Source organism: Nonomuraea sp. NPDC049400, from assembly GCF_044466425.1.
GTDB lineage: Bacteria > Actinomycetota > Actinomycetes > Streptosporangiales > Streptosporangiaceae > Nonomuraea.
The window spans coordinates 112,941-224,453 of the sequence record NZ_JBITMP010000014.1 but is presented as its reverse complement, the minus strand read 5'-3'; the positions used below and the strand labels follow the sequence as shown (position 1 = coordinate 224,453).

109 protein-coding genes, 4 tRNA genes and 2 pseudogenes (2 of these 115 running past the window's edge) are annotated in these 111,513 nt (G+C 70.6%); 61 read left to right on the top strand and 54 right to left on the bottom strand.

Annotated features, from left to right (window positions below):
* Both ACIBVN_RS24025 and ACIBVN_RS24020 read right to left on the bottom strand, forming a co-directional pair.
* Positions 1-283, bottom strand: the 5' portion of a protein-coding gene (locus tag ACIBVN_RS24025; protein WP_397139790.1) for a GNAT family N-acetyltransferase. 215 nt of this gene lie to the left of the window's left edge; 283 of the gene's 498 nt are visible here — the first part of the coding sequence; it begins with the start codon at positions 281-283; its stop codon lies beyond the left edge, outside the window.
* A 25-nt stretch (positions 284-308) separates the two neighbouring features.
* Positions 309-1,586 (bottom strand): acyltransferase, encoded by a 1,278-nt coding sequence (locus tag ACIBVN_RS24020; RefSeq protein WP_397139788.1) that lies wholly within the window; start codon positions 1,584-1,586, stop codon positions 309-311.
* 196 nt (positions 1,587-1,782) lie between these two features.
* Here ACIBVN_RS24020 and ACIBVN_RS24015 point away from each other — a divergent pair, with 196 nt between their 5' ends.
* A complete protein-coding gene (locus ACIBVN_RS24015) occupies positions 1,783-3,018 on the top strand; it encodes a sensor histidine kinase (RefSeq protein ID WP_397139786.1) in 1,236 nt (411 codons plus the stop codon).
* Positions 3,009-3,656 (top strand): response regulator, encoded by a 648-nt coding sequence (locus tag ACIBVN_RS24010; RefSeq protein WP_397139784.1) that lies wholly within the window; start codon positions 3,009-3,011, stop codon positions 3,654-3,656. The genes ACIBVN_RS24015 and ACIBVN_RS24010 overlap by 10 nt, the downstream gene beginning before the upstream one ends.
* A 70-nt stretch (positions 3,657-3,726) precedes the next feature.
* On the opposite strand, the gene mihF is transcribed toward ACIBVN_RS24010, so the two are convergent.
* The 3 genes from mihF to ACIBVN_RS23995 all read right to left on the bottom strand — a co-directional run bounded on the left by mihF (position 3,727) and on the right by ACIBVN_RS23995 (position 5,941).
* Positions 3,727-4,032: an integration host factor, actinobacterial type gene (gene mihF, locus ACIBVN_RS24005; RefSeq protein WP_043641121.1), complete on the bottom strand. Its 306-nt coding sequence runs from the start codon at positions 4,030-4,032 to the stop codon at positions 3,727-3,729.
* A gap of 103 nt (positions 4,033-4,135) precedes the next feature.
* Entirely contained in the window at positions 4,136-4,540 is a 405-nt protein-coding gene (locus ACIBVN_RS24000) for a heme-binding protein (protein ID WP_397139782.1), read from the bottom strand.
* Positions 4,541-4,645: 105 nt separating this feature from the next.
* Positions 4,646-5,941: an ROK family protein gene (locus ACIBVN_RS23995; RefSeq protein ID WP_397139780.1), complete on the bottom strand. Its 1,296-nt coding sequence runs from the start codon at positions 5,939-5,941 to the stop codon at positions 4,646-4,648.
* 23 nt (positions 5,942-5,964) lie between these two features.
* Here ACIBVN_RS23995 and ACIBVN_RS23990 point away from each other — a divergent pair, with 23 nt between their 5' ends.
* The 11 genes from ACIBVN_RS23990 (at position 5,965) to rbsK (ending at position 17,417) form a co-directional block, all read left to right on the top strand.
* Complete coding sequence (locus tag ACIBVN_RS23990) at positions 5,965-7,224, top strand: MFS transporter (RefSeq protein ID WP_397139778.1); 1,260 nt, start codon at positions 5,965-5,967, stop codon at positions 7,222-7,224.
* Between the two features lie 83 nt (positions 7,225-7,307).
* Complete coding sequence (locus tag ACIBVN_RS23985) at positions 7,308-7,793, top strand: hypothetical protein (RefSeq protein ID WP_397139776.1); 486 nt, start codon at positions 7,308-7,310, stop codon at positions 7,791-7,793.
* Positions 7,794-7,991: 198 nt separating this feature from the next.
* Positions 7,992-9,056, top strand: a complete 1,065-nt coding sequence (locus tag ACIBVN_RS23980) for a LacI family DNA-binding transcriptional regulator (protein ID WP_397139774.1) — start codon at positions 7,992-7,994, stop codon at positions 9,054-9,056.
* Positions 9,053-9,967 carry a carbohydrate ABC transporter permease gene (locus ACIBVN_RS23975; RefSeq protein ID WP_397139772.1) on the top strand — a complete coding sequence of 305 codons (915 nt, stop codon included), beginning with the start codon at positions 9,053-9,055 and terminating at the stop codon, positions 9,965-9,967. The genes ACIBVN_RS23980 and ACIBVN_RS23975 overlap by 4 nt, the downstream gene beginning before the upstream one ends.
* A complete protein-coding gene (locus tag ACIBVN_RS23970) occupies positions 9,967-10,785 on the top strand; it encodes a carbohydrate ABC transporter permease (protein ID WP_397139770.1) in 819 nt (272 codons plus the stop codon). The genes ACIBVN_RS23975 and ACIBVN_RS23970 overlap by 1 nt, the downstream gene beginning before the upstream one ends.
* 9 nt (positions 10,786-10,794) lie before the next feature.
* Positions 10,795-12,099: an ABC transporter substrate-binding protein gene (locus ACIBVN_RS23965; protein ID WP_397139768.1), complete on the top strand. Its 1,305-nt coding sequence runs from the start codon at positions 10,795-10,797 to the stop codon at positions 12,097-12,099.
* Entirely contained in the window at positions 12,096-13,061 is a 966-nt protein-coding gene (locus tag ACIBVN_RS23960) for an ADP-ribosylglycohydrolase family protein (RefSeq protein ID WP_397139766.1), read from the top strand. The genes ACIBVN_RS23965 and ACIBVN_RS23960 overlap by 4 nt, the downstream gene beginning before the upstream one ends.
* Positions 13,062-13,067: 6 nt before the next feature.
* Positions 13,068-14,054, top strand: coding sequence for an ADP-ribosylglycohydrolase family protein (locus ACIBVN_RS23955; RefSeq protein WP_397139764.1), 987 nt, complete (start codon positions 13,068-13,070; stop codon positions 14,052-14,054).
* Positions 14,051-15,190 (top strand): ADP-ribosylglycohydrolase family protein, encoded by a 1,140-nt coding sequence (locus ACIBVN_RS23950; protein ID WP_397139762.1) that lies wholly within the window; start codon positions 14,051-14,053, stop codon positions 15,188-15,190. The genes ACIBVN_RS23955 and ACIBVN_RS23950 overlap by 4 nt, the downstream gene beginning before the upstream one ends.
* A complete protein-coding gene (locus tag ACIBVN_RS23945) occupies positions 15,187-16,536 on the top strand; it encodes an ADP-ribosylglycohydrolase family protein (protein ID WP_397139760.1) in 1,350 nt (449 codons plus the stop codon). Before ACIBVN_RS23950 ends, ACIBVN_RS23945 begins: the two co-directional genes overlap by 4 nt.
* Positions 16,533-17,417, top strand: a complete 885-nt coding sequence (gene rbsK, locus ACIBVN_RS23940; protein WP_397139758.1) for a ribokinase — start codon at positions 16,533-16,535, stop codon at positions 17,415-17,417. The genes ACIBVN_RS23945 and rbsK overlap by 4 nt, the downstream gene beginning before the upstream one ends.
* 2 nt (positions 17,418-17,419) lie before the next feature.
* On the opposite strand, the gene ACIBVN_RS23935 is transcribed toward rbsK, so the two are convergent.
* Both ACIBVN_RS23935 and ACIBVN_RS23930 read right to left on the bottom strand, forming a co-directional pair.
* Positions 17,420-17,983: a dihydrofolate reductase family protein gene (locus ACIBVN_RS23935; RefSeq protein WP_397139756.1), complete on the bottom strand. Its 564-nt coding sequence runs from the start codon at positions 17,981-17,983 to the stop codon at positions 17,420-17,422.
* 55 nt (positions 17,984-18,038) lie between these two features.
* Entirely contained in the window at positions 18,039-18,563 is a 525-nt protein-coding gene (locus ACIBVN_RS23930) for an NUDIX hydrolase (protein WP_397139754.1), read from the bottom strand.
* A 42-nt stretch (positions 18,564-18,605) separates the two neighbouring features.
* Here ACIBVN_RS23930 and ACIBVN_RS23925 point away from each other — a divergent pair, with 42 nt between their 5' ends.
* On the top strand, positions 18,606-18,815 hold the full coding sequence (locus ACIBVN_RS23925) for a hypothetical protein (RefSeq protein WP_397139752.1): 210 nt from the start codon (positions 18,606-18,608) through the stop codon (positions 18,813-18,815).
* A gap of 22 nt (positions 18,816-18,837) precedes the next feature.
* On the opposite strand, the gene ACIBVN_RS23920 is transcribed toward ACIBVN_RS23925, so the two are convergent.
* Entirely contained in the window at positions 18,838-19,533 is a 696-nt protein-coding gene (locus tag ACIBVN_RS23920) for a FadR/GntR family transcriptional regulator (RefSeq protein ID WP_397139750.1), read from the bottom strand.
* Between the two features lie 221 nt (positions 19,534-19,754).
* On the opposite strand from ACIBVN_RS23920, the gene leuA reads away from it, so the two are divergent.
* Positions 19,755-21,431, top strand: coding sequence for a 2-isopropylmalate synthase (leuA, locus tag ACIBVN_RS23915; protein WP_397139847.1), 1,677 nt, complete (start codon positions 19,755-19,757; stop codon positions 21,429-21,431).
* A gap of 57 nt (positions 21,432-21,488) precedes the next feature.
* Here the strand turns inward: leuA and pyrF are convergent, their stop codons facing one another.
* Complete coding sequence (pyrF, locus tag ACIBVN_RS23910) at positions 21,489-22,313, bottom strand: orotidine-5'-phosphate decarboxylase (RefSeq protein ID WP_397139748.1); 825 nt, start codon at positions 22,311-22,313, stop codon at positions 21,489-21,491.
* A 121-nt stretch (positions 22,314-22,434) separates the two neighbouring features.
* Between pyrF and ACIBVN_RS23905 the strand changes: the two genes are divergently transcribed.
* Both ACIBVN_RS23905 and ACIBVN_RS23900 read left to right on the top strand, forming a co-directional pair.
* Positions 22,435-22,911 (top strand): DUF2283 domain-containing protein, encoded by a 477-nt coding sequence (locus tag ACIBVN_RS23905; RefSeq protein WP_397139746.1) that lies wholly within the window; start codon positions 22,435-22,437, stop codon positions 22,909-22,911.
* 33 nt (positions 22,912-22,944) lie between these two features.
* Positions 22,945-23,748 carry a Cof-type HAD-IIB family hydrolase gene (locus ACIBVN_RS23900; RefSeq protein WP_397139744.1) on the top strand — a complete coding sequence of 268 codons (804 nt, stop codon included), beginning with the start codon at positions 22,945-22,947 and terminating at the stop codon, positions 23,746-23,748.
* Positions 23,749-23,805: 57 nt separating this feature from the next.
* Here ACIBVN_RS23900 and ACIBVN_RS23895 read toward each other — a convergent pair whose 3' ends face one another.
* The 5 genes from ACIBVN_RS23895 to ACIBVN_RS23875 form a co-directional block, all read right to left on the bottom strand.
* The gene (locus ACIBVN_RS23895; RefSeq protein ID WP_397139742.1) at positions 23,806-24,057 is read right to left on the bottom strand and encodes a hypothetical protein; all 252 of its coding nucleotides are present in this window, start codon (positions 24,055-24,057) and stop codon (positions 23,806-23,808) included.
* Positions 24,058-24,070: 13 nt separating this feature from the next.
* Positions 24,071-24,682: a TIGR00645 family protein gene (locus tag ACIBVN_RS23890; protein WP_397139740.1), complete on the bottom strand. Its 612-nt coding sequence runs from the start codon at positions 24,680-24,682 to the stop codon at positions 24,071-24,073.
* 8 nt (positions 24,683-24,690) lie between these two features.
* On the bottom strand, positions 24,691-24,834 hold the full coding sequence (locus ACIBVN_RS23885; protein ID WP_397139738.1) for a hypothetical protein: 144 nt from the start codon (positions 24,832-24,834) through the stop codon (positions 24,691-24,693).
* Between the two features lie 136 nt (positions 24,835-24,970).
* Positions 24,971-25,180 carry a hypothetical protein gene (locus ACIBVN_RS23880; protein ID WP_397139736.1) on the bottom strand — a complete coding sequence of 70 codons (210 nt, stop codon included), beginning with the start codon at positions 25,178-25,180 and terminating at the stop codon, positions 24,971-24,973.
* A gap of 87 nt (positions 25,181-25,267) precedes the next feature.
* A complete protein-coding gene (locus ACIBVN_RS23875; RefSeq protein ID WP_397139734.1) occupies positions 25,268-25,606 on the bottom strand; it encodes a winged helix-turn-helix transcriptional regulator in 339 nt (112 codons plus the stop codon).
* A 69-nt stretch (positions 25,607-25,675) separates the two neighbouring features.
* Between ACIBVN_RS23875 and ACIBVN_RS23870 the strand changes: the two are divergent.
* Both ACIBVN_RS23870 and ACIBVN_RS23865 read left to right on the top strand, forming a co-directional pair.
* Positions 25,676-26,329: pseudogene (locus ACIBVN_RS23870) on the top strand (NADPH-dependent F420 reductase); the annotation flags it as partial.
* Positions 26,330-26,439: 110 nt separating this feature from the next.
* Entirely contained in the window at positions 26,440-26,811 is a 372-nt protein-coding gene (locus tag ACIBVN_RS23865; RefSeq protein WP_397139732.1) for a hypothetical protein, read from the top strand.
* A gap of 25 nt (positions 26,812-26,836) precedes the next feature.
* On the opposite strand, the gene ACIBVN_RS23860 is transcribed toward ACIBVN_RS23865, so the two are convergent.
* The gene (locus tag ACIBVN_RS23860) at positions 26,837-27,493 is read right to left on the bottom strand and encodes an endonuclease V (protein ID WP_397139730.1); all 657 of its coding nucleotides are present in this window, start codon (positions 27,491-27,493) and stop codon (positions 26,837-26,839) included.
* A 67-nt stretch (positions 27,494-27,560) separates the two neighbouring features.
* Entirely contained in the window at positions 27,561-28,232 is a 672-nt protein-coding gene (locus ACIBVN_RS23855) for a hypothetical protein (RefSeq protein ID WP_397139728.1), read from the bottom strand.
* A gap of 145 nt (positions 28,233-28,377) precedes the next feature.
* Here ACIBVN_RS23855 and ACIBVN_RS23850 point away from each other — a divergent pair, with 145 nt between their 5' ends.
* The 3 genes from ACIBVN_RS23850 to ACIBVN_RS23840 are packed head-to-tail and all read left to right on the top strand — an operon-like array spanning position 28,378 to position 31,730.
* Positions 28,378-29,622: an alpha/beta hydrolase gene (locus ACIBVN_RS23850; protein ID WP_397139726.1), complete on the top strand. Its 1,245-nt coding sequence runs from the start codon at positions 28,378-28,380 to the stop codon at positions 29,620-29,622.
* A 45-nt stretch (positions 29,623-29,667) separates the two neighbouring features.
* Positions 29,668-30,993 (top strand): FAD-dependent oxidoreductase, encoded by a 1,326-nt coding sequence (locus ACIBVN_RS23845; protein ID WP_397139724.1) that lies wholly within the window; start codon positions 29,668-29,670, stop codon positions 30,991-30,993.
* Entirely contained in the window at positions 30,990-31,730 is a 741-nt protein-coding gene (locus ACIBVN_RS23840) for a sulfite exporter TauE/SafE family protein (protein ID WP_397139722.1), read from the top strand. The genes ACIBVN_RS23845 and ACIBVN_RS23840 overlap by 4 nt, the downstream gene beginning before the upstream one ends.
* On the opposite strand, the gene ACIBVN_RS23835 is transcribed toward ACIBVN_RS23840, so the two are convergent.
* The 4 genes from ACIBVN_RS23835 to ACIBVN_RS23820 form a co-directional block, all read right to left on the bottom strand.
* Positions 31,699-32,433: a type 1 glutamine amidotransferase gene (locus tag ACIBVN_RS23835; RefSeq protein WP_397139720.1), complete on the bottom strand. Its 735-nt coding sequence runs from the start codon at positions 32,431-32,433 to the stop codon at positions 31,699-31,701. The two genes, ACIBVN_RS23840 and ACIBVN_RS23835, sit on opposite strands and share 32 nt — an antisense overlap.
* A 193-nt stretch (positions 32,434-32,626) precedes the next feature.
* Entirely contained in the window at positions 32,627-33,454 is an 828-nt protein-coding gene (locus tag ACIBVN_RS23830; protein ID WP_397139718.1) for a bifunctional 5,10-methylenetetrahydrofolate dehydrogenase/5,10-methenyltetrahydrofolate cyclohydrolase, read from the bottom strand.
* Positions 33,451-34,056 (bottom strand): cyclodeaminase/cyclohydrolase family protein, encoded by a 606-nt coding sequence (locus ACIBVN_RS23825; protein WP_397139716.1) that lies wholly within the window; start codon positions 34,054-34,056, stop codon positions 33,451-33,453. The genes ACIBVN_RS23830 and ACIBVN_RS23825 overlap by 4 nt, the downstream gene beginning before the upstream one ends.
* Before the next feature lie 28 nt (positions 34,057-34,084).
* On the bottom strand, positions 34,085-34,594 hold the full coding sequence (locus ACIBVN_RS23820; protein ID WP_397139714.1) for a hypothetical protein: 510 nt from the start codon (positions 34,592-34,594) through the stop codon (positions 34,085-34,087).
* Positions 34,595-34,728: 134 nt separating this feature from the next.
* Here ACIBVN_RS23820 and ACIBVN_RS23815 point away from each other — a divergent pair, with 134 nt between their 5' ends.
* Positions 34,729-35,640 carry an SMP-30/gluconolactonase/LRE family protein gene (locus ACIBVN_RS23815; RefSeq protein ID WP_397139712.1) on the top strand — a complete coding sequence of 304 codons (912 nt, stop codon included), beginning with the start codon at positions 34,729-34,731 and terminating at the stop codon, positions 35,638-35,640.
* A 107-nt stretch (positions 35,641-35,747) separates the two neighbouring features.
* Here ACIBVN_RS23815 and ACIBVN_RS23810 read toward each other — a convergent pair whose 3' ends face one another.
* The 4 genes from ACIBVN_RS23810 to ACIBVN_RS23795 all read right to left on the bottom strand — a co-directional run bounded on the left by ACIBVN_RS23810 (position 35,748) and on the right by ACIBVN_RS23795 (position 39,029).
* A complete protein-coding gene (locus tag ACIBVN_RS23810; protein ID WP_397139710.1) occupies positions 35,748-36,512 on the bottom strand; it encodes a chitosanase in 765 nt (254 codons plus the stop codon).
* An 80-nt stretch (positions 36,513-36,592) separates the two neighbouring features.
* A complete protein-coding gene (locus ACIBVN_RS23805) occupies positions 36,593-37,192 on the bottom strand; it encodes an FMN reductase (protein WP_397139708.1) in 600 nt (199 codons plus the stop codon).
* A 23-nt stretch (positions 37,193-37,215) separates the two neighbouring features.
* Positions 37,216-38,292, bottom strand: a complete 1,077-nt coding sequence (locus tag ACIBVN_RS23800) for an LLM class flavin-dependent oxidoreductase (protein WP_397139706.1) — start codon at positions 38,290-38,292, stop codon at positions 37,216-37,218.
* 80 nt (positions 38,293-38,372) lie between these two features.
* Positions 38,373-39,029 (bottom strand): epimerase, encoded by a 657-nt coding sequence (locus ACIBVN_RS23795; RefSeq protein ID WP_397139704.1) that lies wholly within the window; start codon positions 39,027-39,029, stop codon positions 38,373-38,375.
* Positions 39,030-39,072: 43 nt separating this feature from the next.
* Here ACIBVN_RS23795 and pip point away from each other — a divergent pair, with 43 nt between their 5' ends.
* Positions 39,073-40,047 carry a prolyl aminopeptidase gene (gene pip, locus ACIBVN_RS23790; protein ID WP_397139702.1) on the top strand — a complete coding sequence of 325 codons (975 nt, stop codon included), beginning with the start codon at positions 39,073-39,075 and terminating at the stop codon, positions 40,045-40,047.
* On the opposite strand, the gene ACIBVN_RS23785 is transcribed toward pip, so the two are convergent.
* From ACIBVN_RS23785 to ACIBVN_RS23775, 3 genes are all read right to left on the bottom strand, one after another.
* Positions 40,035-40,625: a DUF4291 domain-containing protein gene (locus ACIBVN_RS23785; RefSeq protein WP_397139700.1), complete on the bottom strand. Its 591-nt coding sequence runs from the start codon at positions 40,623-40,625 to the stop codon at positions 40,035-40,037. The two genes, pip and ACIBVN_RS23785, sit on opposite strands and share 13 nt — an antisense overlap.
* Positions 40,626-40,666: 41 nt before the next feature.
* Positions 40,667-41,404, bottom strand: coding sequence for an IclR family transcriptional regulator (locus ACIBVN_RS23780; RefSeq protein WP_397139698.1), 738 nt, complete (start codon positions 41,402-41,404; stop codon positions 40,667-40,669).
* A 99-nt stretch (positions 41,405-41,503) separates the two neighbouring features.
* Positions 41,504-41,935, bottom strand: a complete 432-nt coding sequence (locus ACIBVN_RS23775) for a nuclear transport factor 2 family protein (RefSeq protein WP_397139696.1) — start codon at positions 41,933-41,935, stop codon at positions 41,504-41,506.
* A gap of 207 nt (positions 41,936-42,142) precedes the next feature.
* On the opposite strand from ACIBVN_RS23775, the gene ACIBVN_RS23770 reads away from it, so the two are divergent.
* Positions 42,143-43,366 (top strand): protein kinase, encoded by a 1,224-nt coding sequence (locus tag ACIBVN_RS23770; protein ID WP_397139694.1) that lies wholly within the window; start codon positions 42,143-42,145, stop codon positions 43,364-43,366.
* Positions 43,367-43,379: 13 nt separating this feature from the next.
* Here ACIBVN_RS23770 and ACIBVN_RS23765 read toward each other — a convergent pair whose 3' ends face one another.
* The 5 genes from ACIBVN_RS23765 to ACIBVN_RS23745 form a co-directional block, all read right to left on the bottom strand.
* Complete coding sequence (locus ACIBVN_RS23765) at positions 43,380-43,931, bottom strand: DinB family protein (protein WP_397139845.1); 552 nt, start codon at positions 43,929-43,931, stop codon at positions 43,380-43,382.
* Between the two features lie 116 nt (positions 43,932-44,047).
* Positions 44,048-44,122 (bottom strand) — tRNA-Val (locus ACIBVN_RS23760).
* Positions 44,123-44,127: 5 nt separating this feature from the next.
* Positions 44,128-44,198, bottom strand: a tRNA-Cys gene (locus ACIBVN_RS23755).
* A gap of 15 nt (positions 44,199-44,213) precedes the next feature.
* Positions 44,214-44,285 (bottom strand) — tRNA-Gly (locus tag ACIBVN_RS23750).
* Positions 44,286-44,385: 100 nt separating this feature from the next.
* On the bottom strand, positions 44,386-45,585 hold the full coding sequence (locus ACIBVN_RS23745) for a hypothetical protein (protein ID WP_397139692.1): 1,200 nt from the start codon (positions 45,583-45,585) through the stop codon (positions 44,386-44,388).
* 110 nt (positions 45,586-45,695) lie between these two features.
* Here ACIBVN_RS23745 and ACIBVN_RS23740 point away from each other — a divergent pair, with 110 nt between their 5' ends.
* From ACIBVN_RS23740 to hutH, 3 genes are read left to right on the top strand one after another with little or no spacing between them, the layout of a single operon-like run.
* Entirely contained in the window at positions 45,696-46,250 is a 555-nt protein-coding gene (locus ACIBVN_RS23740; protein WP_397139690.1) for a hemerythrin domain-containing protein, read from the top strand.
* Between the two features lie 44 nt (positions 46,251-46,294).
* The gene (locus tag ACIBVN_RS23735) at positions 46,295-47,002 is read left to right on the top strand and encodes an ArsR/SmtB family transcription factor (protein ID WP_397139688.1); all 708 of its coding nucleotides are present in this window, start codon (positions 46,295-46,297) and stop codon (positions 47,000-47,002) included.
* Between the two features lie 18 nt (positions 47,003-47,020).
* Positions 47,021-48,571: a histidine ammonia-lyase gene (gene hutH, locus ACIBVN_RS23730; protein ID WP_397139686.1), complete on the top strand. Its 1,551-nt coding sequence runs from the start codon at positions 47,021-47,023 to the stop codon at positions 48,569-48,571.
* On the opposite strand, the gene ACIBVN_RS23725 is transcribed toward hutH, so the two are convergent.
* Positions 48,552-49,784, bottom strand: a complete 1,233-nt coding sequence (locus ACIBVN_RS23725) for a Rid family hydrolase (RefSeq protein ID WP_397139684.1) — start codon at positions 49,782-49,784, stop codon at positions 48,552-48,554. The genes hutH and ACIBVN_RS23725 overlap by 20 nt on opposite strands.
* A 58-nt stretch (positions 49,785-49,842) precedes the next feature.
* Between ACIBVN_RS23725 and ACIBVN_RS23720 the strand changes: the two genes are divergently transcribed.
* From ACIBVN_RS23720 to ACIBVN_RS23705, 4 genes are all read left to right on the top strand, one after another.
* Positions 49,843-50,760 (top strand): LysR family transcriptional regulator, encoded by a 918-nt coding sequence (locus ACIBVN_RS23720; protein ID WP_397139682.1) that lies wholly within the window; start codon positions 49,843-49,845, stop codon positions 50,758-50,760.
* Positions 50,727-51,755 carry a chorismate-binding protein gene (locus ACIBVN_RS23715; RefSeq protein WP_397139680.1) on the top strand — a complete coding sequence of 343 codons (1,029 nt, stop codon included), beginning with the start codon at positions 50,727-50,729 and terminating at the stop codon, positions 51,753-51,755. The genes ACIBVN_RS23720 and ACIBVN_RS23715 overlap by 34 nt, the downstream gene beginning before the upstream one ends.
* Positions 51,752-52,582 (top strand): aminotransferase class IV, encoded by an 831-nt coding sequence (locus ACIBVN_RS23710; RefSeq protein ID WP_397139678.1) that lies wholly within the window; start codon positions 51,752-51,754, stop codon positions 52,580-52,582. Before ACIBVN_RS23715 ends, ACIBVN_RS23710 begins: the two co-directional genes overlap by 4 nt.
* Before the next feature lie 288 nt (positions 52,583-52,870).
* Positions 52,871-53,671, top strand: coding sequence for a hypothetical protein (locus ACIBVN_RS23705; RefSeq protein WP_397139676.1), 801 nt, complete (start codon positions 52,871-52,873; stop codon positions 53,669-53,671).
* A gap of 53 nt (positions 53,672-53,724) precedes the next feature.
* Here the strand turns inward: ACIBVN_RS23705 and ACIBVN_RS23700 are convergent, their stop codons facing one another.
* The gene (locus ACIBVN_RS23700) at positions 53,725-55,122 is read right to left on the bottom strand and encodes an LVIVD repeat-containing protein (protein WP_397139674.1); all 1,398 of its coding nucleotides are present in this window, start codon (positions 55,120-55,122) and stop codon (positions 53,725-53,727) included.
* An 80-nt stretch (positions 55,123-55,202) separates the two neighbouring features.
* Here ACIBVN_RS23700 and ACIBVN_RS23695 point away from each other — a divergent pair, with 80 nt between their 5' ends.
* A complete protein-coding gene (locus ACIBVN_RS23695) occupies positions 55,203-55,814 on the top strand; it encodes a DUF305 domain-containing protein (protein WP_397139672.1) in 612 nt (203 codons plus the stop codon).
* A gap of 4 nt (positions 55,815-55,818) precedes the next feature.
* On the opposite strand, the gene ACIBVN_RS23690 is transcribed toward ACIBVN_RS23695, so the two are convergent.
* A complete protein-coding gene (locus ACIBVN_RS23690; RefSeq protein WP_103958541.1) occupies positions 55,819-56,235 on the bottom strand; it encodes an SsgA family sporulation/cell division regulator in 417 nt (138 codons plus the stop codon).
* Positions 56,236-56,716: 481 nt separating this feature from the next.
* On the opposite strand from ACIBVN_RS23690, the gene ACIBVN_RS23685 reads away from it, so the two are divergent.
* Positions 56,717-56,791 (top strand) — tRNA-Val (locus ACIBVN_RS23685).
* 54 nt (positions 56,792-56,845) lie between these two features.
* Here ACIBVN_RS23685 and ACIBVN_RS23680 read toward each other — a convergent pair.
* Positions 56,846-57,322, bottom strand: coding sequence for a tyrosine-type recombinase/integrase (locus ACIBVN_RS23680; protein ID WP_397139670.1), 477 nt, complete (start codon positions 57,320-57,322; stop codon positions 56,846-56,848).
* A 308-nt stretch (positions 57,323-57,630) separates the two neighbouring features.
* Here ACIBVN_RS23680 and ACIBVN_RS23675 point away from each other — a divergent pair.
* A pseudogene (locus ACIBVN_RS23675) lies at positions 57,631-57,813 on the top strand (transposase); the annotation flags it as partial.
* A 231-nt stretch (positions 57,814-58,044) separates the two neighbouring features.
* On the opposite strand, the gene ACIBVN_RS23670 reads toward ACIBVN_RS23675, so the two are convergent.
* Positions 58,045-58,482 carry a hypothetical protein gene (locus ACIBVN_RS23670; RefSeq protein WP_397139669.1) on the bottom strand — a complete coding sequence of 146 codons (438 nt, stop codon included), beginning with the start codon at positions 58,480-58,482 and terminating at the stop codon, positions 58,045-58,047.
* A gap of 190 nt (positions 58,483-58,672) precedes the next feature.
* Here ACIBVN_RS23670 and ACIBVN_RS23665 point away from each other — a divergent pair, with 190 nt between their 5' ends.
* The 5 genes from ACIBVN_RS23665 to ACIBVN_RS23645 all read left to right on the top strand — a co-directional run bounded on the left by ACIBVN_RS23665 (position 58,673) and on the right by ACIBVN_RS23645 (position 65,277).
* Positions 58,673-59,215, top strand: coding sequence for a hypothetical protein (locus tag ACIBVN_RS23665; protein ID WP_397139667.1), 543 nt, complete (start codon positions 58,673-58,675; stop codon positions 59,213-59,215).
* A gap of 1,525 nt (positions 59,216-60,740) precedes the next feature.
* The gene (locus ACIBVN_RS23660) at positions 60,741-61,997 is read left to right on the top strand and encodes an alpha-L-fucosidase (protein WP_397139666.1); all 1,257 of its coding nucleotides are present in this window, start codon (positions 60,741-60,743) and stop codon (positions 61,995-61,997) included.
* 15 nt (positions 61,998-62,012) lie between these two features.
* Positions 62,013-63,479: an ABC transporter substrate-binding protein gene (locus ACIBVN_RS23655; protein ID WP_397139664.1), complete on the top strand. Its 1,467-nt coding sequence runs from the start codon at positions 62,013-62,015 to the stop codon at positions 63,477-63,479.
* Positions 63,480-63,481: 2 nt separating this feature from the next.
* Positions 63,482-64,369, top strand: a complete 888-nt coding sequence (locus tag ACIBVN_RS23650) for a carbohydrate ABC transporter permease (protein ID WP_397139662.1) — start codon at positions 63,482-63,484, stop codon at positions 64,367-64,369.
* A gap of 8 nt (positions 64,370-64,377) precedes the next feature.
* Positions 64,378-65,277, top strand: a complete 900-nt coding sequence (locus ACIBVN_RS23645) for a carbohydrate ABC transporter permease (RefSeq protein ID WP_397139661.1) — start codon at positions 64,378-64,380, stop codon at positions 65,275-65,277.
* A gap of 21 nt (positions 65,278-65,298) precedes the next feature.
* Here ACIBVN_RS23645 and ACIBVN_RS23640 read toward each other — a convergent pair whose 3' ends face one another.
* Positions 65,299-68,091 (bottom strand): BTAD domain-containing putative transcriptional regulator, encoded by a 2,793-nt coding sequence (locus ACIBVN_RS23640; RefSeq protein WP_397139843.1) that lies wholly within the window; start codon positions 68,089-68,091, stop codon positions 65,299-65,301.
* Here ACIBVN_RS23640 and ACIBVN_RS23635 point away from each other — a divergent pair.
* From ACIBVN_RS23635 to ACIBVN_RS23625, 3 genes are all read left to right on the top strand, one after another.
* Positions 68,041-68,403 carry a hypothetical protein gene (locus ACIBVN_RS23635; protein ID WP_397139851.1) on the top strand — a complete coding sequence of 121 codons (363 nt, stop codon included), beginning with the start codon at positions 68,041-68,043 and terminating at the stop codon, positions 68,401-68,403. The two genes, ACIBVN_RS23640 and ACIBVN_RS23635, sit on opposite strands and share 51 nt — an antisense overlap.
* Positions 68,404-68,413: 10 nt before the next feature.
* Positions 68,414-70,003, top strand: coding sequence for a phospholipase A2 (locus ACIBVN_RS23630; RefSeq protein ID WP_397139659.1), 1,590 nt, complete (start codon positions 68,414-68,416; stop codon positions 70,001-70,003).
* Between the two features lie 75 nt (positions 70,004-70,078).
* Complete coding sequence (locus ACIBVN_RS23625) at positions 70,079-72,292, top strand: S8 family serine peptidase (RefSeq protein WP_397139658.1); 2,214 nt, start codon at positions 70,079-70,081, stop codon at positions 72,290-72,292.
* 113 nt (positions 72,293-72,405) lie between these two features.
* Here the strand turns inward: ACIBVN_RS23625 and ACIBVN_RS23620 are convergent, their stop codons facing one another.
* Positions 72,406-72,912: a hypothetical protein gene (locus ACIBVN_RS23620; protein ID WP_397139656.1), complete on the bottom strand. Its 507-nt coding sequence runs from the start codon at positions 72,910-72,912 to the stop codon at positions 72,406-72,408.
* A 276-nt stretch (positions 72,913-73,188) separates the two neighbouring features.
* Between ACIBVN_RS23620 and ACIBVN_RS23615 the strand changes: the two genes are divergently transcribed.
* Complete coding sequence (locus ACIBVN_RS23615) at positions 73,189-73,932, top strand: SDR family NAD(P)-dependent oxidoreductase (RefSeq protein WP_397139654.1); 744 nt, start codon at positions 73,189-73,191, stop codon at positions 73,930-73,932.
* A gap of 34 nt (positions 73,933-73,966) precedes the next feature.
* Here the strand turns inward: ACIBVN_RS23615 and ACIBVN_RS23610 are convergent, their stop codons facing one another.
* Genes ACIBVN_RS23610 through ACIBVN_RS23600 form a run of 3 tightly spaced genes read right to left on the bottom strand, consistent with a single transcriptional unit; the run spans position 73,967 to position 79,184 of the window.
* Positions 73,967-77,185 (bottom strand): ATP-binding protein, encoded by a 3,219-nt coding sequence (locus ACIBVN_RS23610; RefSeq protein WP_397139653.1) that lies wholly within the window; start codon positions 77,183-77,185, stop codon positions 73,967-73,969.
* The gene (locus tag ACIBVN_RS23605; RefSeq protein ID WP_397139652.1) at positions 77,182-78,459 is read right to left on the bottom strand and encodes an oxygenase MpaB family protein; all 1,278 of its coding nucleotides are present in this window, start codon (positions 78,457-78,459) and stop codon (positions 77,182-77,184) included. The genes ACIBVN_RS23610 and ACIBVN_RS23605 overlap by 4 nt, the downstream gene beginning before the upstream one ends.
* A gap of 23 nt (positions 78,460-78,482) precedes the next feature.
* Positions 78,483-79,184: a Crp/Fnr family transcriptional regulator gene (locus tag ACIBVN_RS23600; protein WP_397139651.1), complete on the bottom strand. Its 702-nt coding sequence runs from the start codon at positions 79,182-79,184 to the stop codon at positions 78,483-78,485.
* A gap of 182 nt (positions 79,185-79,366) precedes the next feature.
* On the opposite strand from ACIBVN_RS23600, the gene ACIBVN_RS23595 reads away from it, so the two are divergent.
* Positions 79,367-79,939 (top strand): RNA polymerase sigma factor, encoded by a 573-nt coding sequence (locus ACIBVN_RS23595; RefSeq protein WP_397139650.1) that lies wholly within the window; start codon positions 79,367-79,369, stop codon positions 79,937-79,939.
* 1 nt (position 79,940) lies between these two features.
* Here the strand turns inward: ACIBVN_RS23595 and ACIBVN_RS23590 are convergent, their stop codons facing one another.
* The 3 genes from ACIBVN_RS23590 to ACIBVN_RS23580 form a co-directional block, all read right to left on the bottom strand.
* Positions 79,941-81,191, bottom strand: coding sequence for a hypothetical protein (locus ACIBVN_RS23590; RefSeq protein WP_397139649.1), 1,251 nt, complete (start codon positions 81,189-81,191; stop codon positions 79,941-79,943).
* A gap of 183 nt (positions 81,192-81,374) precedes the next feature.
* Positions 81,375-81,794, bottom strand: a complete 420-nt coding sequence (locus tag ACIBVN_RS23585; protein WP_397139648.1) for a hypothetical protein — start codon at positions 81,792-81,794, stop codon at positions 81,375-81,377.
* Between the two features lie 121 nt (positions 81,795-81,915).
* Positions 81,916-83,082, bottom strand: coding sequence for an alpha-hydroxy acid oxidase (locus ACIBVN_RS23580; RefSeq protein WP_397139646.1), 1,167 nt, complete (start codon positions 83,080-83,082; stop codon positions 81,916-81,918).
* Positions 83,083-83,174: 92 nt separating this feature from the next.
* On the opposite strand from ACIBVN_RS23580, the gene ACIBVN_RS23575 reads away from it, so the two are divergent.
* Entirely contained in the window at positions 83,175-83,789 is a 615-nt protein-coding gene (locus ACIBVN_RS23575) for a metal-dependent phosphohydrolase (protein WP_397139645.1), read from the top strand.
* On the opposite strand, the gene ACIBVN_RS23570 is transcribed toward ACIBVN_RS23575, so the two are convergent.
* From ACIBVN_RS23570 to ACIBVN_RS23560, 3 genes are read right to left on the bottom strand one after another with little or no spacing between them, the layout of a single operon-like run.
* The gene (locus ACIBVN_RS23570) at positions 83,786-84,049 is read right to left on the bottom strand and encodes a DUF4031 domain-containing protein (protein WP_397139643.1); all 264 of its coding nucleotides are present in this window, start codon (positions 84,047-84,049) and stop codon (positions 83,786-83,788) included. The two genes, ACIBVN_RS23575 and ACIBVN_RS23570, sit on opposite strands and share 4 nt — an antisense overlap.
* 27 nt (positions 84,050-84,076) lie before the next feature.
* Positions 84,077-84,832 carry an HAD family hydrolase gene (locus ACIBVN_RS23565; protein WP_397139641.1) on the bottom strand — a complete coding sequence of 252 codons (756 nt, stop codon included), beginning with the start codon at positions 84,830-84,832 and terminating at the stop codon, positions 84,077-84,079.
* A gap of 18 nt (positions 84,833-84,850) precedes the next feature.
* Positions 84,851-86,020, bottom strand: coding sequence for a cytochrome P450 (locus tag ACIBVN_RS23560; protein ID WP_397139639.1), 1,170 nt, complete (start codon positions 86,018-86,020; stop codon positions 84,851-84,853).
* 453 nt (positions 86,021-86,473) lie between these two features.
* Here ACIBVN_RS23560 and ACIBVN_RS23555 point away from each other — a divergent pair, with 453 nt between their 5' ends.
* Positions 86,474-87,712 carry a hypothetical protein gene (locus tag ACIBVN_RS23555; protein WP_349451064.1) on the top strand — a complete coding sequence of 413 codons (1,239 nt, stop codon included), beginning with the start codon at positions 86,474-86,476 and terminating at the stop codon, positions 87,710-87,712.
* An 11-nt stretch (positions 87,713-87,723) separates the two neighbouring features.
* The gene (locus ACIBVN_RS23550; protein ID WP_397139637.1) at positions 87,724-88,416 is read left to right on the top strand and encodes a DUF2786 domain-containing protein; all 693 of its coding nucleotides are present in this window, start codon (positions 87,724-87,726) and stop codon (positions 88,414-88,416) included.
* Positions 88,417-88,524: 108 nt separating this feature from the next.
* On the opposite strand, the gene pgm is transcribed toward ACIBVN_RS23550, so the two are convergent.
* The gene (pgm, locus tag ACIBVN_RS23545) at positions 88,525-90,156 is read right to left on the bottom strand and encodes a phosphoglucomutase (alpha-D-glucose-1,6-bisphosphate-dependent) (protein ID WP_397139635.1); all 1,632 of its coding nucleotides are present in this window, start codon (positions 90,154-90,156) and stop codon (positions 88,525-88,527) included.
* Positions 90,157-90,251: 95 nt separating this feature from the next.
* Here pgm and ACIBVN_RS23540 point away from each other — a divergent pair, with 95 nt between their 5' ends.
* A complete protein-coding gene (locus tag ACIBVN_RS23540; protein WP_397139633.1) occupies positions 90,252-91,151 on the top strand; it encodes an LLM class F420-dependent oxidoreductase in 900 nt (299 codons plus the stop codon).
* A gap of 441 nt (positions 91,152-91,592) precedes the next feature.
* A complete protein-coding gene (thrS, locus tag ACIBVN_RS23535) occupies positions 91,593-93,557 on the top strand; it encodes a threonine--tRNA ligase (protein ID WP_397139631.1) in 1,965 nt (654 codons plus the stop codon).
* A gap of 158 nt (positions 93,558-93,715) precedes the next feature.
* Here thrS and ACIBVN_RS23530 read toward each other — a convergent pair whose 3' ends face one another.
* Both ACIBVN_RS23530 and ACIBVN_RS23525 read right to left on the bottom strand, forming a co-directional pair.
* Positions 93,716-94,438 (bottom strand): PIG-L deacetylase family protein, encoded by a 723-nt coding sequence (locus ACIBVN_RS23530; protein WP_397139629.1) that lies wholly within the window; start codon positions 94,436-94,438, stop codon positions 93,716-93,718.
* Positions 94,439-94,500: 62 nt separating this feature from the next.
* Positions 94,501-95,133 (bottom strand): Asp23/Gls24 family envelope stress response protein, encoded by a 633-nt coding sequence (locus tag ACIBVN_RS23525; protein WP_397139627.1) that lies wholly within the window; start codon positions 95,131-95,133, stop codon positions 94,501-94,503.
* Positions 95,134-95,209: 76 nt separating this feature from the next.
* Between ACIBVN_RS23525 and ACIBVN_RS23520 the strand changes: the two genes are divergently transcribed.
* Positions 95,210-95,743, top strand: a complete 534-nt coding sequence (locus ACIBVN_RS23520) for an HIT family protein (RefSeq protein WP_397139625.1) — start codon at positions 95,210-95,212, stop codon at positions 95,741-95,743.
* A 180-nt stretch (positions 95,744-95,923) separates the two neighbouring features.
* Here the strand turns inward: ACIBVN_RS23520 and ACIBVN_RS23515 are convergent, their stop codons facing one another.
* The 3 genes from ACIBVN_RS23515 to ACIBVN_RS23505 all read right to left on the bottom strand — a co-directional run bounded on the left by ACIBVN_RS23515 (position 95,924) and on the right by ACIBVN_RS23505 (position 102,078).
* Positions 95,924-98,002 (bottom strand): hypothetical protein, encoded by a 2,079-nt coding sequence (locus ACIBVN_RS23515; protein WP_397139623.1) that lies wholly within the window; start codon positions 98,000-98,002, stop codon positions 95,924-95,926.
* Positions 98,003-98,221: 219 nt separating this feature from the next.
* Positions 98,222-99,808 (bottom strand): glycoside hydrolase family 10 protein, encoded by a 1,587-nt coding sequence (locus ACIBVN_RS23510; protein ID WP_397139621.1) that lies wholly within the window; start codon positions 99,806-99,808, stop codon positions 98,222-98,224.
* A gap of 128 nt (positions 99,809-99,936) precedes the next feature.
* The gene (locus ACIBVN_RS23505) at positions 99,937-102,078 is read right to left on the bottom strand and encodes an elongation factor G-like protein EF-G2 (RefSeq protein WP_397139619.1); all 2,142 of its coding nucleotides are present in this window, start codon (positions 102,076-102,078) and stop codon (positions 99,937-99,939) included.
* Positions 102,079-102,311: 233 nt separating this feature from the next.
* On the opposite strand from ACIBVN_RS23505, the gene pgsA reads away from it, so the two are divergent.
* The 10 genes from pgsA to ACIBVN_RS23455 form a co-directional block, all read left to right on the top strand.
* Complete coding sequence (gene pgsA / locus ACIBVN_RS23500; RefSeq protein WP_397139617.1) at positions 102,312-102,941, top strand: phosphatidylinositol phosphate synthase; 630 nt, start codon at positions 102,312-102,314, stop codon at positions 102,939-102,941.
* A complete protein-coding gene (locus ACIBVN_RS23495; protein ID WP_397139615.1) occupies positions 102,931-103,839 on the top strand; it encodes a phosphatidylinositol mannoside acyltransferase in 909 nt (302 codons plus the stop codon). Before pgsA ends, ACIBVN_RS23495 begins: the two co-directional genes overlap by 11 nt.
* Positions 103,836-104,966, top strand: a complete 1,131-nt coding sequence (locus ACIBVN_RS23490) for a glycosyltransferase family 4 protein (protein ID WP_397139613.1) — start codon at positions 103,836-103,838, stop codon at positions 104,964-104,966. Before ACIBVN_RS23495 ends, ACIBVN_RS23490 begins: the two co-directional genes overlap by 4 nt.
* A gap of 37 nt (positions 104,967-105,003) precedes the next feature.
* On the top strand, positions 105,004-105,546 hold the full coding sequence (locus ACIBVN_RS23485) for a hypothetical protein (RefSeq protein ID WP_349451078.1): 543 nt from the start codon (positions 105,004-105,006) through the stop codon (positions 105,544-105,546).
* 63 nt (positions 105,547-105,609) lie between these two features.
* Complete coding sequence (locus ACIBVN_RS23480) at positions 105,610-106,626, top strand: DUF3048 domain-containing protein (RefSeq protein ID WP_397139611.1); 1,017 nt, start codon at positions 105,610-105,612, stop codon at positions 106,624-106,626.
* Positions 106,627-106,754: 128 nt separating this feature from the next.
* Positions 106,755-107,669, top strand: a complete 915-nt coding sequence (pdxS, locus tag ACIBVN_RS23475) for a pyridoxal 5'-phosphate synthase lyase subunit PdxS (protein ID WP_349451196.1) — start codon at positions 106,755-106,757, stop codon at positions 107,667-107,669.
* A gap of 266 nt (positions 107,670-107,935) precedes the next feature.
* Positions 107,936-109,585, top strand: a complete 1,650-nt coding sequence (locus tag ACIBVN_RS23470; protein WP_397139609.1) for an alkaline phosphatase D family protein — start codon at positions 107,936-107,938, stop codon at positions 109,583-109,585.
* An 84-nt stretch (positions 109,586-109,669) separates the two neighbouring features.
* Positions 109,670-110,098, top strand: coding sequence for a MarR family winged helix-turn-helix transcriptional regulator (locus ACIBVN_RS23465; RefSeq protein ID WP_397139607.1), 429 nt, complete (start codon positions 109,670-109,672; stop codon positions 110,096-110,098).
* 8 nt (positions 110,099-110,106) lie between these two features.
* Entirely contained in the window at positions 110,107-111,312 is a 1,206-nt protein-coding gene (locus ACIBVN_RS23460) for an MFS transporter (RefSeq protein WP_397139605.1), read from the top strand.
* An 11-nt stretch (positions 111,313-111,323) separates the two neighbouring features.
* Positions 111,324-111,513: the start of an endonuclease/exonuclease/phosphatase family protein gene (locus ACIBVN_RS23455; protein WP_397139603.1), read on the top strand. It continues 659 nt past the right edge of the window; the window shows 190 of its 849 coding nt (coding positions 1-190); it begins with the start codon at positions 111,324-111,326; the stop codon falls past the right edge of the window.

Genomic DNA, 111,513 nt, shown 5'->3' with positions numbered 1-111,513 from the left:
GTCCCGTGCAGCCGGGCGCCAGGTAGATCGTGTCCTCGACCGTGTGCCGGTAGGCGGGCTTGGGACGGTACTGGGCGACGTAGGCGTACCCGGCGACCGCGCCGTCCACCTCGGCCACCAGGAACGGCAGTCCCGCGCCCGTGATGCCGTCCGCCTTCGCCCGCCACTCCTCCAGCCCGGGCGGCGTCTCCTCGAACGTGGCCACGCTGCCGGTCACGTAGTGGGCGTAGATGTCGGCGACGGCTGGGAGATCGGCTTCGACGAGGCCCCGGATGTTCGTCATGGCCGTATTGTGCACGACCCGGGCTTCACGCCCGCGCCCGCGGTGCCGTCATCAGCAGCCCGCCGAGCAGGGCGAGCACCGCGAGGAACGGCCCGCCGCCGGGCGCGAACCCGCCGGCCGTGAGCGTCAGCACCCCGCCGCCGACCAGCACGACCGCCGCGAGCGTGCCGCCCCACCCGGCCTGCCCGTACGGCAGCGCGGGCGGCGTCTCGAACCTGGCGAACCCCTTCAGCAGCGGCCACATGACCAGGCACAGCAGCCCGAACCAGAGCGGCCAGCCCGCCAGCCAGAACGCGCTGCCGGGGCGCGGCGTGTCGATGCCCAGCAGGACCACGACCACGCCGGTCACCACGAACAGGGCCGGCATGTGCCACAGGTACACGGTCATGATCCGCGGGCCCGCCCAGGCCAGCAGGCGCTGTGTGGGCAGCCGCACGAGCCACGGCCGCAGCAGCGCGGCCAGCCCGATCTGCCCGATCCCGACGGCCAGCATGGCGAGGGTGGGCGGGGCCATGTTCGACACCTCGGCGCCCGGCAGGCCGATCATGCTGCCGGGGTACGGGCCGTACGCCACCAGCAGCGCCGCCACGCCGAACCCGCCCAGAGCCAGTGCCCACGGGCGGCGCAGCCGGCCCTCGGCGTAGAAGAAGCCGAGCTGGTGCACCGCCATCCAGACGAACACGACGTTCAGGTAGCCCAGCGCGTCGAACCCGCTGGAGAAGCGCAACAGGTCCGTCAGCACCGCCCCGGTCGCCAGTGACACGGGGACCAGCACGCCGTACCTCTCGTGCAGGCGCAGCGCCAGCGGCGTGGCCGTGACGGCGATCAGGTAGACGGCGAGGAACCACAGGAGCTGGCCGGTCAGCCGCGCGCCCACCTCCAGCGGCTGCTCGGGCACGCCCAGCGTGAGCAGCACGTGGGGGAGCGGGATCCACACCGCGGCCAGCGGCAGCAGCGGCCAGGCCAGCCGGCGCAGCCGGGCCGCCAGCCACCGCTGCGGGCGCCCGCCCGAACGGCCGAAGCTGATCGCGTTCGCCGCGCCGCCCGCGAAGAACACCAGAGGCATGACCTGGCTGAGCCACGTCACCACCCACACACCCGGCGTCGACAGCGCGTTGCCCGTCGCGAGCCGGCCGCCGTCGTAGGTCAGCACGGGGATCGTCCAGTGCTGGAACACGATCAGCGCCATGCCGAAGACACGCAGCAGGTCGATGAACGGATCCCGCACCGCTGTGCGCGCGCCCGCCGTGCGGCGCGGCCGCTGTTCGACCGGGGCGAGGGGGCGGTCCAGCAGGACGGTCATGGGGGGCCTCGATTTCGCAGGGAGTGGATGGCTCAAGGCTCCCGTCGCAGGCGCTCGCGCACATTGCCGCTCGCCGCCCTCTTCAGGTCGAGATCACGTCACCCCGGGCGGTAGGGCTGGCCCTACCCCCACACACCTGTGCACCCGCTCGTCTCGCACGATCAAAGGTCCTACCGTGAACTCCATGCGCTCCCGGATGAGGCGTGTCCTTCTCGACACCCGTTACACGCTGGTCGGCTTCCCCACGGCCGTCATCGGTTTCGTGATCATGATCGCCGGCTTCGCGGCCGGCGTGGCCACCACGGTCGTCTGGGTGGGCGTGCCGCTGCTGGCCGGCACGCTGCTGGCCGCGCGGGGCTTCGCCGACGCGGAGCGCGGCTGGTTGTCCGACGTGCTCAAGCGGCCGCCCGTACGGCCCCGCTACAAGCCCGCCCCGCCCGGCGCGGGCCGCTTCCGCCGGATGGTCAACCCGCTGACCAGCGGGCAGTCCTGGCTCGACCTGCTGCACGGCATCCTGAACCTGCCGCTCGCGATCCTGGCGTTCGCGCTCACCATCACGTTCTGGGCGGCCACGCTGGTCGGCCTGACCTACCCCCTGTACGGCATCATCACCTCGCGCATCGAGGGCAACACCGAGCTGCCCGAGCTGCTCGGCCTGGGCAGTGGCTACACCGTCAACTCGATCTTCTACGTCTCCCTCGGCCTGGTCTTCGCGCTGCTCCTGCCGTTCGTCGTGCGCGGCGCCGCGCTGCTGCGTGCCGGGCTGGGCCGGGCGCTGCTGACCGGCGTGGCCGAGCTGCAGGAACGCATCGACGACCTGGCCGAGGGCCGGGCCGCCGCCGTCTCCGCCGAGGCCAACGCGCTGCGCAAGCTGGAGCGCGACATCCACGACGGGCCGCAGCAGCGGCTGGTCTCGCTGGCCATGGAGCTGTCCAGGGCGCAGCGGCAGTTGTCCAAGGATCCCGAGGCGGCGCAGGCCACGATCAAGTCGGCCATCACCGCCACCAGGGAGACGCTCGACGAGCTGCGCGCGCTCTCGCGCGGCATCGCGCCGCCCATCCTGTCCGACCGCGGCCTCGCGCCCGCGCTGGCCGCCCTGGCCGGGCGCTGCACGGTCCCCGTCGATCTGGACGTGCAGACCGTCGAGCGCTACCAGGCCGCGGTGGAGAACGCGATCTACTTCGTCTGCGCCGAGACCCTCACCAACGTGGCCAAGCACAGCCGCGCCACCACGTGCACCGTCCAGCTTGCCCGCATAGGTGACGCTCTCGTGCTCACGATCGGGGATGATGGGGTCGGCGGCGCACACGTCGCCAAGGGACACGGTCTCGCCGGGCTGGCCGACCGGCTCCGTGCCGTTGACGGGGAGCTCGAGGTGCAGTCGCCGGACGGCGGGCCGACGTTGATCGTGGCGGAGGTGCCGTGCGGGTAGTCGTGGCCGATGACGCGGTCCTGATCAGGGAGGGCCTGGTCAGGCTGCTGGAGGAGTTCGGTTGCGAGGTGGTCGCGACCGTCGGTGACGGCGACGGCCTCGTGGCGGCGGTCGCCGAGCACAAGCCGGACGTGTCGGTGGTCGACGTGCGCATGCCGCCGTCGTTCACCGACGAGGGGCTCAGGGCGGCCGTGGAGGCGCGGCGCAGGGTGCCGGGGACGCCCGTGCTGATCCTGTCGCAGTACGTCGAGGTCTCCTACGCCGACGACCTGCTCGCCGACGCCCGGGGCGCGGTGGGCTACCTCCTGAAGGACCGGGTCGTCGACGTGGACGAGTTCCTGGAGGGCCTGCGGCGGGTGGCCGCGGGCGGCACGGTGTTCGATCCGCAGGTGGTGTCCCAGTTGATGGTGCGCAGACGCAAGGACGACCCGTTGGCGCAGCTGACGCCGCGGGAGCGGGAGGTGCTCGGGCTGATGGCCGAGGGGAGGTCCAATCCGGCCATCGGGCGGCAGCTCGTGATCAGTGACGGGGCCGTGGAGAAGCACATCCGGAGCATCTTCAACAAGCTCGGCCTCTACGCGGAGGACAGCGACCAGCATCGGCGGGTGCTCGCCGTACTGACCTATCTGCGTTCCTGACCACTCCCGGCCCGGCGGGGGGCTGGCCGGTCCGCGCGGCGCCGCGCGCGGACCTGGCCGCTCGGCTGATTTAGCCGAGCGCGTCGACCAGCTTCTTGCGCTGCTGGGCGCCCAGGCCGCCGAGGCGGCGCTTCTCGTCGACGCCGGCCTCCTCCATCAGCGCGGTGGCCTTGGCCGGACCGACGCCCTTGACGGCGCGGAGCGCCTGGGAGACCTTGATCTTCTTCGCGATGTCGTCGTCGCGCTCCAGCAACTGAGCGAACGTCAGCTCGCCGGCCTTGACCTTGGCGAGCAGAGCGGTGCGGGCGGCGCGGGCCTCGGCCGCCTTGGCCAGAGCCGCCTGACGCTGCTCGGGGGTGAGAGTGGGAAGTGCCATCTCAGTTCTCTCCTCGGGGAGTTTTACGTTCGGGTTCTGTTACCCGTGGTGCAGTGGCTAATCATGGCGGATACCAGCGGTTCGTGTTGCGGAAAGCGCCCTCTCACCGTGTCCGCCACACTTCGCCGGCCGCTTCCGCGCACACCACGTCCTGCGCGACCGTGCCCCCGCTGACCCCTATGCCGCCGACCACGCGCCATCCCTCACCGTGGTCCGCCCAGAGGGGGATGCCGCCTGCGACGCACACGAAACCCTCCGGCGGCAGGCCCTGCAGGTCCCCTCCTGGAGCCGTCCGCGCGGCCAGCTCCGCGGTGGACCCGCGCAGGGCCACCGAGGTGTACGCCTTGCCCTGCGCGAGCACCGGGCCGGCGATGCCCGCACCCTCCATACGCTGGAAAGACACCAGATGCCCGCCCTCGTCCACGACCGCCACGGAGATCGCCACGCCTTCGCGGACCGCCTGCCTGACGGCCGCCTCGGTCATGCGGAGCGCGAGTTCCAGATTCACGCGTGCTTCCCTCGGGTCCCTGAGGTCGTGGTGGGTTCTCCTTCCATGCGTACAGCCCTTGGCCGGGCGCTGCAAGATCGCTAGCATGGGCCGGACGGGTGCGATCTACAGCGGCCTCGCCCCCTTCAGGGTGGAATGCGTCACATTCCGCTGCTCGGGCGTGTCGCGACCCTGGTCAGGGTGGTTTTCCCGCCATGTTTCGAGACCTTCCGGCGTGAGGAAGGCGTCGAACACCGACTCCATCGCGCCCAGCAGCGCGCCCCGCCAGACCAGAGCCGAGCCCTCGATCCTGGGCGGCTGATCCCGGCGGATCGCCATGAGGCCGGGCACGCAGCTGTCCATCAGGGCCTTCCCGGCCCGTTCGTACAGCTCCACGCCGTGGCCCGAGAGGGTCACCACCTCGGGGTCGTGGGCGTTCACGAGGGCCGCGATGCCGCGTCCGAGCGCTCTGGCGTTGGCCGCGACCGCCTCCTCGCTGGTGGCCAGCACCTGCTCCGCCTGGGTCCGGCCCCTGCCGCCGCCGTAGGCGAGGCCGACGTGGCGCAGCAGGGCGTTCGCGCCGACGTCCATGCCCCAGCAGCCGATCGCGCCGCACGGGCAGAGCCGGTCGCCGCCGGTGAGCGGCATGTGGCCGAACTCGGCGCCCGTGCCGCTCGCCCCGCCCAGCGGCCGGCCCTCCACCACGAGGACGCCGCCGAGGTCGAAGTCCACGTGCAGGTGCAGCCCCACCCGCACCCCCTGCAGCCGCCCCCGCCGGGCCTCGGCCAGCGCCGCGAACGCGGTGTCGTTCCCGACGATCGGCGTTCGCGCCTGCGGGGAGTCCTCGGCGATCGGCGTTCGCGTCTGAGGGGGGTCCTCGGCGATCGGCGTCTTCGCCGCCAGGCCGAGCAGCCGTGGCACGTCGACCGAACGCCAGCCCAGATGGGCGATGTCAACCAGGCCGCCGTGCCGGACCGGACCCGCCAGAGCCACCCCGACGCCGACCACCCGATGCCCGAGGCGGCGCCTGTGTGCCGCGATGGCCTCGCCCAAAGGCCCCAGAGCGCCCTCAGGCGTGCCGTCGTGGGCCTGCAGGCCCAGCACCGTGGTCCGGCCGCCCAGCTCGCAGGCCGCCAGCTCCCAGGCGTCCTCACGTACGTCCACGGCCAGTGCGAGCGGCCCGCGCGGGTGCGGCCCAGGCACCTGCGTCGGACGTCCCCGCGCGTGCTCCCGCGCCGGCTCCTCGTGCACCAGCTCGTCCTCGGCCAGCCCCGCGACCAGCACCGACGCCGTCCCCCTCGCCAGCCGGAGGTCGCGGGTCAGCTGTGACCTGGTGCGGGTGGCCCCGCAGTCATGCACGGCGCGCAGCAGCCGTACCCGGTTGTGCGTACGAAGTTCACCACTTGTCGTAGCCCCAATCACGGTCAACAGTTTATGCTCTAGCCGTGAACAAAAACCTCATTGATGCCAGACGTGCTCGTGCCGGAGTGTTCGGGTTCTTCTTCCTCGCCGGGTTCGTGATGGGTCTGTGGGCCGCCGGGCTCCCGTCCCTGAACGACCGGCTCGACCTCGGCTTCGCCCGGCTGGGCAGCGTCCTGCTGCTGATCTCGGGTGGCGCGCTGGTGTCGATGCTGGTGGCCGGGCCGCTGGTGGACAGGTGGTCGAGCCGCCGGGTGTGCTGGGTGGGCGGTCCCTTCTCGGGGCTGGTCCTGCTGGGGCCCGCTCTCGCGCCCTCGTACTGGTCTCTGGCGGTGCTGGCGGTGCTGTTCGGGATCGGGCTGGGGGTGACCGAGGTCGGCATGAACACCCACTCCGTCGAGGTCGAGCGCCGCTACGGCCGCCCGATCATCTCGGCCTTCCATGGCACGTGGAGCCTGGGCGGGGCAGCCGGCGGCGGGCTCACCGCGCTCATGCTCAAGGCCGGGGTCGACCCGCAACTGCTGCTCATCGTCGCGGCGCTGGTGGTGCCCTTCCTGTACCTCGCGGCGGCGCGCCTGCTGCTGCCCGACTCGCCCGCGCACGCCTCCTCGCCGGAGCCGGGCGCTTCTCGGGGCTCGTCGCTGGGCTGGGGGCTGATCGCGCTCCTCGGCCTGGCCGCGTTCGCCGGCCACCTGAGCGAGGGCGCGGCCATCGACTGGGCCGCGCTGCACGCCCGCACGGTACTGGAGACGGATCCGGCGATGGCGCCGCTCGCGTACACGATCTTCTCGGTGGCCATGACCACCATCCGGTTGCTCGGCGACCCGATCAGGGCCCGCCTCGGCTCGATGCGCACCATCCAGCTGGCCGGCCTCTTCGCGACGGCCGGCTACGTCCTGGTCCTGGCCTCGCCGCTGGCGGCCGGCACCCTGCGGGTCGTCTGCGCCTGGACCGGCTGGGCCCTGGCCGGTGTGGGCCTGGCCACGGTGGTGCCGGTCCTGTTCAGCGCGGTCGGCGCCGCCGGCGGCCGGGTGGGGCGCGCACTGGCCATGGTGACGGCCTTCGGCTACAGCGGCCTCCTCCTGGGGCCCGCGGTGCTGGGCTACGTGGCGGAGGCGTCCTCCCTTCCGATCGCCTTGATCATCCCCGCGGTCCTGGCCGCCGTCGTGACCCTCGCCGGCGCCCCCGCCATCCGCTCCCTGACCCGCCTCTCATCCGCTCCCGCCGACGACTCGCCCCTCGTCGGAGCGGGCGATCACACCGCGGCCGCTCCGGCCCGCGACTGACTCGGGTAACGACAATCGTCCTTCAACGTATGTGGTCATACAATTACTCTCTGTGTAAATGCCCATCTCGGAAAGGGGTTTACATGGGAGTTTCCCGCCGTATTCTCGCCGTCTTCGCGGCGGCGCTCGCGGTCGGCTGCGCGTTCGCCGCCGCCTCCCCCGCCAATGCCGCCAGGCCTGCCGATTCCGCGCGCGCCACCAGCCACAGGGCGGTGGAGGTCACGGATATCAGGGAGATCCTCAACAAAAGGTCTACGCAGGTGACCATCTACAAGGGGGATGGCCAAACCTCGCTCTCAGTCGCGGCCAACGGTCGCTGGGCGGGCTCCATGTGGGTTCCCTGGGTCGGCAACAGCGCTGAGATGGGCGAGAGTATCCGCATCAGCTGGGGTGGCACCGCTCGCTACTGGGTGTTCCAGGATTACTGGAACACCAGCAACCTGGTCAGGTACAGCACCACCTACAGCTACCAGAACAGCTTCCCCGTGCCGGGGAGCAACACCGGCGGCGGCGGGAAGAGCCTGACCATCCAGAGCGACGGCACGCTCCTTCTCCAGAACACCGGCTGACCGTCGGCGTCACGTCCGGCCTACCCCACCGCACCGCGCTCGCCGGTGGGGTAGGAGCCGGTCACGCCCCCGCTTTGACCTGGCGTTACGCGATCGTGACTTGACCTGGGAAGTTACGCCCATGTTTCATGTGCCAAACATCGTAAACGTTTACAGAGCCTTGGTCGTAAACGTTTACAACACCATGGAAGGACAACCTTGGCCGACGGACCCACGATCAACACGATCGCCGAGCGTGCCGGTGTCTCGATCGCCTCCGTTTCGCGGGTGCTGAACGGCCTGCCGACCCGGCAGGAGACCGTGCGCAAGGTGATGGCCGCCGCCGACGAGCTCGGCTACGTGCGCAACGCCGTGGCCAGGTCGCTCAAGTCGCGCCGCACCCACCAGGTCGCCTTCGCCATGGCCGACGTGGGCAACCCCGCCTACCTGGCGATGCTCCGCCAGATCCAGCCCGTGCTGAAGGCCGCAGGATACCGGCTGGTGCTGCACTCCACCGACGCCGTCGTGGCCGACGAGATCGACGTGCTGCACAGCCTGGGCGAGCGGTACGTGGACGGGCTGATCATGAGCCCGCTCCGGGTCACCGAGGCCCACCTCGAGATGCTGGCCGCCGCCAGGGCGCCCGTCGTGATCATCGGCTCCGTGCCCGACGGCACCCGCGTGGACAACGTACGGGCCGACTCCCGGACCGGCGTCCGGCTGGCCGTCGATCACCTGTACTCGCTCGGCCGCCGCCGGATCGCCATGGTCAACGGCCCGCTGGACACCGTTCCCGGCGCCTCTCGCGGTGACGCCTACCGGGAGGCGCTGCGGGACCTGGGCCTGCCTTACGACGAGGACCTCGTGCAGATCGGCGACTTCTACCGCGCGGAGGGGGGCCGCGCGGTGGCGGAGCTGCTCGCCAGGGTCCCCGACGTGGACGCGCTGCTGTGCGCGAACGACCTGATCGCCCTGGGTGCGCTCGACGTGCTGCGGGCGGCGGGGCGCCGGGTGCCGGACGACGTGGCGGTGGTCGGCATGGACGACACCGACCTGGCCGCCGCCTCCTGGCCCTCGCTGACCAGCGTCTCGCTGGGGTCGGCCGAGCGCGGCAAGGCCGCCGCCGAGCTGCTGCTCGAGCGGCTGCAGGGCGGCGACCGCGAGCCGCGGCTGGTCACCGTGCCGCCCCGCCTCGTGGTCCGCGCCTCGACGGCAGGGGAGGCGGCCGCCGGGTTCGAAGGCGCGAGCCGTACCCGTATGGACAGCACGAAGGAGGAGGCGTGACGGCGACCGTGACGAGAGCGGCGCCGCCGCGCGGGACGCGGCGCGCCAAGCGCCGGATCGCGCGCCAGACGCGCGAGATGTGGCTGCTCATGCTGCCCGCCCTGGTGCCGGTGCTGCTGTTCAGCGTGGGCCCGCTGCTGTACGGCATCGGCCTGGCGTTCACCGACGCCCGCAACACGCGCAACCACGAGACGGAATTCGTCGGCCTGGAGAACTTCAGCAGGCTGCTGACCGACGACGAGTTCTGGTCCTCGTTCAGGATCGGCGCGATCTGGTCGGTCTCCGTGACCGTGCTGCAGTTCCTGGCCGCGCTCGGCCTGGCGCTGCTGCTGAACCAGAACCTGCGGTTCAGGGGCGTGGCCAGGGTGCTGGCGGTGGTGCCGTGGGCGATGCCGCCCGTGGTCATCGGGCTGATGTGGAAGCTGGTCTACCACCCCGACGCGGGCATCCTGAACGACCTGCTGGGCACGGACATCAACTGGCTGGCGGACTTCTCGCTCGCGCTGCCCGCGATCATCGTGGTCGGCGTCTGGACCGGGATGCCGCAGACCACCGTGGTGCTGCTGGCGGGCCTGCAGGGCATCCCGAAGGAGCTCTACGAGGCGGGCGAGGTGGACGGCGCGGGCCGCTGGCGGCGGTTCTGGAGCATCACGCTGCCGCAGCTGCGGCCGGTGATCGTGGCGATCACCTCGCTCGACTTCGTGTGGAACATCAACCAGTTCGGCCTGGTCTACGTGCTCACGCAGGGCGGGCCGGGCGGGCAGACGCGGCTGCCGATGCTGTTCGCGTACGAGGAGGCGTTCAGGTACCGGATGGCCGGTTACGCCTCGATGCTCGGCCTCGCCATGGCGATCGTCGTGCTGGCCGTGCTCGGACTGTACCTGTGGCGCCAGATGAGGGAGGCCAAGTGATGAGGCGCGGCCCGCAGTACGTGGCGCTGCTCGCGTACATCGTCTTCCTGGCGTTCCCGCTGGTCTGGCTGCTTTCCACGGCGCTGAAGACGCCGAGGGAGATGGCCCTGGCTGATCCCACGTGGATCCCGCGTGACCCGACGCTGGCCAACTTCGCCGACGCGTTCGGGGAGCAGGACCTCGTCGGGGCCGCGGCGCGCAGCCTGGTCGTGGCGCTGTTCAGCAGCGCGATCACGGTGCTGATCTCGCTGCCGGCCGCCTACGCCATGGCGCGCTACCGCGGCCTGCTCAACAAGATCGCCATCGGGTGGGTGCTGATCAGCCAGGTGTTCCCGTTCATCCTGATCATCATCCCGCTCTTCATGATCCTGCGGGACATGGCGCTGGTGAACACGCTGCCCGGGCTCGTGCTGGTGCACGTTACGTTCACGCTGCCGTTCGCGCTGTGGATGCTCCAGGGGTACGTGCGCGCGGTGCCGCGCGAGCTGGAGGAGGCCGCGGCCGTGGACGGCGCGACCCGGCTGCGCTCGATCGCGAGTGTGGTCGCGCCGCTGCTGGCGCCCGGGGTGGTGGCCACGTTGCTGTTCGCGTTCATCTCGTCGTGGAACGAGTTCATGTTCGCGCTCGTGATCCTGCAGAACCCCGATGTCATGACGCTCCCGCTCACGCTGGTGAGGTTCACCGGCCCCGAGGGGGTGGCCAGGCTCGGCCCGCTGGCCGCGGCGTCGCTCATGGCGACGATCCCGAGCCTGATCTTCTTCGCAATCATTCAGCGGCGACTGAAGTCCGGCCTGATGGCCGGCGCCGTGAAGGGCTAGGAGGCTCATATGCGAATCAGGTCCGCTCTGGCGGCTGCGGCGATCCTCACGCTCGCCGCCGCGTGCGGCGGGGGAGGCGGCGGCGAGTCGTCTTCCGCACCCAACGAGCCAGTCAAGATCAATTTCCTCAGCCTGGCATGGCAGAAGGAGTCCGTCGCCGCGAACAAGCAGCTCGTGGACGAGTGGAACAAGGCCAACCCCAACATCCAGGTCACCTACGTCCAGGGCAGCTGGGACAACGTCAACGACCAGCTCGTCACGCAGTTCGCCGGCGGCACGGCGCCCGACGTGATCCACAACGACTCGCCCGCGCTGTCCGGCTTCGCCGGCGACGGCTACCTGCTCGACCTCAAGGACAAGCTGCCCGCCGAGCTCAAGAACGACATTCCGCAGCCCGCGTGGGACACCGTCACCTTCGACGACGGCAAGGGCGGGCAGGGCGTGTACGGCGTGCCGTTCCTGCAGGAGTCGCAGGTCATCATCGCCAACAAGAAGCTGCTCGACGCGTCCGGCGTCCGCGTCCCGACGCCCGACAACCCCTGGACGTGGGACGAGTTCTCCGCCGCGGCGAAGAAGATGACCAAGGGCGGCAACTTCGGCGTGGCCTGGCCGATGAAGTCGCCGGTCAACAAGACGCTCAACCTGGCGCTCAACTTCGGCGGCACGTTCTTCCAGACGGCCGACGGCAAGACCACGGTCAAGGTCGGGCCCGAGGAGCGCGAGGTGCTCCAGCGCATCCACGACCAGCTCTACAAGGACAAGTCCGCCGACCCGGCAGCGCTCGGCCAGGGCACCGCGGACCCGCTGCCGGCCTTCTACAAGGGCAAGTTCGCGCTGCTGCCCGCAGGTGTGTACCTGCGCCAGCAGGTCGCCGAGCAGGCCCCGGAAGGGTTCGAGTGGGTCACGCTCCCCGCGCCGAAGGGCACGAGCGCCCAGCAGGGCGCGGTCTCCCAGACGCTGTCGATCGCCCAGGACAGCAAGCACCCGGACGAGGCCATGAAGTTCATCGGGTTCTTCCTGAACGGCGCGAACCAGGCCAAGCTCGCCAAGGGTGACTGGCTCCTGCCGACTTCCAAGACGGCCGCCGCCGACCCGGCCATGACCACCAAGGAGAACGGCTGGGACGTGGCCACCGCCTCCGCCAAGAACCTCGTCGTGGCGCCGTTCCTCAAGGTGGGCGGGTTCGACGAGTGGAAGACCAAGGTGGCCACGCCGGTCCTGCAGGAGTACTTCGGCAACAAGATCACCATTGACCAGGCGGCCTCGAGGCTGGTCGAGGACGGCAACAAGGTGCTGGAGCGGTACCAGCGGTGAATTTCCGGGATGAAGCCCGTGGGTGTCTGCTCGGCCTCGCCGCCGGTGACGCCCTCGGAGCCCCGGCCGAGAACCTGCCGCCGTCGGAGATCCGGCGGCGGTGGGGCCGGCTCACCGAGATCGAGGGCGGGGGCACCGATGACACGGAGTACGCCATCTTCGCCGCGTCCCTCCTGGTCCGGCACGGGCACGCGCTGACGTACGCCGACGTGGCGGCCGCGTACCGGCGGGAGGTCATCCCGCGGGTCTCCGGGCCCATGCGGGGGGCCGGGTTCTCCGAGCTGGGCACCGTCGAAGCGCTTCGCCGCGGCATGGAGCCGCCGTTGACCGGGCTGGTGCACTCGCACGGGTGGTCGGACGGCCTCGCCATGCGCGCGGCGCCGTACGGGATCTTCTGCCCGGGAGACCCGGCGGAGGCGGCCCGGCTGGTGGAGCAAGACGGGCTGGTCAGCGGGTCCGGCGAGGGCATCCTGGGCGGCCGCGCGGTCGCCGGGGCGGTGGCCGCCGCGATGGGCGGGGCCTCGGCTGAGGACGTGGTGCGGGCGGCGCTGTCGGTGATCCCCGCCGACTCGTGGACGGCCCGCAACATCGTGCGAGCCCGCACCATCAGCAAGCCGGGCGCCGCCGGCGAGGACGGGCTGCTCGAGGCGTTGCACGAGGCCGTGGTCGTCAAGCATTACCCCTGGACCGACCTGGCTCCGGAGGCCGTGGCGCTGGCGATGGCGGCGGTGCTGGCAGGCGGTGGCGACGTCGAGGAGTCCGTGACGTTCGGGGTGAGCCTGGGCAGGGACGCCGACACGATCGGCGCCATCGCCGGGGCCATCACCGGAGCCATGCGGGGAGAGCGCGGCGTGCCCGGGCGATGGGCGGCCAGGATCGGACCCGTGACAGGCAAGTGCCTGCCCGTCGTGGCCGGAAAGCACGTGCTGGACGTCGCCGACGAACTGGCAGGAGGACTGTAGATCACCATGTCGGGGGACAGAATCAGAGGGGCCTTCGCCGGGCTCGCCGTCGGTGACGCCGTGGGCTGGCCCGCGGCCAGGCACCGGGCGGCCCTGCATGCCCCCTGGAGCAGGCGCCTGCACAGGGAGCTGGACGCGTTCGCCGAGGAGCACCGGGTCACCACGCTGCCGGTCCCGTTCGCGCTCAACCAGCCCACGGCCCCGCTGGCCATCGGACCGTCCGACGACGCCGAGTGGCTCGCCTGGACGGTGCTCACGATCGACCGCCCGAGGGCCGAGGCGTTCAGGGAGCTACTCGAAGACGGGACGCCCGGGATGCGCGAGGGAGTGAGAGCGCGCATTTCTGTGGCCACCGCGCTCGACAACCTCGCCAAGGGGATCGAGCCGCCCGCGTCGGGGCACGACAATCCGCACCACTTCGACGACGCCGCCGCCGTCCGGGCCGTGGCGTTCGGCGCCCTCGGCCGGGACCCGGCACAGGACGCCCAGGTGACGAACGCCTACGACGGCGTCTTCGGCGCACAGGCCATGGCCGCCGCCGTGGCCGAGGCCGTGGCGTCGGGATCGGCGGCGGGCGCGGTCGAGGCGGCGCTCGCCGTACTGCCGGAGGACACCGCCATCGGCCGCAACGCCCGGCTGGCGCTGGCCGTCACGCGCGCGGCGGGCGACCCGTTCGCGGCCGCGCCCGCGCTCGACGCCGCGCTCCTCGACCACGTCTACAGCTACGGCGTGGGCGCCGCGCAGACCGTTCCGGTGGCGCTGGCGCTGGCCGAGGCGGCGGGCGGCGAGCTCGCCCGCGCCGTGCCCGCGGCGGCCTGCCTGGCCGCGCTGGCCGACTCGGCGCCCGCGCTGACCGGGGCGCTGGCGGGAGCCTGCGGCGGGTACGAGGCGATCCCGGAGGGGTGGATCGCGTCGGCCCGCACGCTGGCCGGTTGTTGCCTGCCTGACCTGGCGGGCCGGGATCTGATCGAACTATCGGAGGGAATCGCATGACGCCGCTTGAAGACAGGGCCACTGGCTGCGTGGCGGGGGCGGCGGTCGGTGACGCGCTGGGCGGCGCCACCGAGGGCTGGACCCCCGAGCAGATCGTCGACAGGTACGGGGGCCGCGTCGAGGGCATCGTGCCGCCGTTCAACGAGGACTGGCGCAACGCCCGCCCCATCGCGCCCTACCACAAGGGCGACGGGCACATCACCGACGACACGTTGATGACGCACGCCCTGATCCGCGTGTACGAGAAGACCGGCGGGCACCTGGACGCGTACGCGATGGCCGACCACCTGGTGCCGGAGCTCATGGGCGAGCGGCGGTGGATCCCCGAGCTGGAGGCGGAGGCGCTGCCGCTGCAGCGGATCTTCCTGGCCGAGAAGTGGATCGTGGCCAGGCTGCACTACGGGCACGTGGACCCGCGCGAGGCCGGTGTCGGAAATATCGTGAACTGCGGCGCGGCCATGTACGTCGCGCCCGTCGGCATCGTGAACGCCGCCGACCCCGACGCCGCCTACGCCGAGGCCGTCGACCTGACCGGGGCGCACCAGTCCAGCTACGGCCGTGAGGCCGCCGGGGTCATGGCCGCCGCGGTGGCCGAGGCCATGCGCCCCGGAGCCAGCGCCGACTCCGTGGTCGCGACCTGCCTGCGCCTGGCCAAGGACGGCACCAAGGCCGCCATCGAGTCGGTCTGCGAGGCCGCTGCCGGGCTCGGGCACTGGGACGGGTCCTTCGAGACGTTGCGTGCCGCCATGCGGCCCCACGACACGGTCGCCGACACCTACCGCGACCAGGGGCTGGGAGCGCGGCGGCCGAGCCGGGTGCACAGCATCGAGGAGCTGCCGCTGGCGCTGGGCTTCCTGGTGATCGCGAAGGGCGACTACCGCGACACCGTGCTGGGCGGCGTCAACTACGGGCGCGACGCCGACTCGATCGCCTCCATGGGCGGGGCCATCGCGGGTGCGCTCGGGGGCCTGACGGCCGTCCCGCCGGAGTGGGTCGCGCAGGTGGGGGCGGCCAGCCGTACGGACCTGGTGGCTCCGGGGCTCGTCATCGCCGAGGTGGCGCGCCGCGTGCACGCCGACGACCTGGCGCGGCGCCGCGGCCACGAGGCCGCCTTCGCCGCCCTGGACCGCCCATGATCCGCCTCACCTGGGTCCAGCCGGAGGACCTGATCGGGCACGAGCTCCGCCAGGCCGCCGAGGACGGCCGGACCTCCGGCCCCGACGGCGACCGGGTACGGGCGATCGCGGCACGGTGGCACGCGGCCGGCGGCCACGACGCGCCCCCGCGCGCCGGCGCCTCAGAACCGGGGGCCGCGCGGCTGCGGGGACTGGCGGAGGAGCTGCTGGACGAGCTGGCCGCGATCCCTTCGCCGCTGGACGAGCCCTCTGACCTGGCCGCCATCATCGCCGCCTGCCCCGCCTGGCCGGCCCCTGGTGAAGCCGGGCCCGTCTCCGAGGCGCGCGTGCTCGGGGCGTGGCTCGGGCGGGCGGCCGGGTGCGTGCTGGGCAAGCCCGTGGAGAAGATCCCGCGCGAAGGCATCAGGGAGATCGCCGAGGCCACCGGCAACTGGCCCATCCGCGGCTGGTTCACCGCCAAGGGCCTGCCGGACGACGTCGCCCGCCGCTGGCCGTGGAACCGCCGCAGCGCCGTCAACTCGCTCGCCGAGAACATCGACGGCGTCCCCGAGGACGACGACCTCAACTACCCGCTGCTGGCCCTGTCCGTCCTCGAGCGCCACGGCCGCGACTTCACCACCGCCGACGTGGCCAGGCTCTGGCTGGACGAGCTCCCCGCGGGCCGCACGTTCACCGCCGAGCGCGTCGCGTACCGCAACCTCCTTGACGGCGTCGAGCCCCCGCACACGGCCACCCACCGCAACCCGTTCAGAGAGTGGATCGGCGCCCTGATCAGGGCGGACGTGTACGGCTGGGTCAACCCCGGCGACCCCGCCGCGGCCGCGGAGCACGCCTGGCGCGACGCCAGGCTCACACACACCGCGAACGGGATCTACGGGGCGATGTTCGTGGCCGCGATGTGCGCCGCCGCCATGGTCGCCACGGACGTGGCGGAGGTCGTACGGGCGGGCCTCGCCGTGGTGCCGGAGCGCTCGCGCCTGCACGAGGCGGTACGCCTGGCCGCCGCCGACGCCGCACGCGAGGACGACTTCGAGCACGTCATCGACCTCCTGCACGAACGCCACGGCGCCCTGCACTGGGTGCACACCGTCAACAACGCCGCCCTCATCGCCGCCACGCTCATCCACGGCCGGGGCGACTTCACCGCCACCATCGCCGGAGCGGTCGCCGGAGGCTGGGACACCGACTCAGCTGGGGCCACGGCCGGGTCCGTCGCGGGCGCGCTCAACGCGGGCGTGCCGGACCGGTGGCGCATGCGCAACAGCCTGGCCAGCAGCCTGACCGGGTTCGACGGGGTGGGGCTGGACGCGCTGGCCGCCCGCACTCGGGGGATGATGAGAGCATGATCTCGGTTTTCGGCAGCGCCAACATGGACCTCGTCGCGTACGTCTCCGAAGCCCCCAAGCGGGGCGAAACGGTGACCGGGCACCGGTTCAGGACCGTGCCCGGCGGCAAGGGCGCCAACCAGGCCATCGCCGCCGCCCGCGCGGGCGCGCAGGTGGTGTTCCTCGGGGCGGTGGGCGACGACGGGTTCGGGGCGGAGATGCGTGCCACGCTGGTGGCGGCCGGTGTCGACGTACGCGGCCTGCGCCAGGTGCCCGGTCCCAGCGGCATCGCCCACATCGTGGTGGACGACGGGGGCGGCAACTCGATCATCGTCGTACCTGGCGCGAACGGCACCGTCACCGGCCCTTCTGGCGACGACCTGGCCGCCATCGCGCGCTCGGAGGCGCTGCTGCTCCAGCTCGAGCTGCCCATGGCGGCCGTCGTCGCGGCCGCCCAGGCCGCGCAGGTCTCCGGCGTGCCGGTCTTCCTCACCCCCGCCCCCGCGCAGCCGCTGCCGGACGAGCTGCTCGACGCCGTCACGACGATCGTCCCGAACGAGCACGAGGCCGCCGCCATCACCGGCGCCACCGACCCGGAGGCCGCACTCGACGCGCTGCTGGAGCGGGTCGAGGAGGTGGTGATCACGCTCGGCTCCGAGGGCGCGCTGTACGGATCCCGGTTGGGGGAGCGGCTGCGGGTGCCGGCCGTGAAGGTCGAGGCGGTGGACACGACGGCGGCGGGCGACACGTTCGTGGGCGCGCTGGCCGTGGCGAGGTCGGAGGGGCAGGGCATGGCCGACGCCCTGGCCTTCGCGTCCACGGCGGCGGCGCTGTCGGTGCAGCGCGAGGGCGCCAGCACCTCGATGCCGACCCGGCACGAGATCGAGAACGCCCTGCCGTAACGTCACGCCCGCTCGTACCGCAGCAGCGCCACCCGGGAGTCGAACGTCCGCGTCTCCACCAGCCGCAGATCGACCCGGTCCTTCTGCGGCAGGAACAGCGGCCGGCCGCCGCCGAGGACGACCGGGTGCACCATGATGTGGTACTCGTCGATCAACCCCAGCTCGGTGAGTGCGCCGGCCAGCCGCGAGCCGCCGTTCAGCAGGAGGTCCTTGCCGCCCGACTGCCGCTTCAGCTTGGCGACCTTCTCGGTGAGGTCCCCGGAGACGATCCTGGTGTTCCAGCCGGCCTCCTCCAGCGTCGTGGAGAAAACGACCTTCGGGGTGCTCCGCCAGATGGGCGCGAACTTGAGGTCGTGCGGGTCGTCCGAGATCGACTCCGCCTGCGGCCAGTAGCCGGACATCATCTCCCACACGACACGCCCGTACAGGAAGCTGCCCACGCGGGCGTTGATCTCGTCCCCGTACGCCGACAGCTCCGGCCCCATCGCCGGCCAGTCGAACTCGCCGTTCGGCCCCTCGATGTGGCCGTCGACCGAGGTGTGGACCCAGTAAATGAGCTTGCTCATGTGGTGCTCCTTATTCGTCGTTCTCGTGACGTAGTCGGAGCCGGTCGCGTGTTCTCTACATCCCTCCTGAAGATTTTTTCTCGTGCGTCCATCCGAGCCTGACCGGGGCGGCGGGCCGTACCCCGGCCAGGAGGCCCGGCAGCAGCCCGGCCAGCCCGGGCGGGAACACCCGCTCCTCGGCGGCGCCCAGCTCGGCGGCGCTCCACCAGTGGTTGCCGTGCCGGAAGTCCTCCGTCTCGTAGTCCTCCAGGGCGGTGGGCGCGACGGTCGCGGAGGCCACGCGGGCGAAGAAGTACGTGTGCACGGAGTAGAAGTGCCGGCCCAGGTTGGACCACTCGCCCTCGTTCACCGCCACGGGGTCGCCGAGGTCGGCGGGGTCCAGCACGTGGCCGGTCTCCTCCAGGGCCTCGCGAACCGCCGCCTCCACCACGGTCTCTCCCGCCTCCAGCCCGCCGCCGGGCAGGTGCCAGGCGGGCTCCTTGGGCCACGGGTCCGGCGGGACGAAGCGGAAGAGCAGGACGCGGTCGTCGGGGGCGGCCAGGATGACGCGGGCCGTGGGGCGCGGGGTGCGGATGATCATCCTTGAACGGTAACAAGGCAGTTTCTGGGGCAGGTGGTGACTATGACCGAGAATTCCGACGAGCTGCCCGAGGCGGTGCGGGGGATCGACGGGGAGAGCGACCTCGTCGCGGAACGGTCCTTTGCCACCACTCCGAAGTACCGTCGTCCGGTTCCCGCCAATCCACCCGAGGAGTGGGAGGAGCCCGAGCCGGAGGAAGAGCTGGACGAGGACGAGGACGTCATCCGCCCGGACGCGGGCCCCACGGGCTAGCCGTATCGAGACGGGAACGCTGTCAGTGGCGCTCGCCGTGCAGGAGGGCGAGCGTCTGCTCCAGCTCCGCCTGCAGGATGCCGCCGGCCGCGTCCCCGTCTCCCCGCCGGATGGCCGCCACCAGCGCCGCGTGCGTGTCGTGCCCGGGATTACGGTCGTGCGCGCGCAGCCCGAGCACCTCCACCAGATCGATCAGCCCTCCGCGCAACGCGGGCGCGAACTCCGCGAACAGATCGGTCAGCACCGGATTGCCGGCCGCCGCCACGACCGCCATGTGCAGGGCGATGTCCGCGTCCACGAACGCGGCGTCGTCCTCTGACGCCGCCCGCGCCCGCGCCTCCAGCGCCGACTCCAGCGCCGCGAGGTCCTCGTCCGTACGCCGCCGCGCGGCCAGCTGGGCGGCCTGCGTCTCGACCATCATGCGCACCTCGTAGACGTCCGAGATGGCGGCCCGCCGCAGCCTGGCCGGCCAGTCCTCGGCAAGTTCCGTGGCGATCACGAATACCCCCGCCCCCTGGCGGGCCTGCACCAGCCCTGCCCCCGCGAGGGCACGCAGCGCCTCGCGGACGGTCGAGCGGCCCACCCCGAGCGCCTTGGCCAGGGCGTTCTCCCCGGGCAGGCGCGTCCCCACCGGCCACTCGCCCTGCGTGATCTGCTCGCGCAGGTGCTCGGTGGCCTGCTCGACGAGCGGGCTGGGGCGGAGGGAGCCGAGCGGCATCGTCAAGCACCTCTCAGGTTGTCTGAGGACCTGTGTTGTGGTTAGTGTAGCCGCCATGACGTCGCACGGTGTCCGTTTCGGGCTCCTTCTCGGCCGCCGCGACGGGGCCTGACCGGACCGGCACCCCGTCGCGGTGGTCGGGGTGCCCGCCGGTCCTTCCCACCGACGACGGAGAAGGAAGATCAACCGTGTACGACTGGAACCGGCAGCGCCCCAGCGCCATGCCGTACCACCGCTACAAGCCCGCCCACGAGCGCGTCGAAGTGCCGCACACCGACCGCGCCTGGCCGTCCGCGCGCATCACGCGAGCCCCGCTGTGGGTGCCCGTGGACCTGCGCGACGGCAACCAGGCGCTGGCCGAGCCGATGGACCCGGCACGCAAGCGCCGGATGTTCGGCCTGCTCACCGGCATGGGATTCAAGGAGATCGAGGTCGGCTACCCGTCATCCAGCCGGCTGGACTTCGACTTCGTCCGCGAGCTGGCCGCGCCCGGGGCGGTGCCGGAGGACGTGACCGTGGTCGTGTTCACGCCGGCCAGGCGGGACCTGATCGAGCGCACATTCGCCTCGATCGAGGGCCTGCCCCGCGCGGTCGTGCACCTCTACACCGCCACCGCCCCCACCTGGCGCGACGTGGTGCTCGGCCACGACAGGCGCGAGCTGCGCGCCCTGATCATGGACGCCGCCGGGCACGTCGCCAGGCTCGCGGAGGGCCGCGACGTGCGCTTCCAGTTCTCGCCGGAGGTGTTCAACCTCACCGAGCCCGACTATGTGCTGGAGGTCTGCAACGAGCTGACCGCCCTGTGGGACGCCTCCCCGGACCGCCCGGTGATCCACAACCTGCCCGCGACCGTCGAGGTGGCCACCCCCAACGTGTACGCCGACCAGATCGAGTACATGCACCGCCACCTGGACCGCAGGGACGCGGTGATCCTCTCCGTGCACCCGCACAACGACCGCGGCACCGGCGTGGCCTGCGCGGAGCTGGCCCTGCTTGCGGGCGCGCAGCGGGTGGAGGGCTGCCTGTTCGGCAACGGCGAGCGCACCGGCAACGTGGACCTGGTGACCCTCGCGCTCAACCTGCACTCCCAGGGCGTCGACCCCATGGTGGACCTCTCCGACATCGATGAGGTGCGCCGGGTCGTCGAGCACTGCAACCGCCTGCCGGTGCCCGACCGCCACCCGTACGCGGGCGACCTCGTCTACACCGCCTTCTCCGGCACCCACCAGGACGCCATCGGCAAGGGCCTGGCCCACCACGCCAAGCGGGCCGCCGAACTGGGCGTGCCGCCGGAGCAGGCGCCGTGGGACGTGCCGTACCTGCCCATCGACCCCGCCGACGTGGGCCGCGGCTACCAGGCGGTCATCCGCGTCAACAGCCAGTCGGGCAAGGGCGGCATCGCGTACCTCCTGCGCACCCGCTACGGCGTGGAGCTGCCGCGCCGGATGCAGATCGACTTCTCGTCGGTCGTCCAGCGGGCCACCGACGGCAGCGGCGAGGAGATCACGGCCGAGCAGCTGTGGGAGCTCTTCCACGCCACCTACCTGGCCCCGGGCGAGACCGGAGCGCTGGCCGCATGGAGCACGAGGGAGACGGGGCCGGGCTCGCACGAGTTCTCCGGCACGCTGCGGTCGGGGCGCACGCTGCACGGCACCGGCAACGGCCCGCTGTCCGCGCTGACCGCCGCGCTCGCCGCCGACGGGATCGACGTCGACATCCTCAACTACGCCGAGCACGCCCTGGACCCCGGCCGGGGCAGCCGCGCCATCGCCTACGTGGAGGCCCGGGTGGACGGCGCCACCCGCTGGGGCGCGGCCCAGGACACCTCGGTCCTGACCGCCTCGGTCCACGCGGTGCTCGCCGCCGTCAACCGCGTCCTGGCGGATGTGCCAGGCTGATCAGCGGATCTGAGGAGGCCGGATACTCCGGCTACGGGAGGCGTTCGGGATCGCGACTCACTTCTGAGTCGCGATCCTCGCGTCCAGGTGGGCCGCGCACTCGTCCCGGAAATGGAGGACGCGTGAGCGCAGCCGCTTGGGGTCGGCCAGCACGGCGCGGGAGACCGAGGGCACCACGGCGTGCCGCACCGGCCCGAACAGCCGCGCCACGTCGGCGGGGGAGGCCCCCTGGGCGCCCAGCCCCGGCGCGAGGATGGGCCCGTTGAGGTCGAGCAGCGAGTGCTCCAGCTCGGGCAGCGTGGCCCCCATGACGACCCCCACAGGCCCGAACGGCGTGTGCCCGGCGTTCGCCGCGGCCGCGCCGGTGAGCACCTGGTCGGCCACGAGCCGCTGCAGCGGGGCCGCCTCCGGGTTGGAGGTGCGGGCCAGCACGAACACGCCCGCGTCGTTGGCCAAGGCCGAGGTGATCGCCCCCTCCAGCGAGCCGAACCCGAGGTACGGGCTCAGCGTCACGGCGTCGACGGCCAGCGGGCTGCCCCGGTCGAGGTAGGCCTCGGCGTAGGCGGCCATCGTGCTGTCGATGTCGCCCCGCTTGGCGTCGAGCAGCACCAGCGTGCCGGCCTCGCGCAGGTCGGCGATGGTGCGCTCCAGCACGGCGATGCCGCGGCTGCCCCAGCGCTCGAAGAAGGCCGACTGCGGCTTGACCACGGCCGCCACGTCGCTCACCGTGTCGACCACCGTGCGGCTGAAGCGCTCGAGACCGGCGGGCGAGTCGTCGAGCCCCCAGGCGTGGAGCAGCGCCGGGCTCGGGTCTATGCCCACACAGAGCGGTCCGCACTCGTCGAGCCTGGCTCGCAGGCGTGTGCCGAACGAATCGTTCATCTCAAGGGCCCCCTAACGACCTCCGCAGCCTAGCTCCCGTGGCCACGGCCAGGAATGTTTACTGCCGCGCCGATATGAACAGGTGTCTTCCAGGAGTGGCCTTGGGGGTAGATCAGCCTACATGTACGAGATCGCCCAACGGGTGCTGGTGCTGCGTACCGATCCGCCGCGCGATGTCACCGTCACGGTCGGCGTGCCTTATGAGGAGCCGACGGGAGATTGGTCGTGTCCGTACCGGATCGACGGGCTTGACGGGTGGGAGCACGAGCGGAAGGTCACCGGGCTCGACTCGCTGGAGGCGATCGAGCTGGCCCTGGCCATGGTGCGGGCCGCGCTGGCCGGCTCCCACGAGGCGAGGGAGGGGCTGCTCCACTGGGATGAGGCGCCGTCGGAGCAGCGCCCGCGAACGGTGTACGTGAGCTTGGACAAGATCCGCGATGCCGCCTATATCGCGATAAAGCATGAAGTAGCGCCAGATGAGGTGGCAAATCAGGTCGCGGCGGAAGGCGTCGTGCTCGACTTCGGCGACTCCGGGCAGCTCCTGGGCCTGGAGCTGACGAACGCGGCGACGCGGCTCCCGCCCGAGATGCGGATCTGAGGACGCCCGCTCCTGCCCGGGATAATCGGCACCGTGTGCAACACCACTCTCCCGCGTATCGTGGCCACCGACCTCGACGGCACCCTCCTCAACTCCTCCGGCGTCATCACACCCCGCACCAGGAAGGCTCTCCAGCGCGCCCGCGCGGCCGGAGCCGAGATCGTCTTCGTCACCGCCAGAGCGCCGCGCGGCATCCGCGCGATCGCCCGCCAGGCCGGCGTCTCGGGCACCGCGATCTGCAGCAACGGCGCGATCGTGTACGACCTGGCCACCGACGAGATCACCGCCAGCCACCTCCTGGACCGGGCGGCGGCCAGGAGCATCGGGCAGGCCCTGTCCGAGGCCCTGCCCGGCGTCGGCCTGGCCGTCGAGACCGGCAGAAACCTGCTCACCGAGGCCGCGTACACCCGGCGCATCGAGGACGACCTGGCGTACCACCGCGAGGTGAGCTCCGTGTTCGACGGCGATGACCCGATCGTCAAGCTGCTCGCCCTGTCGCCCGGCCACACGGCGGACGAGATGTTCACGGCCGTGATCGCGGCGATCGAGGGCCAGGCCGAGGTCACGCACTCCGGCGTGAACGGGCTCCTCGAGATCAGCGCTCCCGGGGTGACGAAGGCGGGCACGCTCGACGCGCTCTGCCGGGAGCGCGGGGTGGAGTCCGGCGAGGTGGTGGCGTTCGGTGACATGCCGAACGACCTGGCCGTGCTCACGTACGCGGGCGCCGGGTACGCCATGGCCAACGCCCACCACCTGGTGCTGGCGGCGACCGAGCGCCGGACACTGTCCAACGACGAGGACGGGGTGGCCGCCGTACTGGAGGACCTCTACGGCTGACCCGCGGCACGCGAACCTCGCCTGCCTTGGTGCCCGCCCCCGCGGGCACCAAGGTGTTCAGGCGTCGTCGTCCGACACCCGCGAGGCGCCCTCGCACGTGCCGGGCGACTTGCTGAGCACCGGAAGCAGCGCGCCGCAGGTGCTCACCGGGAGCGACACGGGCTCGACGATCTCGTCGTTGAAGATGATCACGTCGCCGATGAGGGACGGGCCGCCGCCCTGCGCGGCCGCGTCGTCGGCGTACGCGGCGTGGGGGAACAGCGCGCCCGCCATTACGGCGGCCACCGCCGCGCCCGCCGGCCGCATCACAGGAGCGCCCCGGCTAGGCCGCGACCCTCTCCTGCTGCAAGGGCGACTGCCGCGCGCCTCCGTTGGAGTCCTGGTCGCGCCGCGCACCGGCCATGATCCGGTCGATCAGCGCCAGCGTCAGCGCCGAGACCACGAAGGTCAGGTGGATCAGCGTTTTCCATAGCAGTTCCCTCTCGGTGATGGTCGGTCTGGACGCGTTGATGAAGATCTGGAGAAGGTGGACGGACGAGATGCCGATGATCGCCATGGCCAGCTTGACCTTGAGCACGTTGGCGTTGACGTGGGAAAGCCATTGGGGCTGGTCGGGGTGGCCCTCGATGCGCAGCCGCGAGACGAACGTCTCGTAGCCGCCGATGATGACCATGATGAGCAGGTTGGAGATCATCACGACGTCCACGAGGCCGAGGACGATCAGCATGACGGTGGTTTCCGCAGGCGAGCCGCCGAACCCGAGTTCGACCAGATGGAGCAGCTCCATCATGAACCGCCACACGTAGACGACCTGGGCGATGATCAGCCCCAGGTAGAGCGGCGCCTGTATCCATCGGCTGAGGAACATGAAGTAGCCGACATGCCCGAGCACGGTGCGGGACTCGGCCGGGTTGTCGGCCCGGGGCACCTGCACGAGTCGCACTAGGACGTCAGGACGTTGATGTGCTGGATCCAGGTCACCACCTCGACAATGGGCGGGCCGCCGGCGTGGTGGTCGAGGGTGACGAGGGGCACGGCGCCTGCCAGCGCGAGTGCGGCGACGGCGGTCAGGACTCGGGCCTTCAAAAGGTTCTCCTTGCTGCTCTGGCGCTATCGGATGAACTGGGCGTGCGCTGTCGGGGATCCGGCGGCGCGGCGGGCCGCGCCGCGCCGCCTTCGCTGGATAACCGGGTGGGAAGGGGGCGTGCCCGTGCCGGGCCGGTCAGGGCTGCAAGCAGTGCACGGCCGGCACCTCGGCCGGCACGCCGGGGGCGGTCGGGTCGATCAGCGTCGTGACGTCGGCGCCGGACTCGACCAGGCAGGGGATCACGTGGAGGGGATCCACTACGGCGTAGGATGCCGGGGCGGTGAGCAGGGTCAGCCCGCCGGCGACGACCGCGGCGGCGATGATCCGGCGTGGGGTGAAGCGCATGGAGCCTCCTGGGTGTAGGTAAAGGATGACCATCATCTAGCTACCCAGAGTATTGGCTCGGTAACGCTCTGTATTATTAGAAGTTTTTCAGACTTCCCAGCGGTCCTGAGCCGCCATGACCTCGTCGGCGTGGTCGTGCGCCCAGACTCCGAACGCCTCGATCGGGCCGAGCAGGGTGCGGCCGAGATCGGTCAGCTCGTACTCGACGCGGGGCGGGGTCTCCGCGTAGGCGCGGCGCACGACCAGTCCGTTGAACTCCAGCCGGCGGAGCGTCTCGGTGAGGACCTTCGTGCTGATGCCGCCGATCTCCTCGCGCAGCCGTCCCGGACGGCGCGGGCCGTGGCGCAGCGCCCAGAGGACGACCGCGTTCCAGGTGTTGGCCAGCAGGTCGAAGGCCAGCCTTGCCTGGCAGTCGGCGATGAACAAAGGAGCCTCCATTAGGCACCGAATGGTGAGCGACGTCCTCTCTACAGTCCTTTTACCAGTTCAACAAGGAGGACGGACATGCGTATCGGGATTCTGGGAGCGGGCGGAATGGCGGACGCCCTGGGCACGCAGTGGGCCAGGGCGGGCCATGAGGTGATGATCAGCGGGCGGGACGTGCCGGTGAGCGGGGCCCGGGCGGAGAACATGACCGCACAGGCGCAGGGCACGGTCGTGCGCGCGGGAAGCTGGGCGGAGGCGGCGGAGTTCGGGGAGGTCGTGATGGTGGCCGTCAGGCAGGCGGGGCTGGCCGGCGTGCTCCAGAGCGCCGGTACGGCGCTGCGTGGCAAGCCCGTCATCGACGTCGCCAACGCCGAGGGCCCCGGCGGGTACGACCCCACGCGCCCGATCGCCCCGATGATCCGCGAACTCACGGGGGGCCACGTGGTGAAAGCGTTCAACCTGTGCCACGTGGACGTCTGGCGGATGACGCCCCCGGTGTTCGACGGCAGGCCGCTGGCCGTGCCGCTGTGCGGTGACGACCCGGCGGCGCTGGCGGCCGTACGCACCCTGGTCGCCGACCTCGGCTGCACGCCCGTGGACGGCGGCGGGCTCGAGCGGGCGACCCTCCTGGAGGCGACGGCCACGTTCATGATCGGGCTCTGGTTCGGCGGCGCCGACGCCCAGGCCGTCCTCCCGCCGAAGTCCCACTCGGGCGTTTCATAGCAGGGCGTACGACGGGCGTCGTATCGGGGATGACGACGACCGGCGGATGCGCCGGCGGCCGTACCGGCAAGATCCTGGAGGCCTGCACACCAGGTCAAAGGAGAAGTCCAGTGGTAACCCAGGTCGCCAAGGGGAGCGGGTATGTGACCGCGTTCAAGGCCGTCGTGGTGCTCAACACGCTGTCCGTGCTGGCCCAGGCAGTGACGGCCGGGCAGCTGATGAGCGGGGGAGGGGCGGGCGGGCACGGCACAGGTGCGCTCGCCGTGCACGTGCTGGGGCTGGCGCAGCTCGTCTCGGCCGTCCTGCTGTGGCGCCCGGGCCGCGGCGCGGGCTGGCCTGCGCTGGTCAGCCTGGCGGTGCTGCTGCTCGGCTTCGTCCAGTCCGCCATGGGCGGCTCGGGCGTGCTGGCGGTGCACGTGCCGCTCGCCATGGCCCTCTTCGGCCTCAGCGTCTGGCTCCTCGTGTGGGCCTGGCGCCGCTGATCTCCGTTCGGCCAGGTAAGGGGAGTCAGGCGGGGTGACGGGCCAGATGGTCGGCGCGGCGGATCGCCTCCGGGAGGCGGTAGCGGGGGGCGAGGCGGAGCGTCTGGTCCGTGGCCGTGTCCAGGGAGATGCGGTGGCCCTGGGAGACGTACACCGGCTTGACGCCCCGCTGCGTGCGCAGCGCCCGGCCCACGACGGAGCCCTCGTGGACGATCGGCGACCACTCGCCCCGCTCCGGCCCGGGCATGTCATGCGTGCCGACGAAGGGCGTCTTGCCCACGCCGAGCGCGGGCAGGCCGGTCAGCACGCCCAGGTGGCAGGCCAGGCCGAAGCCGCGCGGATGCGCCAGTCCGTACCCGTCGCAGACCAGCAGGTCAGGCGTGGCGGTGAGCCGTTCGAGCGCCTCCACCAGTGTGGGCAACTCGCGGAAGGCGAACAGGCCGGGCACGTACGGGAACGCCACCTCGCCCTCGACCACCACCTCCTCCACCGTCGCCAGCGTGCCGGCGTCGAGCACGACGACGGCGGCCGTCAGGGAGTCGCCCAGGTAGTGCACGTCCAGGCCCGCCACCAGCGAGAAGGCGGTGGGTCCTGTGAGCTCGACGTGCCCGCGGAGCCGGTCCTGGATGGACTCCGCCTCGGCGACGGTGGTGGGCCATGGGTGAAGCTGCTTTACCTGCACCCGGCCTGAGCGTAGTGGATCAGCGACCGCCGCCGCCCTGCTCGCGGAGGCGGTCGCCTGAGTGGCATCAGGGGTAGTACGCGGCCAGCTTGGCCTTGATCTTGGCGACCGTGCCGTCAAAGGGCATGAGCTGCGGGTCGCCGTGCCGGTAGTCGAGGAGGTGGACGGCGTACACGGCGCGGCCCTGGCGGACCACGGCGACCCAGAAGTGGTGCGTGATGGTCGAGTACGGGTTGACGGCGGCGGTGACGCGCAGGACCTCCATGCCGTCCGCCTCACCGGCCTTGGTGATGTCGAAGACCGCCGTGCCGGTCTCGGCCGGCGGGTTACGGTCGACGCAGGTGGTCAGGTCGGCCCGCCATTGCCGCTCGAAGGCCGCCGCGTCGTCCGCGCTGGAGAAGACCCAGACGTCGTTGTAGGAGTGGAACCACGTCGGCGTGGAGAACCTGGCGCTGACGCCCGCGATCGCGCCGGTGCCGCGCCCGTACTGCCAGCAGGTCGGGCCGGTGACGTCGGGCTCGAAGTACGGGCTGACCCATGGATCCCCGTACGGCTCCCCGACCGGGGGCTGATCCGCCTTGGTCAGCAGCACTCCGCGGTCGACTCCGGCCTGGGCCGCACCGGCGACCTGGGCGGTCGAGGCCGGAGCGACCGAGGCGGTCGCGGGGAGGGCGGTGAGAAGCATCGCGCTGACGACAGTGGCCCCGCTCAGGGCGGCCCGGGCCGCGGCTAAGTGCATGAGGTGTCCTCTCTTCTGGGCTTGACTCGCGTCATGTGTGAGAGTCATACAAAGTTTTAACAAGCGTTGATCGAAGCGCAACAGAGATCGCGAGAGTTCGCGGCGCCGGCCGGCTCCGGGACGTCACATCTATAGGCTCGGAACTATGAGCGAAGTGCTAGTGGCGGTCGGTCCCGGCGTGGTGGCCGACGACGAGCTGCTCGCGGAGATCGCCACGCGCGAGTTCACCGCCCTGGGCGTCTCCGGCACGTTCGTCCATGCCCGCGACGCCGCCCACGTCCTGTCCCTGGTGAGCGGCGCTGCCTCCGCGGTCGTGCTGCCCGGGCCTTCGGACGAGGTGCGCGCGCTGATCGGGCGGCCGCTCGGGGCGGTGGTCTGGGTGGACGTCGAGCGCGCCGACGGGGTGGTGGCGGGTGCCGGGGCCACGCACCTCCACGGGCGCGGCGTCGGCGGGCTGACCTGGGGGATCCGGCACGCCGTGCACCGGGTACGGCACCCGTCCCGGCGGATCGCGTACGGGGCGCTGCCGGATCAATGGGGCGACCTGTACCTGCCGGGCGGCGGATCGGAGGGCGGGCGGGCGCCGGTCGTGGTGCTCATCCACGGCGGCTACTGGCGGTCGATCTGGGCGGCCGACCTCATGGAGCCGCTCTGCGTCGACCTGGCCGGGCGCGGGTTCGCGGTGTGGAACCTCGAATACCGGCGCCCCGACCTGCATGGCTGGCACGCGACCACGGCGGACGTGGCGGCGGGGCTGGCCGCTCTCACGACGGCGCCCGTCGATGACGCCCTGCCGGGATCCGGGCCGGTCGGCCGTGATGCCGCGCCAGGTCTCGCCGAGGTCGCGGCCTCCCTGAACCTCGGCAGGGTCGCCGTCGCCGGGCACTCGGCGGGTGCCCAGCTCGCCCTGCGCGCCGCGGCGGACCGTGCCCAGGCGGACCGTGCGCGGGCGGCGGGGCAGGGCGCTGCGCCGTCAGGTGCCGCGGGTGAGGGAGCGCGGATCGTGCTGGCGGTCTCGCTGGCAGGCGTGCTCGACCTCGTCCAGGGTGACAGGCGCTGGCTCAGCTCCGGCGCCGTCGCCGCCGCACTCGGCGAGCCCGCGCCCGCCGCCGACGACGACGGGAAGGGGCCGGGCGGCGAGGCCGTGCGTCTGTACGCGGAGGCGTCACCGCTCCTCCGCCTCCCCCTCCACGTACGCCAGCTCATCGTCCAAGGCACCGCCGACGACCTGGACCTGGTCGACTTCAGCCGCCGCTACGCGCGGGCCGCCGAGAAGTCCGGGGACGACGTGACCTACATCGAGATGCCGGCCGGCCACTTCGACGTCATCAACCCCGCCACCCCGATCTGGCAGGCCGCGGCCCGGGCCATCGTGAGCGCGCTGAGATAGGAGGGGCTCCTGGACATCGGCCGGGCCCCGCCGTACGAAGGAAGGATGGAGGTCACGATCGTCGGCGCCGGGCTGGTCGGCTGCCTGCTCGCCTGTTTCCTGGCCCGCCGCGGCCACCAGGTCGTCCTGTACGAGCGCCGTGACGACCCCCGGGAGCACGGCCCCGACCGCGGCAGGTCGATCAACCTGGCCATCTCCGAGCGAGGCATCGACGCCCTGCGCCGCCTCGGCCTCGACGGGAAGGTCCTGGACGCGGCGCTGCCCATGGCGGGCCGGATGATGCACGCCCCCGACGGCGCCCTCACCTTCCAGCCCTACAGCGCCGACCGCAGGCACGCCATCAACTCGATCGGCCGCGCCGAGCTCAACAGGAAGCTCCTGGACGCGGCCACCGCGCATCCCGGGGTGGAGGTCCGCTTCGGCCAGCGGCTCGCCGGGCTCGACGAGCGGACCGGCGAGCTGGAGTTCGAGCCTGGGCCGGGAAGGAGGGCGCGGGTGGTGATCGGCGCGGACGGCGCGTACAGCGCGGTGCGGGCCAGGCTGCAGCAGCTGCCCGGCGTCAGCTTCAGCCAGGACTACCTGGACTACGGCTACAAGGAGCTGTCGATCCCGCCGCGCGAGGGCCGGTTCGCCATGGAGCCGGGCGCGCTGCACATCTGGCCGCGCGGCCGCTCCATGATGATCGCCCTGCCGAACCCCGACCGGTCCTTCACCTGCACCCTGTTCTGGCCGCACAAGAGCCTGGCCGCGCTGGACAGCCCGCGGAAGATCGGGGCGTACTTCGCCGAGCACTATCCGGACGCGTTCGACCTGATGCCCGACCTGATCCCTGCATACCTGGACAACCCGGTCGGACACCTGGTCACCATGCGCTGCTCCCCCTGGCACGTCACCACCGAGGGCGTCACGATCGGGCTCGTCGGCGACGCCGCGCACGCCATCGTCCCCTTCTACGGTCAGGGCGCCAACTGCGGCTTCGAGGACTGCGTCGAGCTGGACCGGTGCCTGGACGAGGCGGGGGACGACTTCGCCAGGGCGCTGGAGCTGTTCGAGCGGCGCAAGGCGGACACGGACGTCATCGCCCGGCTGGCACTGGACAACTTCGTGGAGATGCGCGACAAGGTCGGCTCGCGGATGTTCCTGGCGGGCAAGCGGGTCGAGCACGCGCTCGAGCGCGTGGTGCCCGGCTACGTCTCCCGCTACGAGCTCGTCTCGTTCTCGACCACCCCGTACGCCCAGGTGGAGCGGCGCGTGGCCCGCCAGCGCCGCTGGGTCGCGGCCGGGACGGGCGCCGCGGTCCTGGCCCTCGTCCTGGCGAGAAGAACCCTGGCCAGAAGGACAAAACGGACAAGCCGTAGCATATCCGGGTGATCGTCGGACAACTGCTCGGCCTGCTCGGAGTCGGTGTCGCGGCCGGGGTGGTGAGCACGGTCGTCAGCCTCGCCTCGATCGTCTCCTATCCGGCGCTCCTGGCCTTCGGCCTGCCCCCGCTGACCGCGAACGTCACCAACACCGTCGCCCTCGTCTTCACCGGCATCGGCGCCGCCGCCGGCTCGCGGCCCGAGCTGGCCGGTGAGGGCAGCCGGGTGCTCAAACTCGGTCCCGTGGCCGCGATCGGCGGCGCGACGGGCGCGTTGCTGCTGCTGGTGACCCCGTCCAGGACGTTCGAGCTGATCGCGCCGTGGCTGATCGCGATGGCCTCGCTGCTGCTGGTCAGGCCGCCGTCGGTGCGGGCGCACGGCGAGCACGGAGTGCTGGGGCGGGTGGCGCTGTTCGCCGTGACGATCTACACCGGCTATTTCGGCGCCGCCGGAGGGCTGATGGTCTTCGCCGTGCTGGCCTTCATGCTCGACCACTCGGCGGCCAAGCTGAACGCGATGAAGAACGTGATGTCCGGGCTGGCGAACGCGGTGGCGGCGCTCGGGTTCGCGCTGTTCGGGCCGGTGGACTGGGGCGCGGCGGCGCCGCTGGCGGCCGGGTTCCTGGTCGGTGGGTGGGTCGGGCCGACGATCGCCCGCAGGCTGCCGGGCAGCAGCCTGCGCTACCTGGCGGCGGCCTGCGGGCTCGCGGTGGCGATCAAGCTGGGCTGGGACTCGTACTCGCGCTGACCTCGTCACGTACGTCGTGCGCCCCGGCGGCGAGCGCGGCGAAGCGGGCGGTCACCCGGTGCCAGATCGGCGTGGACACCGGCTCGTCCGCCACCGCCCTGGCGTAGACCTCGCCGGGGTCGAAACCGTCCACCCGCCACTCCCGGATGCGCGCGGGCAGCACCTCGGGGTGGAACTGCACGCCCCAGGCCCGCTCACCCACCCGGAACGCCTGGTACGGGCACGCGCCCGTCTCCGCCAGCCAGACGGCCCCGCCGGGCAGCCGGGTGATCGCGTCCTTGTGGTGCTCGATCGCGGGCACCACCCCGGGCAACCCGTGGAACAGCGGGTCGCCGGCGGCCTCCGGCCGGATCGTGAGCGGCAGGCTGCCGTTCTCCGGCGTGCCTGTGTCGGCGGTCACCTCGCCGCCCGCGACCTCCGCGAGCAGCTGGCCGCCCAGGCAGATGCCGAACACCGGCACGCCGTCCTCGAGCGCCTGGCCGACGAGCCGCCTGGCGTCGGCCAGCCACGGCGCCTTGTCGTCGTCGCTGGGCAGGTAGCCGCCACCGAGCATGATCATGGCGGCGTGGTCGAGGTGGGCGGGCAGGGGAGCGCCCTCGTGGGCGAGCACGACGTCCAGCTCCAGCCCGGCCTCCTCCAGCCAGCCGCCCAGCCGGCCGGGGCCGCCGCTCCTGCTGTTCTGGACGATCAGCACGTCCCCCATCAAAGCCCTCCGTCGTCCAGTCCGAGATCTGCTCGTCCCCGTCCTTCACGCGGGTGAGCTTGCAGAGATGAGCCGTCCGCCCGCCGCCGAACGTCTCGTCACCGTGCACCCGTGCGACTGCCGCGCGCGAGCGAACCCCCGATCGCAACCGGGGCACGTCCACCGGGTCACGACAGCCCTGACGTGGCGCCGGTCACGGGAGGTTGGCCGCGCGGGCCGTGTGGCGGAGCAGCAGCGCGGTCGTCACCGGGCCGACGCCGCCGGGCACCGGCGTGAGCGCGCCCGCCACCTCCGCCACCGCGTCGAAGTCGACGTCGCCGATCAGCCCGCCGTCGTCCGTGGGGTTGGTGCCGACGTCGATCACCACCGTGCCCGGCGCGACGTGCCCGGCGCCGATCAGCGCGGGCCGGCCCGCCGCCGCGACCAGCACCTCGGCGGTGGAGGTGACGGAGGCCAGGTCGCGGGTGCGGGAGTGGCAGACGGTGACGGTGGCGTGCCGGTCGAGCAGCAGGTGCGCCAGCGGCTTGCCCACCACGGTCGAGCGCCCGACCACCACCGCCCGGCGGCCCTCCAGCTCCACCTCGTAGTGGTCGAGCAGCGCCATCACGGCCGCCGCCGTGGCGGGCGCGAACGCGGGCAGCCCGGCGGCGAGCCGGCCGAGCGAGAGCGGGTTGGCGCCGTCGACGTCTTTGCGCGGATCGATGGCCGCGGCCAGTTCCTGTGCGGAGGCGCCGGCGGGCAGCGGGGTCTGCAGCATGACGCCGTGGACGTTGGCGTCGGCGCTGAGCTTGGCCAGCGTCTCGCCGATCCGCTCCGGCGCGGCCTCGGGGCCGAGGTCGACCACGTCGCAGGCGATGCCCACACCGGCCGCGGCCTTGGCGATCGACCGGACATACCACAGGCTGGCCTCGTCGTCCGTCGCCACCACCACGGCGAGCCGCGGCTGCGGACCCGCCGCCGCCTCGGTCTCCGTCTGGGCCCTGATGGCGGCGGCCAGCTCTTTCCCGGTCAGCGTCTTCACGGCTTGATCTCCTCGCGTACCTCGGCGGTCACCCAGTCTGCCTTGGCGACGGCCGCGTCAACGCCGGAGACACGGTGGTTCAGCTTCTCGCGTAGCGGCTGGTCCTTGAGACCGGCCAGGTTGACCTCGACATTCACCCTGGCCGTGGTGAGCGCGGCGCGCGCGGCCTCCGCGGCTGCGGCCACGTCGGTGACGACGTTGCGGTTGCAGATCGGCAGCAGCTCCTCGCACAGCTCGATCACCCGTGTGGCGGCCTCGACCACCCTGGCGGGCGGCTCGGCGGCGCCGGCCAGCGCTCTGGCGATGGCGGTGCTGCGCTCCTCGCCCTTGGGCAGCCGGTAGGCGTCGGTGACCGCGGTGAAGGCCGCGGCGTCCTCCTCGGCCAGCCGCAACGCCCTGGCCCGGAGCGTGTCGGTCTCGGCGATCACGGCGACGACGGTCTCGGCGTGGTCGGCGTACCGCTCCCCGGTCGTGTAGCGGGCGACCATGCCGAGCAGCGCGGCGGCCTGCGCCGCGTGCAGGGCCGCTGTCGCGCCGCCGCCCGGCGCGGGCACGCGGGCGGCCAGCTCGGCCAGGAAGTCGACGATCTTTGTGTCGCGCATGGCGGCATTCTGTCAGGCCGCGCGCTCCTCATTCGCGGAACATCGGCCGCGTGGCGTCCTCCGGCCCGCTCTGCGGCAGGTACGGCGAGGCCGTCGAGGCGTACGGGACCGAGTAGTCGGCAGGCGTCGCCGAGGACCGCCACCGCGACGGGAACAACGAGACGACCAGCAGCGCCACCCCGAGGAACAGCAGCACCCCCGAGAACGCCACGGTCTGGAAGCCCGCCTCCATGATGGCCGGCAGCCACCGGTCGGGCAGCACCCGCAGGCCCTGCATCTCGACCGTGGGCAGGATGCCCAGGGCGGTGAACGACAGGCCGCCCAGCAGGGAGGCGACGGGCGACAGCCGCGACCCGGCCAGGAACGCCAGCACGATCGCCGACGCGACGACCACGGCCAGCCCGAGCCAGGAGATCTGGAACGTCTCCCTGGTCCTGACCAGGATCTCGCCGACGCCGAACCACAGCCCGGCGGCGACCAGCGGAGGAAGGAGCAGCCCTGCGAGCACTCCCAGAGCGTGACGGGCACCGTTTGACATGACTCAACCCCGTTTGTTCGCTTTGTCCAAACGTACCGCGCGACCGCCCTGGCGTCGCGGGTTGCTGAAAACTCCCTGTGAAGCCCGCCTATAGGCCTTTTGCCGGGGCCGCGGCCCCGGGCATCGTGGGGCGCATGAGATCCGCGATCCTGAAGACCGCACTCGGCGCCGTAGTCGCGGTCCTGCTCGTCAGCGCGCCCGCGCAGGCCGGAGGGAAACCCGACACGTTCGCCCTGCCGAACGGGTTCCAGCCGGAGGGCATCGCGACGGGACCGGGGCCGTACGCCTATTTCGGCTCCCGCGCGACCGGTGACATCTACCGGGCCGACCTGCGCACCGGCAAGGGGTCCGTCATCAGCAAGGGCCCTGGCACGCCTTCGCTCGGGCTGAAGACCGACGGGCGCGGGCGGCTGTTCGTGGCCGGGGGCAGCGGGGGCGACGCCCGGGTGATCGACCTGCGTACCGGGGCGGTGCTCAAGTCGTACACGCTGGCCACCGGGCCGTCGTTCGTCAACGACGTCATCCTCATGGGGCACGCCGCGTACTTCACCGACTCCACCAACCCGGTGCTCTACAAGCTCGAGCTCGGGCGCGGCGGGTCGCTGCCCGGCGAGGCCGTCAAGATCCCGCTCTCGGGCGCCATCCAGTACACGACCGGCATCAACGCCAACGGCATCGCTCCCAGCCCGGACCGGAAGTCGCTGCTGATCGTCCAGTCGAACACCGGCAAGCTGTTCGAGGCCGACCCGTCCTCCGGGGCCACCACCGAGGTGGACCTGGGCGGCGAGTCCCTGGTCAACGGCGACGGCCTGCTGCTGGCCGGCCGCACGCTGTACGCCGTGCAGAACCGCCTGAACAGGGTGGCCGTCGTCGGCCTGGCGGGCGACGGCTCGTCAGGGAAGGTCGTCAAGCGGCTGACCGATCCCCGCTTCGACGTCCCCACGACGGTGGCCCCCTATGGGGACCGCCTCTACCTGCCCAACGCCCGCTTCACGACGACCCCGGCCCCTGACACGCCGTACACGGTGGTCGCCGTCAAGCCCTGACCCCCTGGGTCGCGCCTCGCGCGCCGTTCTCGATGCGGACGGCGTGCGGGCCGCGCCGCTGCGGCAGGCGGGACGCCCCGGCCGGGTTCGCCCGGCCGGGGCGTGTGTCATTTCTTGATCGTGTAGCTGTCCCCGTAGACCTTCCAGGTCAGCGGCGGGTTCAGGTCGAGGTTGCCGTTCTTGAGGAACACGCGCTGCATCGTGTCCACCCGCGTCGTGTCCTCGTGCGCCTCCTCCGCCTTCATCGCCGCCTTGCGCGCGTCGAGGAACGCGTTCAGGTACGTCACCTCGTTCCCGCCCTGCGCGGGCGGCTTGGCCTTGGCCAGGGCGGACTTCCTGATGCCGCCGAAGCTCAGCTTGTCGCTCCCGGGCCCGTGCATGACCATGGCGTCGTAGTAGACGAACTGGCCGAGCGCCCGCAGCCCGTCCTGTTTGGCCTGCTGCACGGCCGGGTTGAAGTAGACGCGGTCGCGCTCGTCGTTCTGGGCCTGCTGGAAGACGGTGTCCTTGGCGGCCGTCTTCCAGTCCTTGGTGAAGTTCGGGTCGAGGCCCTTGTGGGAGTCGGTGCCGTTCACCTTGCGCAGCGCCGGGAGGTACTTGGCCAGGACGTTGCCGGGCTTGCGCTTGGTGTAGAGCTCGACCAGCTCCAGCATGTCGCCCGTGCCGGAGCAGAAGCCGATGATCCCGGCGGTGTAGCCGCGCTCGTCCTTGATGTCCTCGATGTAGCCGTACTGGGCCTTCCAGTCCAGCGAGGAGTTCTCCGCGCTGGACACCAGCCGCATGGCGATGTCCTTCTTGTGCGGATCGGTGAGATCGACCGGGCCCGTGCCGGTGACGGTGAGGGATAAGGCCAGGAGTGTGGCGGTCAGCACATGCGCTCCTGTCGGAGAGGGTTTGTTAGGAAAGCTTCCTAACGAACCCTACTCCGCAGGCGTGGCCTATGTGGCGAAAACTAACTCAAGGGACGCAGAGCCGCCAGTTGCTCCTCGAACGGGACGATCTCCTCGGTCTCGGCCTTGGGCGTGCGGTGCCGCAGCAGGTCGGCCAGCTCGTCCGCGGCACGGGCGATGCGCGGGCCGAGGCCGTCGGTGAAGGCGTCGCTCGCACCGCCCCAGTCCTCCGCGGCCGCGTAGACAGCGGTGGGGACGACGACGGCGCGCAGGTAGGCGAAGAGCGGGCGCAGCGCGTGCTCCAGCGCCAGCGAGTGGCGGGCGGTGCCGCCGGTGGCGGCGATGAGCACGGGCTTGCCCGCCAGCGCGGCGTTGTCGATCACATCGAAGAACGACTTGAACAGGCCGCTGTACGAGCCGCTGAAGATCGGCGTGACCGCGATGAGCCCGTCGGCCTCCGTCACCGCCTCGATCGCCTCGCGCAGCCTGCCGTTCGGGAAGCCGGTCACGAAGTTGTTCGCGATGTCCACGGCGAGCTCGCGCAGCTCGATCACGCGTACCTCCGCCTCCACCTGCCGCGTGACGGCCTCCGCCAGGCGGTCGGCGAGCAGGCGGGTGGCGGAGGGCTGGGTCAGACCCGCCGTGACGACGACGAGCTTCATCTGGTCGATCTCCTTTCCGGTGGTCAGGCGGTGACGGCGGGGACGCGGGAGGCATGGGTGGGCGCGTCGGGCACGTCGGCGGGACGGTCCTTGGCGAACTCCTTGCGCAGCACCGGCACGACCTCCTCGCCGAGGAGGTCGAGCTGCTCCAGCACGGTCTTCAGCGGCAGCCCCGCGTGGTCCATCAGGAACAGCTGGCGCTGGTAGTCGCCGAAGTACTCCCTGAACTCGAGGGTCCTGTCGATGACCTGCTGCGGGCTGCCCACGGTGAGCGGGGTCTGCGCCATGAACTCCTCCAGCGACGGCCCGTGCCCGTACACGGGGGCCTCGTTGAAGTACGGGCGGAACTCGCGCACCGCGTCCTGCGAGTTCTTGCGCATGAACACCTGGCCGCCCAGGCCCACGATGGCCTGCTCCGGCGTGCCGTGGCCGTAGTGGGCGTAGCGCTGCCGGTAGAGGCTGATCAGGCGCATGAAGTGCTCCTTCGGCCAGAAGATGTTGTTGGCGAAGAAGCCGTCGCCGTAGTAGGCGGCCTGCTCGGCGATCTCGGGGCTGCGGATCGAGCCGTGCCACACGAACGGCGGCACTCCGTCCAGCGGGCGCGGCGTCGAGGTGAAGCCCTGCAGCGGCGTGCGGAAACGCCCCTCCCAGTCGACGACGTCCTCGCGCCAGAGCCTGTGCAGCAGCGCGTAGTTCTCGACGGCGAGCGGGATGCCGTTCCTGATGTCCTGCCCGAACCAGGGATAGACGGGCCCGGTGTTGCCCCGGCCCAGCATGAGGTCCACCCGCCCGTCCGCCAGGTGCTGCAGCATGGCGAAGTCCTCGGCGATCTTGACCGGGTCGTTGGTCGTGATCAACGTGGTGGCGGTGGACAGGACCAGGCGCTCCGTCTTGGCCGCGATGTAGCCGAGCATGGTGGTCGGCGAGGACGGCACGAAGGGCGGGTTGTGGTGCTCGCCCGTCGCGAACACGTCGAGCCCGACCTCCTCGGCCTTGAGCGCGATCGCCACCATCGCCTTGACCCGCTCGTGCTCGGTCGGCGTCCTGCCCGTGGTGGGGTCCGTGGTGACGTCGCCCACGCTGAAGATTCCGAACTGCACTTTAGTCACCATCCATGACTGTTGAATCTTTGACGGCTACGGTAGCGCTCACCGCTCCCGAGATATTCCACCATGGGTGCTCAGGGGGCGAGCGCGTTGATGTCGGACGGCTCCAGGATCCGCTTGGGGGCGCCGCGCTCGGCGACCGCGATCATGGCGCGCCCGATCTTCTCCGTCGTGGTGACCGCGGACGGGAACATCCGGCGCAGAATCGGATAGAGGTGCCTGGTCACCACGTACGCCACCCGGTAGAGCCGGGTGCGCGAGGTGACGCCGTGCATCGGCTGGATGTAGCCGGGGCGGAACATGTACGCCTCCAGCGGCAGCGCGAGCAGGGCGTTCTCGGTCTCGCCCTTCACCCTCGCCCACATGGACCGCCCCTCGGCGTCGGTCCCCGCGCCGGACACGTACACGAACGTCGAGCCCGGGCTGAGCCGCGCCAGCGTGCGCCCCGCGGACAGCGCGAAGTCGTACGTGATCCGCCGGTAGTCCCGCTCGCTCATGCCCGCCGACGAGACCCCGAGGCAGAAGAAGCAGGCGTCATAGCCGCCCAGCTCGCCCTCGATCGGGCCGAGATCCAGCAGGTCGTCGTGCCGGATCTCGCGCAGCTTGCCGTGCCCGAGCCCCGTCGGGGCCCGCCCGACCGTGAGCACGGCGGTCACCCGGTCGTCGAGCAGGCACTCCCTGAGCACTCCGCGCCCGATCATCCCGGTCGCCCCGAAGAGGATCACTCTCACCGCATGCCACCCGTTGATCGCCGGCGTTCCATACTACGGTCCCATGAAGGTGACGGACTGGTATCCGCCGATCGAGCCGTACGAATCCGGGATGCTCGGTGTCGGCGACGGCAACGAGATCTACTGGGAGACCTGCGGCAACCCCGCGGGCAACCCCGCGGGCAAGCCCGCCCTGTTCCTGCACGGCGGTCCCGGCGGCGGGCTGGTCCCGGACAGCCGGCGGTTCTTCGACCCGTCCGCCTACCGGATCGTGCTGTTCGACCAGCGCAACTGCGGCCGCAGCCGGCCCTTCGCCGGCGACCCGGAGGTGTCGCTGGAGCACAACACGACCCCGCATCTGGTGGCCGACATCGAGCGGCTGCGCGAGCATCTGGGGATCGAGCGCTGGCTCGTCTTCGGCGGCAGCTGGGGCACCACACTCGGCCTGGCCTACGCACAGGCACACCCCGACCGGGTCACCGAGCTCGTGCTGCGCGGCGTGTGGCTCGTCCGCCCGTCAGATGAGGCCTGGGCCTTCACCCCGGCGGGCGCGGCCCACCTGTTCCCCGCCGAGTGGGCGGCGTTCCTCGCCCCGATCCCCGCCGGCGAGCAGGACGACCTCGTCGCCGCCTACGGCCGCCGCATCACCGATCCCGACCCCGCGGTGCACGTCCCCGCGGCCCGCGCCTGGATGGGCTGGGAGCTCTCCGCCAACACCCTGCTGCCGGTGCCGCCGCCCGACCTCGACGACGCCATGCTGGTGGCGTTCGCCCGCATCACCCACCACTACATCGGCAACGGCGGCTTCCTCCCCGATCATGGACTCCTCGCCGGCATCGACCGCATACGCCACATCCCGGCGGTCATCGTGAACGGCCGCTACGACGTCAAGACGCCGCCGAGCCAGGCGTGGGACCTGCACCAGGCCTGGCCCGAGGCGGAGCTCCACATCGTGGAGGACGCCGGCCACGGCGGCTCCGAGCCCGGCACCCGCCGCCTGCTCATCGAGGCCACCGACCGCTTCCGCTACTCACGCTGACCGGAATCCGCCCCGATCGTCTGGATGATGTCATCAGGCAGGGGATAGGGCCGCTCCACCGGCAGCAGGGCGGACACGTCCGCGCCGCCCGAGACCGCCGCGCGCACCTCGCGCGCCTGGTCCGTGATGTCGGTGATCCCGAGCGTCCACTCCTCGACATAGCGCCGCACCGCCTCCCCGGACAGCCCGATCTGGATCGACCGGTACGGCAGCGCCTCGTGCCGCACCCCGCGCTCAGGGTCCCACTGGATCCGCACCGGGCTGCGGCGCAGCCGTTCGGCATACCCCGGGCGCCTGTCGTCGTGGCTGAGGCACGAATGCGCCAGCGCCCAGGCGAACCCCTCCCGGGACAGCGAGATCGCCAGCACCCGCTCCTGCCCGGGCTTGGTCGCATATCCGCAGCGGTACATCATCCACAGGAACGACGGCTTGATCCAGGTCATCCGCTCCAGCTTGAACGGCGCCACGAAGCGCTGCGCCGCCACGGCGGGCTCGGCGATGGCGGGACCGTAGGCCTGGTAGACGGTGATCGACTCCTCGGTGTAAGCGGCACGGATCTCCCGGTACGGCGTGTTCATGTCGCCCAGACTGGCGAAGATCCGTACTCGAGGGCAACGGATTAAGGCCGCCCCAGGTCCCGGACCGCGAGCGCCAGGTGGGCGGCGGCGGCCGGGGGGATGGTCAGGCCGCGGGCCGAGATGCCGATCGCCCACTGCGTGCCGGGCACGACCGCGGCGGCGCACGCCACCTCCTCCCTGAACTGCCCGTGCTCCTCCACCACCTGCCCGGGCCGCAGCCCCGCCAGCTCCTCCTCCACGTCCGCCACGCTCGCCGGGGTCGCGGAGGTGAAGCGGCGCAGGCCGTACTCGGTGAGGATGCCGTGCCGGACCCGGGACGGGAGGGAGAGCAGCAGCGCCTTGCCGAGCGCGGTGGCGTGCGGCGCCGTCTCCAGCCCCGCCTGAAGGTCCTCCAGCCACGGGGAACGCGGCCCCTCCGCCACGTCGACCACCATGAGCCGCCCGTCGGCGAGCTGGGCCAGGTAGGCGCTGTGGCCGGAGGAGTCGGCCAGGTGCCGCAGCACCTCCGAGCCGCGCGGCGGCCGCTCGAACGACTCCCGCATCTCGTGGAAGCGCTCGGCCACCTGCGAGCCGGGCAGATAGTCGCCCTCGGGCCGCCGGTGCAGGTAGCCCTCGTAGCAGAGGGTCCGGACCAGGTGGTACGAGGTGGACAAGTTGAGCCCGCAGCGCCGGGCGATGACCTTGACCGACAGCGGCCGGTCGGCTCGCGAGACCTCTTCCAGCACGCGGAGCGCGCGGGAGACGCTGCGGATCAGATCGCTGGGTTCTTCGCCGGTCATCCATCTAGCATCCGCGCGCTGTCTGGAAATCGCACGCCCACTGTTGCTGAAGATTGTGCGGCACGCTCCCGTACGGCGAGTCGCTGCGCCACGCGACGGCTAGCGGGCGGTTCGCCAGGACTGCTCCTCGACCAGCTCCACGCTGCGCCAGCCGCCGGGCGTGCGCCGCATGCGGTGGTGGTACCAGCCGCCGCCGTGCAGGAAGCCCTCGGTGTCCGCAGTGACCATGTCCCTGGTGGGGGCGAGGGTGTCGGTGAAGGGGGCGCTCACGCGTGCCTCACCGTCCTCGAAGTCGATCCGCGGGGCCCCGACGAGGTGCAGGCGCCCGGGCCAGTGCGGCAGCACCTCCGCGAGCCAGACCTTGACCTCGTCCCGCGTGCCCTCGATGCCGCCCGCGGAGCGGTAGTCGATCACGGCATCGGGGGTGAACACCTCGTCGAGCAGGTCCCACTGGCCGGAGTCGATGGCGTGGGTGTAGCGGGCCAGCAGGTCGGTGATGTGCAGCCGGTCGGCGATCTCCTGTGTGTCCATGGGGTTGATCGTTGCGCTATGAGCGCTCGATGACCAGAGCGCTCGATGACTGCTGAAGCAGCCCGGCCAGTCTCTCGTGCGACGCCCGTACGGTGAACGGCTCACTTCCGGGAAGCCTGCGTGTGCATGAACGGATGATCACCGGGTACGCCTGTCGTCATGCCCGTTACAGGCTACGAAGGATGGTTATTAGCTGGTCGGTACAGGTTGCTGACCGAGCTGGGCCGGGGCGCCATGGGCAGGGTCTGGCGCGCCCATGACGAGCTGCTGGATCGGCAGGTGGCGGTCAAGGAGGTGCGCCTGCCGCACCAGCCGGGTCCGGAGCGGGAGGCGCTGCTCCGGCGCACCCTGCGCGAGGCGCGCCTGACCGCGCGGCTGAGCCACCCGCGCATCGCCGCCGTGTACGACGTGGCGGTCGCCGACGAGCGGCCGTGGATCGTGCTGCAGTTGGTCCCCGCCCCCAGCCTGGCCCAAGTGATCAGCGAACGGGGGCCGCTGCCCGTGCCCGCGGTCGCCCGCATCGGGCTCGAAATCCTGGACGCCCTGTGCGCCGCCCACGCCGGCGGCATCGTGCACCGCGACATCAAGCCGGCCAACATCCTCATCACCGACGACCGGCACGCCATCCTGACCGACTTCGGGCTGGCCAGCACCCTGGACGACCAGGGGCGCCGTACCCAGGAGGGCTTCGTCGTCGGCACGCCGGCCTACATCGCCCCCGAACGCGCCCGCGGCGGCCCCGCCACGCCGCAGGCCGATCTGTGGTCACTGGGCGCCACCTTGTACGCGGCGGTCGAGGGCCGCGTCCCGTTCGAGCTCAGCAGCGAGCTGGCCACCCTGTCCGCGGTGCTCACCGCGGAGCCGGCGCCGTTCGAGCACGCCGGACCGCTCGCGCCGATCATCTCCGGACTGCTGGAGAAGGATCCGGACCGGCGTACGGATGCGGCCCGCGCTCACGAGCAACTGACCGCCCTGTGTGAGTCACCGGTCATTTCGGCTCCTCTGGACGCCCCTACCATCGACGGTGACAGCGGGCGGATCACCGCCTCGTCCGGCGATCGTCCGTTCAGTAAGGGGACGCCGTACCGGCAGCGGCTGGCCGAACACTGGCGGCAGGCGGCCGCCGTCGCGGCCCTGATCGTCAGCGTGACGGCGACCACCACGTGGTGGAGTGCCGAGCCGGGCACACCACATTCGGCGACCTGGGCCGAGCCCACTCCGCCACCGGCCACGCTCCAGCCGGACACCGCGCTCCAGGCCCGCGAAGTCGTCGCATTGCGCCGTGCCGGCAGGCGCGAGCCGGAGCCCGCCCGTACGACACCACCCGTCTCCACCCGCACGGCCGGCATCCCGCATGGGCCGGCGAAGAAGGTCAAGACGGAGAAGGTCAAGGCGAAGAAGGTGAAGGGAAAGAAGCGCGGCGTGAAATGACGCTCGGAGCGCGCTATTGCCCTACCCGGCCGTCGATGCGTTCGCGCAGCAGATCGGCGTGCCCGCAATGGCGGGCGTACTCCTCGATCCGGTGAACCCACAGCTCGCGGACAGCGATGTCGTCCTTGCCCACCCGCACGCCCAGATCCGGATACTCGGCCAGCACCGCGTCGGTTGCCGCCTGTTCCCGAGCGAGATCGGCGAATGCGCCGTCGACCAGCGACTGCTCCGCGACGGCTCCATCGAAGTCGGCGTCACGTGCCCCGTACAGCTTCGGTGCCGGGTTTTCTGGCAGAACCCAGTTGCGCCAGTCCCGCTCGACCTCGGCAAGATGGCGGACCAGACCCAGCAGGGACATGGTCGACGGCGGCACCGACCGGCGCGCCAGTTGCTCCGGATCCAAGCCCTCGCACTTCATCCGCAGGGTCAGCCGATAGTTCCTCAGGTAGTCCTGCAGCGTCGCCAGCTCACCGTCCGGGCTGGCTCCGTCATTGTCGCGGGGATCCTCGTTGGGGTCGGCCCACATGTCGGGGTAGATGCTGGCCTTGCTCCAGCGCTCGGGCATTTCGCTCACCGTGTTCACGATGCTGACCAGTGGCCCGGCGTGCAAGCGATTATTCAGGCGTGCCAGCCGGAAAAACAAGAAGGCCCCAGGCACATGGACTGGGGCCCTCTTGCGAGTGGTGGACGATACTGGGATTGAACCAGTGACCTCTTCCGTGTCAGGGAAGCGCTCTCCCGCTGAGCTAATCGTCCTTGTGAGGTGGCGACGGGATTTGAACCCGTGTGGACGGCTTTGCAGGCCGCTGCCTCGCCTCTCGGCCACGCCACCGAGCCGGAAGCTCCGAGCGGAAGACGGGATTCGAACCCGCGACCCTCACCTTGGCAAGGTGATGCTCTACCACTGAGCCACTTCCGCGTCCGCCCCGCTTGCACCGGGCGACGAGAGAACTCTAGCGAATCCTGGCCCAGTCCCCAAACTGAATACGGGACTGCCGTCATGGGCCCGGCTCTGAGCGCTAGCGGCGGAGTGGAAGCTCCGCGGGGTGCGGCCCCTCCGTCTCCAGGCGGTAGTCCTGGCCGGAAACGGCGCGGTTGCCGTCGATGACCTGCTCCGACGGCGCCTTGTCGCCGCCCATGATCGTGTCCTGCGCCTTACGGAAGCGCTCGTGCGTCTCCCGCGCGTACCCCGCGCCCACGGTCGTGTAGTCGGCCTGGGTGGCGATCAGCTCGCGCAGGTACGCCTTGTTCGGCTCGAACGTCACCGGCGGCGGGCAGGCCGGAGCCAGCACCTGGTCGGGATCGCGCCCGTCGAACCGCTTGAACAGTTCGGCGGCCAGCCGCAGGTGCTCCAGCTCCATGGCGAGGTGCAGCTCCCAGACGGTCCGCACCCTGGGATGCGGCTCGGTCAGCGCGAACGAGTAGTACATGTAGCACTCGTTGTACTCGTGGTTGAGCAGGATCTCCCACCAGCTGTCGCCCGGATCGGCCAGCGACTCGTAGTGAGTCACGTGCCCCTCCTCGGCCAGCGCGATCTCCTGATACAGCCGGCGGGCGACCGGCTCCAGCTGCGTGGGGCCGGTGTTCATGTAGAAGTTCATGGCCTGCTGCTCGGTCGCCCTGATCGTCAGCGCGTGCAGCCGGGACAGCGGCTCCGTGGACCTCTTCTGGTACGGCTCGCGCACGTTGTCCATCGGGTCCCGATGGTGCAGGTACGTGGGCCGCCCCGGCATCACCTCGGTCAGCCGGTCCACGATCTTCTCGGCCTTGCGGTGCTCGATCATCTCGTACAGGTTCGCGAACCGGTACAGATGATCGAAGTGCTCCAGCACGCCGAACTCGAAGGCCTGCCGCAGATACCCGTCCGGCTCCATCCGCGCCACCCACGCCGTCAGGTCCACCGCCGCCTGCTCATAGGCGATCGTGGTCTCCAGCACCGACGAGACCCCCGGCAGCAGCCAGTTGACCACTTTCTGCTGCTGCGCCTCGATGTAGCGCACCCGTGCCAGCTGCTGCTTGAGCTCGACGTCCGGGCAGTGGCGGGCCAGCTGGTGGCTGAAGAAGACCGCCTCCGTCTCGATCCCGTTCATCGCGATGACCCGGCACCGCGTGTACGGGTCGGCGTGGTCGGGATCGATGGGCTCGACGTTCAGCTCGCGCCAGCCGCGCAACTGATCGTCCAGCGGGATACCCCGCTCCTGCAGTGGATCGAAGGCCATGTGGCTGCGCTACCCGGCGCATGATCGGGCAACCTCCGCGTTCGGTCCTCGAACGGCCCGCGTTCGGTAAGGAGGCGCGTGCCCCGGGGAGGGCCGGGTAGGGCGCGGACGTGGCCGAACAAGATGTCATCGATTTGCTGGTGACCCAGCACAGCCAGATCAGGGACCTGTTCGACGAGGTCGAGCAGGCGCCCGCGGACAAGGTGGGGGAGGCGTTCGACCGGCTGATGCGGATGTTGTCCGTGCATGAGACGGCCGAGGAGGAGATCGTCCACCCGTACGCGCGCAGGAAGCTCGACAACGGCCAGGGCGTGGTCGGCGACCGCCTGACCGAGGAGAACCGGGCCAAGCGCCTCCTCCTCGAGCTCCACAAGGGCGGGGTGGACCATCCGCAGTTCTGGGAGCGCCTCGGGGAGCTGCGTACCGCCGTGACCATGCACGCCCGCAGCGAGGAGCGCTACGAGTTCGCCAAGCTGCGCGCGAACACCTCCGCCGTCGAGCGGCGGGCCATGGCGGCGGCAGTGCGGGCCGCCGAGAGCCTCGCGCCGCTGCGCCCGCACCCCGGCACGGAGAGCGCCACCAAGAACATGCTGATGGGCACGCCGATCGCGCTGATGGAACGGGCGCGAGAGATGATCCGCAAGGGGCTCGGCAAGCGCAGCTGACGCTTCGACGCGGAGCGAAATGTCGGGGTATTACCGTCGTACGCATGGAGTTCATCGCTCGTGACGCCGACATAGCGCCCGTCGCCGCGCTCATCGCGGACCCGACGAGGGCGGCCATGCTGACCGCCCTGCTCGACGGGCGGGCGCTGGCGGCGGGAGAGCTGGCCAGGATGGCCGGGGTGAGCGCCGCCACCGCGAGCGCGCACCTGGCCAGGTTGCTGGACGGCAGGCTGGTCGACGTCGTGCGCCAGGGCCGCCACCGCTACTACCGCCTGGCCGGGCACGACGTGGCCGAGGTGCTGGAGGTGCTGGCCAGGGTCAGCGCCCGCCCGCCCGTACGGTCGCTGCGCCAGTCCAGGCAGGCCAGGCAACTGGAGGAGGCCCGCACCTGCTACGACCACCTCGCCGGACGGGCCGGGGTGAGCCTGCTCGACCGGCTCAGGGAGGGCGGCTACTACGCGGCGCACGACCTGACCGACGCCGGCGAGCGGCTGCTGACCGGCCTCGGCGTGGACGTCGCGGGCGCACGCCGGTCGAGGAGGCGTTTCGCGCCCGAGTGCCTGGACTGGACCGAGCGCAGGTCGCATCTCGGCGGGGCGCTGGGGGCGGCGATCACCGACGTGCTGTTCGAGCGGGGCTGGTACCGGCGCGGGAAGGCGCCCAGGGCGGTGCTCCTCACCGAGGAGGGCAGGGAGGGCCTGTCGGCGTTGTTCTCGCGTAAGGAGCTAACATCGGGTACGCCGGTTACCTAGCAGCGAGAGAGACGCACCATGCGCGACAACGGAGTCGTGAACGTCGGTCCCGAACCCCTGTCCTTCGACGACGTCATCAACGTGGCCCGTCACGGAGCCCCTGTACGGCTCACCGACGACGCCCTGGCCGCCATCTCGGCGGCCCGCCAGCGAGTTGACGAGCTGGCCGAGAGCCCGGTCCCCGCGTACGGCATCTCGACGGGCTTCGGCGCGCTGGCCACGCGGCACATCGACCCGGCGCTGCGCGCCCAGCTCCAGCGCTCCCTGGTGCGCTCTCACGCGGCGGGCAACGGACCCGAGGTCGAGACCGAGGTCGTGCGCGCGCTCATGCTGCTGCGCCTGCACACGCTGGCCACCGGCCACACCGGCGTCAGGCCGACCACGGCCGAGACCCTGGCCGCGCTGATCAGCGCGGGGATCACGCCGATCGTGCACGAGTACGGCAGCCTCGGCTGCTCCGGCGACCTGGCCCCGCTGGCGCACGTCGCGCTGACGCTGATGGGCGAGGGCGTCGTACGCGACAAGGCCGGAGACGTCCAGCCCGCCGGCGAGGCGCTCAAGCAGGCCCGGATCGACCCCGTCGAGCTGGCCGCCAAGGAGGGCCTGGCGCTGATCAACGGTACGGACGGCATGCTCGGCATGCTCATCCTGGCCATCGAGGACCTCACCAGGCTCGTCAGGACCGCCGACGTGAGCGCCGCGATGAGCGTGGAGGCGCTGCTCGGCACCGACCGGGTGTTCATGCCGGAGCTGCAGGCACTGCGGCCGCACCCCGGCCAGGCGCTGTCCGCCGCCAACATGACCAAGGTCCTGCGCGAGTCCGGCATCATGGCCAGCCACCGCGACCCGCAGGCCTGCACCCGCGTCCAGGACGCCTACTCGCTGCGCTGCGCCCCCCAGGTCGCCGGGGCCGCCCGCGACACGATCGCGCACGCCGCCACCGTGGCCGGATGGGAGCTGGCCAGCGCCGTCGACAACCCCGCGGTGCTGGCCGACGGCCGCGTCGAGTCCAACGGCAACTTCCACGGCGCGCCCGTCGCGTACGTGCTCGACTTCCTGGCCGTGGTGGCCGCCGACCTGGCCTCGATGTCCGAACGGCGCACCGACCGCTTCCTGGACGTGGCCCGCAACCACGGGCTGCCCGCCTTCCTGGCCGACGACCCCGGCGTGGACTCGGGCCACATGATCGCCCAGTACACGCAGGCGGCCATCGTCTCCGAGCTGAAGCGCCTGGCCGTGCCCGCGAGCGTCGACTCCATCCCCAGCTCGGCCATGCAGGAGGACCACGTGTCCATGGGCTGGTCGGCGGCGCGCAAGCTGCGCAAGTCGGTGGACGGGCTCACCCGCGTGCTGGCCATCGAGGTGCTCACCGCCGCCCGCGCGCTCGACCTGCGCGCCCCGCTGGAGCCCGCGCCCGCGACGGCGGCCGTGGTCAAGGCGCTGCGCGAGACCGTGCCCGCGCCGGGGCCCGACCGGTTCCTGGCGCCGGAGATCGACTCCGCCGTACGCCTGGTCGCCGACGGCGCCGTCGTGGCGGCGGCCGAGTCGGTCACCGGACCCCTGGCCTGAGCGCCACGATGAGGTCCACCTCCAGCAGCAGCCCCGGCATGAACAGCTTCGACACCTCCACGGTCGTGCTGGCCGGGGGTGTGCCGGTGATGTACTTCCTGCGCACCTGCCCGTACTCGACGCGCATGTCCATGTCCGTCAGGTACGTCCGCATGAACGCGACGTCGTCGAACGTCGCCCCCTGATCGGCGAGGATGCGCGCGATCACCTGGAAGACGTGCTCGGCCTGGGCCGTCATGGACCCTTCGCCGACGATGTTCCCCTGCTCGTCGAAGGCGGCCTGGCCGGAGACGTAGAGCATGTCGCCGACGCGCACGGCGTGCGAGTAGAAGCCGTTCGTGGCGGGGATCGTCGAGAGGTTCAGCGGCACCGCGCGATGGGCCGGGCCTGCGCCGACGCGCTCGGCGACGTGCTCGGCGACGGCGGTCAGATCGCGCTCGCCCAGCCCGGCCGCCCGCGCCTCCTGCAGCCTGGCCCTGGCCGCCCCGATCATTGACGGGGCCATGGACGCGCCTTCCCACGCGCCCAGCTCCAGGTCCTTGGCCGCGTGCGCGAGCGAGTAGCGGGTCTCGGCCGACGGCACGCGCAGCCGCTCCGCCAGCGCGCCCAGCGGGGTGGCCGACAGCACGTCGATCAGCGCGCCACGGTCCACGCCGTGCGCCTCGCCGTACGCGAACGTCTCCGCCAGCAGCACCTGGGCGGGCACGAGCGCGCTCATGACAGCGATCTTCATGGCCGCGCCCGACCCCAGCGGCCCGACCTCCCGTACGGACCCGAAGACCGACAGGACCTCGCGGCAGCCCGGCACGTCGCCCCCGCCCGGCCCGCCGTCCAGCCCTCCGGCCAGCACGGTCAGCGTTCCGTCTGTGGCGGGGCCCACGCTGCCCACCACCGGGGCGTCCACCAGCCCCACCTCGGCCGGCAGCAGCGCGCGCAGCTCGCGGACCGCCTCGGGGCCGATCGTGGACATCTCCACCACCGTCGCGCCGCCCCGCAGCCCCGGCAGCGCCGCCGTCAGCACCTCCCGCACGGCCGCCGGGTCGCTGAGCATGGTGATGACCAGCTCGGCCCCGTCCACCGCCTCCGCCGCGGACACGCCGGTCCCGCGCCGCCACGTCGTCACCTTGTACCCGGCCTGCTCCAGCCGCCGTGCCATGGGGACGCCCATGCGTCCCTGTCCGAGAAAAGCAATCTGTCCGAGAAAAGTCGTCACGCGTTCAGTGAAGCCGGACTCCGAGGCATTCCACAAACGACTAGATTGCATACCAGCCATGCTTAACGTGAATGCCTTTGACGCCGGCACGCTGCGGCTGTTCCACGAGGTCGCCGAGAGCGGCTCGATCACCGCCGCCGCCGAGCTGCTCGGATACACCCAGTCGGCGGTCTCCCGCCGCGTCGCCGCGCTGGAGCGCGCCGCAGGAGGGCCGCTCTTCGAGCGGCTGCCCAGAGGGGTACGCCTGACGCCCGCCGGCGCCGTCCTGCACCGCCACGCCGCCGCCGTCCTCGACCGGCTGGAACGCGCCGGCGAGGAGCTGGCCGCCATCCACGGCGGCGGGGGCGGGACGCTGCGCGTGGGCGCGTTCGCCACCGCCAACGTGGGTCTCGTCCCAGAGACGTTCAAGCGCTTCGCCGAGCGCCGTCCCGGCGTCGAACTGCGCCTGGTCGAGGGCCTCACCGCGCGGCTGATGGAGCGGCTGCGCTCCGGGGCGCTGGACGTGGCCGTGATCAGCGACTACCCCTCCGGGCTGTCCGCCTACGGGACGCCCACCGTCCTGCTGCATGAGGACCGGCTGCTCGTCGCGCTGCCCGCCGGGCACCGGCTGGCCGGCGACGACGACGTGGACCTGCGCGACCTGGCCGACGAGAGGTGGATCGAGGCGGCGCCGCGCGGGCAGCCCACGTTGCTGCAGGCCGCGTGCGCGGCCGCCGGGTTCGCGCCACGCAGCGGGCTGCGGGTCGGCGAATGGTCGGGCAAGTTCGGGTTCGTCGCCGCCGGGCTGGGGGTGACGCTCGTGCCGGAGCTGGCCGCCCAGGCCGTACCGCCCCATCTGGTGCTGCGCCCGCTGCGCGGGATGGCGCCGGCACGCAAGGTGTACGCGGCCCTGCCCGAGACACCACTGCCCGCCGCGCTGGAGCTCGTCGAAATGCTGGGAGAATGGAAGGCGTGTACGACGGCTTCGCCTATTTAGGCGGTCAGCACGCGACCGGGCTGCGTGACGTGACCTCCGACCTGGCCGCGCTCGACGGCGAGGGCTGGTGGGCCGTGGTCGTCGACTACGAGGGCAAGGTGACGTGCGCCCGGTTCGACCGGGTGCGGCGCTCGCCCCTGCCCGCGCCCGCCGCTCCCTGGCACGGGCCCCGGCCCGGACAGTGGCGCAGCTCACTCGACCGGGCCGCCTATGAGCGGGGCGTGCGCGCCATTCGCGGCTACATCGAGCAGGGCGAGGTCTACCAGGCAAACCTTTGCCGGATTTTGACCGCTCCCGTCCCGCCCGACGCCGACCCGCTCGCCCTGGCCGCCCGGCTGGCCGCGGGCAATCCGGCGCCGTACGCGGCCGTCATCCAGGTGCCCGGGCTCAGCGTGGTGTCCGCCTCGCCCGAGCTCTACCTCTCGCGCGACGGCGACACCGTGGAGTCCAGGCCCATCAAGGGCACCGGCGAGACCGCCGGCGACCTCCTCGACAAGGACTACGCCGAGAACGTCATGATCGTCGACCTCGTCCGCAACGACCTCGGCCGCGTGGCGGCCGTCGGCTCGGTCGAGGTGCCGTCGCTCTGCGCGGTCGAGGAGCACCCCGGCCTCGTCCACCTCGTCTCCACCGTCCGGGCCAGATTGGCGCCGGGGGCGGGCTGGCCCGAGCTCTTTGCCGCGACTTTCCCTCCCGGGTCGGTCACGGGCGCGCCGAAGTCGTCGGCGCTGCGCATCATCAATGAGCTCGAACCAGCACCTCGCGGGCCTTACTGTGGGGCCGTGGGCTGGGTCGACGCCGACCGTCGCCAGGCGGCGCTGGCCGTGGGCATCAGAACATTCTGGATCTCGGGGCTGGCCCACGGCACGGCTGAGATCCGGTTCGGCACGGGAGCCGGCATCACCTGGGGCAGCGACCCCGGGCGCGAATGGCTCGAGACCGAGCTCAAAGCAGCCAGGCTCATCGCACTGGCATCCACAGGAGGAACTGAATGAACATCCCTGTCTGGGTCAACGGCGAGCTGCTCGACCCCGCGCAGGCCAGCGTGTCGGTCTTCGACCACGGGCTCATGGTCGGCGACGGCGTCTTCGAGACGATCAAGATCGTGAACGGCCAGTCGTTCGCGCTCACCCGCCACCTCGACCGGCTCACGCTCTCCGCCCAGCGCATGGACCTGCCGGAGCCCGACGTCGAGGCCATCGCCGACGGCATCGCCAAGCTCCTGGCAGTCGCGCCCGCCTGGGCGCTCGGCCGCATCCGCGTCACCTACACCAGCGGCCCGGGCCCGCTCGGCTCCGACCGCGGCAACCAGGGCACCACCTCCGTCGTCATCGTGGACGAGCAGAAGCCGTTCCCGGCCACCGCCGACGTCGCCGTCGTGCCGTGGCCGCGCAACGAGCGCGGCGCCCTGTCCGGGGTCAAGAGCACCTCGTACGGCGACAACGCCAAGGCCCTGCTGTACGCCAAGAAGCGCGGGGGCGGCGAGGCGATCTTCGGCAACCTGGCGGGCAACCTCTGCGAGGGCACCGGCTCCAACATCTTCATCGTCCGCGACGGCCGCCTGCTCACCCCGACGCTGGAGTCGGGCTGCCTGGCCGGGGTCACCAGGGCGCTGGTGCTCGAATGGTGCGGCGCCGAGGAGGTGGACGTGCCGCTGTCGGCGCTGTACGAGGCGGAGGAGGCGTTCCTGACCTCCACGACCCGCGATGTCCAGCCGATCAAGCTGGTCGACGACACGCAGCTGCCGGTCGCTCCCGGCCCGATCACCACGAAGGCCATGCAGGTCTTCGCCGAGCGCTCCGCCACTGATCTGAACCCCTGAGTGAGATACTCTCCTGCCGCGCAACTGATCTTGTGAGGCGAGTGTGGCAGCCGATCCCCTCCGTGCCGGTGATCCCCCAGTAGTGGGGGAGTTCCGCATCGTGGGCCGCCTCGGGCAGGGCGGGCAGGGCGTCGTCTACCTGGCCGAGTCGCCTGACGGCGGGCAGGCCGCCGTAAAGGTGATGACCGGCGGGATCGACCGGGCCTTCGCGCGCGAGCTGCCGGTGCCTCCGTACCCGGCGGCCGCGAGTTGGATGCCGCCGGGCGAGGTGCGGCGGAGCGTGGGCGGATGGGGCGGCGGGCCGTACTGCTGGGACTGGGCACGGTCGCGGTCGCGGCGGCCACGACGGGCGGCGTGGTGTGGTGGCGCGAGGCGCGGCCCCAGTCGTCGGGCCGCGGCCCGTCACCGTCCACCGGAGCGAGCTCCACGACGCCGGAGGCGGTCAGCCCGCCGCCTGCCGTCGGGCAGGAGCTCGCGATCGCCATGGAGAGCGCGATCTCGGTACGGCCGATGGCGGACATGACGTTCGAAGGCGGGCTGACGCAGAGCAACTTCCATGCCACGGGCCACGGCCAGACCCGTTTCCGGCCCGAGGCGGGATACAGCGCGGGAAGTTGCGACTTCGCCATGAAGGTCACCGGCCCCGACGTGGACGCCATCGACGTGGTCGTCCTGTCGGCCGACGGCGCGGACGGCCTGTACATCAACGGCAAGCGCCTGGCGGAAGACGCCGAACACGACGCCCGGGGCTACATCGACATGATCACCATCATGTCCGGCCTCGGCGTGATCCTCGATCTCCTCGGGCACACGCCGCAAGTCAGCGGAGCCGCTCGCCGATACTCCGGCGGCCTGGACGCGGGCTCCGCGCCGCAGCCCATCAAGGAGCGGCTCGCGGAACCCGCGAACTGGAAGCTGAGCCGGCTCAAGGGGACCCGGATCAGCTGGAACATCGAGCTCGACACCGCGAACCGGCCCAAGAGCTTCACCCTGTCCTGGCGCGTGCCGGTCGGCGGTGAGGAGCTCGCCTCCACCTACGCCACGACATTCGACAGGTGGCGGCAGGGGGATGTCAGAGCCCCGGCGTAGGGCAGGCGCTCAGCCCCGGCTCTCTCGGGCGTGCCGCCGTCACGGTCGCGGCGTCAGTACGACTTCTGCGTCTGCACGTTGAAGTCGTCCATCTTGACCTGCTTGGCCGGGTCGGTGAGCGGGTCGTCGATCTCCAGGACGTCCAGGCCCTTGAGGATGTCGCTCGAGTAGATGTACCCGTTGTAGTAGTACGCCGACCAGGAGCCCGCGATGTTGCCGGTGCCGGGGACCGGGCCGCGTTCGAAGTAGCCGATCTCCTTCGGGTGGGCGGAGTCGGTGAAGTCCCAGATCGACACCCCGCCCTGGTACCACGACTGCACCATGATGTCCTTGCCCGGCACCGGGATCAGCGAGCCGTTGTGGGCCACGCAGTTCTCGTGCTCCTGCTGCTCCCTGGGGATCTTGAAGTAGCCGCGCCGCTCCAGCTTGCCGTTCACGATGTCGTACACGGCGTCCGCGCCCTTCGTGGCCGGTGTGTTGCGGTCGCACGTGGCCTGAGCGCCGCCGCCCAGCTCGTCGCTGAAGACGACCTTCGTGGCGTCGTTGTTGAACGTCGCCGAGTGCCAGATCTGGAAGTTCTCCGTGTCGGTGATCTGCTGGAGCACCTTCGGCTTGACCGGGTCGGAGATGTCGAGCAGCACGCCGTCGCCGAAGCAGGCGGCCGCGGCCAGCTTCTTCTCGGGGTACGCGGTGATGTCGTGGCAGCCGGAGGCGAAATCGGAGTGCTGGCGCTCGGGGAAGATATCCGGCTTCGCCACGATTTTTGCGGACTGAGGTGACTTTGTCGGGATTTCTACGATCTGGATGAGTTCGTGGGGCGGCGGGCAGGTCTTCGACTCGGGCTCGGGGCCGGGCGAGGAGACGTACACGTACAGCTTCTCCCCATCCGGGACCATCGTGTGCGTGTGCGAGCCGCAGTCGGTCCTGACCGCGCTGACGTACTTGGGGCTCTTCTTGTCGCTGATGTCGAAGATCCGCAGGCCCTCCCACTCGCGGCCGCCGTCGCCGGAGCCGCATCGCTCGCCGGCCTGCGGCTCGTCGATCGACAGGATGAGCAGGTCGCCGTACACGCTGACGTCGTTCTGCTGCGCCGGGCAGGCCACCTGGCTCACGATCCGGGGCTTGACCGGGTCGCTGATGTCGTAGATCGCGAACCCGCCGAAGTTGCCCACGTACGCGTAGTCGCCCTGGAACGCCAGGTCGGTGTTGAAGTCGTCCTCGCCGTTCAGCGGGGCCTTCCTCGGCATGTTGGCGACGAGCTTGACGTTGCCGCTCGTCATCACGTCACCGGTGGCCGTCGCCGAGGACGAGGATGTCGTGGATGGAGCGCTGGTCTCCTGCGTCGAGGTGGCGGGCGTCGGCGCCCCGGCCGCCTGCTGGTCCGCCGCGCACGCGGAGGTCACCAGCAGCACCGTACACAGCAACGCTCCGCGCAACGTGGCAGAGATCAACGCATATCCCCTTTGTCTCGTAGCTCACTATGGAAGCTATGCCAGGAGATTCGCGGCCGCGTACGGTCTTCATCACAGTTATGAGCACACTTGCCCTTGCCGCCTGCTCCCAGCAGCCCGCCGGACCCTCGCCAGTGGGGACGGAGGCGCCCGTCATCGTGCCGGGGAGTCCAGGCGCGCCGGGCCGCACCGCGACCCCAGGGGAGCGCCTCGGGCAGACACCGGGGGCGACGGTGGCCTCGGACGTGCGCTTCGCGGAGGCCATGATCCCACATCACCGCCAGGCCCTGGAGATGACCTCTCTGGTGGACGACCGCATGACCACGGCCTCCATCCGCTCGTTCGCCCGTCAGATCAGGGCCGCCCAGACCCCGGAGATCAAGGCCATGACCGGGTGGCTGGCCGAGCTCGGCCGCTCCGCTCCCGCGGCTCACACGCACGCGCAGGCGACGGCGTACGGCATGGCGACGGAGGACGAGCTGAACGCCTTGCGCGCGGCCAAGGGGACGGTCTTCGACCGCATGTTCCTGCAACTGATGACCAGGCACCACGAGGGCGCGGTGAAGATGGCGGGGGAGGAGCTGGCGACCGGCCGGGACCGGCGCATGCGGCTGCTGGCGAAGGACGTGTACTCGGGTCAGAGCATCGAGATCGCCCGCATGCGGAAAGTCTTGGAGACGCTGCCCGCCTAGATCCCTAGGACGGCCAGAGCATGTTGGTCAGCTCGGCGTCCAGGTCCATGTAGTCGGTTTCGCGTCCCGCAGGGACCTTCTCGTACGTGCGATGGAGGAACTCGGTGAGCGGCGCCAGCGGCACTTCGAAGAGCGCCTGCCCGAAAGGGGACGTGAGGCTGATATGGAGCGTTCGCTCGCCATCGGCCCTCGCGGGCCACACCTGCACGTCGCCGTCGCCGACACGCCTCACGATGCCCACGGTCAGCAACTCGCGGGCAAAGATCCACTCGACCGGTTCGTCGTTCCCTACGTGGAAGGCCATGCGGATGGCGTACGGATCGTCGGCTGTGTAACTCAGTCCGGCGAGCAGGGGGACGGTAGTACGGTCGGGGACCACAAGCCGAAGGCCAAGCTCGGCGGAGACGGTGGTGCTGTTCATCGTCAGCCAAACCTTTTCGTCGTAGGTCCCCTCTTCGGGGCTTTCACTGCTCTGACGGACTTCGTCCTGAGCTATGACGCGGAACGAAGAAACCCGTAGGAAAGATTCCGCTCCGAGGGCCTTCTGTAACGCACATCACAGCTGGACATTTAGGCATCTACCAGGCTAAACGGCATCAATCGGGTCGTATTTACAAGGGTTTTGCGTCTTGCGGAGCCTGTCCCGGCGCGCCGACCATGAACGTTTCTCGCCAAAAGATCACGCCCGATGCCAACCGGAACACGTCGATGGTATGCCACCGACCCGCCGTGCCGATGGGCAACCGCCGCGTTTCACCCGAATCCTTCCCCTCCGCCCTCGTCACGGCCCCGGCAACCCGCCCGAACCGCCCCTCCAGCCGCCGCCAACCGCTTCGCTTCGCCAGCAGGTGCCAGAGTGCGGTATGGTTTTCCCCGTCGGCACCGCAAGGAGCTGGCAGGGCGGGCGATTAGCTCAGCGGGAGAGCGCTTCGTTCACACCGAAGAGGTCACTGGTTCGATCCCAGTATCGCCCACCAAGGTCAAGGGCCACATCCCAACACGGGGAGTGGCCCTTTTGATCTTCCAAGTGACTAACTGAGTGACTGTCCTGCTCCATGGTCGTTACTTGGGAAGATCCGATCCATGACGGTCGCGCCATCCTGGATGACGGGTTTGATCTGGTGACGGTAGACCTTCTCGGTGACCGCTGAACCTCCGGCGTGGCCGATCAGCCGAGCGATGTTCTCGATCGGGACGCCGTCTGCTGACAGCAACGAGACGAAGCTGTGTCGCATCTCCCGCGGCGTCCAGTCGGTGCCGATCAGACCGGCTCGCGTGATCACTCGCCGGAACTCCCGGCGGACGTTGCCTGCGCTCATCTTGGTGCCGTTTCGGGTAGCGAACACCAGACGGGCCTGGTCGTCCTGGCTGGGCACGATCTCTCGGGCGCTCAGGTGCTCCCAGAAGGCGGCCAGGGCGTGAACACAGCGGTGGGGGAGCTGGAGCGTACGGCGCGATTTGGGGGTCTTGGTGTCCCCGCCGGCGCGGACCGACCGCCACACGTACACGGCGAGTCGTCATGGTCCCAACCGACCTAGGTCACCGGCCGCCACTCCTGGCGCTCCTTGTCGTAGGCAACGACGTGCGACCAGGCGAGCTCACGCCGTCGTGCAGATATCCATCCAAAGTACGTAAAAAAGACTGTCGCGTTCGGACGACGTATCGTGCCAATGCGCCATCAGACAGGATCAAACGCCCACTCAGTGCGTGTTGGAGAAGATCATTGATGTTCGGTGTGGCGGCGTGCCGAACGGCGCTGAGGTCGTCAGGGTGACCGGATGCCCCCGATCGCTACCCCTCAGACCTCACTGACGCGCAGTGGGAGCTGATCGAGCCCTTGCTGCCCGTGCCGAACACCGGAGGCCGCCCAGAGAAGCACTCCCGTCGAGAGATCGTCAACGCCATCTTGTACGTGGTGCGCTCGGGCTGCCCATGGCGATACCTGCCCAGCGACCTGCCGCCCTGGCAGACCGTGTACTGGTACTTCCAGCAGTGGTAACAGGTCGGTGTCACCGAAGCCTTGCTGGTCGAGCTGCGAGTCAAGGCACGCCGTCAGGTGGACCGGGAGGACGAGCCGTCAGCGGGCATCATCGACTCCCAGAGCGTCAAGGGCGCCGACACCGTCGGCCGCGACAGCCGCCGGTCCGGGTCGCGTAGATGCGCCACAGCAGGCTCGCCTGCGGCCGCCGCTGCGGCGGGATCGAGCGTCCGCTATACGGCCTTTCAATACCTACGCGAAGATCGAGACACCCGTGAAGGTCTTGGTGTTGTTGCACAGGGCGGTGCCCGGAAGGCAGCGCCGAGCCTTGATCACTACCGTGTCGGCGCCCTGCCGGGCGGCGACGGAGAAGCCGAAATCTCTGGTGCCCTTCTTCCGGCCCGCCTCCACGCGGCCGCCGGTGCCGCCGACTCTCTTGCCCGCTTTGTAGAAGCTGACCTCGACGACCGCCGTCCACAGATCCCGCTTGGTGTCGTTCACAGTGCCCGAGGCGGCGGCGTAGCCGTCACCGCACACTTTCCACACGTATTTGACATAACCGTGCTTGGTGTTGAGCTGGCTCCCACCGCCGTAGCAGCTCCGCGCGGCGGCTGTCGCCGGGGCGGGAGCCAGTGCGGTGAGAGCGACGGCGGCGGCGACGAGTGTCTTTAATCCGGAGATCTTTCGCATGATCGGCAGTTTAGGAGAACCGCTTGCAACCCACTGTCAGGCGCGCATCCGGCCACGAGGCCGGTGTCGGAGGACCTGCCAACGCCAACCGCGCTACATCTGCGACTGAATCCCGGAAGCGGGGTGAAAACCCTCACTGGTCCGTCCGGCGTGGCCGCCCGATGTCGGCCCGTGTCGATACGGTACGGCCGTGGCTGACATTCACGAACTCATGGTCGCGATGGACCTGCGTGGCGACCTGTCCGAGACCGAACTCGCCGAGTTGCGCTGGCACTTGGGTCTCGGCTCGCGGCCCGAGCACATCACCGAGGAGACGATCGTCGTCAATGAGGTTCTCGATCTGCTGCCCGACGAGCAGGAGCCGGTCCAGGATGAGAACGGCGACTGGGTGATCAAGGAGTTTCCGCAACCGGCGTGGGACGAAGGGGCGCCGTACGCGGCCTCCAAGATTCCCGGTGCCGGCTGCTCGATCCTGGTGCGCGCGGATGACCACGGCGACGAACGCTGGGCACTGACCTGCCGCTGGGAGATCCACCCCGACGGGCATGCCGGGGTGGCTGAGCTGATCGACTGGTTGGCCGTCCGGCTCCACAAGAACGAGTCCTTTTTCGGTTACCAGCGCTGGTATGAGGACGATGAGCCGGAGCTGCTCAGCGTCCGCGACGGGAAGGTTGTGACGTGTCGTGACGGCGCCTTCGTCCCGCCGTTCTGGGACGAACCTGACGCGGACTGAGCGACTCAAGGCGCCGGCGCTCGGTCCGGACCGAGCCTTCTCACCTGTGACGATGGCAACATCGGTTCGGCGCGCACCATCGAAAGCAACGGCGGTGTCCTGGAAGATGTGCGCAGCACCGACATCGGGGTCAAGCGCCGCTACTGGATTGCTCTTGATGATGCTGGTAACAGCCATTCATTGATGGCAGCGAGGAGGACGGTCGTCTCGTAGCGGACGGCGAGTTTGTTGTATCTCGTGGCCACGGCCCGATGCCTCTTGAGGCGGTTGATGACGCACTCGACGGCGTGGCGCTCCCGGTAGTCGATCTTGCCAAGCTTCGGAGGGTGCCCTCCGTTGGAACCACGGTTCTTACGGTTGCGGACGTGGTCCGCCTTGTCCGGGATGCTGCGGCGAATGCCTCGACGGTGGGGATATCCACGGTGGCTCGAATGGAGCTCGGCGGTCAGGCCGCCGGGGGAGCGTCCAAAGCCTTGGTCGTCTGGCTCGATGGCGACCCCCGGGCGGCTCCTTTGTGGATCCCCTTTCCGCGCACCGGCAGCGTGCTGGCTGGCAGATCCCGGCACGGCGCCCCGGTACGGGTCCGTCACCGTATCCCATTGATCCAACTGCCGCCGGGGACCAAGTCGGCGGACGCCCTGGCTTCTTACCTACCGGAAACAACGGCCTGCAGAACAGCGATCATCGGCCAGTGGCCCCTCGCCAGAGCCGCCCATCCCGGCATGGGTGACGAAGGCGTCCGTCTGCTCCAGGGTCGCCCGCTGGCGCGCGAAAGGCTCTGCCCTGGCCGCGAACCAGGAGCAGAGCCCATATCGTCAAGGCGCCATCGGATGAGTTCCTCGGCGGGGGGCTGCCCCCCGCCGAGGGGCGCCGGTTCAGTCAGATGTTGTGCGAGAAGTCCCCGCCGAAACCGGCGATGAAGACGTGGCTGTCGATCTGACCGGCGGTGAAGAACATCGAGATCCCACACCCCCAGTTGATGCCGTCGTGGCCTACAGGAAGGACGTTGTCCCCGCTCAGGCCGTGCGCGTGATCACCTTCGATCTTGAGACTTTTTGGGGGCCTCTCGGCGCGTCTGGGAGTTAGTGGAAGTCGATTGGGGGCCAATGTTCTTTGCGTGGGCGCCCTTGGTGATCATGTGCTGGAGCCCTGCTTCCGCCAGCCGCCAACGTGACCCCGCCTCGCTCGCAAGCCGGTGGCCGGACTGTCGTAGGGGCCGTTGGCCGATGCGACATGTTTCGCAACCCGCCGTCCCAATCAGCAATGGAAACATCGGATGTGATCGCGCCGTCGCGACACCCAGCAGCGTCGCATGGCCACCGTCGCCCGGTCGGCCAGTCCGCCCGTCCTGCATGGCATCAGCAGCCGAACCCGCCCTCTCGAGGCATCACGGCAGGAGCCGGGCCACTCAACCGACTTCCGACTCAAGAGCCTTGACCACATCCGATGTTTCGCCTACGTTACCCGCAAGTCGAGATGTGCGAAATATTTCGCAGCTCCCTATGCGGCAGAAGGTGCTACACCGATGTCAGATGCCCGTATCGAGGAATTCCGGCAGCGCAGGTTCGGCCTGTTCGTTCACTGGGGGCTCTACGCGCTGGCGGCCCGCCACGAGTGGGTCAAGCAGCACGAACGCCAGACCGATGAGCAATACCAGCGATACTTCGAGCGCTTCGACCCCGATCTGTACAACCCCGACGCGTGGGCGGAGGCCGCGCAGCGGGCAGGGATGCGCTACACCGTGCTGACCGCCAAGCACCACGACGGCTTCTGCCTGTGGGACTCGGCTCTGACCGACTACTGCGTGAGCGGCACGCCGTACGGCAAGGACCTGCTCGGTCCCTTCGTCGAGGCTTTCAGAGGCAGAGGGCTCGGGGTCGGGTTCTACTACTCGCTGCTGGACTGGCATCACCCGGACTTCCCGATCGACGGGCTGCATCCGGCGTACGTCGAGGGCGGCACGTTCCCTGACCGGGATGTCACCAAATATGCGGACTACCTGCACGGGCAGGTCGAGGAGCTGCTCACGCGCTACGGCCCCATCGACACACTGTGGTTCGACTTCTCCTACGCCAACCGGGTCAGGCAGGGCAAGCCGGTCTACGGCGGCAAGGGCAAGGCCGAGTGGCGCTCGGAGGAACTGGTGGACAAGATCCGCCGCCTCCAGCCGGACATCCTGCTCAACAACCGTCTGGAGGTGCCGGGCGACTTCACCACGCCGGAGCAGTTCCAGCCCCCCGGGCCGCTGTCGACGGTCTGGGAGGCCTGCCAGACGCTGAACGGAAGCTGGGGCTACCACCGGGACAACCACACGTGGAAGTCGCCCGGCCTGCTCATCCGCATGCTGATCGACTCGGTCTCCAAGGACGGCAACCTCCTGCTCAACGTGGGGCCCAACGGCCGGGGCGAGTTCGAGCCCCGGGCACTCGACACGCTGCGCGAGATCGGCGACTGGATGCGGCTGCACAGCCAGTCGATCCACGGCGCGGGGGCGAGCCAGTTCCAGGCTCCGGAGCACTGCCGCTACACCCAGCGCGGCGACCGGCTGTACGTGCACGTGTTCGCCTGGCCGTTCCGGCACCTGCACCTGCCTGGCCTGGCGGGCAAGGTCCGCTACGCGCAGCTGCTCAACGACAGGTCGGAGATCCGCATGTGGGCGCCCGACCCGAAGGTCGACAACGGGAACGTGAACCACTTCGCGATCCCCGAGGGCACCCTCACCCTCGAGCTTCCCGTGCAGCCGCCGGATGTCGCCGTCCCGGTGATCGAGCTCTTCCTCTGAAAGGCAACACCCCCCATGAACAACCCCCTGCGCGGCCTGGACACCACCGGACTGACCCGGCGCCAAATGCTCAGCCTCGCCGCCATGGCGGCGGCGGCCGTACCCCTCAGCGCCTGCGGGAGCGGCCAGCGCACCCGCCAGGCAGGCCCGACCACCTCGGCGTCGAGCAGCTCCGCGGTGATCAACCCGGACCGGCCGGAGAGCGCGCTGTTCCCCTACGCCGAGGCGGAGAAGCTCTTCGACTCGCTGCCGTGGCCCAAGACCAATGTGCCGGAGCCCACGTCCAAGGTCACCGTCACCGTCGCGATCATCCCGGGTCAGCGGCACGAGGTGCGGCACGCCCAGTTCACCAAGTTCTTCAAGAAGCTGCATCCGAACATCGAGATCAAGGTGGAGGTCACGCCGTTCGACGACTTCCGCACCAAGTACCTGACGGGCGCCGCCAGCGGCGTGCTGCCCGACGTGATGTACTCGCAGTTCCAGTGGGGGCAGAGCTTCATCAAGAGCAACCTGTACCTCCCGCTGGACGACTACATCGCGGCCACGCCCGGCTTCGACCGCGCCGACTTCTCCAAGGCGGCGCTCAGCTACTGGGAGCGTGACGGCAAGCTCTACGCGCTGGGCACCGACTCGGCGCCCAAGCTGCTCTTCTACAACAAGGAGCTCTTCGACAAGGCGGGCGCCAAGGTGCCCGACGCCTCCTGGACCTGGGACAAGCTCATGGAGGCCGCACGCGGGCTGGTGTCGGGCACGGGTGCGCAGAAGGTCTTCGGGTTCACGCCGGTGCCCAAACCCACCAGCGACCTCACCGCGACGTTCCTGCTCGCCCACGGCGGCCGCTACCTGACGGCCGACGAGACCAAGTGCGTGATCCAGGAGCCGGCCAGCCGCGACGTGCTCAAGCGCTGGATCGACCTGCTGATCAAGGACAAGGCGATGCCCGACCTGGCCGAGACGCAGGCGACGGCGAAGGTCGAGCCGTTCACGCTGGGCCGGGGCGCCTTGTACGTCGGCGGCGCGTGGAACATCGTCACCCTGCTCACCCTGCCTGCCGAGCAGCAGTTCGACTGGAGCCTGACGCACGTGCCCAGCGGTCCCGAGGGCCGGTTCACCCCGGTCCTGGGCAGTGCCTTCGGCATCACCAGCAAGACGCGCAATCCCGAAGCGGCGTGGATCGTGCTCAACTCCCTGCGCTCCTACGCCGGACACCGGTTCTTCCTCGACACCCCGCCGTCGCGGCTGTCGGCGTTCGAGGAGAACCTCCAGGCGCTCAAGCTCGACCAGGCCGTGATCGACACCACCAAGGAGTCGCTGCACGAGTACGGCACCAGCGACGGCGTGCTGAGGCTGCCCGCGACCCCCAAGCTCGAGGACCTGACCAAGCCGATCTGGGAGCGGGTCATGTCGGGGTCGCTCTCGGTGGACGAGGGGCTCAAGCAGGTCACCGAGCGCGTCACGCCGATGCTCGCGGAGAACGTCTGACCATGGCCGCCTCCCCGCTCGTCCGGCGCGAGGCCCGCCGGTTCCACCTGTTCGCCCTGCCGTGGGCCATCGGCTTCGTCTTCTTCACCGGCGGGCCCATCATCGTGTCGCTGGTGCTCAGCTTCACCCGCTACGAGCTGCTGTCGGCCCCGCAGTGGGTGGGTCTGGACAACTACGTCCAGCTGCTGCGCGACCCCGACTTCTGGGTGGCGACGAGGAACACGGTGTACTTCGGCGCCGCCTCCGCCGCGGCAGGTGTCGTCTACAGCCTCGCCGCGGCGCTGCTGCTCAACATCAAGCTGCGCGGGCAGGCGATCTTCCGCACGATCATCTACATGCCGTCGGTGATCTCCGGCATCGCCACCGCCCTCCTCTGGATCCACGTGCTCCATCCCGACTACGGCCTGGTCAATTACCTGATCGGCATGCTGGGCATGCAGGGGCCCGGGTGGTTGACCGACGCGAGCTGGGCGATCCCCGGTCTGGTCATCATGACGACCTGGACCACCGGCAACGCGATGATCATCTTCCTGGCGGGGTTGCAGGGCGTGCCCGCCTCGCTGTACGAGGCCGCGCACATCGACGGCGCCGGCTGGTGGAGCAGGTTCAGGCACGTGACCGTCCCGATGATGTCACCGGTCATCTTCTTCAACCTGGTCGTGGGGTTCATCGGCAGCCTGCAGGCCTACCAGCTCATCCTGTTCATGACCGACGGAGGGCCGGCCAACTCCACCCTGGTCCTGGGCCTGTACGTCTACCGCTACGCCTTCAAGTACTTCGAGATGGGCTACGCCTCGACGATCGCCTGGGCGCTGTTCTTCCTCGTCATCGTGTTCACCGTGATCCAGTTCGGGCTCGCGCGCCGCTGGGTCCACTACGAGGTCAAGTAGGTCACGAGATGGCAATCAAGGCCCTGCCGGCACAGGCCCGCCCGGTGGAGAACCGGCCCGTGGCCCCCGCCCAGGCCGAGCGGATCCGCCGGATCCAGCGTATGACGGCCTACGCGCTCCTCGTCCTGGCCTCGGCGGCCAGCCTGCTCCCGCTGCTGTGGATGCTCACCACCGCGCTCAAACCGCCCGGAGCCGTGCTGGAGTTTCCGCCGAGGTTCCTCCCCGACGTCTTCACCTGGTCCAACTTCCCCGACGCGTGGATGAGCCTGCCCTTCAACACCTTCCTGGTCAACAGCGTGGTGGTGACCACGCTGTCGATCCTGGGCAATCTCATCTCCTGCATCCTGCCCGCCTACGCCTTCGCGCGGCTGCGCTCGCGGGTGCGCGGCATGGCCTTCGCGCTGATGCTGGGCACGATGATGATCCCCGCGCAGGTGGTCATCGTGCCGAGGTTCCTCCTGTTCTCCAAGCTGGATCTGGTGGACACCTTCTGGCCGCTGTTCCTGCCCAACTTCTTCGGCACCGCGCTGTACATCTTCCTGCTCAGGCAGTTCTTCACCACGATCCCGCAGGAACTGGTGGAGGCGGCGCGCATCGACGGCGCGGGGGAACTGCGGATCCTCTGGCGGATCATGATCCCGCTGTCCAAGCCGGCGATCGCGACCGTGACGCTGCTGTCGTTCGTCGGGGCCTGGGGAGAGTACATCGATCCGCTCATCTACCTGCGCTCGACGGAGAACTACACGATCCCGCTCGGCATCTCGCTGTTCCGCGGCCAGTACGCCGACGACTACAACCTCATGATGGCGGTGTCCATGCTGGCCCTGATCCCGGTCATCGTGGTGTTCCTGGCGGCGCAGAAGTACTTCATCAGGGGCATCATGCTCACCGGCATTGCGGGAAGGTAGGAAACCTCGGCCTGCTTGAGATCACGAAAGTTCGGGCAAGGGCTGTGCGGGATGACGGCGGTGCTGGCTGTCGTGCCGCTCAGCCGGGTCGGCGGGGCGGACCAGCCGATCGAGCCTGATGTGCTCATGAACGACCGAGCCCCAGTCCTGCAGCCCCGCGAGCCTCGCCCTGACCCGCTGGACGTCGGGATGTTCGAGCTCCTCGAAGATCTGCAGCGCGTCGCCCCAGATGAGCCGGGCGGTCTCGCCCTCGCCCAGCTTCTCGTGGCTGTCGCCCAGCCGGGTGAGCGTCCCCGCCACGCTGCACAGGTCCCCCGCGTGCCGGAACAGCTCCAGGCTCTGCCGGTAGCAGTCGATGGCCTGCTCGTGCTGCTGGAGATGATGATGGATGTGGCCCAGGCTGTCCCAGGTCGCTGCCTGGCCGTGCAGGTCACCCGTCAGATACTGCAGGTCGAGCGCCTGCCGGCAGTAGGCGAGGGCCTTGGGATGCTCGCCGAGCAATGTGTGGTGCCAGCCGACCGCGTTGAGCGCCCTCGCCTGCCCGGCCTGATGGTTGGTCCGCTGGTAGAGGTCGAGCGCCTGCTCGGCGTGGCCGAGTGCCTCCCGGTAACGTGCCTGCCGTTCGAGCACTCCCGACATGTTCCCGTGCGTGTGCGCGGCGCCGGTGAGGTCGCCCAGGTCGCCGTAGAGCCGGAGCGCGGACTGGAAATGCCCGAGGGCGTCGTCATAGCGGCTCAGCTTGGTGAGAGCCCACCCGAGGTTGCGGTAGGCGTGCGCCTGTCCGATCCTGTCACCGGTACGGCGGGCGGCCTCCAGGCCCAATTCCTGGAGTCCGGCCTGTTCACGCCATCGACCCTGCCGGTCCAGAAAATCATTTAAAAGCCATGCAAGCTGCCATAAATGCGTGTCGAACCCTGACTGCGCGGCAAGGGAGACGGCCGCCATCAGGACCGGATGCTCGGCCTTGAACCATTCCCACGCCTGCGCGTGGTCGGTCGGCGCCGACAGGACGACCCCGGGCTGGGGCGGCGCCAGGACCAGCGGGTTCTGATGGACGTTGAGCAGCCGGGCCGAGTGGTGTGCGGTGTGCACGTAGTGGTCGAGCAGCCGGTGGAGGGCGGCCTGCCGTCCGGACTCGACCTCGTACGCGCTGGCGAGCTCGGCGGCGTAGGCCCGCAACAGGTCATGGAAGGCGTAGCGGCCATGAGCGTGCTGGGTGAGCAGGTGCGTGCGCGTCAGCTCGGCCAGCAGGGGACGCGTCTGGGTCAGGGACATGCCTATGAGGCTGGCGGCGGCCGGCGCGGTGATCTCGGGGCCGGGGTGGGAACCGAGCAGCCGGAACAGCCGGGCCGTGTCGGCGGTGAGCGCGTGGTACGACCACGAGAACACGGTACGGATCTGGGTCATCGGTTCGCCGCCGTCGAAAACGTCCAGGTAGGCGTCGTCCAGTTCGGCGACCAGAGCGGACAGCGAGACGTCGGGGTTGCTCGCGGCCCGGGACGCCACGATCGCGATGGCCAGGGGAAGTCTCGCGCAGCGGCTGATGATCTCCTCCGCCGCGTCGGCCTCCTCGACCACCCGGTTCGCCCCCAGACGCTTGGCCATCAGCTTGCGGGCGTCCGAGACGGGCAGCAGGTTGAGGAACAGCGGGTGGGCCCCTTCCATCGCCACGAGCCCGGACAGCTGGCTACGGCTGGTCACCAGGACCAGGCCGCCCGGCGAACCCGGCAGGAGCGGACGGACCTGCTCGGAGTCGCGGGCGTTGTCGAGGACGATCAGGACCCGGCGTCCGGCCAGCATGCTCCGGTAGAGACCGGTCTGGGCGGCCAGGCCGGCCGGCACCCGTTCGGCCGGCACGCCCAGCGCCTCCAGAAGGCTCCGCATCGCCTCGGCAGGGCTCACCGGCGATCCGGTCGGGTCGAAACCTCGGAGATTGACGTACAGCTGGCCGTCCGGGAAACGTTTACTGACGTGATGGGCCCAGTGCACGGCCAAGGCGGTTTTCCCCACTCCGGCGGCTCCCGACAACACGGTGACGACGACCGCGGTGGGCTGCTCGCCGGCGGCGGCCAGGATCGCGTCGAGCCGCTCCAGCTCGGGGTCGCGTCCGACGAACCCGTAGACGTCCAGGGGTAGCAGCGCGGGCGACACCGAAGCGGGCTCGGGCGAGGCGTTCAGAACCTGCCGGTGAACCTCGCGGAGGTATTCGCCCGGCTCTATGCCCAGCTCCTCGATCAGCACGCGCCGCAGTTCCTGGTAGACCCGCAGGGCCTCGGCCCGCTGGCCGGAGGCGTTCAGCGCCAGCATGAGCTGGCCGTGGAACCGTTCACGCAACGGGTGGCTGGCGACGAGGAAGCGCAGCTCGCCGACGAGCGAGGCGTGCCGGCTCAGGGCGAGCTCGGCGTCGACGCATTCCTCCATCATCTGGCACCAGGTGTCCTCCCATAACCGGACGTAGTGCGCCCGCAGCACCTCGGAGTCGATGCCGGTCATCGGTTCGCCTCGCCACAGGGCGAGAGCGTCCCGGAGCAGCGCGGACTGCTCGTGCGGGTTCATGGCCGAGGCGGCTTGGGCGGCTCGGGCGCGCAGGCGCTGGACCTGCGCCGTGTCCACGTCGCACTTGTCCACGTTCAGCAGGTAACCACCCGGCTGGGTGAGGAGGACCTGAGACGTCGCGAGGAGCTTGCGCAGGCGCATGACATGGCTGTGCACGGTTTCGCGTGCCGTCAAGGGCGGCTCGCCGTCCCATAGGCAGTCCACGAGGTGTTCGACTGGGACGACCTCGCCGAGGCGGAACGCGAGCGTCGCGAGGATGATTCGTTGTTTCGCGGACGTGACCGGTATCAGCAGGTCCTGGTCGTCGCGGATTTCCAGTGGGCCAAGCAGTTTGATCTTCACCGACTGCCCACCTTTCTCGTGTCATCGAGTTGCCAGCCGGATGCCAGAAACGCATGGCACAATTCAGCTTTTTTGCTGATCAATCACACAATGATCAGCCAAACCGGGCGCGTCAACCGGCCGGATCAATCAGTGCGGCAATTCCTGACAACCGGTGCCACCCAGCTGCCATCCGCCTGCCAGGCGGGGCGGCGACGATCTCGGAGGAACACCGAGAAGCGCCTGTGAGGAGACGACTTTGCGCAGGTTAACCTTAGCCACCGCGGTCGCGGCGGCCCTGCTACCCATGCTCGCCGCGCCGGCGGCAGCCGAGACCGTCGAGGAAGCGCCGACCGTCCCGGTCCAGGAGATCGGCCCCGGCCTCTACTTCCCCCAAACCAACACCTACGAGCTCCACGAAGAGGACGTGGCGGTGGGCGCGATCGGCCGGCGTCACGACGTGACCGTCGTGGACGGCGGCCTGGCCAAGCCGGCGACCGCCCCCGCGTCACGCCCCGAGCTGGGCGTCTTCGGACCGGGCTGGCAGGCCGACTTCCTCGGCGGCACGATCGCCCGCAAGCTGGAGGTCCAGAACGGCGCCATCGTCGTCACCGAGCTGGACGGCGGCGGCTCGACCCGCTACGGCCTGACCAGCAGCGTCTCCTTCCCCTCTGGCGGCGGCGTCCAGAAGTACGACGCCTCGAACGGCTCCAAGATCACGGAGACGACCAAGTGGGACGCGGCGGCCGGAGAGCTGCGCACCACGATCGTGGAGACCATCGCGTCGCAGCTGGCCACGGCGGACGAGGGCGACGACACCTTCGTGAACGACGGCGGCACCCCGTTCACCGCGGCCGAGCTGAGCCCCACCTACACCTGGACCAAGCTCGGCACCCTCCAGGGCGACAACTGGCGTGTCGCCGGTTTCGGCACCACTGCGTTCGGCACGAGCTCGCTGACCTACGACTCCGCCGGACGGATCAGCACCATCAAGGAACCGGCCGTCAGTGAGAAGCCGGAAGAGACGGTGACGCTCCACTACGCGACCACCACGACCGCCACCGCCGGCTCGTTCGGCGACTACGCCGGCCAGGTCAAGGAGATCACGCTCGTCTCCGGCTCCGAGGCGCCGAAGACCGTGGCCAGCTTCGACTACGACCTGTCGGGCTGGCTCCGCGCCACGAGCGACCCCAGCAACGGCACTCCCGCGGAGACGTACGCCTACGACGCGGCGGGCCGCCTGGACCAGATGAGCTCGCTCGACCTGGGCGGATGGGACCTGTCCTTCCCGGCAGGCAGCGCCGCCCCCGCGGCGTCCTCCACCGAGCCCGACCGCCCGAGCGCCGACGATCCCCTCGTCACCGGGCCCGCGTCCGTCGACGGGGCGCTGTCCTCTCCCACCTACTGCACCACCGCCACGCACTGGCTGTGGTACACGAAGCGGGGCTGCTCGTCCTGGGCCGCGCACTACGGCTGGCACAACCCGCAGTTCAAGAACACCCCCACCGGATTCCAGGTCGTCGGCATCAACCACGACCACTGCACGTCGTCGCCGGATCAGCCCCGGTACCTGTTCTGGAAGTTCGACTTCCGGGTGGCCTGTGACATGCACGACTACGGCTACGGCCTGATCGGGAACACCTACAAGGGCTACCGGTGGTACCTCGACCGCAGCAAGAAGTCCCAGGTGGACAACCTGTTCTACACCACGCTCGCCAAGAAGACCTGCCCCAAGTACGCGAAGCTCTCGCGGCCCGGCTGCCTCCAGCTGGCCGCCGTCTACCGGGTCGGAGTGATGCGCGGTAAGCCCAAGAACGGCGCGGACGCGACGAGGACGTCGCGGCCCTAGAGGCAAGTGACCCCGGACCGGATGGCGCGACCGTCATCCGGTCCCTTTCACGGAGGTCCCGGACAGCACGTCTCCGTGACCGCCGGCGCTCCCATCGGGCCGAGCGTGGTGCTGATGGTCATCACCTTGCCCACCTCGCTGCTGATCCTCCTGCCGCGTAAGGCGAATGCTGCCATGAAAAGCTCTCTGTGGTCCTTGGCCATCACTATGGCGTTAACCGTCCCGGCGCTCGTGGGCACCCCGGCCGCCTCGGCGACCCCGACCCCACAACCAACCGACATAGCTACAAAAGCCGTCGATCCCCCCGCCATCGATCCCGTACTGCGCAAGAAGACGACCGACAACCGCAAGGTCCGCGTCAACGTGCTCACCAGGTCCCGGGACCAGCTTCCCGCCGCGGCAGCCGCCGGAACGGCACTGAAGACCTTCTCCCGCCTTCCCGTGGTCACCATGCGGGTCGACGCGGCCGGCCTGGACCGCCTGGCCGCGCAGGCCGGCGTGGTGAGCGTCACCGAGGACGTCCCCGTCCCGCCGGTCCTGGCCGAGAGCATCCCGCTGGTCGGCGCCGACAAGACCAGGGCCGCGGGCCTGACCGGCGCCGGCGGCGCGGTGGCCGTCCTGGACACCGGGGTGGCACGCAGTCATCCCTTCCTCGCCGGCCGGGTGGTCGCCGAAGCCTGCTTCTCTCCCTCCGACGAGGAGTACGGCGCCTCCAGCCTCTGCCCCGACGGTGAGGACGAGCAGGAGGGCGCCGGAGCGGCCGACTCCGACCAGGGGCCGTGCGCGGCCGCCAACCTCGACTGCGACCACGGAACCCACGTGGCCGGCATCGCCGTGGGCAACGGCGCGAACGTCAGCGGAGCCCCGCCGGCCGGCGTGGCCCCCGGCGCTCAGCTGGTCGCGATCCAGGTGTTCAGCAAGTTCGACTCCGAGGACTTCTGCGGTGCGGGCGCCGCGCCGTGCGTGCTGAGCTTCACCAGTTCACAGCTCCTCGGCCTGGAGAAGGTCCTGGAGCTGAAGGAATCCGGCATCCCGATGGTGGCCGCCAACCTGAGCCTCGGCGGCGGCCGGTGGAGCGCGGCCTGCGAGACGGACGTCCGCAAGGAGATCATCGACCTCCTGCTGGAAGCGGGCATAGCCACGGTGGTCGCAGCCGGGAACAACGGGTACGGCGACGCGGTCACCGCCCCCGCGTGCGTCTCCTCGGCGGTCACGGTGGGCAGCACCACCGATGACGACGCCCTCTCCGGCTTCAGCAACCGGGGTCCTCTGCTGGACGTGCTCGCTCCCGGCACCGGGATCCTCTCCTCGGTCCCCGGCGCCAAGTGGGGCACGATGAGCGGCACCTCGATGGCCGCTCCGCATGTGACCGGAGCGCTGGCCGTACTCCGTCAGAAATTCCCCGGCGCCGGCATCGGTGAACTCATCTCCCGGATGACGTCCACGGGCAAGTCGATCACTTACACGACCGCCACCACTCCCAGGCTCAAGCTGGACACCGCCGCCCTCACCCAGCCGACTCCCACGCCCACCCCGACCCCCACCCCTACGCCGACGCCCACCCCGACACCGACGCCGACCGAGCCGGAGACCGGCCAGTGGCCTGACTACTACTCGAGCGCAGCGGACTACAAGATCCCAGACCCGGGTACCGCGGAATCCGCCATCCAGGTGAGCGGTCTGCTCGGGAACGCGCCGGCGTACGTGAACGTCTACGTCTACGTCAAGCACACCTGGGTGGGCGACCTCTCGCTCGACCTGATCAGCCCCGACGGCACGGTCCACTCGATGCAGGGACCCTCTTCCAGCGACGCCGACCAGATCGACGCGGCCTTCCGGGTGGACGCCAGCACCGTGGAGACGCCGAACGGGACCTGGAAGCTCCGCGTCACCGACGGCTGGTCCGGCGACGCCGGTGTCATCGACTTCTGGTCGATGGACTTCCCCTACTACGAGAACTGGGACGACCAAGACATCCCCGACCGCGACGTCGTCGAGTCTCTCATCACGGTCACCGGGTGGTACCCCGGCAACATCCATGACAAGGTGACGGTCTACGCGGACATCCATCACAGCTGGGTGGGCGATCTGAAGCTCGAACTGGTCAGCCCGAACGGCACGGTGTACAAGCTGCGCGCGGCGGACTCCAAGGACAGCGGCGACATCATCCATGAGACCTATCGCGTGGACGCGAGCTCGTCACCGGCGAACGGGACGTGGAAGCTGCGGGTGGAGGACGTCACCGCAGGCGACACGGGTTACATGGACGGGTGGTGGCTCAAGTTCTGATCCCACGGTAGCGGGCTTCTGCCGGGCGGCGCTGTCGCAGCCCGGCAGAAGCCCGCTCCCCCGTGGCGGGCGGGTTGCTGATGAGCGTGGCCCCGTCCAGGACGAGCCACCCCTCATGGGCCAGGATGAGGCTGCATGCCGCCTTGCTGCATGCCGCCCTGGTGCGTGCCGCCTTGCTGCGTGCCGCGGTCGCGAATGCGCTCCAGTGTTTCCTCTCGCTCCCTGACCCCCGGACTCCTGAAGTCAACCCACGACTTCAGTTCCCTCTTCAGCTTCCGCCAATTCTGTTCCCGCACGGTTCTGTCCCGCTGCTCAAACCACTTCCGCATGTGCTCCTTATGGAACTTGCGCCGGGCCTCTCGATCCTCCCGAGCCTGTTGCGTGCATTCGCCGCGGTGGCACGCGCTCATCTTGGGCGTGTCATCGTCGCCGTGTTTCCGATGTCTGCGCCGGTCAGGTGGATCCAGCATGGTCGGGCCGGTGGTGACGGATGACACCGTTATGGACGGTTGTGACATCCGAGCATCGGCCGCGTTCGCCGGCACCGCCGCGGCGCCTCCCGCGATGGCCGCCGACATGGCGACCAGCGCCAACTGCCGTGCGCAGGTGGTCGTGTGCATGCGCCATCACTTCTTCGGTGCCTGGCGGGGAGCCTCTGCCGCACGAGACAGACCAGATTCCGCGCTCAAGGGCCGGCACTCCGCCAGGCGGATATGTGTGGGGACCGCCTTCCGTAACGCGCGGAGACGGCGCCGTCCTCGTGTCGGTCCTCGTACATGAGACCCTGCAGGGCGCCAGGGGTCCACCCCGTAGCCGTCAAAGTTCGGGCATCATGTCGTGGTGCGGCGGAACCCCGGCTGTCGGCCGTGATCGAGAGCCTTGCTAGCGTACGGCGAATGAGCGGGCGTGGAGTTCTTGTCACAGGCGCGTCGAGGGGCATCGGCCGGGCGATCGCGGCGGCGTTCGCCGCGCAGGGCGATCGGGTGGCGATCCACCACCGGGACTCGGCGAAGGAGGCCCAGAGCCTGCTCGAGGAGCTGCCCGGCCAGGGGCACGGCCTCGTGCGGGCCGACCTGGCGGACCCCGAGGCGGTGCGGCGCATGGTGGACGCGGCGGCGCAGGAGCTGGGCGGGATCGACGTGCTGGTGAACAACGCCGGCGTCCTCATCGACCACCCCATCACCGAGACGTCCTACGACGAGTGGCGCACGGCCTGGCAGCGCGTCCTCGACACCAACCTGATCGGCCCGGCCAACGTCACCTGGTGCGCCGTCCGGCACATGCCCGCCGGCGGCCGCGTGATCAACGTCTCCTCGCGCGGCGCCTTCCGCGGCGAGCCGAACAGCCCGGCGTACGGGGCGAGCAAGGCCGGGCTCAACGCGCTGGGCCAGTCACTGGCCATCGCGCTGGCCCCGCGCGGGATCGCGGTGGCCGGGGTGGCGCCCGGGTACGTGGAGACGGACATGACCAACGAGCACCTCAAGTCCCCTCGGGGGGAGGAGATCCGGGCGCAGAGCCCGTTCGGGCGGGTGGCGCGGCCTGACGAGATCGCGGCGGCCGTCGTCTACCTGGCCTCCCCGGCCGCCGAATGGGCAAGCGGCGCCGTGCTCGACCTCAACGGCGCCTCCTACCTGCGCTGACCCCTGGCGTCAGTTCCCGGTATCACCCCCGGGATCAGCGCAGCCGCCGCTCCAGCAGCAGGGCCCCACGGCCGGCGACCAGCGTGGCGCACCACTCGCGCAGGTCCGCCGGCTTCGGCCCGCTCACCGTGCCCTTCTCCTGGCCGGCCTCCAGCAGGTCGGCCCAGTCCAGCAGCGACTCCGCCAGCATGAGCGGCACCCCGCGCCGCTCGTGCACCTCGGCCGCGGCCTCGAAGTGCTCCGCGGCCCGCTGCGGCGAGCCCATCGCCACGCACAGGTGCGCCAGGTAGTGGTGCCCGCAGTGGTGGGCCACCGTGCCGTGCCCGAAGGTCTCCCCGTCGGAGGCCAGCGAGTCGTACAGCTGCCCCGCCAGCTCCGCCCGCCCCAGGCGGGAGGCCGCCACGGCGAGGTTGTCCAGGGCGGGCCGGTGAGCCATGTTGCGGGGCGGCGTCGCGCCCCCGTACGCGAGGATGCGCTCCAGCAGGGGAGCGGCCTCCTCGTCGTCCATCTCGCACAGGTAGCGCAGCACCGCGTGCACCGGGTCCACGCGCGGCGCCTGGGCGGCGCGGCGCAGCCGGTCGCGCAGCTCCCACAGCCGGCCCTGGAGCCGCCGGATCTCGGCGATCTGCTCCGAGAAGATGGCCACGGCCTCCAGGCGGCGGCCGATCTCCGAGCCCAGCCGCATGGCCGACACCGCCTCGGACTCGGCCTGCGCCAGGTCGCCCTGCATCAGCGTCAGGCCGGCCTTGGAGTAGCCGATCAGCCAGTTGAGGTGCGGCTGGGCCAGCCGGTGCGCGAGTTCGTCGGCCTTGTCGAGCAGCACCGCGGCCTTGGCCACGTCGCCGCCGTCGAGCACCGGGGGAGTGCGCTGCACGTACGCGTGGAAGAGCGCCAGGTCGTCGCCCGTGCGGCGGGCCGCCTCCAGCATCTCGTCGCCGTCGCGGTGGCGCTGGTGCAGCGGGTCGGCGGGGATGATCGTGAGGCTGCGCAGCCCGAGCACGCCGGCGAGCGTGCGCGGATCGCCCGACTTGCGGGCCAGGGCCACCGCCTCGTCGCTCAGCGCGAAGCGCCGCTCGCCGTCGGGCGCCCAGATGAGCTCCGAGGCGAGCTTGGCCGCCAGCAGCGCCCTGGTGCTCAGGTCGGTGGAGTCGACCAGCTTGCGCGCCTCGGTCAGCAGCGCGATGCGCTGCTGGTCGGGCGCCGCCGAGATGGTGGAGAAGCCGCGGTCGCCGCCCAGCGCGGCCATGACGATCAGATCGTCGCGCCCGCACTGCCTGGCCAGGTCGGCCGCCTGCGCCAGCGTCTGCCTGGCGTCGGGGTCGCCGGCCAGCCACATCGCCCTGCCGCACTCCACCAGCAGCTCCGCGCGCCGCTCCAGCGTGGCGCCGGGGAAGTCCTGCAGCAGGTCCAGCACCCGCTGGTACCAGGTGACCGCCTCGCGGTGGGCCAGCCCGGCCAGCGCGTGCTGTGCCGCCCGCACGCCCGCCTCGGCCGCGGCGCCGACGCGGGCCGGGTCGCGGCCGTGCTCGGCGGCGGCCGTCAGGTGGGCGGCCACGACGTACGGCCGGGTCTCCATGGCGCGCGGATCCGTCTGGCACAGCGCGTCGGCCACCCGCCCGTGCAGCAGCCCGGCGCGCGGCGCGGAGAGCTTGGCGTAGAGGGCGGTCCTGGTCAGCTCGTGGGAGAACTGGCAGGCCCCGCCGCCCGACATGGTCACCAGGCCCGCGCCCATGGCCTCCTCCACCGCGGCCACGAACCGCGCCTCGTCGAGCCCGAGCCCGAGCCGCAGCTCCGCCGACTCCATGCGCTCGCCGACGGCCAGCAGGTTGACCAGGTCTCTGGCGTCCGGGTGGAGCTGCGCCAGCCGGGCCATGACCATCCGCGTCACCGAGTCGGGCACGGCCAGCGCGTCGAGGTCCTTGCCCGCGGCCAGCTCCCTGACCACCTCGCTGATGAGGAACGCGTTGCCGCCGGTGATCCGGTGCAGCAGCTCGGAGTCGCCCCCGCCGCGCACCTCCGCCAGCGCGTGGGAGACCTCGTCCAGCCCGAAGGAGGGGACCTGGATCATGGTGCCGTCGGCGGTCAGCTTGTGCAGCTCCGGCATGGCGGACTCCACCGGCAGGGGCCGCGAGGTGGCCAGGACCAGCAGCGGCAGGGCATCGGCGTCCCACATGAGGGCGTTGAGCATCTGCAGCGACTCCAGGGTCGCCCACTGCAGGTCGTCGATCACCAGCAGCACCGGCCGTACGGTGGCCAGGCGCTCGATCAGCGTGCGGGCCGCGGCCATCAGGTGGTAGCGCTCGGAGACGGGCTCGGTGGCGGGCGGCACCTCCAGCGACAGCGGGGGAGCGGCCAGCGAGGGCGCGAGGCGGACGAGCTGGCCGCACTGCTGGTCGACCCCGGCACGCAGCAGCAGCGCGGGCGAGGAGCGGGCCAGCCGCTCCACCGCCCCGGCGATCGGCTCGTACGCCTGCCGCGCCGGATCCGTGCACCGCCCAGCCAGCACCGTGAACTGCCGCTTGAGCGCCCGCCTGGCCACCTCGGACGCCAGCCGGGTCTTGCCGACCCCCGGGTCGCCCTGGAGGATCACCAGCCCGCTGCCGAACTCGGCCGCCGCCAGCTGCCCGTCCAGCGCCCGCAGCTGCTCGTTTCTGCCGACGAACGGCAGCACGTGGCCGTCGTCCAGCCACGGGGCCAGCCCGCCCACCTCGTGGTGGTCGGCGGCCTGCCAGTGCAGCTCGTACGTGTGCATCGGCTCGCGCAGCCCCTTGCCCGGCAGCCGCCCCAGATCCTTGAACTCGTGCCGGCTCCGCCCCTGCGCCAGCCGCCGGACGAGATCGGTGCAGAGCACCTGGCCGCCCTCGGCGACGGCGACCAGGCGGGCCGCCTCGACGGTCGGCAGCCCGCTGACGTCGTCGTGGCCCCAGCACACGTCGCCCGCGGCCAGCGCGGCCCTGATGGAGATCTTCTCCTGGGCCCGCTCGTTCTCGTCGCCCACCGCCTGCTCCACCGCGATGATCGCGTCCAGCCCGGCCGTGGCCGAGTCGAAGACGGCCATCAGCCCGTCGCCGAGGCTCTTGGTGAACGTGGCGCCGTTGGCGGTCACCACGGAGCGGAGCAGCTGGTAGAGGCGGCGGAAGACGACGTTGGCGCGTTCCTCGCCGAGCCTGATCCGCATGGCGGTGGAGCTGACCACGTCGGTGAACAGGATCGTCGCCGTGGTCAGCGTGCCTGGCGCGTGGGTGGCGGTCACCTGCGCGGCCCTCCCCGGACAGGCGCTCGCAGTGTCGTGCGCACGGTGCGGCGGATCGCACGCGTCTTCACCGCCGGGCGGGACTGCCTGATCCGCCAGGCGCCGGCCAGCTCCTCGGGGATCCGGAACGCCGCCTGCCCGTCGGAGTGGCGGTCGATCAGGGCGATCACGATCTGCCGCCCGGCCTTGCGCATCAGCCAGCGGACCACGCCGTCGACCGGCCCGGCCAGCTTCGAGTGCCGGTGCGCCGCGCGCGCCACCGTGAACAGGCCCGTGAACCACCAGGCGGGCTTGGGCACCCCGAGCAGCTCGGGCACCCGGTCGGCGCCGTACTTGGCGTCGCGGAAGACCCAGTGCACCAGGCTGCGCGGCAGCTTGCGCCACCCCAGGTGCATGAAGCCCTCCATCTCCTCCAACAGCCTGGCCATCAGCCGGCGGCCCTCGTCGCTGGACTCGTACAGACGGCCCAGGCGCTCGCTGACCGGCTCGACGTCCTCGAGCGTGAGCGGCCGGTCGCGGCAGGCCTCCACGCCCATGAGATGGCCGAACACACTCCAGGTGTAGAGGTGAGCCGCGCGCTGCTCCTCCGACAGCGTCACACCCATGCTCTCCAGAGCCTCCCATGTCACCACGGAGAAGTCGAAGATGGTGGCCAGCAGGAGCTCCTGGTTGACCGGCGGGCCGAACCGCGCGGTGTCCCAGTGGTCAGCGAAGCGTTCGTTGACCAGCGCGCGCACGAACGAGTGCAGGATCCGCAGCCCGATCGCCGTCGTGTGGCCCGGGCGTCCCGGCTCCAGGCTGTTGACGGCCTTGAGCCCCATCACGTCGACCAGCATCTGCCCGGTCTCGGCCACCCGGCGGGTGAGGCCGTGCGTGGCCAGCCGCGAGACACCGGCCAGCACCTTGGCGCTGGACACCTCCACGTACGCCATCGGCAGGCACTTGCAGAACAGTGCGGCCGACTGGTAGAGCCCGTAGTCGGCGAACACGGCCTGCCCCTTGGCCAGCAGCTCGCGGTCGTCGCCCCACTCGGGCAGGTCCGCGGCGAAGTCGATGGCCTCGAAGATGTCCGAGGCGGGCGGCTCGCCAGAGGGGGCCCTGGCCTCCCGCTTGGCCGCCGACAGCTCCTGGATCACCGCCTTCACCAGCTCGAGCGGCCCTGTCCCCGCGGGCTGGTCGTCCAGGTAGCCGGCCACCACCTTGTCGATGTCCGGGTCGGCCTGCTGCCTCAGCTGCCGGAATCTCTCCTCCGGCCAGCGGTCTTGATCGTTCATCTACCCCGTACTCCAGATTTCGGTCAGAGGCCGCCCCGTTTCCGCAGGGCGGCGACATCCAGCAGCGTGATCGTGCGGCCTTTGACGGCGATGAGGTGCCTCGCGACGAGGGACTGCAGCGCCCGGTTGACCGCCGGCCGTGACGCGCCGATCAGCGCGGCGAGGTCGGACTGGGTCAGCCCGGGCAGATCCACCACCCCGTCGGACTGGCCGTGCTTGTCGGCCAGCTGCAGCAGCAGCTTGGCCAGCCGCCCGCCCAGGTCGAGGAAGGCCAGGTCGGCTGCCTGGTCGGTGAGCCTGCGCACCATGTGGCCGAGCATGCGCAGGAACTCGTCGGCCAGCCCCGGATGCTCCCGCATGAGCTCCAGCAGCCGCGCCCTGGGCAGCGCGAACACCCACGCCGGGCGCACCGTCATGATCGACGCCGAGCGTGGCGAGCCGTCCAGCAGCGCCATCTCGCCGAAGGTGTCGCCCCGCCCGAGCATGTTGAGCACGATCTCGTCGCCGTGCTCGGTCGTGAACACGACCTTCACCAGGCCGTCCAGCAGCACGTACAGGGACTCTCCCGGGTCGCCCTGGTGAATGATGATCTGCCCGGACCGGTACCGCCGCGACAACCCGGCCCGCGCCGCGGTCTCGATGCCGCTCTCTCCGAGTACGCGGAACAGCGGGATCTCCGCCAGCACAGAGGCGACCGGCTGGACATCGCGTGGAAACCCGCTCATGCAAGAACTTTAGGCCGCATCCCGCGCACGGGAAGCCGGCGACAAGCGATCTCCAAGGTGTGATGCGGACCACATCTGGACTGTCACGCGCGAGACAGCCCCGGGCGATCACTCGGCGCACCGTAGGTGTGCCGGCCGGTAATGGCGACCCCCCGAGTACCCGGCCAGGCAGGGAGATCGACATGCACCTGGACACCATCGAACGCACCGACACGGCAGCCCTGGTCTCGGCCGCGCAGGACGGCGACGCCGAGGCGTGGGAGCGGCTGGTCGAGGAGTTCAGCCCCATGCTCAAGGCGCGCATCCGCCGGTTCAGGCTCAGCCACGAGGACGCCCAGGACGTGCTCCAGACGACCTGGCTGCTGGCCTGGCAGAACCTCAGGAGCGTGGCGGACGGCCAGCGCATGGCCGGCTGGCTGGCCACGATCGCCTTCCGCGAGTGCCTCAAGCTCAGCAAACGCACGAAGGAGATCTGCACCCCCGACCTCGACACGCTGGGCAGCACGGACGACGTGGACAGGGAGCTGGCCAGGATCTGGCTGGCCGGCACGCTGGAGGAGCTGGTCGAGGAGCTGCCGGCAGCGCAACGGGTCCTGTTCAGGGCGCTCACGGAAACCTCCGAGCCGCACTATGTGGACGTGGCACGCAGGCTGGGCAGGCCGGTCGGAAGCATCGGGCCCACCCGAGCCCGCTGTTTCGCGAAGCTACGCGGCCTCCTTCAGGCGCGCGAGATCACCCGCGACTTCCTGGACTGACTCACTTCGCGGACGGGTCAAGCCGGATCGCCTCCAGGAACGGCTCGAAGTCGAAGTGCGCCATCTCGTACGCGTCCGGGTCGGTCTCCGCCGGATATCGGTAGAGCCGGCGGCCGCCCCGGGCGAGCATGCCGCTGACGGCCTCGGGGACCAGCCCGCGCCGCATCTCCTCGGCGAGGCCGTCGGCGACGTCCTTGGCGAAGGGCACGTCGTAGAGCTCGGCGACGTGCTGGTAGACGCGGAAATAGCTGACGATGAAGCGCATGCGGTCGGGGTAGGACACCCAGTCGGCCACGCCGGCAGTGGACGCCTCCTGGTCCTCGGTGATGAACTCCTCGGCCAGCTTGCGTACCTTCTCGTTCTGGATCGGCGCCCAGACCTTCGCCATGTCCACTCCCGCCGGCGCCGTGAGCGGCCTGCCGACCTTGATGTCACTGAGCGGCGTCTTCACTGCGAACAGGTGGCGGGTGTAGAGCGAGGACCACTTCTCCTCCAGCCGGCGGGTCAGCCAGGGCTGGTCCTCGTGCCGCGCGGCGTACAGGCGGAACCTGGGGAAGGGCCGCCGGGTGACCAGCGAGCGCAGCGACCGCCACGACACCCGCGTCAGCCACCTGACCGGCCGGTAGAGCACCAGCTCCAGCGCCTTCTGCGCGCGGGCCTGCTCGTAGGCGGACAGCGCGATGTTGGCGCCGAACATGAGCTCGGCCCGGGCCTGCGGGTCGGTGGCCTGCCTGGCCTCGACCAGGAGCTGCGCGGCGTCCCTCAGGTAGCGGTCGTCGGCCTCCGACAGCAGGTCGGTCAGGAACTCCGGCGGGTTCGGCGTCAGCTCAGACTCCGGGCTCACCCTCAGATAGCGGTCGGGCGAGTCGTTCCACAGGTTGACGGCCAGGCTGGCGGTCTCCAGGAAGATCGCCCGGTTGGCCAGCGCGAGCCCGAGCTGGTAGCTGGGGCCGAGCAGGGTGAGCAGCGCCGCCCTGAATAACCTCCTGAAGCGGTGGGGCACCCTCATCTTCCGGCTGAAGTCCATGATGAACGGCGAGTCGGGGCCCAGGTCGAGGCTCTCCCCGATGGCCTTGGAGGTCCAGGTGGCGTAGCAGTACCAGTTGGTCGCGTCCTTGCCCAGGTGCTGGGCGAGGTCCCCGGCGACGCGGTGGTAGCTGTAGGCGATGACCATCGCCTCAAGAGCCGGGCTCCGGTCCTTGTACGCGGCGATGCGCAGGACGTCGTCCGCGGTCATCGGAGTGTCGGACATGGGTTCTCCCGTTGGTTCGCCTCGAGGAGATAAGAGCGTCTCCAGCGGCGTCAGATACGTCCGGCGGCCCGCCTTTCCCCCGTGACCGCCAGCCAGGAGCGTAGGGCGCGTGACTTGCGGCGGGCTTGCAGGACGCCGAGCGGTCGCAGGCGCCGCCCCGGGGGCCGCCCGGGGCGGCGCGCCTCATTCCTTGACCACAATCTTGCTGAGCACCACGAACCCGCCGAGCGCCCCCGCGGAGCCGGCGGCGGTCGTGGTGGTGAGGTTGACCACCAGGTCATAGATGCCGGGGGCGAGCTGGCCGCGCATGGGGACGGACGCGGTATATCGGCCCGAGCCAGGGGTGAAGGTCAGCTCCACGGGGGCCGAGGGGTGCCTCGTCTCGCCACCTCCCACCAGGTCGGCGATGATCTCCAAATTCCAGCGGCCCGCCAGCCAGTCGACGAGCTCGCCGGTGACCTCCCAGTTCACGTCCACGGTCCAACCCTCGTTACTCCGTACGACGTCCGTGGGTTGCGCGCCGGGATCGACAACCTGGCTGTGGAGAACGCCGGCTAACTGCTCGGCCGGTACCTTCATCACCTGGAATTCTCCGGTAGCCATTCCGATCTCCTTCTCCGGTGGGAACGTCGTCCCCGTGTGAACGACCAGAGCGGCGACGGAGGCGGCGAAATACGCGTCCGTGTTGTCAATAAATGCCGGGTATTGGGCACGCCGGGCGGCGTCACCGTTCCCTGATGCGCACCATGTCGGGTCCGAGCCCGGCGACCCCGCCGGCGCCCAGCAGCTGAAGGGTGCGTACGAGCTCGGCGCGCAGCAGGTCGAGCACCCGGCGCACGCCGACCTCGCCGCCGGCCATCAGCCCGTACAGGTAGGCCCGGCCGATGAAGCAGGCCCTCGCGCCCAGCGCCACCGCCGCGGCCACGTCGGCCCCGCTGCGCACGCCTCCGTCCAGGAAGACCTCCGTGCGGTCGCCCACGGCGGCCACCACGTGGGGCAGCAGCTCCAGCGGCGTGGGGGAGCGGTCGAGCTGTCGCCCGCCGTGGTTGGACACGACGATGCCGTCCACCCCAACGGCCGCCAGCTCCTTGGCGTCGTCGACCCGCTGCACCCCCTTGACCAGCAGCGGCCCCTGCCACGCCGAACGGATCCACTCCAGGTCGGCGACGGTCACCGAGGGGTCGAACATCAGGTTCGTGATCCCCGCCAGGTCGCCCGGCGCCCCGTCGACTGTGGCGAACCTGAGCGGCTCGCTGGTGAGGAAGTCGAACCACCACGCCGGATGCCGCACGGCCTGCAGCACGCTGCGCCAGCGCAGGGAGGGCGGGACCGTCAGCCCGTGCCGCACGTCGCGCAGCCGCGCGCCGGCCACCGGCACGTCCACGGTCACCACCAGCACGTCCATGCCCGCCTCCCGCGCCAGGGAGAGCGTCTCCAGGTTGCGGGCGCGGTCGCGGACCACGTACAGCTGGAACCAGTTCCACCCGCCGGGCGCCGCGGCGGCCACGCCCGCGGCGGTCGTGGTGCCCATGGTGGACAGCGTGTACGGCACGCCCGCCCGCTCGGCCGCCCGCGCCACGGCCCGCTCGCCCTCGCGGTGCATCATCCTGGTGAACCCGGTGGGCCCCAGCACGACCGGCATCGCGATCCGCCGGCCCAGGATCTCGACGGCGGTCGGGGCCTCGGCGACGTCGCGCAGGACCCGCGGGCTGAACTCCACCCGTTCGAACGCCTCCACTGCCCTGGCCATCGACCGCTCGCCCTCGGCCGCGCCGTCCACGTAGTCGAACACCATGTGCGGGGCGCGTTTCCTGGCGAGCAGGCGGAGGTCGGCGACGTCGGCGGCGGCGGCCACCCGCCGCGCCCTGGAGAGCCGGGGCCGCGCGGGCATCACGGCACGCAGCTCCCGCCATCGGGGCAGGCGCCGGGGCTCCCGCTGGTTCGGCTCGATACCCAGGACGGTACCAAAGGTACGGTTGAGTGGTGATCGACGACTGGACCGCGCCGGCGGGGGAGTCCCCCGCCTCCCTGGCCACGGGGGCGGAGCTGATCGCCCGCTGGTCCGAGCCGCACCGCCGCTACCACACCCTCGACCACCTCGCCGCCGTGCTCTCCGCGGTCTCCCAGCTCGCCGCCGCGGCAGACGATCTCGCGGCCGTACGCCTCGCCGCCTGGTTCCACGACGCCGTCTACGACGGGCGGCCGGGCTGGGACGAGGAGCGCAGCGCCCAGCTCGCCCAGTCCAGGCTGCCCAGGTGCGGCGTGCCCGCCGCACGGGTGGCCGAGGTGGCCAGGCTGGTACGCCTCACCGCCGCCCACGACACGCTGGCCGCAGGGGACCGGAACGGCGCCGTGCTCTGCGACGCCGACCTGGCCGTGCTCGGCCGGCCCGGATATGACGATTACGCGGCCAGGATCCGGCAGGAGTACGCCCACGTGCCCGACGACCTGTTCAGGAAGGGGCGGGCCGAGGTGCTGCGCCGGCTGCTGGCCGTGCCGCGCCTCTACCGGACGGAACGCGCGCGCGAGCTGTGGGAGGAGCGGGCGCGGGCGAACATGTCACGGGAGCTGGCGGCGCTTGCGGCCGGGCGTGGCTAGCGTCGTTTCCTGCGGCGCAGCCCGGAGGCGACCAGCCGTAAGAGCAGCTCCCGCGAGCTGACCGCCTCGGCCCCCAGCTCCACCGCCCGCGCGTGCACGGTCTCCGGCACGTCGTAGTGATCCCGGTCGAACGCCCGCTCCGGCACCCCGAGCCGCGCGGCGAAGTCGTGCAGCTCCTCCAGCGAGCGGTCGCTGACCAGATGCGACCACATCAGGCCACGCGGCCCCGGCCAGTTGGGCGGGTCGATGAGAACGGTCACGACCTCAAGGGTAGGGGCCGTACGCGGTCACGACGTCACAGGCGGGACCTTGCCCTGGATCGCCAGCTCGGCCAGGTCGGAGACCACGACCTCGGCGCCCGCCGCGTGCAGGTCACCCGCGCCGCCGCCTTCCCTGGCCACCGCGACGACCAGCCCGAACCCGCCCTTCCTGCCCGCCTCCACGCCGGGCAGCGCCGCGTCCACCACCGCGACCCTGGCCGCGGGGAGCGCCAGGCGGCGCGCCGCCTCCAGGAAGAGCGCGGGGTCGGGCTTGCCCGGCAGGTTCATCAGCGCCGCGTCGTTGCCGTCCACCAGCAGGTCGAACAGGTGCATCACGCCGGCCGACGAGACGAGCTTGCGGCCGTGCAGGCTGGCGGAGACCGCCGCCGTACGGGCGCCTCGCCGGCGCAGCTCGTGCAGCAGCGCCACCGTGGACGGGAACGCGGCCACCCCGTACTTCTCCACCTGGGCCATGAAGATCTGGTCCTTGGCCAGGCCGAGCCCGTGCACGGTCGCCGCGCCGGGCTCGTCGTCGGGCGAGCCCTCGGGCACCGTGATGCCGCGGGCTCCGAGGAAGGCGCGGATGCCGTCGAGGCGCGGGCGGCCGTCCACGTGGCGCAGATAGTCGTCGCGGATGTCGAACGGCTCCGAGCGCCCGCGCAGGAACGCGTCGAAGACGTGCTTCCAGGCGGCCGCGTGCCCCCGAGCGGTGTCGGTGACCACGCCGTCGGTGTCGAACACGACGGCGTTGATCGAGGTCAGATCGATGACAGGCTCGTTCACATTGCGAACGTAACCTCTCTACCAGGCGACGGGTAGCTCTTTGACTCCGTAGACGATGGCGAGTTCCCTGAACGGCACCTCGCCCGCGACGCGCAGCCCCGGAAAGCGGCGCAGCAGGGCGGGGAAGGCGATGCGCATCTCCATCTGCGCGAGCGGCGCGCCGATGCAGCGGTGGATGCCGTGGCCGAAGGCCATGTGCGAGCCCGCCGTCTCCCTGCCGGGCCGTACCTGGTCCATGTCCTCGCCCAGGGCGGGGTCGCGGTTGGCGCCGGTGAGCGAGCAGAGCACCATCTCGCCCTTCTTGATCGGCACGCCGTGCAGCTCGAGGTCGTCGCGGGCGAAGCGCGGGAAGGCCACCTGGACGACCGTCATGTAGCGCAGCAGCTCCTCGACGACGTCGTTGATGTACCCGTCGACCTCGCGGACCTTGGCGGCCTCCTCGGGGTTGCGCAGCAGCCACAGGGTGCCGAGGGCGAGCATGCTGGTGCTGGTGTCGTGACCGCCGGTCAGCAGCCCGTCGGCCATGCTGGCCAGCGTACGGTCGTCGAGCTCGTCACCGTGCTCGCGCAGCAGCTGCCCGAGCAGCCCCTCGCCCGGGTTCTGCCGCTCCCTCGCGACCAGGTCGGTCAGGTACGTCATGGCGTCGTTGATCGCCTGCAGCGACGCCTCCGGACCGGCGGTGAAGTCGAACCGGTCCTTGCTGATCTTCACGAAGCCGGCGCGCTCGTCGTACGGGACGCCGAGCAGCTCGCAGACCACCAGCGACGGGATCGGCAGCGCGAACTCCTCGAACAGGTCCACCGGGGAGCCCTTGGCCTCGATGCGGTCGAGGCACTCCTCGACCATCGCCTCGATGCGCGGCTCCAGCCTGCGCAGGCGGCGCATGGTGAACTCGGGGGTCAGGTACTTGCGCAGCCGCGTGTGCTCGGGCGGGTCGCGGAACCCCAGGCCGCCCGGGTCCTCCTGGTTGGAGCCCAGGCCGATCACCCCGGCGAAGTCGTTGCTGAAGCGCTCGTGGTCGCCCAGGACGCTCCGAACGTCTTCCCAGCGGGTGATGAGGAACACGGTCTGGCCGCCAGGGATCTCCATGGGGAAGACCGGCTGCTCGGTCCGGATGCGTGCGAGCTCGCCCACGGGGTCGAATCCGTCACGCATGAACTGGACGAGGGGGAACTCATTGTCTGACATCGATATCCGTCCTGCTGGGATACATCACACCATGTCGGGATAAATCCCTGCGTAGATGGTCCCATCAGGAACGGCGGATGTTGCCCTCCGAAAGGACGAATTTCCACCCCACCTTGCGGATGTGTACTCCATGGCAGTGGGTCGCTCTATCCGCCGTGGCCGGCCAGGACCGTGGCCGGCTCGCCGGGCGACGGCTCGCTCCGATGGCGGGTGTGCGGGGGCGGTGCGGCTCCCCGGGGCCGCGTTCCACGCCTCTATCCCTCCCGCCACCCACCCTGTGTCGCGTTGGACGGCGGAGCACGAGCGCCTGATACACCCGTCCGCCCAGGCCGGAACAGCAGTGAAACAGGGGCAAAATGGGGCAGCAGATGTCGTTTGGCGTACAAGGTGGCGACATTCTGCGATGATCTCGTCGCATAGAGCCGGAGTTTGAGCCCTCACGGATAGTGACTGATGCCGACATTTGAGGAAATAGCAGCCTTCGTCACCGAGAAGCCGCTCGCCACCGCTGTCATCGCGCTGCTGAGCCTGGCGGGGCTGGCGCTGGCGTTCCTGGTGATCAGGGTCGCCTGGCGCGCCACCACCTGGTTGTTCGCCCGATACGTCGCCCGTCGTCCCATTGAGGACGTGCTGACCATCGTGGCCGCGTCCATCGCCACCGGTGTGTCCGCGCAGGGCATGTGGCGCTTCTCCGGGGACGTGCTGGGCCTGGACGGGCCGCTGAGGCTGCTGCTGTTCGCGTTCATCGAGGTCGCGATCATCACGAGCGCGGTACGCGCCCGCCGCAACATGCGCGAGAACTTCTCCGCCGGGATCGACGGCATCGCCGTGTGGGCACTGACCTGTCTGACCGCCGTGCTGTCCAGCATGGACGCGCGCAGCCTGCCCGAGGCGGTGTTCAGGCTGGCCGCGCCGCTGGTGGCCGCCTGGCTGTGGGAGCGCGGCATGGCCATCGAACGCCACCGCATCCGCGGCACCGGCCGCATCAACTGGCGCCTGACGCCCGAGCGGCTGCTGGTCAGGATGGGCCTGGCCGAGGTCAGCGACCGTACGGCGAGCGAGGTCGACGCCCACCGCAGGCTGACCCGCGTCGCGCTGGCCGCCAAGCGGGCCAAGGCGCTGCGCGAGGCGGGGGCCTCCGACCGCAAGATGCGCGCCGCGCTGGCCAAGCTCGACAAGGCCATGGACCAGGCCGTCGAGCACACCGGGCTGGCCGTCGACCAGGCCCGCCAGGAGGCGCTCCTGGCCCAGATCGCCGCCCTGTACAACACCACCGCCCTCATCGACGCCGACCCGCGCGTGCCGTGGGAGCCCGAGCCCGAGCAGAACCCGGTGCCCGCCCGCCCGGCGCTGCCGCCCGCCCTGGCCGAGCTCGTCGAGGAGGAGGACGAGGACATCGAGGTGCTCGACACCACCCCGCACGTCGTCGACACCGCCCAGCGGGCGGCGCTGATGCGGAAGGCGCGCGCGTACTGGGACCGCCAGATCGCCAAGGGCATCGTGCCGCGTACGGTGGACATCGCCCAGGAGATCGGCATCTCGCTGGCCACGGCCCGCGAGTATCGTGCCCTGTGGAAGCTCGAGCCGCAGGCACACGCCCTCATCGAGGCGCTGTTCCAGCAGCACGGCATCGTCGACACGGGCGCCTTCCCCGCCATCGCGGACGACGGGAGGGTGCTGACCAAGTCGTAGGGGGAGCACGCTTGCGGGAGCGCACGCTCGAACGCGTCAGGAAACTCCTGGCCAAGGCCGAACGCACGGACAACGAGCACGAGCGCGCGACGTTCATGGCGGCCGCGTCGGCGCTGATGGCCAAGCACGGCATCGACTCGCTCCCCGCGGCGGGCACGAGGCAGACGCCCGGCGACCGGATCGTCACCCTGCCCAACCCGTGGGCCAGGGAGAAGGCCCGCCTGGTGAGCCTGGTGGCGCAGGCGGTGCGGTGCCGTCCCCTGCTCATCGGGCGCGGGGAGGCGGGCGGCCAGCGGGTGCACGTGTTCGGGTTCGCCGCCGACCTGGAGCGGGCCGACCTGCTCGCCACGTCGCTGCTGCTGCAGATGGCGACCGGGCTGGCGCGCGTGCGGGTGCCCGGCGAAGTGACCTCCGTGCGGGCGTACCGGCGGTCGTGGTTGCTGGGGTTCACGGACGAGGTGTACCGGTTGTTGTGCGCGGCGGAGTCCCGGGCCGAGGAGGTCAGCACGGGAGCCGCGCTGGTGCTGGCCGACCGGCGGGCCGAGGTGGAGCGGGTGGTGGCGGCCCGCTACCCGGACATCCGGGTGAGCGTGCCCCGGACCAGCGGTACGGGCTACCGGGACGGAGTGGCGGCCGGCCGCCGCGCCGACCTCGGCCGCACCGGGATGCCCACCGCCACCGCCGCCGAGCTGACCCCAGGCTGAACCCCCGCTCGGCGTGTGCGGCGCGCTACGGCTCCTCGCCCTCGCGGACGCCGCGTGTGCGCGGCCCTCACGGGGGCACGTCGCCGAGGCGCGGGACGGCGGGCGCGGTCAGCCCAGGGAGGCGGAGACCAGGGAGCGGGCCTCTTCCTGGACCTTGGCCAGATGGTCGGGGCCGCGGAACGACTCGGCGTAGATCTTGTAGACGTCCTCCGTCCCAGAAGGCCGCGCGGCGAACCAGGCGCTCTCCGTCGAGACCTTCACCCCGCCGAGCTCCGCCCCGTTGCCGGGCGCCGAGGTCTGCACGGCCGTGATCGGCTCGCCGGCCAGCGACGACGCCGTCACCTGCTTGGCCGACAGCTTCGCGAGCACCGCCTTCTCCTCGCGCGTCGCCGGGGCGTCCACCCGGGCGTACGCGGGCTCCCCGAACCGCTCGACCAGCTCGCGATAGTGCGCGCTCGGCGACTTGCCGGTGACGGCCAGGATCTCCGAGGCGAGCAGCGCCAGGATGATGCCGTCCTTGTCGGTGGACCAGACGGACCCGTCCCGCCGCAGGAACGACGCCCCCGCGCTCTCCTCGCCCCCGAAGCCCAGCGACCCGTCCAGCAGCCCCGGGACGAACCACTTGAAGCCCACAGGAACCTCATAGAGCCGCCGCCCCAACGAGGACGCGACCCGGTCGATGATCTGGCTGCTGACCATGGTCTTGCCCACCCCGGCGTCGGCGGGCCAGCCGTCGCGGTGCGTGTAGAGGTAGGAGATGGCGACGGCGAGGTAGTGGTTGGGGTTCAGGAGGCCGCCGTCGGGGGTGACGACGCCGTGCCGGTCGGCATCGGCGTCGTTTCCGGTGGAAATATCGTATTTATCCCGGTTGGCGATAAGGGAAGCCATCGCGTACGGCGACGAGCAGTCCATCCGGATCTTGCCGTCCCAGTCGAGCGTCATGAACCGCCACGTCGGATCCACCAGCGGGTTGACCACGGTCAGATCGAGCCGGTGTCGCTCGGCGATCTCCCCCCAGTACGCCACACTGGCCCCGCCCAGCGGATCGGCCCCGATCCGCACCCCGGCCGCCCGGATCGCGTCGATGTCCAGCACGGACGGCAGGTCGTCCACGTACATGCCGAGGAAGTCGTAACGCCCCACCACGTCCAGGGCCTTGGCGTACGAGACCCGCAGCACGCTCTCCAGCCCGCTCGCCAGCAGCCGGTTGGCCCGGTCCTGGATCCACGTGGTCGCGTCGGTGTCGGCGGGACCTCCGTGCGGCGGGTTGTACTTGAACCCGCCGTCACCGGGCGGGTTGTGCGACGGCGTGATCACGACGCCGTCCGCGAGGCCCGTGGTGCGCCCCTGGTTGTGCCGCAGGATGGCGTGCGAGACGGCAGGCGTCGGCGTGTAGCCGTCGCGCGTGTCGATCAGCACCTCGACCCCGTTGGCCGCGAGCACCTCCAGCGCCGACACCCGCGCGGGCTCGGAGAGCGCATGAGTGTCGATGCCGAGGAACAGCGGCCCGTCGGTGCCCATCGACCGCCGGTAGTCGCAGATGGCCTGACTGGTCGCCAGGATGTGGTCCTCGTTGAACGCCGTCTTCAGCGACGACCCGCGGTGCCCCGACGTGCCGAACGCCACCCGCTGCCCCGCGTCGCCGGGATCGGGATGCAGGGCGTAATAAGACGTCACGAGCCTGGCGACGTCGACGAGGTCGGCGGGCTGAGCGGGCTGTCCTGCGCGTTCGTGCGTCATAGAGGCCACTTTACAAATCCGGCCCGGCCTGGCGGATGACCGCACGTCGACGTGGGGAGGTACAGTCGCGTCAGTCACTAGAACGGAGTTCTGTTATGCGATTCGGATATTACCTGGCCGAGCAGAAAGGGCCCGACCTGATCGGCGGCTTGCGCGACCAGATCGCCCAGGCGGCGGCGGACGGCTTCACCTCCGCCTGGCTCTCCAACATCTTCGGCCTCGACGCCCTCACCGCCCTGGCCGTCGCCGGCAGCCAGGTGCCCGGCATCGAGCTCGGCACCGCCGTCGTGCCGACCTATCCACGCCATCCGGCCGCCCTGGCCCAGCAGGCCATGACCGCCAACGCCGCCCTCGGCGGGCGCCTCGCGCTCGGCATCGGCCTGTCACACCAGCTGGTCATCGAGGGCATGTACGGCTACAGCTTCGAGCGCCCCTACCGGCACATGAAGGAGTACCTCGACATCCTGCGCCCGCTCAGCAGGGGCGAGCACGTCACGTACGAGGGCGAGACGCTCAAGGCCGACCTGCAGCTCACCACGCCGGGCGCCGGCTTCCCCGTGCTGATCGCCGCCCTCGGCCCGCGCATGCTCAAGCTGGCGGGCGCCGTGGCCGACGGCACCGTCCTGTGGATGACCGGCCCCAGGACGGTCGCCGAGCACATCGCGCCCACCATCAACGCGGCGGCCGCCGAGGCGGGCCGCGAGGCGCCCAGGATCGTCTGCGCGCTGCCCATCTGCGTCACCGACGACCCGGCCGCCGCCGTCGACCGCGCGAACGAGATCTTCGCGGTGTACGGACAGCTCCCCTCCTATCGTGCGATGCTCGACAAGGAAGGCGCGGCCACCCCGGGCGACGTCGCCATCGTCGGCGACGAGGACACCGTGCTGGCCAAGATCGACCAGCTGCGGCAGGCCGGTGTGACCGACTTCGTGGGCTCCGTGTTCGCGGGCAGAGAGCGCACGCGGAACCTTTTGATCGGCGCGGCGAAGGGCTAGCTTCGGCGGGGTGAACCGTGTGCTCCACGGCATAGATGTGTCGGCATGCGCGAGAGCTGGCTCGTCTGCGGCGCCTACCACTTCGCCAGGCCCAAGGGCGATCCCGTGGAGCAGGTGGTGCCACCACATCGAGCGGCACGGCGGCGTACGGCCCTTCGTCCACACCTTCCAGGCGTTCGCGCGCGAAGGGCACTGCGCGGGCCTGGGCGAATAGCCGCTGTGGATCGCCGCTCCCGATCGGCCGCGCGCCCGGCCCATAACGCCGCGGCCCTGGCGAGACTGGACGATCCACCAGTACTCCCACAGCCCGCTCGACCGCAACGTCTTCCACGGGACCAGGCAGGAGCTGACAAAGCTGGGGTTTCACCCGCGATAGCATCGGTGTTCACCAACGAAGCAGCTCCGGTGTCGAGCGCCGGGGCGCGATCAAAGGGAGTCACCGTGTCAGCCGAGCTACGCATCACCCTCGCCGGAGCCGAGCGTGTGGTGGCGGCCGGCACGACGGCCGGCGAGGCGCTCGAAGCCGACGGCCGCACGGTCATCGCGGCCAGGGTCAACGGCGAGCTGCGCGACCTGGCCCACCCGCTGTCCGAGGGCGACGCGGTCGAGCCGGTCGACATCTCCAGCGAGGACGGCAGGGCCATCGTCCGCCACTCCACCGCCCACGTCATGGCGCAGGCGGTGCAGGAGCTGTTCCCCGAGGCCAAGCTGGGCATCGGGCCGCCCGTGGAAAACGGGTTCTACTACGACTTCGACGTCGCCCAGGCGTTTCACCCCGACGATCTCAAGCGCATCGAGAAGCGCATGCGGGAGATCGTCAAGCAGGGGCAGCTGTTCTCCCGCCGGCCCGTGTCCGACGACGAGGCGCGCGAGGAGCTGGCCGCGGAGCCGTACAAGCTGGAGTTGATCGGGCTCAAGGGCGGCGCCGCCGACGAGGAGTCGGTCGAGGTGGGGGCCGGGCAGCTCACCATCTACGACAACCTCGACCCCAAGTCCGGCGAGCTGCAGTGGAAGGACCTGTGCCGCGGCCCGCACGTGCCGTCCACCAGGTCGATCCCGGCGTTCAAGCTCATGCGCTCGGGCGGCGCCTACTGGCGAGGCAGCGAGAAGAACCCGCAGCTCCAGCGCATCTACGGCACCGCCTGGGAGTCCCGCGACAAGCAGGACGAATACCTGAAGCTGCTGGAGGAGGCCGAAAAGCGCGACCACCGCAAGCTGGGCGTGGAGCTCGACCTGTTCAGCTTCCCGCCGGAGCTGGGCAGCGGCCTGCCGATCTTCCATCCCAAGGGCGGGATCATCCGCAAGGAGATGGAAGACTACATGCGGCGGCGGCAGGCCGAGGCGGGCTACGAGTTCGTCAACACGCCGCACATCACCAAGTCGTCGCTGTTCGAGACCTCGGGGCATCTGCCCTGGTATGCCGACGACATGTTCCCGGCCTTCGAGCTGGAGGGCATCGAATACCGGGTCAAGCCGATGAACTGCCCGATGCACAACCTGATCTTCAGGGCGCGCGGGCGGTCCTACCGTGAGCTGCCGCTGCGGCTGTGCGAGTTCGGCTCGGTCTACCGCTACGAGAAGTCCGGTGTGGTGCACGGGCTGACCCGGGTGCGCGGCATGACGCAGGACGACGCGCACATCTACACCACCCGCGAGCAGATGGCCGATGAGATCAAGTCGCTGCTGAGGTTCGTCCTCAGCGTGCTGCGTGACTTCGGCCTGGAGGACTTCTACCTCGAGCTGTCCACCCGCGACGAGTCCGACAAGTTCATCGGCGACCCGGCAGAGTGGGACGAGGCCACCCGGGCGCTGCACCAGGTGGCCACCGAGTCGGGGCTGGAGCTGGTCGACGACCCGGGCGGCGCGGCGTTCTACGGGCCGAAGATCTCCGTGCAGGCCAAGGACGCGATCGGGCGCACCTGGCAGCTGTCCACCATCCAGCTCGACCTCAACCAGCCCAAGCGCTTCGGCCTCGAATACCAGGCGGCGGACGGCAGCCGGCAGACGCCGGTCATGATCCACCGGGCGCTGTTCGGCTCGGTCGAGCGGTTCCTCGGCGTGCTCACCGAGCACTACGCGGGCGCCTTCCCGCCCTGGCTGGCGCCGGTGCAGGTGACGGGCATCCCGATCGCCGACGCGCACGTGCCTTACCTGCAGGATGTGGCCAAGAAGCTGCGCGAGCGCGGCATCCGGATCGAGGTCGACGCCTCCGACGACCGGATGCAGAAGAAGATCCGTAACGCGCAGAAGTCGAAGGTCCCGTTCATGCTGCTGGCGGGCGACGACGACATCGCCAACGGCGCCGTCTCGTTCCGCTTCCGGAACGGGGAGCAGAAGAACGGCGTGCCGGTCGACGAGGCCATTTCCGAGATCGTCAGCGCTGTGGAGCGCCGCGTCCAGGTCTGACCTCTTTTATGAAGAACGGCGGAGCCAGTGGCTCCGCCGTTCTTTTCCTGTCTGGCTTACTTGGCCAGCGGCTGGCCCTGCCTGTCGGTGAACTTACCGACCAGGATCATGATGAAGTCGATCAGCACCCAAATGCCGAAATATGCCGCCTTGGGGAGCTATCGGGGAAATAGGCGGAATGTAATGGCGGGGCGGCCGCCGAAGCGCTTGGCCTCCTGGTGGGCGAAGCCCTCGATCAGGTTGCGGGCGTACGACTCGGGGTCCTCGTCGGTGAGCGCCTCGATGTAGGCGCGGTGCTCCGTGAGCGAGCGCACGCCGCGCTCCAAGCCGTCGGTGACGTCCACGGCGTGGGTGGGGGAGTCGGTGCCCGCCACGGCGACCCAGCGGACGCCGTTCCAGGGCTTGGCGTCCGTGTCCGGAAATATCCACCTATTTCCGGCGTCCCCGGCCGCGTCCAGCACGGCCCGGCCCACGGCGCGGTGGTCCGGCGTGTTCCAGTACGTTCCGCCCCAGGTGTCGTCCGGGTTGAGGGTGATCACCAGCTCGGGCCGGTGCCTGCGGATGGCGGCGGCGATGTCCTTCCTGAGCGCGGTGCCGTACTCGATGACGCCGTCGGCGTGGTCGAGGAACTCCACGTTCGTCACCCCGACGACGGCCGCGCTGGCCCACTCCTCCCGCTCCCGCAACGGCCCGGCCTCGGCCGGCGACAGCGTGTCGATGCCTGCCTCGCCCCTGGTGGCCATCACGTACACGACCTCGCGGCCCTCGTCGGTCCAGGTCGCCACGGCCGCCGCGCAGCCGTACTCGAGGTCGTCGGGGTGGGCGACGATGGCCAGCGCGCGCTGCCAGTCGGTGGGCATGGGCTCGAGTTGATCCGTCATGGCCCCACCCTAGGGGCGTCCTCCAGGGCATGGGAGGGTCCCCGGCGCGGGGCCGGTCCCGGTCAGGGGGTGGCGGGCAGGTCCTCGTCGTCGGGGGCGTCGCGGAAGGGTGGCCGGGGCTCGCCGGGGAGGCGGACGTCGTCGACCGTCACGTTGACCTCCGCGACCCGCATCCCGAGCATGTGGCTGACGTTCCTGGCCACGTTCGTCTTGACCTCAGAGGCGACCTCCAGCACCACGTGGCCGTACTCCACCACGATGGTCACGCTCACCGCCACCTGCCGGTCCTGGATCTGCGCGCTGACGCCCTGGTTGGCGCGCCGGGAGCCGATGCCGATGCGGTCGCGTACGGACTCGAAGGCCCGCGCCAGATCGCCACCCAGGTCGGCGACCCCGGCCACCTCGAGGGCCGCGAGCGCGGCGACCTTCTCGACCACCTCGTCGGCCACCTTGATCCGGCCCTTCACGACGGCGCCGAAGGACGGGGCTTCGGAGTGCGCCGGGGCGGGGTCCGACCCAGTGCCGGTGACCGGGTCCGGCGTGAGGCCATCGGCCGGGTCCGGGGCGAGGCCATCGGCCGGGTCCAAGGAGAGCCCGGCGGCCGGATCCGGGGCGAGGTCGGCGGTCGGGTCCGGGGCGTCGGGGTCGGGTTGTGCGGTCGGTGGGGCGTGGTGCTCGGCTAAAGCGTCGCTCATCGCGGCCTCCTGTAGACGGTGCTTGGGATTGTGCCGGAAGGTCCCCCCGTTTGTCCGTGGTCCTATGCTGCTAGTTATGCACGATCAGGCAGGAGGGGCAGGGGCCCCCGACAACTTCCAGCGTCTGTGGACCCCGCATCGCATGGCCTACATCAAGGGCGAGAACAAACCGACGGGCAACGGCCCCGACGACGGCTGCCCGTTCGACGCGATCCCCAAGATGAGCGACGAGGACGGCCTGATCGTCGCCAGGGGCGAGACGGTCTACGCCGTGCTCAACCTCTACCCGTACAACTCCGGCCACCTGATGGTGGTCCCCTACCGGCACGTGTCCGACTACGACGAGCTGGTGGCGGCCGAGCTGGTCGAGCTGGGGGAGTTCACGCAGAAGTCGCTGCGTGCGCTGCGCAAGGCGAGCGGGGCGCAGGGCTTCAACGTCGGCATGAACCTCGGCCACGTCGCCGGCGCGGGCATCGCCGCGCACCTGCACCAGCACGTGGTGCCGAGGTGGGGCGGCGACACGAACTTCATGCCGGTCGTCGCCCAGACCAAGGTCCTGCCGCAGCTGCTCCGCGACACCCGCCAGCTGCTCGCCGACGCCTGGGACTGATCCCGAGCCGCCACGGCATCGCCGCGCCGCCCGGGCGACCCGCTACGTCGCCATGCCTGCGAAGCTTGGGCGGCCCTACGCCCCAAGCGCCTGCGAAGCTTGAGCGGCCCTGGGCCCCGAGCGCCGCCGCCGTCGCTGGGGAGGGGGCAGCCCATTGGCGGCGTCAGCCCGGAGGTGGCGTCACTTCGTCGCGGGCGTTAAGTCGGTGACGGCGTCGGCGACCTGCTCGCGCTCCCGCGGCAGCGCGCCGATGCCGGTGGCCAGCAGGAGCGGCACGGCGAGTGCCAGCGCCATGGACAGCACGGCCGCGCCCGAGTCGTTGACGAGCATGCCCACCACGCCGCTGACCAGCGTGCCGATCAGCCCGGCACGTAGCGCGGGGGAGTGCTCGAAAGCGGCCGGCACCACCCCGGCCGACGCCTGCTCGGGCCGCAGGATGGCGTACACGAGGAACGCGGCGGCGGCGATCACGATCGGCATCAGGTTGGGGCTGAGCAGGGTGGCCAGCATGGCCTGCAGCTTGCGCAGGATGACGTCGAACGCCTCCCCGCTCAGCACCTGCCCCACGAACCTGCCCAGGTGCGTCTGCTCGTCCGCCGGCTTCAGGTAGTTGATCCACGCGAACGTCATCACGATCACCCCGCCGGCCACGAGGAACGCGCCCAGCTTCACCAGCGAGACCCGCTTGCCCGACAGGATCAGCGCGGTCACCGCGATGCCGGGCACGAACGCGATCACGCCGCCGAAGTCGCTGCCCATCCCGGATCCGCCGAGGATCATCGCGAACGCCCCCAGGACCACGATCGCGGCCAGCCCCACCTTGCCGGGCCACCGGTGCGCGATGGCCGTGGTGGCGAGGAGGGTGCCGGTGGCGAGGAGCGCGAACGGGATGTTGCCCAGCCCGTAGTAGCGGGCGCCGACGTCGGCGCTGTACCCCATCACGCTGTTGAGCTGCAACGTCGTGCCGGTCAGCAGGTCGCCCGCCAGTGTCAGCGCGGTGACCCCGGCCACCACCGCGAGCGGGCCGAGCGGTCTGCGCCGCCACGGCCCCGCGAACGCCACCACCGTGATGGCCGCCGCCCACCCGAGCACCCCGGCGACCAGCTGCGGCAGGCTCGACCATGGCAGCAGGTTGACCAGGTAGCTGGAGACGGGCAGGGAGGCCAGGGCGACGGCCGCGTAACGGATCGGTGCCAGGCCCTTGCGGCGGCGCAGCAGCAGGAACGCGATCAGGTAGAACAGCACCTGCAGCACGGCGACGACCGTGAAGTAGATGCCCTTGACCGAACGGATGGCCTGCGCGGTGGCGTCGGCCCGCTGGAGCCGTTCGAACGTCGCGCCAGGACCGCCGACCTGCAGCGGCACGCCGACCACGGTGCTCGGGACCGGCACGCCGAGCTTGGTCAGCACGGTGGAGGTCAGGTCGGGCAGGATCGAGATGTCCTCGCGGCGGGTGGAGGCCGCGCCGAGCAGATGCCCTTGCGCGCCGGGCTCACGCAGCGCGGCCACCCGCAGGTGGGGTACGGAGCCGTGGTCGGACAGGCCCGCGAGCAGCACCGTCGTGTCGGCGGGCAGGACCGACAGCAGCGCGCCCGCCTTGGCGTCGGCCATCCGCAGCGCCTCACGGCGCTCGGCGGGGCCTAGCGCGTCGGGCACCTTGGGCAGCTTGCCGCTGGTCAGGTAGGGGAGCACCAGATCGTCCACATCCATGGCGATCATCCGGCACTGCTGGAGGTCCGCGGTGCCCACCTGCAGCGGGGACGGGTGGTACCGCTGGACCGCGCCCTGCCGGTCGGCCAGCGCCAGCGCGGCGCCGGGGCCGATCGCGATCGAGCACTGCCCGGCCGCCTTCAGCGACTCGCCCAGGGTGCCCGCGTTGCGCTGCCGGGCGACGTCGATGAGGTAGCGGTAGTCGGGGATGACCGCGCCCGCGCCCTGCTGCTCGGGCCTGGGGGGCGCGCCGCACCAGTAGCCGGCCGCCGACCTGGTGCCCGCCGACACGGTCAGCCACCCGTCGTAGGGGCAGGTCACGCTGCCGACGGTGCGGATGGACAGCGAGCCGATCGCGCTCGACCTGGCCAGCTCCCACAGGTTGGGGGTGTCGGCCTGGGTGATGTCGTTCCAGTGCAAGCCGGACACGCCGATGAGCGCCACCCGGCTCGCGGCATCCTGTCTGGCTTGGGCCGGTCCGGTGAACAGCCCTTGACCGACCAGTACTTGACCGATCAGCACGGCCAGTACGACTAGCGCGCGCCTCACCCCGATGACCTCCCGCGATCGATTGTTCCGTGGCACGGCGGAGCAAGGTCATGTTCCGGCGCCACCAGACCCCGACTACCCTCTCATGCGGCGCATGTATCACGTGCACCGTTTCACTCGTGCGACGGGGCCGGCTCGCTTCGGCAGCGGGGCGGCGGGGCGGTGTACGGGCCGGTCTCGGCGGCTCTGCGGGGCTCGGGCCCCGCCGCCGTCACCGCGTCAGACGCCCTCCACCTTCACCTTGACCGCCTTGCTCTCGTGCTGCAGCCGGTCCAGCGCCGTGACGAGGTAGGTCCCCTCCGACGTGGCCGCGAACGACGGGCTGGTGACGACGGCCACGAGGTTGCGGGCGTCCGTGCCGTGGCAGTCCTTGCCCGACTTCGGCACCTGGTACACCGCGTACGCCCGGGCCCCCTGGGAAGGCGTCCACGACAGCTGGGAGCCGGCGGCCTTCGCCCCGGCGGGGCGGGTGGCCTGCACGCCGACGGGCGGAGCCGGCGCCGCGCCGCCGCGGTCCTTCATCAGGGGCAGCAGGGCGGGACGGGCGTAGTGGGCCTTGGCGACGCGGTCCACCGCGCCGAGGGGGTTCGCGAGCAGGTTCTTGGCGCTGAAGTAGACCTCACCCTTGATCTGCTTGTGATCGCGGTTCACGCCCACTTCGGCGGCCAGTTCGCCCGGCTTCGTCCAGGCGCGGTCGTCCTTGGCCCCCACCCGGTAGAGCCCCTGGCCGATGTACAGCTGCACGTCCGTGCCCTTGACCTCGTCGGCCCACCAGGCCGCCAGGGTGTTGTAGTCGGCCAGCTTGTGGCCGCGCGGCCAGTAGAGCTGGGGCAGGACGTAGTCGACGGTGCCCGACTTGATCCAGGCGCGCGCGTCCGCATAAATCGAGTCGTACGCGGACATGCCCGAAGTGTCGGAGCCGCTTGAGTCGTTCGACTTGTTGCGCCAGATGCCGAAGGGGCTGATCCCGAACTTGACGTAGTCCTTGGTGGCGTGGACGGCCTTGTCCACCTGGGCGACGAGCGTGTTGACGTTGTCGCGCCGCCAGGCGGCGAGCTTCTTGCCGTCGCCGTGCTTGGCGAACGCCGCCGAGTCGTCGAAGGTCTGCCCCGCCTCCGGGTACGGGTAGAAGTAGTCGTCGAAATGCACCCCGTCCACGTCGTACCGGGACACCACGTCGGTGACGACCTTGGTCACGTGGTCGCGCACGGCGGGCAGACCGGGGTTGTAGTAGAGGCGGCCGCCGTACTTGACCGTCCAGTCCGGGTGCCGGCGCGCCGGGTGGCCGGCGGGCAGCTTGGCGGTGTCGGCGCCGTAGGAGGCGCGGTACGGGTTGAACCAGGCGTGGAACTCCATGCCCCGCTTGTGCGCCTCGTCGATGAGGAACGGCATCGGATCCCACCCGGGGTCCTTGCCCGCCTTGCCCGTCAGGTACTGCGTCCACGGCTCCAGCGACGACTTGTAGAGCGCGTCGGAGGCGGGCCGCACCTGGACGAAGACCGCGTTGAAGTTGCGCTTGGCGGCGGCGTCCAGGATCTTCACGTACTCGGCCCGCTGCCGGTCGGGCGAGAGCCCGGCCTTGGAGGGCCAGTCGAGGTTCGTGGTCGTGGCGATCCACAGCCCGCGCAGCTGGCGTTTGGGATAGCGGGCGTCGGCCTTGCAGGCCGCGACGGGGCCGGCGGCGATGGCCGTCTTCTTCTCGCTCGCTGCGGGGCTCTCGCCGGCACCGGGGCCGAAGACGTAGGCGGCGGCGGTCGTGACGACCGCGAGAGCGGCAGCGGCTAGGAGTGGGCGTCCAGTTCGCATAATGCCATTCAGTGTGGCAGCTGCTCCGGCATGCTCGGGACGAAAAATTGAAATCGACTCGTGATGTCAATGTGACAAAAGGACATGGCCGGGCCGGGAGGGAACAATGCCCTCCCGGCTCGCCCGCCTTACTGCATGCCCGAAGCCACCTTGTTCGCGAGGTTCGGCGGCAGCGGCTCGTAGCGCAGGAAGGTCCGCTGGAACGTCCCGGTGCCGTGTGACATGGATCGCAGATCGATGGCGTACCGCGTTATCTCCAGCTCGGGCACCTCGGCCTTGACCAGCGTGCGTCCGGTGCCGACGGGCTCGGTGCCGATCACCCGCCCGCGCCGCGACGACAGGTCGGACATCACCGACCCGACATAGTCGTCGGCCACCAGCACCGACAGCTCGTCCACCGGCTCCAGCAGCAGCGTCGGCACCTTCGACGCCGCCTCCTTGAGCGCGAGCTGCCCGGCGATCTGGAAGGCCATGTCGGAGGAGTCGACCGAGTGGGCCTTGCCGTCGTACAGGGTGACGCGCACGTCCACCATCGGGTAGCCGGCCACGACACCCCGCTCCATCTGGGCCCGCACGCCCTTCTCCACCGACGGGATGAACTGCCGCGGCACCACGCCGCCGACGATCTTGTCCACGAACTCGAACCCGGCGCCCGACGGCAGCGGCTCGACCTCGAGGTGGCAGATCGCGTACTGGCCGTGGCCGCCGGTCTGCTTGACGTTGCGGCCCATCGCCTGGCACTTGCCGCCGAACGTCTCGCGCAGCGGCACCCGCAGCTCCACCCGCTCCACCTCGACGCCGTAGCGCTTGGACAGGCGGTCGAGCAGCACGTCGGTGTGGGCCTCACCCATGCACCACAGCACGAGCTGCTTGGTCTCGGCGTTGTTCTCCAGGCGCAGCGTCGGGTCCTCGGCCACCAGCCTGCCGAGGGCCTGCGACAACTTGTCCTCGTCGGCCTTCGACTTGGCCCTGATCGCCACCGGCAGCAGCGGGTCCGGCATGGCCCATGAGGTCATCAGCAGCGGATGGTCGGCGTCGGACAGCGTGTCGCCCGTCTCGGCGCGCGACAGCTTGGCCACCGCCACGATGTCGCCCGCGACGCCCTTGGCCGCCGGGCGCTGCTGCTTGCCCAGGGGGCAGGTCAGCGCGCCGATGCGCTCGTCCACGTCGTGGTCCTCGTGCCCGCGGTCGGCCAGGCCGTGGCCGGACACGTGCACGGTCATGTCGGGGCGCAGCGTGCCGGAGAAGACGCGTACGAGGCTGATGCGGCCCACGTACGGGTCGCTGGTGGTCTTGACGACCTCGGCCACGAGCGGGCCGTCCGGGTCGCACGTGATGTACTTGATCGGCTTGCCCGACAGGTCGGTGATCTCCGGCATGGGGTGCTCGAGCGGCGACGGGAAGCCCTGCGTCACGATCTCCAGCAGCTCCTCCGCGCCGACGCCGAGCCCGCTGCACAGCACCGGGTAGAAGCTCCCGCGCGCGACGGCCTTCTCCAGGTCCGTCACGAGGATCTTGGTGTCGAGGTGCTCGCCGCCGAGGTATCGCTCCATGAGCGATTCGTCCTCGCTCTCCTGGATGATCCCCTCGATCAGATCGCCGCGGCGCTCCTCGATCTGCGCCGCGTACTCCGCGCCGGGCTCCTTCTCCGTACGCGTGCCCGTGGCGTAGTTGTAGAACTTCTCGGACAGCAGCCCGATCAGCCCGTTGACGTTGCCGTTGGTGATCACCGGGAGGTAGAGCGGCGCGACCCCGTCGCCGAAGACGTCCTGGCAGGTGGCGAGCACCTCGTCGAAGTCGGCCCGCTGATGGTCGATCTTGGTGATCACCACCGCCCGCGGCATGCCGACCTGGGCGCACTCCTCCCACAACATCTGCGTGAGCCCGTCGATCCCGTCGGAGGCCGACACCACGAACAGCGCGGCGTCCGCCGCGCGCAGCCCGGCGCGCAGGTCGCCCACGAAGTCGGCGTAACCGGGAGTGTCGATCAGGTTGACCTTGATGCCGTTGTACACCAGCGGTGCCACGGCGAGGTTGACCGACCGCTGCTGCCGCACCTCGACCTCGTCGAAGTCGCTGACGGTGTTGCCGTCCTCCACGCGTCCCGGGCGCTGGATGGTGCCCGTCGCGGCCAGCAGCTGCTCGACGAGGGTTGTCTTACCCGCTCCTGAGTGGCCGACCAGCACGACATTGCGTATCGCATCCGCCCTGTCGGCCGCGGGTGCCCTGCCCGCGGCTCCCGCGGCGCCGCCTGGGTTCCGTTCTGCCACCTTGGCCTCCTGTGTTCATTGGCCTCACTTCATGAGGCTGGCTCAGTCGCCGGGACCCTCCGCCTTCCCTCATCGCTGGTCGCTACGCTCCTCCGCTCACTCAGGCAGGCGACAGTCCGTGACCGCACCCGCGCGGAAGGTGTCAGAAACCGCATGGACGCGGTGTGTTCACCAAATACCCGTGTGGCGGATATCACAAGGGGGGCGGGGCAAAGAAAGTTGTCAGGCGTTCAATGGCCTACGATCGGACGGCGATGCTCAAACTCCTGCGCCCGGCCATGACCCGGATACTCACCCCGCTGGGCAGAGCCCTCGTCGGCCGCGGGATCGGCCCGAACGCCGTCACGGCGATCGGCACCCTCGGCACGGTGGTGTCAGCCCTGCTCTTCTTCCCCATGGGACAGCTCACCTGGGGCGCCCTCGTGATCACCGTCTTCGTGCTGTTCGACCTGCTCGACGGCGTGGTGGCCCGGCTCGGCGGGAAGGGCGGCTCCACCTGGGGGGCGTTCCTCGACTCGACGCTCGACCGGGTGGCCGACGCGGCCATCTTCGCCGGGCTGATCCTCTACTTCATCTCCAGGCATGACACGCTGATGGCCGCGGTGACGCTGGTGTGCCTGATCGCGGGCACCCTGGTGTCGTACGCCAAGGCCAGGGCGGAGGGGCTCGGGCTGACGGCCGACGTGGGGCTGGCCGAGCGGCCGGAGCGGCTGGTCGTGGCGCTGGTCGCGGCCTGTTTCTCGGGGCTCGGCGTGCCCTACGTCCTGCCTGCGGGGATGTGGCTGCTCGCGGCGGCCAGCGTGATCACCGTGGTGCAGCGTGTGATGGCGGTCTACCAGCAGACGAGGAGAGATGAGCGATAACGCGTCTTTCGCCGATCGCGTCGTGGCCGCGGGCTTCGCGGCCGGCTGGAAGCTCGTGCCGCTGCTGCCCGAGCGCCCGACGGCCGCCGTCTTCCGCTTCCTGGCCGACCGGGTCTGGAGCAGGCGGGGCAAGTCCGTACGGCGGCTGGAGTCCAACCTGGCCAGGGTGACCGGGCTCGAGGCGGGCAGCCGCGAGCTGCGCGAGCTCAGCAGGGCGGGCATGCGCTCGTACTTCCGCTACTTCCACGAGATCTTCCGGCTGCCGTCGATGAGCGTCGAGGAGATCGTGCGCCGCAGCCACGTCATCGGCGCCGAGCACGTCCACTCCAACGTGGCGGCAGGCAGGGGCGTGGTGCTGGCGCTGCCGCACATGGGCAACTGGGACCAGGCCGGCGCGTGGCTGGTGGGCGTGGGCCATCCGTTCGCGACCGTGGCCGAGCGGCTCAAGCCGGAGTCGCTGTTCCGCCGGTACGTGGCCTTCCGCGAGGGGCTCGGCATGGAGGTGCTGCCGCTCACCGGCGGCGACGGGCACAACTTCGCCAAGCTGGCCATCCGGGTGCGCAAGGGCGGCGTGGTGTGCCTGCCCGCCGAGCGCGACCTGACCAAGGGCGGCATCGAGGTGCGCTTCTTCGGCGCGGCCACGAAAGTGCCCGCCGGGCCGCCGCTGCTGGCGGTGCAGACGGGCGCCGCGCTGCTCCCGGCCGTCGTCTACAACGTGGGCGACGACTGGGGCATCCACATCCACGAGGAGATCCCGGTCCCGGCCGAGGGCACCAGGCAGGAGAAGGTCGCGGCGGTGGCCCAGGCGCTGGCCGACGTCTTCGAGAAGGGCATCTCCGAGCATCCGGAGGACTGGCACATGTTGCAGCGGCTCTGGCTGGAAGACCTCCCGCGATGAGAGTCGGCATCGTGTGCCCCTATTCGTGGGACATGCCGGGCGGGGTCAAACAGCACATCGACGACCTGGCCCAGGCGCTGATGGCGCAGGGACACGACGTGTCGGTGATCGCGCCGGCGGCCGACGACGACGAGCTGCCCGCCTACGTGACGGGCGCGGGCCGGGCGGTGCCGGTGCCGTACAACGGGTCCGTGGCCAGGATGTCGTTCGGCTTCCTGTCGGCCGCGCGGGTGCGGCGGTGGGTGCGCACGGGGGAGTTCGACGTGCTGCACATCCATGAGCCGCTGATCCCGAGCTTGGGGGTGCTGGCCTGCTGGGCGGCCAGGGGGCCGATCGTGGCCACGTTCCACGCGTCGTTCACGCGCTCGCGGGCCATCGCGGTGGCCGAGCCGCTGCTGCGCAGCGCGCTGGAGAAGCTGATGGGCCGCATCGCGGTCTCCGACGCGGCCCGCAAGAGCCTGGTCGAGCAGTTCGGCGGCGACGCCGTGCTGATCCCGAACGGCGTCACCGTCTCCCGCTACACCGAGGCCGAGCCCCTCGACGGCTGGGGGCCCGACGGCGCCACGATCGGCTTCCTTGGCCGGATGGACGAGGAGCGCAAGGGGCTGCCGATCCTGCTCGACGCGTTCAAGACGCTGGCCGCCGAGCGGCCCGGGCTGAAGCTGCTGATCGCCGGGCCGGGCGACGCCAAGGACGTGTACGAGCGGGTGCCCAAGGCGTTCCATGACCGGGTGACCGTGCTGGGCATGGTGAGCGAGGCCGACAAGATCCGGGCCTACCACTCGGTCGACGTCTTCTGCGCGCCCAACACGCGAGGTGAGAGCTTCGGCATCGTGCTGGCCGAGGCCATGGCGTCCGGGGCGACGGTGCTGGCCAGCGACATCCCGGCCTTCCGCAAGGTGCTCGGCGACGGGCAGGCGGGCGCGCTGTTCGCCAACGGACAGGCGGCCTCGCTGGCGCGGGAGGCCGCCGCGCTGCTCGACGCGCCGGAGCGCCGGGCCAAGCTGGCCGCCGAGGCGCTGGTGGCGGTGCGGAAGTACGACTGGTCCACGGTGGCGCGGGACGTCGTACGCGTCTACGAGACGGTCACCACGAGCGGCGCCGGGCGCGTGGAGGAAGACCTGTGACGCTGGGATGCGCTGCCGGGCACGCGGAGGATGACCGTTGACCTCGACCATGATCGTGCTGATCGTGGGCATCGTCGTGGTGCTCACGGCCGTCTACATCTCCTGGCGCGCGGGCCGGCTCGACCGCCTGCACATCCGGCTCGAGCTGGCCCAGGAGTCGCTGGACGCCGCGCTGATGCGGCGCAGGGCGGTGGTGCTGGAGCTGGCCGGATCGCGCCTGCTCGACCCCGCCACCTCCCTGGTGCTGGCCGCCGCCGCGCACGAGGCCAGGACGGCGGGGCCCGAGGAGCGCGAGCACGCCGAGAGCGACCTGTCGCGGGCCCTGCGCGCCGCCGTGGACCAGGAGCGGTTCAGGGAGAAGCTGTCGGAGTCGCCCGGCGGCGGCGACCTGCTGGAGGAGCTCGACACCGCCGTGGCCAAGGTGGTCTACTCGCGCCGCTTCTACAACAACGCGGTGGCGGTCACCCGTACGGCACAGCGGCGCTGGCTCGCCAGGACCCTGCGCCTGGCGGGGCATACGGAATATCCGCAATTCTTCGAGATTGATGACAATCCGCCGGCGACTATGGCAACTGAATGACCTGATTTGAGGAAGCCAGTAAGCTTCATCCCGTTTTCTGGGCTGAAGCAAGGAGTGTTGCACGTGCGGCTACCCCGGATGATCACGGTCACACTGGCCGGCGCGGCCGTGCTGCTGCCCGTAGCGGCCTGCTCCTCGGACGAGCCGGCGCCGGGCAAGGCGCCCCAGGCCGCGACGGTGGCGCCCAGCGAGGAGCCCACGGAGCCGGTCAAGGGGCACCCCTTCACCGGCCAGCCGTACGACGCGCTGAAGCCGGTGCTGGCGGTGAAGATCGAGAACACCGCGGCAGGCAAGCCGCAGCTCGGGCTGAAGAGCGCGGACATCGTCTACATCGAGCAGGTCGAGGCGGGTCTGACCAGGCTCATGGCGATCTTCTCTTCCAAGCTGCCCGCCAAGGTGGGTCCCGTCCGCAGCGCCCGCATCTCCGACCTGCACATCACGCCGCAGTTCGGCAAGCCGGCCTTCGCCTACTCGGGCGTGCAGACCAAGATGCTGCCGTTCGTGGCCGAGGCGTCGCTGTTCGACGTGGGTGACACGCGCAACCCTGGCGCGTTCTTCCGCCAGCCCGGCCGCCTCGCCCCCTACAACCTGTTCGCCAACACCAAGCAGCTCCTGGCCAAGGCGCCCAAGGCGAGCAAGGCCAAGGACATCGGCTTCACCTTCGGCGACGCCCCGGCCGAGGGCGGCGTGGACAAGAAGGCGTACACGGTCAAGTGGCCCGCGGCGCGCTTCACCTTCGCCTGGTCGGAGGCGAAGAAGCAGTGGCTGATCTGGCAGGACGGCAAGAAGGACATGGCGGCGGAGGGCGGCCAGCTCGGCGCGCCCACGATCGTCATCCAGTACACCAAGACCGAGCGCTCGCAGTTCCACGACAAGAACGACAGCTACACGCCGCTCGTGCACAGCACGGGCAAGGGCAAGGCGATCGTGCTGCGCGACGGCAAGGCGTACAAGGCGAACTGGGAGCGGGAATCAGAAGAGGACGGCACGACGTTCACCACCGAGAGCGGCGAGCCGATGAACTTCGCGCCCGGCCAGGTCTGGGTGGCGCTCGCCAGCCGCAAGCCTGTCATCCCCTAGGTCGCTCTTGTCGGACAACACGTCCAAGTAAGGCGATAAATCCTGACATCTTGGCATGTCGGGGGTGGGGTCCTTCAGGACCTACCATGGGGTTGATAACTTACCGACCAGCCGTGAGAGCCGTGAGGATGACCGTGTCCACCAGCACGCCTGAAAGCACCCCCGTCACCGGAACCGCCCGTGTCAAGCGTGGCATGGCCGAGATGCTCAAGGGCGGCGTCATCATGGACGTCGTCACCCCTGAGCAGGCCAAGATCGCTGAGGACGCCGGCGCGGTCGCCGTGATGGCCCTCGAGCGTGTGCCCGCCGACATCCGCGCGCAGGGCGGCGTGTCCCGGATGAGCGACCCCGACATGATCGACGGCATCATCAACGCCGTGTCGATCCCCGTGATGGCCAAGGCCCGCATCGGCCACTTCGTCGAGGCCAAGGTCCTGCAGGCGCTCGGTGTGGACTATGTGGACGAGTCGGAGGTGCTGACCCCCGCCGACTACGCCAACCACATCGACAAGTGGCAGTTCACCGTGCCGTTCGTGTGCGGGGCCACCAACCTGGGCGAGGCCATGCGCCGCATCACCGAGGGCGCGGCGATGATCCGCTCCAAGGGCGAGGCGGGCACCGGCGACGTCTCCAACGCCGTCACCCACATGCGGACGATCCGCGCCGAGATCAAGCGCCTCACCTCGCTGCCCGAGGACGAGCTGTACGTCGCCGCCAAGGAGCTGCAGGCCCCGTACGAGCTGGTCGTGGAGGTCGCCAAGACCGGCAAGCTGCCGGTCGTGCTGTTCACCGCGGGCGGCATCGCCACCCCGGCGGACGCGGCGATGATGATGCAGCTCGGTGCCGAGGGCGTGTTCGTGGGCTCGGGCATCTTCAAGTCGGGCGACCCGGCCAAGCGCGCCGCGGCCATCGTCAAGGCCACCACCTTCTACGACGACCCCGACGTCATCGCCAAGGTCTCGCGCGGCCTGGGCGAGGCCATGGTCGGCATCAACGTCGACGAGATCCCGCAGCCGCACCGGCTGGCAGAGCGCGGCTGGTAACCGGCGCGTCGTTGCAGGTCACCCGGCCTGTCCACGTGACATGATCACATGCGGCGGGACGCGTTCCGCGGCTCGCCGCAGGTAGTGGGGCCTGCCTTACGGCAGGCAGGGGTGCAGCATCACAGAGCGACGGTGAAAATTGCCGGAAGAGGCGACATCCACGAAGGATGTCGCCTTTTTCGTGTTGTGTGATGTTCATCGAACGGTCATGATCTTCAGCAAAGCTACCTGTCATCCCCCTCACCCTCGAGCGTCACAGGAGCAACATGGGCAAGCTGAACCGCCGGCACTTCCTCGTCACGGGGTTAGCCGCAGGCGCCGCCGTCACCATCCCCGCCACCGCCGCGCACGCCACCGCCTCCCGCGATCTGAGCACCGACCCCTTCACCCTCGGTGTCGCCTCCGGAGACCCCGACCACGAGGGCTTCGTCCTGTGGACCAGGCTCGCCCAGCAGCCGCTCGCCGAGGATGGGTTCGGCGGCATGCCGCAGCGGCCGTTCCCGGTGCAGTGGCAGGTGTACGCCGACGAGCAGTGCCGCCGCGTCGTCCGGTCCGGCGTCAGCGTGGCCACTCCTGAATGGGGCCACAGCGTGCACGTCGAGGTCGACCGGCTCAGCTCCGACCGCGACTACTGGTACCGCTTCCGCGTGGGCAAGTACGTCTCGCCGGTCGGGCGCGCCCGCACCGCCCCGCACCCCCTCTCGTACGGCAGCCCGCTGGCCATGGCGTTCGTCTCGTGCGCCCAGTACGAGCACGGCTACTTCACCTCGTACCGCAGGCTGGCCGAGGAGCACCCGGACCTAGTCCTGCACCTGGGCGACTACCAGTACGAGTACACCAAGGACACCTACAACATCCCCGGCGGCAACGTCCGCGACCACGAGGGCCCCGAGACGGAGACCCTGGCGAACTACCGCCAGCGCCACGCCCAGTACAAGGCCGACCCCGACCTGCAGGCGGCGCATGCCGCCGCGCCGTGGCTGGTGGTGTGGGACGACCACGAGATCGACAACAACTGGGCCGACGAGATCCCCGAGAAGCCCGAGGTCCCGCAGCCGAACTTCCTGGCCAGGCGCGAGGCCGCCTTCCGCGCCTACTACGAGAACATGCCGCTGCGCCGCACCTCCATCCCGCGCGGCATCGACATGCAGCTCTACCGGCGCATCCGGTGGGGGCGGCTGGCCACGTTCCACATGCTCGACACCCGGCAGTACCGCGACGACCAGGGCTGTGGCGACGGGTACAAGGACTGCCCGGCCTCCGTGGACCCGGCGCGCTCGATCACGGGGGCGGAGCAGGAGGCGTGGCTGCTGGACGGCTTCCACAAGTCGCGGGCGCAGTGGGACATCCTCGGCCAGCAGGTGTTCTTCGCCCAGCGTGACAACAACGCCGGTCCCGCCAAGGTCACCAGCCAAGACGCCTGGGACGGCTACGTGGCCTCCCGCCGGCGCATCACGCAGGGCTGGGTGGACGCCGAGGTGCGCAACGCGGTCGTGCTGACCGGCGACGTGCACGCGCACTGGGCCAGCGACCTCAAGCTGGACTACGACGACCCGACCGGGCCCTCGGTGGGCTCGGAGCTGGTGGCCACCTCGATCTCGACCGGCGGCGACGGCGTGGACTCGGACCCGGCCACGCATCCGTTCCTGAAGATCAACCCGCATCTGAAGTTCTACAACAACCAGCGCGGCTACGTGCTGACCAAGATCGATCGAGAGCTTCTGACGGCGGACTTCAGGGTGGTGCCGCGGGTGCAGACGCCCGGGGCCGAGGTCTACACGCGGGCCACGTTCGTCGTGGAGGACCGGGTGCCGGGGGTGCAGCAGACGTACCTGCGCCCGCTGGACCCGGCGCTGCGCGCCGCGCAGGAGATGACGGTGGAGGACACGGTCCGCTGGGAGACCGAGCGCCCGTAAGCTCCGCAAGGGCGGCATCCCGCGAAGGGGTGCCGCCCTTTCTTCATCGGGAATATTGGCCAAGCTAAGTTAGTTCGGCTAAGCATGAGGGACGATCCCGCCCGCCTGGCCGAGCAGGTCTCCACGGTGCTGCGCCATCTGGTGCTCCTGCTCCGGCGCACCGTCGCCGGCCAGCCCGTCACCAGCCAGCAGTACGCCGTGCTCGGCTCGCTCGAACACCGCCCGCGCCGCATGACCGAGCTGGCCGAGGAGCACGCCGTCCAGCTCCCCACCATGACCGTGCAGATCAACCGGCTGGAGGACGCCGGCCTGGTGGCACGCGGCTCCGACCCGGCCGACGCGCGGGTCAGGACGGTCGAGCTGACCGGCGAGGGCCGCGACCGGCTGCTCGCCGTGCGGCGGGCCAGGATCGCCCATCTCAGCCAGGAACTGGCCGCCCTCACCGACGACGAGCGCGCCGCGCTAGCGGCGGCGCTGCCGGTCCTGGCCAAGCTCGGCAGCAACCCCCGGTAAGGAGCACCATGCAATCCGGCGGCGGAATCCTTCGCCAGCCCATGTCCGTCTGGGCCACCGCGTTCGCCGCGGTCGTGGCCTTCATGGGCATCGGTCTCGTCGACCCCATCCTCCCCTCCATCGCCCAAGGGCTGAAGGCCACGCCCAGCCAGGTCTCGCTGCTGTTCACCAGCTACTTCCTGGTGACGGCGGCAGCCATGCTGATCACCGGCTGGGTCTCCAGCCGGATCGGCGGCAAGCGGACGCTGCTGGCCGGGCTGGCACTGGTGATCGTGTTCGCCGCGCTCGCCGGCACCTCCACCAGCGTCGCCGAGCTCGTCGGCTTCCGCGCGGGCTGGGGCCTCGGCAACGCCCTGTTCGTGGCCACCGCGCTGGCGGTCATCGTGGGCGCGGCCAGCGGCGGCGCGGAGTCGGCGATCGTCCTGTACGAGGCCGCGCTCGGCCTGGGCATCTCCGCCGGCCCCCTGGTGGGCGCCCTGCTCGGCGACTGGAACTGGCGGGCCCCGTTCTTCGGCACCGCCACCCTCATGGCCGCCGGCTTCGTACTGATCGTCACCCTGCTCAAGGCGCCGCCCAAGCCGGCGGCCAGGACCAGCCTCACCGCCCCCCTCAGGGCGCTCGCGCACGGCGGGCTGTCCACCACGGCCTTCACCGCGCTCTTCTACAACTTCGCGTTCTTCACGGTGCTGGCCTTCACGCCGTTCATCCTGAACATGTCCCCCTACGGCATCGGCGCCGTCTTCTTCGGCTGGGGCGTCTGCGTGGCGCTGTCCTCGGTGTTCGCCGCGCCGCCGCTGCAGCGCAAGATCGGCTCGGTGAACGTGCTCCACCTCGCGCTGGCGCTGCTCGCCGTGTCCCAGATCGGCATCGCGCTGTCGGGACACGCCGGGATCATCGTGTTCACCGTCCTGTCCGGCATCCCCATAGGCCTGAACAACACCGTCTTCACCGAGTCGGCCATGGAGGTCTCCGACGCGCCCAGGCCCGTCGCCTCCGCCGGCTACAACTTCGTGCGCTGGATGGGCGGCGCGCTGGCCCCGTTCATCGCCACCAAGCTGGGCGAGGAGGTCGGCGTCGCGGTCCCGTACGCGCTCGGCGCCGCGTGCTGCCTCGCCGGCATGGCCCTCCTCCACGTCCGGCGCCACCACCTGCGCGTCCTGACCCGGGTGGACGCCGACCACACGCTGCGGGACGCCGTGGCTCCTGCTGGCTAGCATTTACTGACATGGTGGGACCTGCCGTGTTACTCGTGGCCGGCCTGCTCGCCGCGCCCACACGGGCCGAGCTGTCCGTGATGACGTGGAACGTCTGCGCGGGCACCAACTCGGAGTGCCCCCTCTACCGCGCAGGCGCGCTCGAACTGGCGCAGAGCATCGGCGGCTACGCGATCGCGAACGGCCCCCCTGACGTGATCT

What these genes read in the sequence shown, in the direction of transcription:
- ACIBVN_RS24020 (WP_397139788.1), bottom strand. Translation starts at nt 1,586, where the DNA reads ATGACCGTCCTGCTGGACCGCCCCCTCGCCCCGGTCGAACAGCGGCCG.
- ACIBVN_RS24015 (WP_397139786.1), top strand. Translation starts at nt 1,783, where the DNA reads ATGAGGCGTGTCCTTCTCGACACCCGTTACACGCTGGTCGGCTTCCCC.
- mihF (WP_043641121.1), bottom strand. Translation starts at nt 4,032, where the DNA reads ATGGCACTTCCCACTCTCACCCCCGAGCAGCGTCAGGCGGCTCTGGCC.
- ACIBVN_RS23985 (WP_397139776.1), top strand. Translation starts at nt 7,308, where the DNA reads ATGGGAGTTTCCCGCCGTATTCTCGCCGTCTTCGCGGCGGCGCTCGCG.
- ACIBVN_RS23970 (WP_397139770.1), top strand. Translation starts at nt 9,967, where the DNA reads ATGAGGCGCGGCCCGCAGTACGTGGCGCTGCTCGCGTACATCGTCTTC.
- ACIBVN_RS23965 (WP_397139768.1), top strand. Translation starts at nt 10,795, where the DNA reads ATGCGAATCAGGTCCGCTCTGGCGGCTGCGGCGATCCTCACGCTCGCC.
- ACIBVN_RS23955 (WP_397139764.1), top strand. Translation starts at nt 13,068, where the DNA reads ATGTCGGGGGACAGAATCAGAGGGGCCTTCGCCGGGCTCGCCGTCGGT.
- ACIBVN_RS23950 (WP_397139762.1), top strand. Translation starts at nt 14,051, where the DNA reads ATGACGCCGCTTGAAGACAGGGCCACTGGCTGCGTGGCGGGGGCGGCG.
- ACIBVN_RS23945 (WP_397139760.1), top strand. Translation starts at nt 15,187, where the DNA reads ATGATCCGCCTCACCTGGGTCCAGCCGGAGGACCTGATCGGGCACGAG.
- rbsK (WP_397139758.1), top strand. Translation starts at nt 16,533, where the DNA reads ATGATCTCGGTTTTCGGCAGCGCCAACATGGACCTCGTCGCGTACGTC.
- ACIBVN_RS23935 (WP_397139756.1), bottom strand. Translation starts at nt 17,983, where the DNA reads ATGAGCAAGCTCATTTACTGGGTCCACACCTCGGTCGACGGCCACATC.
- ACIBVN_RS23930 (WP_397139754.1), bottom strand. Translation starts at nt 18,563, where the DNA reads ATGATCATCCGCACCCCGCGCCCCACGGCCCGCGTCATCCTGGCCGCC.
- ACIBVN_RS23925 (WP_397139752.1), top strand. Translation starts at nt 18,606, where the DNA reads ATGACCGAGAATTCCGACGAGCTGCCCGAGGCGGTGCGGGGGATCGAC.
- ACIBVN_RS23920 (WP_397139750.1), bottom strand. Translation starts at nt 19,533, where the DNA reads ATGCCGCTCGGCTCCCTCCGCCCCAGCCCGCTCGTCGAGCAGGCCACC.
- leuA (WP_397139847.1), top strand. Translation starts at nt 19,755, where the DNA reads ATGCCGTACCACCGCTACAAGCCCGCCCACGAGCGCGTCGAAGTGCCG.
- pyrF (WP_397139748.1), bottom strand. Translation starts at nt 22,313, where the DNA reads ATGAACGATTCGTTCGGCACACGCCTGCGAGCCAGGCTCGACGAGTGC.
- ACIBVN_RS23905 (WP_397139746.1), top strand. Translation starts at nt 22,435, where the DNA reads ATGTACGAGATCGCCCAACGGGTGCTGGTGCTGCGTACCGATCCGCCG.
- ACIBVN_RS23880 (WP_397139736.1), bottom strand. Translation starts at nt 25,180, where the DNA reads ATGCGCTTCACCCCACGCCGGATCATCGCCGCCGCGGTCGTCGCCGGC.
- ACIBVN_RS23855 (WP_397139728.1), bottom strand. Translation starts at nt 28,232, where the DNA reads ATGCACTTAGCCGCGGCCCGGGCCGCCCTGAGCGGGGCCACTGTCGTC.
- ACIBVN_RS23850 (WP_397139726.1), top strand. Translation starts at nt 28,378, where the DNA reads ATGAGCGAAGTGCTAGTGGCGGTCGGTCCCGGCGTGGTGGCCGACGAC.
- ACIBVN_RS23845 (WP_397139724.1), top strand. Translation starts at nt 29,668, where the DNA reads ATGGAGGTCACGATCGTCGGCGCCGGGCTGGTCGGCTGCCTGCTCGCC.
- ACIBVN_RS23835 (WP_397139720.1), bottom strand. Translation starts at nt 32,433, where the DNA reads ATGGGGGACGTGCTGATCGTCCAGAACAGCAGGAGCGGCGGCCCCGGC.
- ACIBVN_RS23825 (WP_397139716.1), bottom strand. Translation starts at nt 34,056, where the DNA reads ATGCGCGACACAAAGATCGTCGACTTCCTGGCCGAGCTGGCCGCCCGC.
- ACIBVN_RS23820 (WP_397139714.1), bottom strand. Translation starts at nt 34,594, where the DNA reads ATGTCAAACGGTGCCCGTCACGCTCTGGGAGTGCTCGCAGGGCTGCTC.
- ACIBVN_RS23815 (WP_397139712.1), top strand. Translation starts at nt 34,729, where the DNA reads ATGAGATCCGCGATCCTGAAGACCGCACTCGGCGCCGTAGTCGCGGTC.
- ACIBVN_RS23805 (WP_397139708.1), bottom strand. Translation starts at nt 37,192, where the DNA reads ATGAAGCTCGTCGTCGTCACGGCGGGTCTGACCCAGCCCTCCGCCACC.
- pip (WP_397139702.1), top strand. Translation starts at nt 39,073, where the DNA reads ATGAAGGTGACGGACTGGTATCCGCCGATCGAGCCGTACGAATCCGGG.
- ACIBVN_RS23785 (WP_397139700.1), bottom strand. Translation starts at nt 40,625, where the DNA reads ATGAACACGCCGTACCGGGAGATCCGTGCCGCTTACACCGAGGAGTCG.
- ACIBVN_RS23780 (WP_397139698.1), bottom strand. Translation starts at nt 41,404, where the DNA reads ATGACCGGCGAAGAACCCAGCGATCTGATCCGCAGCGTCTCCCGCGCG.
- ACIBVN_RS23775 (WP_397139696.1), bottom strand. Translation starts at nt 41,935, where the DNA reads ATGGACACACAGGAGATCGCCGACCGGCTGCACATCACCGACCTGCTG.
- ACIBVN_RS23765 (WP_397139845.1), bottom strand. Translation starts at nt 43,931, where the DNA reads ATGCCCGAGCGCTGGAGCAAGGCCAGCATCTACCCCGACATGTGGGCC.
- ACIBVN_RS23745 (WP_397139692.1), bottom strand. Translation starts at nt 45,585, where the DNA reads ATGGCCTTCGATCCACTGCAGGAGCGGGGTATCCCGCTGGACGATCAG.
- ACIBVN_RS23735 (WP_397139688.1), top strand. Translation starts at nt 46,295, where the DNA reads ATGGAGTTCATCGCTCGTGACGCCGACATAGCGCCCGTCGCCGCGCTC.
- hutH (WP_397139686.1), top strand. Translation starts at nt 47,021, where the DNA reads ATGCGCGACAACGGAGTCGTGAACGTCGGTCCCGAACCCCTGTCCTTC.
- ACIBVN_RS23720 (WP_397139682.1), top strand. Translation starts at nt 49,843, where the DNA reads ATGCTTAACGTGAATGCCTTTGACGCCGGCACGCTGCGGCTGTTCCAC.
- ACIBVN_RS23715 (WP_397139680.1), top strand. Translation starts at nt 50,727, where the DNA reads ATGGAAGGCGTGTACGACGGCTTCGCCTATTTAGGCGGTCAGCACGCG.
- ACIBVN_RS23710 (WP_397139678.1), top strand. Translation starts at nt 51,752, where the DNA reads ATGAACATCCCTGTCTGGGTCAACGGCGAGCTGCTCGACCCCGCGCAG.
- ACIBVN_RS23705 (WP_397139676.1), top strand. Translation starts at nt 52,871, where the DNA reads ATGGGGCGGCGGGCCGTACTGCTGGGACTGGGCACGGTCGCGGTCGCG.
- ACIBVN_RS23695 (WP_397139672.1), top strand. Translation starts at nt 55,203, where the DNA reads ATGAGCACACTTGCCCTTGCCGCCTGCTCCCAGCAGCCCGCCGGACCC.
- ACIBVN_RS23690 (WP_103958541.1), bottom strand. Translation starts at nt 56,235, where the DNA reads ATGAACAGCACCACCGTCTCCGCCGAGCTTGGCCTTCGGCTTGTGGTC.
- ACIBVN_RS23670 (WP_397139669.1), bottom strand. Translation starts at nt 58,482, where the DNA reads ATGCGAAAGATCTCCGGATTAAAGACACTCGTCGCCGCCGCCGTCGCT.
- ACIBVN_RS23660 (WP_397139666.1), top strand. Translation starts at nt 60,741, where the DNA reads ATGTCAGATGCCCGTATCGAGGAATTCCGGCAGCGCAGGTTCGGCCTG.
- ACIBVN_RS23655 (WP_397139664.1), top strand. Translation starts at nt 62,013, where the DNA reads ATGAACAACCCCCTGCGCGGCCTGGACACCACCGGACTGACCCGGCGC.
- ACIBVN_RS23650 (WP_397139662.1), top strand. Translation starts at nt 63,482, where the DNA reads ATGGCCGCCTCCCCGCTCGTCCGGCGCGAGGCCCGCCGGTTCCACCTG.
- ACIBVN_RS23645 (WP_397139661.1), top strand. Translation starts at nt 64,378, where the DNA reads ATGGCAATCAAGGCCCTGCCGGCACAGGCCCGCCCGGTGGAGAACCGG.
- ACIBVN_RS23620 (WP_397139656.1), bottom strand. Translation starts at nt 72,912, where the DNA reads ATGCACACGACCACCTGCGCACGGCAGTTGGCGCTGGTCGCCATGTCG.
- ACIBVN_RS23615 (WP_397139654.1), top strand. Translation starts at nt 73,189, where the DNA reads ATGAGCGGGCGTGGAGTTCTTGTCACAGGCGCGTCGAGGGGCATCGGC.
- ACIBVN_RS23605 (WP_397139652.1), bottom strand. Translation starts at nt 78,459, where the DNA reads ATGAACGATCAAGACCGCTGGCCGGAGGAGAGATTCCGGCAGCTGAGG.
- ACIBVN_RS23600 (WP_397139651.1), bottom strand. Translation starts at nt 79,184, where the DNA reads ATGAGCGGGTTTCCACGCGATGTCCAGCCGGTCGCCTCTGTGCTGGCG.
- ACIBVN_RS23595 (WP_397139650.1), top strand. Translation starts at nt 79,367, where the DNA reads ATGCACCTGGACACCATCGAACGCACCGACACGGCAGCCCTGGTCTCG.
- ACIBVN_RS23590 (WP_397139649.1), bottom strand. Translation starts at nt 81,191, where the DNA reads ATGTCCGACACTCCGATGACCGCGGACGACGTCCTGCGCATCGCCGCG.
- ACIBVN_RS23585 (WP_397139648.1), bottom strand. Translation starts at nt 81,794, where the DNA reads ATGGCTACCGGAGAATTCCAGGTGATGAAGGTACCGGCCGAGCAGTTA.
- ACIBVN_RS23580 (WP_397139646.1), bottom strand. Translation starts at nt 83,082, where the DNA reads ATGCCCGCGCGGCCCCGGCTCTCCAGGGCGCGGCGGGTGGCCGCCGCC.
- ACIBVN_RS23560 (WP_397139639.1), bottom strand. Translation starts at nt 86,020, where the DNA reads ATGTCAGACAATGAGTTCCCCCTCGTCCAGTTCATGCGTGACGGATTC.
- ACIBVN_RS23555 (WP_349451064.1), top strand. Translation starts at nt 86,474, where the DNA reads ATGCCGACATTTGAGGAAATAGCAGCCTTCGTCACCGAGAAGCCGCTC.
- pgm (WP_397139635.1), bottom strand. Translation starts at nt 90,156, where the DNA reads ATGACGCACGAACGCGCAGGACAGCCCGCTCAGCCCGCCGACCTCGTC.
- ACIBVN_RS23540 (WP_397139633.1), top strand. Translation starts at nt 90,252, where the DNA reads ATGCGATTCGGATATTACCTGGCCGAGCAGAAAGGGCCCGACCTGATC.
- ACIBVN_RS23530 (WP_397139629.1), bottom strand. Translation starts at nt 94,438, where the DNA reads ATGACGGATCAACTCGAGCCCATGCCCACCGACTGGCAGCGCGCGCTG.
- ACIBVN_RS23525 (WP_397139627.1), bottom strand. Translation starts at nt 95,133, where the DNA reads ATGAGCGACGCTTTAGCCGAGCACCACGCCCCACCGACCGCACAACCC.
- ACIBVN_RS23520 (WP_397139625.1), top strand. Translation starts at nt 95,210, where the DNA reads ATGCACGATCAGGCAGGAGGGGCAGGGGCCCCCGACAACTTCCAGCGT.
- ACIBVN_RS23510 (WP_397139621.1), bottom strand. Translation starts at nt 99,808, where the DNA reads ATGCGAACTGGACGCCCACTCCTAGCCGCTGCCGCTCTCGCGGTCGTC.
- pgsA (WP_397139617.1), top strand. Translation starts at nt 102,312, where the DNA reads ATGGCCTACGATCGGACGGCGATGCTCAAACTCCTGCGCCCGGCCATG.
- ACIBVN_RS23495 (WP_397139615.1), top strand. Translation starts at nt 102,931, where the DNA reads ATGAGCGATAACGCGTCTTTCGCCGATCGCGTCGTGGCCGCGGGCTTC.
- ACIBVN_RS23490 (WP_397139613.1), top strand. Translation starts at nt 103,836, where the DNA reads ATGAGAGTCGGCATCGTGTGCCCCTATTCGTGGGACATGCCGGGCGGG.
- pdxS (WP_349451196.1), top strand. Translation starts at nt 106,755, where the DNA reads ATGACCGTGTCCACCAGCACGCCTGAAAGCACCCCCGTCACCGGAACC.
- ACIBVN_RS23470 (WP_397139609.1), top strand. Translation starts at nt 107,936, where the DNA reads ATGGGCAAGCTGAACCGCCGGCACTTCCTCGTCACGGGGTTAGCCGCA.
- ACIBVN_RS23465 (WP_397139607.1), top strand. Translation starts at nt 109,670, where the DNA reads ATGAGGGACGATCCCGCCCGCCTGGCCGAGCAGGTCTCCACGGTGCTG.
- ACIBVN_RS23460 (WP_397139605.1), top strand. Translation starts at nt 110,107, where the DNA reads ATGCAATCCGGCGGCGGAATCCTTCGCCAGCCCATGTCCGTCTGGGCC.